Source organism: Marinobacter alkalisoli (assembly GCF_045449795.1).
GTDB lineage: Bacteria > Pseudomonadota > Gammaproteobacteria > Pseudomonadales > Oleiphilaceae > Marinobacter.
On sequence record NZ_JBJJLB010000022.1, the window covers coordinates 1 to 115343 of the forward strand.

General features: G+C 58.6%; 101 protein-coding genes, 2 tRNA genes and 1 rRNA gene (1 of these 104 running past the window's edge). 59 read left to right on the forward strand and 45 right to left on the reverse strand.

The genetic code is table 11. From position 1 onward, the window contains the following. Window positions 1–5: 5 nt before the first annotated feature. The 3 genes from ACJO3M_RS10415 to tyrS all read right to left on the reverse strand — a co-directional run bounded on the left by ACJO3M_RS10415 (window position 6) and on the right by tyrS (window position 3406). Window positions 6–82, reverse strand: a tRNA-Ile gene (locus ACJO3M_RS10415). A gap of 111 nt (window positions 83–193) precedes the next feature. After that, window positions 194–1733 (reverse strand): 16S ribosomal RNA (locus tag ACJO3M_RS10420). A gap of 470 nt (window positions 1734–2203) precedes the next feature. Continuing rightward, entirely contained in the window at window positions 2204–3406 is a 1203-nt protein-coding gene (gene tyrS, locus ACJO3M_RS10425; RefSeq protein ID WP_407001315.1) for a tyrosine--tRNA ligase, read from the reverse strand. Between the two features lie 304 nt (window positions 3407–3710). Here tyrS and ACJO3M_RS10430 point away from each other — a divergent pair, with 304 nt between their 5' ends. Next, on the forward strand, window positions 3711–5096 hold the full coding sequence (locus ACJO3M_RS10430) for an OapA family protein (RefSeq protein ID WP_407001316.1): 1386 nt from the start codon (window positions 3711–3713) through the stop codon (window positions 5094–5096). Window positions 5097–5099: 3 nt separating this feature from the next. After that, window positions 5100–6197: an anhydro-N-acetylmuramic acid kinase gene (locus ACJO3M_RS10435; RefSeq protein WP_407001317.1), complete on the forward strand. Its 1098-nt coding sequence runs from the start codon at window positions 5100–5102 to the stop codon at window positions 6195–6197. On the opposite strand, the gene erpA is transcribed toward ACJO3M_RS10435, so the two are convergent. The 4 genes from erpA to argC all read right to left on the reverse strand — a co-directional run bounded on the left by erpA (window position 6198) and on the right by argC (window position 8870). Continuing rightward, window positions 6198–6530 (reverse strand): iron-sulfur cluster insertion protein ErpA, encoded by a 333-nt coding sequence (gene erpA / locus ACJO3M_RS10440; RefSeq protein WP_406988987.1) that lies wholly within the window; start codon window positions 6528–6530, stop codon window positions 6198–6200. It abuts the gene before it with no gap. Window positions 6531–6616: 86 nt separating this feature from the next. Continuing rightward, window positions 6617–7081: a bactofilin family protein gene (locus ACJO3M_RS10445; RefSeq protein ID WP_407001318.1), complete on the reverse strand. Its 465-nt coding sequence runs from the start codon at window positions 7079–7081 to the stop codon at window positions 6617–6619. Between the two features lies 1 nt (window position 7082). Beyond that, window positions 7083–7823 (reverse strand): DUF6776 family protein, encoded by a 741-nt coding sequence (locus ACJO3M_RS10450; RefSeq protein ID WP_407001319.1) that lies wholly within the window; start codon window positions 7821–7823, stop codon window positions 7083–7085. A 9-nt stretch (window positions 7824–7832) separates the two neighbouring features. Beyond that, entirely contained in the window at window positions 7833–8870 is a 1038-nt protein-coding gene (gene argC / locus ACJO3M_RS10455; RefSeq protein WP_407001320.1) for an N-acetyl-gamma-glutamyl-phosphate reductase, read from the reverse strand. Window positions 8871–9017: 147 nt separating this feature from the next. Here argC and ACJO3M_RS10460 point away from each other — a divergent pair, with 147 nt between their 5' ends. From ACJO3M_RS10460 to ACJO3M_RS10485, 6 genes are all read left to right on the forward strand, one after another. Then, window positions 9018–10793 (forward strand): chloride channel protein, encoded by a 1776-nt coding sequence (locus tag ACJO3M_RS10460; protein ID WP_407001321.1) that lies wholly within the window; start codon window positions 9018–9020, stop codon window positions 10791–10793. Window positions 10794–10796: 3 nt separating this feature from the next. Further along, window positions 10797–11219 (forward strand): protoporphyrinogen oxidase HemJ, encoded by a 423-nt coding sequence (gene hemJ, locus ACJO3M_RS10465; RefSeq protein ID WP_407001322.1) that lies wholly within the window; start codon window positions 10797–10799, stop codon window positions 11217–11219. Window positions 11220–11260: 41 nt separating this feature from the next. Beyond that, window positions 11261–12019, forward strand: coding sequence for a bifunctional hydroxymethylpyrimidine kinase/phosphomethylpyrimidine kinase (gene thiD, locus ACJO3M_RS10470; protein WP_407001414.1), 759 nt, complete (start codon window positions 11261–11263; stop codon window positions 12017–12019). 4 nt (window positions 12020–12023) lie between these two features. Further along, window positions 12024–12734, forward strand: coding sequence for a thiamine phosphate synthase (gene thiE, locus ACJO3M_RS10475; RefSeq protein ID WP_407001323.1), 711 nt, complete (start codon window positions 12024–12026; stop codon window positions 12732–12734). A 4-nt stretch (window positions 12735–12738) separates the two neighbouring features. Then, on the forward strand, window positions 12739–14019 hold the full coding sequence (gene hemL / locus ACJO3M_RS10480) for a glutamate-1-semialdehyde 2,1-aminomutase (protein WP_407001324.1): 1281 nt from the start codon (window positions 12739–12741) through the stop codon (window positions 14017–14019). Window positions 14020–14205: 186 nt separating this feature from the next. Next, window positions 14206–15123, forward strand: a complete 918-nt coding sequence (locus tag ACJO3M_RS10485) for a lipase family alpha/beta hydrolase (protein WP_407001325.1) — start codon at window positions 14206–14208, stop codon at window positions 15121–15123. 44 nt (window positions 15124–15167) lie between these two features. On the opposite strand, the gene ACJO3M_RS10490 is transcribed toward ACJO3M_RS10485, so the two are convergent. From ACJO3M_RS10490 to ACJO3M_RS10505, 4 genes are all read right to left on the reverse strand, one after another. Then, complete coding sequence (locus ACJO3M_RS10490) at window positions 15168–16403, reverse strand: tetratricopeptide repeat protein (protein ID WP_407001326.1); 1236 nt, start codon at window positions 16401–16403, stop codon at window positions 15168–15170. A gap of 270 nt (window positions 16404–16673) precedes the next feature. Continuing rightward, complete coding sequence (locus ACJO3M_RS10495) at window positions 16674–17156, reverse strand: hypothetical protein (protein ID WP_407001327.1); 483 nt, start codon at window positions 17154–17156, stop codon at window positions 16674–16676. Continuing rightward, complete coding sequence (locus ACJO3M_RS10500) at window positions 17153–17866, reverse strand: anti-sigma factor family protein (RefSeq protein WP_407001328.1); 714 nt, start codon at window positions 17864–17866, stop codon at window positions 17153–17155. Before ACJO3M_RS10500 ends, ACJO3M_RS10495 begins: the two co-directional genes overlap by 4 nt. Window positions 17867–17870: 4 nt before the next feature. Continuing rightward, complete coding sequence (locus ACJO3M_RS10505; protein ID WP_407001329.1) at window positions 17871–18458, reverse strand: RNA polymerase sigma factor; 588 nt, start codon at window positions 18456–18458, stop codon at window positions 17871–17873. Window positions 18459–18698: 240 nt separating this feature from the next. Here ACJO3M_RS10505 and ACJO3M_RS10510 point away from each other — a divergent pair, with 240 nt between their 5' ends. Further along, on the forward strand, window positions 18699–19595 hold the full coding sequence (locus tag ACJO3M_RS10510; protein ID WP_407001330.1) for a DUF4382 domain-containing protein: 897 nt from the start codon (window positions 18699–18701) through the stop codon (window positions 19593–19595). 68 nt (window positions 19596–19663) lie between these two features. On the opposite strand, the gene ACJO3M_RS10515 is transcribed toward ACJO3M_RS10510, so the two are convergent. After that, a complete protein-coding gene (locus tag ACJO3M_RS10515) occupies window positions 19664–20236 on the reverse strand; it encodes a tetratricopeptide repeat protein (protein ID WP_407001331.1) in 573 nt (190 codons plus the stop codon). Next, complete coding sequence (gene mrcB / locus ACJO3M_RS10520; protein WP_407001332.1) at window positions 20233–22560, reverse strand: penicillin-binding protein 1B; 2328 nt, start codon at window positions 22558–22560, stop codon at window positions 20233–20235. The genes ACJO3M_RS10515 and mrcB overlap by 4 nt, the downstream gene beginning before the upstream one ends. Window positions 22561–22631: 71 nt before the next feature. On the opposite strand from mrcB, the gene ACJO3M_RS10525 reads away from it, so the two are divergent. After that, window positions 22632–24254 carry a bifunctional aminoglycoside phosphotransferase/ATP-binding protein gene (locus ACJO3M_RS10525; protein WP_407001333.1) on the forward strand — a complete coding sequence of 541 codons (1623 nt, stop codon included), beginning with the start codon at window positions 22632–22634 and terminating at the stop codon, window positions 24252–24254. Beyond that, the gene (locus tag ACJO3M_RS10530; protein WP_407001334.1) at window positions 24251–24619 is read left to right on the forward strand and encodes a Rieske (2Fe-2S) protein; all 369 of its coding nucleotides are present in this window, start codon (window positions 24251–24253) and stop codon (window positions 24617–24619) included. The genes ACJO3M_RS10525 and ACJO3M_RS10530 overlap by 4 nt, the downstream gene beginning before the upstream one ends. On the opposite strand, the gene sfsA is transcribed toward ACJO3M_RS10530, so the two are convergent. Further along, a complete protein-coding gene (gene sfsA, locus ACJO3M_RS10535; RefSeq protein ID WP_407001335.1) occupies window positions 24603–25331 on the reverse strand; it encodes a DNA/RNA nuclease SfsA in 729 nt (242 codons plus the stop codon). The two genes, ACJO3M_RS10530 and sfsA, sit on opposite strands and share 17 nt — an antisense overlap. Before the next feature lie 176 nt (window positions 25332–25507). On the opposite strand from sfsA, the gene dksA reads away from it, so the two are divergent. The 10 genes from dksA (at window position 25508) to pgi (ending at window position 37590) form a co-directional block, all read left to right on the forward strand. Further along, complete coding sequence (dksA, locus tag ACJO3M_RS10540) at window positions 25508–25948, forward strand: RNA polymerase-binding protein DksA (protein ID WP_406988951.1); 441 nt, start codon at window positions 25508–25510, stop codon at window positions 25946–25948. 60 nt (window positions 25949–26008) lie between these two features. After that, window positions 26009–26881: a tRNA glutamyl-Q(34) synthetase GluQRS gene (gene gluQRS / locus ACJO3M_RS10545; protein ID WP_407001336.1), complete on the forward strand. Its 873-nt coding sequence runs from the start codon at window positions 26009–26011 to the stop codon at window positions 26879–26881. A gap of 70 nt (window positions 26882–26951) precedes the next feature. After that, complete coding sequence (locus ACJO3M_RS10550; RefSeq protein ID WP_406988948.1) at window positions 26952–27128, forward strand: hypothetical protein; 177 nt, start codon at window positions 26952–26954, stop codon at window positions 27126–27128. Further along, complete coding sequence (locus ACJO3M_RS10555) at window positions 27118–30081, forward strand: ATP-binding protein (protein WP_407001337.1); 2964 nt, start codon at window positions 27118–27120, stop codon at window positions 30079–30081. Before ACJO3M_RS10550 ends, ACJO3M_RS10555 begins: the two co-directional genes overlap by 11 nt. A gap of 6 nt (window positions 30082–30087) precedes the next feature. Beyond that, window positions 30088–31497, forward strand: a complete 1410-nt coding sequence (locus ACJO3M_RS10560) for a sigma-54-dependent transcriptional regulator (RefSeq protein ID WP_407001338.1) — start codon at window positions 30088–30090, stop codon at window positions 31495–31497. 810 nt (window positions 31498–32307) lie between these two features. After that, window positions 32308–33627 (forward strand): polynucleotide adenylyltransferase PcnB, encoded by a 1320-nt coding sequence (gene pcnB, locus ACJO3M_RS10565; protein ID WP_407001415.1) that lies wholly within the window; start codon window positions 32308–32310, stop codon window positions 33625–33627. 8 nt (window positions 33628–33635) lie between these two features. Continuing rightward, entirely contained in the window at window positions 33636–34145 is a 510-nt protein-coding gene (folK, locus tag ACJO3M_RS10570) for a 2-amino-4-hydroxy-6-hydroxymethyldihydropteridine diphosphokinase (protein WP_407001416.1), read from the forward strand. 114 nt (window positions 34146–34259) lie between these two features. After that, on the forward strand, window positions 34260–35054 hold the full coding sequence (panB, locus tag ACJO3M_RS10575) for a 3-methyl-2-oxobutanoate hydroxymethyltransferase (RefSeq protein WP_407001339.1): 795 nt from the start codon (window positions 34260–34262) through the stop codon (window positions 35052–35054). After that, a complete protein-coding gene (panC, locus tag ACJO3M_RS10580) occupies window positions 35051–35899 on the forward strand; it encodes a pantoate--beta-alanine ligase (RefSeq protein ID WP_407001340.1) in 849 nt (282 codons plus the stop codon). The genes panB and panC overlap by 4 nt, the downstream gene beginning before the upstream one ends. Before the next feature lie 32 nt (window positions 35900–35931). Next, complete coding sequence (gene pgi / locus ACJO3M_RS10585; RefSeq protein ID WP_407001341.1) at window positions 35932–37590, forward strand: glucose-6-phosphate isomerase; 1659 nt, start codon at window positions 35932–35934, stop codon at window positions 37588–37590. On the opposite strand, the gene folK (ACJO3M_RS10590) is transcribed toward pgi, so the two are convergent. Continuing rightward, window positions 37576–38088 carry a 2-amino-4-hydroxy-6-hydroxymethyldihydropteridine diphosphokinase gene (folK, locus tag ACJO3M_RS10590; protein ID WP_407001342.1) on the reverse strand — a complete coding sequence of 171 codons (513 nt, stop codon included), beginning with the start codon at window positions 38086–38088 and terminating at the stop codon, window positions 37576–37578. The genes pgi and folK (ACJO3M_RS10590) overlap by 15 nt on opposite strands. Window positions 38089–38096: 8 nt before the next feature. After that, window positions 38097–38453 carry a dihydroneopterin aldolase gene (gene folB, locus ACJO3M_RS10595; protein ID WP_407001343.1) on the reverse strand — a complete coding sequence of 119 codons (357 nt, stop codon included), beginning with the start codon at window positions 38451–38453 and terminating at the stop codon, window positions 38097–38099. Between the two features lie 153 nt (window positions 38454–38606). On the opposite strand from folB, the gene plsY reads away from it, so the two are divergent. Further along, window positions 38607–39191 (forward strand): glycerol-3-phosphate 1-O-acyltransferase PlsY, encoded by a 585-nt coding sequence (gene plsY / locus ACJO3M_RS10600; protein WP_407001344.1) that lies wholly within the window; start codon window positions 38607–38609, stop codon window positions 39189–39191. Window positions 39192–39198: 7 nt separating this feature from the next. Here plsY and tsaD read toward each other — a convergent pair whose 3' ends face one another. Beyond that, window positions 39199–40254, reverse strand: a complete 1056-nt coding sequence (gene tsaD, locus ACJO3M_RS10605; protein ID WP_406988933.1) for a tRNA (adenosine(37)-N6)-threonylcarbamoyltransferase complex transferase subunit TsaD — start codon at window positions 40252–40254, stop codon at window positions 39199–39201. Between the two features lie 238 nt (window positions 40255–40492). On the opposite strand from tsaD, the gene rpsU reads away from it, so the two are divergent. From rpsU to ACJO3M_RS10625, 4 genes are all read left to right on the forward strand, one after another. Further along, on the forward strand, window positions 40493–40708 hold the full coding sequence (gene rpsU / locus ACJO3M_RS10610) for a 30S ribosomal protein S21 (protein ID WP_007153483.1): 216 nt from the start codon (window positions 40493–40495) through the stop codon (window positions 40706–40708). A gap of 155 nt (window positions 40709–40863) precedes the next feature. Next, a complete protein-coding gene (gene dnaG, locus ACJO3M_RS10615) occupies window positions 40864–42600 on the forward strand; it encodes a DNA primase (protein WP_407001345.1) in 1737 nt (578 codons plus the stop codon). A 177-nt stretch (window positions 42601–42777) separates the two neighbouring features. After that, window positions 42778–44625, forward strand: a complete 1848-nt coding sequence (gene rpoD, locus ACJO3M_RS10620) for an RNA polymerase sigma factor RpoD (RefSeq protein WP_407001346.1) — start codon at window positions 42778–42780, stop codon at window positions 44623–44625. A gap of 102 nt (window positions 44626–44727) precedes the next feature. Further along, window positions 44728–44804: transfer RNA gene (locus ACJO3M_RS10625), tRNA-Ile, on the forward strand. A gap of 84 nt (window positions 44805–44888) precedes the next feature. Here the strand turns inward: ACJO3M_RS10625 and ACJO3M_RS10630 are convergent. After that, the gene (locus ACJO3M_RS10630; RefSeq protein WP_407001347.1) at window positions 44889–45431 is read right to left on the reverse strand and encodes a PEP-CTERM sorting domain-containing protein; all 543 of its coding nucleotides are present in this window, start codon (window positions 45429–45431) and stop codon (window positions 44889–44891) included. Window positions 45432–46019: 588 nt separating this feature from the next. Here ACJO3M_RS10630 and ACJO3M_RS10635 point away from each other — a divergent pair. The 5 genes from ACJO3M_RS10635 to ACJO3M_RS10655 all read left to right on the forward strand — a co-directional run bounded on the left by ACJO3M_RS10635 (window position 46020) and on the right by ACJO3M_RS10655 (window position 57195). After that, entirely contained in the window at window positions 46020–49190 is a 3171-nt protein-coding gene (locus tag ACJO3M_RS10635; RefSeq protein ID WP_407001348.1) for an Ig-like domain-containing domain, read from the forward strand. Window positions 49191–49510: 320 nt separating this feature from the next. Next, window positions 49511–50848 carry an alkane uptake protein AupA gene (gene aupA, locus ACJO3M_RS10640; RefSeq protein WP_407001349.1) on the forward strand — a complete coding sequence of 446 codons (1338 nt, stop codon included), beginning with the start codon at window positions 49511–49513 and terminating at the stop codon, window positions 50846–50848. Between the two features lie 13 nt (window positions 50849–50861). Continuing rightward, window positions 50862–54122 carry an Ig-like domain-containing domain gene (locus tag ACJO3M_RS10645; RefSeq protein WP_407001350.1) on the forward strand — a complete coding sequence of 1087 codons (3261 nt, stop codon included), beginning with the start codon at window positions 50862–50864 and terminating at the stop codon, window positions 54120–54122. Between the two features lie 291 nt (window positions 54123–54413). Beyond that, a complete protein-coding gene (locus ACJO3M_RS10650; RefSeq protein WP_407001351.1) occupies window positions 54414–56720 on the forward strand; it encodes a molybdopterin-dependent oxidoreductase in 2307 nt (768 codons plus the stop codon). A 19-nt stretch (window positions 56721–56739) separates the two neighbouring features. Next, window positions 56740–57195, forward strand: a complete 456-nt coding sequence (locus ACJO3M_RS10655) for a DUF2489 domain-containing protein (protein WP_407001352.1) — start codon at window positions 56740–56742, stop codon at window positions 57193–57195. A gap of 302 nt (window positions 57196–57497) precedes the next feature. On the opposite strand, the gene ACJO3M_RS10660 is transcribed toward ACJO3M_RS10655, so the two are convergent. The 3 genes from ACJO3M_RS10660 to ACJO3M_RS10670 are packed head-to-tail and all read right to left on the reverse strand — an operon-like array spanning window position 57498 to window position 61955. Beyond that, window positions 57498–58862 carry an aminoacyl-tRNA deacylase and HDOD domain-containing protein gene (locus ACJO3M_RS10660; RefSeq protein ID WP_407001353.1) on the reverse strand — a complete coding sequence of 455 codons (1365 nt, stop codon included), beginning with the start codon at window positions 58860–58862 and terminating at the stop codon, window positions 57498–57500. 49 nt (window positions 58863–58911) lie between these two features. Further along, window positions 58912–60987: an ATP-dependent DNA helicase RecG gene (gene recG, locus ACJO3M_RS10665; protein ID WP_407001354.1), complete on the reverse strand. Its 2076-nt coding sequence runs from the start codon at window positions 60985–60987 to the stop codon at window positions 58912–58914. 8 nt (window positions 60988–60995) lie between these two features. After that, window positions 60996–61955 carry a hydrogen peroxide-inducible genes activator gene (locus ACJO3M_RS10670; protein WP_407001355.1) on the reverse strand — a complete coding sequence of 320 codons (960 nt, stop codon included), beginning with the start codon at window positions 61953–61955 and terminating at the stop codon, window positions 60996–60998. A 110-nt stretch (window positions 61956–62065) separates the two neighbouring features. On the opposite strand from ACJO3M_RS10670, the gene ACJO3M_RS10675 reads away from it, so the two are divergent. Next, window positions 62066–62935, forward strand: coding sequence for an NAD-dependent epimerase/dehydratase family protein (locus ACJO3M_RS10675; protein WP_407001356.1), 870 nt, complete (start codon window positions 62066–62068; stop codon window positions 62933–62935). A 52-nt stretch (window positions 62936–62987) separates the two neighbouring features. Here the strand turns inward: ACJO3M_RS10675 and ridA are convergent, their stop codons facing one another. The 5 genes from ridA to ACJO3M_RS10700 all read right to left on the reverse strand — a co-directional run bounded on the left by ridA (window position 62988) and on the right by ACJO3M_RS10700 (window position 67685). Next, entirely contained in the window at window positions 62988–63374 is a 387-nt protein-coding gene (ridA, locus tag ACJO3M_RS10680; RefSeq protein ID WP_248185376.1) for a deaminase RidA, read from the reverse strand. 85 nt (window positions 63375–63459) lie between these two features. Next, complete coding sequence (locus ACJO3M_RS10685) at window positions 63460–65592, reverse strand: RelA/SpoT family protein (protein WP_407001357.1); 2133 nt, start codon at window positions 65590–65592, stop codon at window positions 63460–63462. 186 nt (window positions 65593–65778) lie between these two features. Continuing rightward, on the reverse strand, window positions 65779–65991 hold the full coding sequence (gene rpoZ / locus ACJO3M_RS10690) for a DNA-directed RNA polymerase subunit omega (protein WP_406988913.1): 213 nt from the start codon (window positions 65989–65991) through the stop codon (window positions 65779–65781). Between the two features lie 91 nt (window positions 65992–66082). Further along, the gene (gene gmk / locus ACJO3M_RS10695; protein WP_407001358.1) at window positions 66083–66715 is read right to left on the reverse strand and encodes a guanylate kinase; all 633 of its coding nucleotides are present in this window, start codon (window positions 66713–66715) and stop codon (window positions 66083–66085) included. Window positions 66716–66818: 103 nt separating this feature from the next. Beyond that, entirely contained in the window at window positions 66819–67685 is an 867-nt protein-coding gene (locus tag ACJO3M_RS10700; protein WP_407001359.1) for a YicC/YloC family endoribonuclease, read from the reverse strand. 172 nt (window positions 67686–67857) lie between these two features. Here ACJO3M_RS10700 and rph point away from each other — a divergent pair, with 172 nt between their 5' ends. Beyond that, window positions 67858–68574 (forward strand): ribonuclease PH, encoded by a 717-nt coding sequence (rph, locus tag ACJO3M_RS10705; protein WP_406988910.1) that lies wholly within the window; start codon window positions 67858–67860, stop codon window positions 68572–68574. Between the two features lie 193 nt (window positions 68575–68767). Here rph and ACJO3M_RS10710 read toward each other — a convergent pair whose 3' ends face one another. Then, complete coding sequence (locus tag ACJO3M_RS10710; RefSeq protein ID WP_407001360.1) at window positions 68768–69574, reverse strand: exodeoxyribonuclease III; 807 nt, start codon at window positions 69572–69574, stop codon at window positions 68768–68770. 81 nt (window positions 69575–69655) lie between these two features. On the opposite strand from ACJO3M_RS10710, the gene pyrE reads away from it, so the two are divergent. Continuing rightward, window positions 69656–70294, forward strand: coding sequence for an orotate phosphoribosyltransferase (gene pyrE / locus ACJO3M_RS10715; RefSeq protein ID WP_406985408.1), 639 nt, complete (start codon window positions 69656–69658; stop codon window positions 70292–70294). A gap of 6 nt (window positions 70295–70300) precedes the next feature. Beyond that, the gene (locus ACJO3M_RS10720; RefSeq protein WP_407001361.1) at window positions 70301–70942 is read left to right on the forward strand and encodes a DUF4124 domain-containing protein; all 642 of its coding nucleotides are present in this window, start codon (window positions 70301–70303) and stop codon (window positions 70940–70942) included. 67 nt (window positions 70943–71009) lie between these two features. Here the strand turns inward: ACJO3M_RS10720 and ACJO3M_RS10725 are convergent, their stop codons facing one another. Further along, window positions 71010–71426 carry a hypothetical protein gene (locus tag ACJO3M_RS10725; RefSeq protein ID WP_407001362.1) on the reverse strand — a complete coding sequence of 139 codons (417 nt, stop codon included), beginning with the start codon at window positions 71424–71426 and terminating at the stop codon, window positions 71010–71012. Window positions 71427–71561: 135 nt separating this feature from the next. Next, window positions 71562–71900 carry a DUF2782 domain-containing protein gene (locus tag ACJO3M_RS10730; RefSeq protein ID WP_407001363.1) on the reverse strand — a complete coding sequence of 113 codons (339 nt, stop codon included), beginning with the start codon at window positions 71898–71900 and terminating at the stop codon, window positions 71562–71564. An 84-nt stretch (window positions 71901–71984) separates the two neighbouring features. On the opposite strand from ACJO3M_RS10730, the gene polA reads away from it, so the two are divergent. Further along, on the forward strand, window positions 71985–74714 hold the full coding sequence (gene polA, locus ACJO3M_RS10735; RefSeq protein ID WP_407001364.1) for a DNA polymerase I: 2730 nt from the start codon (window positions 71985–71987) through the stop codon (window positions 74712–74714). Window positions 74715–74960: 246 nt separating this feature from the next. Beyond that, window positions 74961–75341, forward strand: a complete 381-nt coding sequence (locus tag ACJO3M_RS10740) for a hypothetical protein (protein WP_407001365.1) — start codon at window positions 74961–74963, stop codon at window positions 75339–75341. A 32-nt stretch (window positions 75342–75373) separates the two neighbouring features. Here the strand turns inward: ACJO3M_RS10740 and ACJO3M_RS10745 are convergent, their stop codons facing one another. The 3 genes from ACJO3M_RS10745 to ACJO3M_RS10755 form a co-directional block, all read right to left on the reverse strand. Beyond that, complete coding sequence (locus ACJO3M_RS10745) at window positions 75374–76768, reverse strand: OmpP1/FadL family transporter (protein WP_407001366.1); 1395 nt, start codon at window positions 76766–76768, stop codon at window positions 75374–75376. 121 nt (window positions 76769–76889) lie between these two features. After that, the gene (locus tag ACJO3M_RS10750) at window positions 76890–78011 is read right to left on the reverse strand and encodes a PilT/PilU family type 4a pilus ATPase (protein ID WP_407001367.1); all 1122 of its coding nucleotides are present in this window, start codon (window positions 78009–78011) and stop codon (window positions 76890–76892) included. Window positions 78012–78102: 91 nt separating this feature from the next. After that, window positions 78103–79137 carry a type IV pilus twitching motility protein PilT gene (locus tag ACJO3M_RS10755; RefSeq protein ID WP_407001368.1) on the reverse strand — a complete coding sequence of 345 codons (1035 nt, stop codon included), beginning with the start codon at window positions 79135–79137 and terminating at the stop codon, window positions 78103–78105. A gap of 147 nt (window positions 79138–79284) precedes the next feature. Between ACJO3M_RS10755 and ACJO3M_RS10760 the strand changes: the two genes are divergently transcribed. The 10 genes from ACJO3M_RS10760 (at window position 79285) to ACJO3M_RS10805 (ending at window position 88293) form a co-directional block, all read left to right on the forward strand. After that, complete coding sequence (locus ACJO3M_RS10760) at window positions 79285–79989, forward strand: YggS family pyridoxal phosphate-dependent enzyme (RefSeq protein ID WP_407001369.1); 705 nt, start codon at window positions 79285–79287, stop codon at window positions 79987–79989. Between the two features lie 62 nt (window positions 79990–80051). After that, window positions 80052–80882 carry a pyrroline-5-carboxylate reductase gene (gene proC, locus ACJO3M_RS10765; protein ID WP_407001370.1) on the forward strand — a complete coding sequence of 277 codons (831 nt, stop codon included), beginning with the start codon at window positions 80052–80054 and terminating at the stop codon, window positions 80880–80882. Between the two features lie 15 nt (window positions 80883–80897). Beyond that, window positions 80898–81479, forward strand: a complete 582-nt coding sequence (locus tag ACJO3M_RS10770) for a YggT family protein (protein WP_407001371.1) — start codon at window positions 80898–80900, stop codon at window positions 81477–81479. A gap of 234 nt (window positions 81480–81713) precedes the next feature. After that, the gene (locus ACJO3M_RS10775) at window positions 81714–83678 is read left to right on the forward strand and encodes a dynamin family protein (protein ID WP_407001372.1); all 1965 of its coding nucleotides are present in this window, start codon (window positions 81714–81716) and stop codon (window positions 83676–83678) included. 120 nt (window positions 83679–83798) lie between these two features. Next, the gene (gene metX / locus ACJO3M_RS10780; protein ID WP_407001373.1) at window positions 83799–84947 is read left to right on the forward strand and encodes a homoserine O-succinyltransferase MetX; all 1149 of its coding nucleotides are present in this window, start codon (window positions 83799–83801) and stop codon (window positions 84945–84947) included. Then, on the forward strand, window positions 84944–85552 hold the full coding sequence (metW, locus tag ACJO3M_RS10785) for a methionine biosynthesis protein MetW (RefSeq protein WP_407001374.1): 609 nt from the start codon (window positions 84944–84946) through the stop codon (window positions 85550–85552). Before metX ends, metW begins: the two co-directional genes overlap by 4 nt. Beyond that, complete coding sequence (locus ACJO3M_RS10790) at window positions 85546–85995, forward strand: DUF4426 domain-containing protein (protein WP_407001375.1); 450 nt, start codon at window positions 85546–85548, stop codon at window positions 85993–85995. The genes metW and ACJO3M_RS10790 overlap by 7 nt, the downstream gene beginning before the upstream one ends. Beyond that, window positions 85995–86612 carry an RdgB/HAM1 family non-canonical purine NTP pyrophosphatase gene (gene rdgB, locus ACJO3M_RS10795; protein WP_407001376.1) on the forward strand — a complete coding sequence of 206 codons (618 nt, stop codon included), beginning with the start codon at window positions 85995–85997 and terminating at the stop codon, window positions 86610–86612. The genes ACJO3M_RS10790 and rdgB overlap by 1 nt, the downstream gene beginning before the upstream one ends. Continuing rightward, window positions 86609–87760: a radical SAM family heme chaperone HemW gene (gene hemW, locus ACJO3M_RS10800; RefSeq protein ID WP_407001377.1), complete on the forward strand. Its 1152-nt coding sequence runs from the start codon at window positions 86609–86611 to the stop codon at window positions 87758–87760. Before rdgB ends, hemW begins: the two co-directional genes overlap by 4 nt. Next, complete coding sequence (locus ACJO3M_RS10805) at window positions 87760–88293, forward strand: hypothetical protein (protein WP_407001378.1); 534 nt, start codon at window positions 87760–87762, stop codon at window positions 88291–88293. The genes hemW and ACJO3M_RS10805 overlap by 1 nt, the downstream gene beginning before the upstream one ends. Window positions 88294–88310: 17 nt before the next feature. Here the strand turns inward: ACJO3M_RS10805 and trmB are convergent, their stop codons facing one another. From trmB to ACJO3M_RS10820, 3 genes are all read right to left on the reverse strand, one after another. After that, entirely contained in the window at window positions 88311–89027 is a 717-nt protein-coding gene (gene trmB / locus ACJO3M_RS10810; RefSeq protein WP_407001379.1) for a tRNA (guanosine(46)-N7)-methyltransferase TrmB, read from the reverse strand. A gap of 74 nt (window positions 89028–89101) precedes the next feature. Next, window positions 89102–90625 carry a YifB family Mg chelatase-like AAA ATPase gene (locus tag ACJO3M_RS10815; protein WP_407001380.1) on the reverse strand — a complete coding sequence of 508 codons (1524 nt, stop codon included), beginning with the start codon at window positions 90623–90625 and terminating at the stop codon, window positions 89102–89104. Between the two features lie 69 nt (window positions 90626–90694). Beyond that, a complete protein-coding gene (locus ACJO3M_RS10820; protein ID WP_407001381.1) occupies window positions 90695–90949 on the reverse strand; it encodes an accessory factor UbiK family protein in 255 nt (84 codons plus the stop codon). A gap of 386 nt (window positions 90950–91335) precedes the next feature. Between ACJO3M_RS10820 and glnK the strand changes: the two genes are divergently transcribed. Together glnK and amtB are read left to right on the forward strand one after the other, a co-directional pair. Next, window positions 91336–91674 (forward strand): P-II family nitrogen regulator, encoded by a 339-nt coding sequence (gene glnK / locus ACJO3M_RS10825; RefSeq protein ID WP_004578958.1) that lies wholly within the window; start codon window positions 91336–91338, stop codon window positions 91672–91674. Between the two features lie 70 nt (window positions 91675–91744). Next, window positions 91745–93013, forward strand: a complete 1269-nt coding sequence (gene amtB, locus ACJO3M_RS10830; protein WP_407001382.1) for an ammonium transporter AmtB — start codon at window positions 91745–91747, stop codon at window positions 93011–93013. A 71-nt stretch (window positions 93014–93084) separates the two neighbouring features. Here the strand turns inward: amtB and ACJO3M_RS10835 are convergent, their stop codons facing one another. Both ACJO3M_RS10835 and speE read right to left on the reverse strand, forming a co-directional pair. Next, window positions 93085–93279 (reverse strand): DUF6316 family protein, encoded by a 195-nt coding sequence (locus ACJO3M_RS10835; RefSeq protein ID WP_407001383.1) that lies wholly within the window; start codon window positions 93277–93279, stop codon window positions 93085–93087. A gap of 93 nt (window positions 93280–93372) precedes the next feature. Next, entirely contained in the window at window positions 93373–94254 is an 882-nt protein-coding gene (speE, locus tag ACJO3M_RS10840) for a polyamine aminopropyltransferase (RefSeq protein WP_407001384.1), read from the reverse strand. Window positions 94255–94455: 201 nt separating this feature from the next. Between speE and speA the strand changes: the two genes are divergently transcribed. From speA to ACJO3M_RS10865, 5 genes are all read left to right on the forward strand, one after another. Then, entirely contained in the window at window positions 94456–96375 is a 1920-nt protein-coding gene (gene speA, locus ACJO3M_RS10845) for a biosynthetic arginine decarboxylase (RefSeq protein WP_407001385.1), read from the forward strand. Between the two features lie 162 nt (window positions 96376–96537). After that, window positions 96538–97137, forward strand: a complete 600-nt coding sequence (locus ACJO3M_RS10850) for a sigma-70 family RNA polymerase sigma factor (protein ID WP_407001386.1) — start codon at window positions 96538–96540, stop codon at window positions 97135–97137. After that, a complete protein-coding gene (locus ACJO3M_RS10855) occupies window positions 97134–97775 on the forward strand; it encodes a ChrR family anti-sigma-E factor (protein ID WP_407001387.1) in 642 nt (213 codons plus the stop codon). Before ACJO3M_RS10850 ends, ACJO3M_RS10855 begins: the two co-directional genes overlap by 4 nt. 258 nt (window positions 97776–98033) lie before the next feature. Further along, on the forward strand, window positions 98034–98825 hold the full coding sequence (gene tcdA, locus ACJO3M_RS10860) for a tRNA cyclic N6-threonylcarbamoyladenosine(37) synthase TcdA (RefSeq protein ID WP_407001388.1): 792 nt from the start codon (window positions 98034–98036) through the stop codon (window positions 98823–98825). A 21-nt stretch (window positions 98826–98846) separates the two neighbouring features. Next, complete coding sequence (locus tag ACJO3M_RS10865) at window positions 98847–100721, forward strand: cation:proton antiporter (RefSeq protein ID WP_407001389.1); 1875 nt, start codon at window positions 98847–98849, stop codon at window positions 100719–100721. A 15-nt stretch (window positions 100722–100736) separates the two neighbouring features. Here ACJO3M_RS10865 and ACJO3M_RS10870 read toward each other — a convergent pair whose 3' ends face one another. The 4 genes from ACJO3M_RS10870 to ACJO3M_RS10885 form a co-directional block, all read right to left on the reverse strand. Continuing rightward, window positions 100737–101720, reverse strand: coding sequence for an NADP-dependent oxidoreductase (locus tag ACJO3M_RS10870; protein WP_407001390.1), 984 nt, complete (start codon window positions 101718–101720; stop codon window positions 100737–100739). A gap of 75 nt (window positions 101721–101795) precedes the next feature. After that, a complete protein-coding gene (locus ACJO3M_RS10875; RefSeq protein ID WP_407001391.1) occupies window positions 101796–102284 on the reverse strand; it encodes an acyl-CoA thioesterase in 489 nt (162 codons plus the stop codon). After that, window positions 102281–103378 (reverse strand): SMP-30/gluconolactonase/LRE family protein, encoded by a 1098-nt coding sequence (locus ACJO3M_RS10880; RefSeq protein ID WP_407001417.1) that lies wholly within the window; start codon window positions 103376–103378, stop codon window positions 102281–102283. Before ACJO3M_RS10880 ends, ACJO3M_RS10875 begins: the two co-directional genes overlap by 4 nt. Before the next feature lie 82 nt (window positions 103379–103460). After that, the gene (locus ACJO3M_RS10885) at window positions 103461–104252 is read right to left on the reverse strand and encodes an alpha/beta fold hydrolase (RefSeq protein WP_407001392.1); all 792 of its coding nucleotides are present in this window, start codon (window positions 104250–104252) and stop codon (window positions 103461–103463) included. A gap of 402 nt (window positions 104253–104654) precedes the next feature. On the opposite strand from ACJO3M_RS10885, the gene ACJO3M_RS10890 reads away from it, so the two are divergent. From ACJO3M_RS10890 to ACJO3M_RS10900, 3 genes are all read left to right on the forward strand, one after another. Beyond that, window positions 104655–105719 carry an AraC family transcriptional regulator gene (locus ACJO3M_RS10890; RefSeq protein WP_407001418.1) on the forward strand — a complete coding sequence of 355 codons (1065 nt, stop codon included), beginning with the start codon at window positions 104655–104657 and terminating at the stop codon, window positions 105717–105719. Between the two features lie 2 nt (window positions 105720–105721). Further along, entirely contained in the window at window positions 105722–107152 is a 1431-nt protein-coding gene (gene cls / locus ACJO3M_RS10895; protein ID WP_407001393.1) for a cardiolipin synthase, read from the forward strand. 88 nt (window positions 107153–107240) lie between these two features. Next, entirely contained in the window at window positions 107241–107921 is a 681-nt protein-coding gene (locus ACJO3M_RS10900) for a GntR family transcriptional regulator (protein WP_407001394.1), read from the forward strand. A gap of 13 nt (window positions 107922–107934) precedes the next feature. On the opposite strand, the gene ACJO3M_RS10905 is transcribed toward ACJO3M_RS10900, so the two are convergent. Both ACJO3M_RS10905 and ACJO3M_RS10910 read right to left on the reverse strand, forming a co-directional pair. Beyond that, a complete protein-coding gene (locus ACJO3M_RS10905; RefSeq protein WP_407001419.1) occupies window positions 107935–110088 on the reverse strand; it encodes a patatin-like phospholipase family protein in 2154 nt (717 codons plus the stop codon). A gap of 68 nt (window positions 110089–110156) precedes the next feature. Then, on the reverse strand, window positions 110157–110759 hold the full coding sequence (locus ACJO3M_RS10910) for a hypothetical protein (protein WP_407001395.1): 603 nt from the start codon (window positions 110757–110759) through the stop codon (window positions 110157–110159). A 217-nt stretch (window positions 110760–110976) separates the two neighbouring features. Between ACJO3M_RS10910 and ACJO3M_RS10915 the strand changes: the two genes are divergently transcribed. After that, on the forward strand, window positions 110977–111339 hold the full coding sequence (locus tag ACJO3M_RS10915; protein WP_407001396.1) for a hypothetical protein: 363 nt from the start codon (window positions 110977–110979) through the stop codon (window positions 111337–111339). A gap of 25 nt (window positions 111340–111364) precedes the next feature. On the opposite strand, the gene ACJO3M_RS10920 is transcribed toward ACJO3M_RS10915, so the two are convergent. Then, window positions 111365–114151, reverse strand: a complete 2787-nt coding sequence (locus tag ACJO3M_RS10920) for a transporter substrate-binding domain-containing protein (RefSeq protein ID WP_407001397.1) — start codon at window positions 114149–114151, stop codon at window positions 111365–111367. A gap of 104 nt (window positions 114152–114255) precedes the next feature. Between ACJO3M_RS10920 and ACJO3M_RS10925 the strand changes: the two genes are divergently transcribed. After that, window positions 114256–114489: a DUF2789 domain-containing protein gene (locus ACJO3M_RS10925; RefSeq protein WP_406985447.1), complete on the forward strand. Its 234-nt coding sequence runs from the start codon at window positions 114256–114258 to the stop codon at window positions 114487–114489. Here the strand turns inward: ACJO3M_RS10925 and ACJO3M_RS10930 are convergent. Further along, on the reverse strand, window positions 114455–115343 hold the 3' portion of the coding sequence (locus ACJO3M_RS10930; RefSeq protein ID WP_407001398.1) for a diguanylate cyclase. The gene runs 599 nt beyond the window's last position; 889 of the gene's 1488 nt are visible here — the last part of the coding sequence; the start codon falls outside the window, past its right edge — the gene reads right to left on this strand; the stop codon is at window positions 114455–114457. The genes ACJO3M_RS10925 and ACJO3M_RS10930 overlap by 35 nt on opposite strands.

Here is a 115343-nt window from a genome sequence, read left to right on the forward strand (position 1 = left end):
AATTCTGGTGGGTCTGGGTGGACTTGAACCACCGACCTCACCCTTATCAGGGGTGCGCTCTAACCACCTGAGCTACAGACCCGGTTTTGCTTGTCCTACAACAAGCCAAGTCGGGTCCGAAAGACCCTTTTGCTCTCTTTATTAGCCAACCAAGTAATTCGTGTGGACTCTGACCGAAGCATTCGGCTTCGTTTAAGGAGGTGATCCAGCCGCAGGTTCCCCTACGGCTACCTTGTTACGACTTCACCCCAGTCATGAACCACACCGTGGTGATCGTCCTCCCGAAGGTTAGACTAACCACTTCTGGTGCAATCCACTCCCATGGTGTGACGGGCGGTGTGTACAAGGCCCGGGAACGTATTCACCGTGACATTCTGATTCACGATTACTAGCGATTCCGACTTCACGGAGTCGAGTTGCAGACTCCGATCCGGACTACGATGCGTTTTGTGAGATTAGCTCCCCCTCGCGGGTTTGCAGCCCTCTGTGCGCACCATTGTAGCACGTGTGTAGCCCTGGCCGTAAGGGCCATGATGACCTGACGTCATCCCCACCTTCCTCCGGTTTGTCACCGGCAGTCTCCCTAGAGTTCTCAGCCGAACTGCTAGCAACTAGGGATAGGGGTTGCGCTCGTTACGGGACTTAACCCAACATCTCACGACACGAGCTGACGACGGCCATGCAGCACCTGTGTCAGAGTTCCCGAAGGCACCAATCCATCTCTGGAAAGTTCTCTGCATGTCAAGGCCAGGTAAGGTTCTTCGCGTTGCGTCGAATTAAACCACATGCTCCACCGCTTGTGCGGGCCCCCGTCAATTCATTTGAGTTTTAACCTTGCGGCCGTACTCCCCAGGCGGTCTACTTAGTGCGTTAGCTGCGCCACTAAGACTTCAAGAGTCCCAACGGCTAGTAGACATCGTTTACGGCGTGGACTACCAGGGTATCTAATCCTGTTTGCTCCCCACGCTTTCGCACCTCAGTGTCAGTGTTGGTCCAGGTAGCCGCCTTCGCCACTGGTGTTCCTTCCTATATCTACGCATTTCACCGCTACACAGGAAATTCCACTACCCTCTACCACACTCGAGCCTGACAGTTCGAAATGCCGTTCCCAGGTTAAGCCCGGGGCTTTCACATCTCGCTTATCAAACCACCTACGCGCGCTTTACGCCCAGTAATTCCGATTAACGCTTGCACCCTCCGTATTACCGCGGCTGCTGGCACGGAGTTAGCCGGTGCTTCTTCTGTGAGTAACGTCAAGCCTCATGGGTATTAGCCATAAGGTTTTCCTCCTCACTGAAAGTGCTTTACAACCCGAAAGCCTTCTTCACACACGCGGCATGGCTGGATCAGGGTTGCCCCCATTGTCCAATATTCCCCACTGCTGCCTCCCGTAGGAGTTCGGGCCGTGTCTCAGTCCCGATGTGGCTGATCATCCTCTCAGACCAGCTACGGATCGTCGCCTTGGTAGGCTCTTACCCCACCAACTAGCTAATCCGACTTAGGCACATCCAATAGCGCAAGGTCCGAAGATCCCCTGCTTTCCCCCGAAGGGCGTACGCGGTATTAATCCGGGTTTCCCCGGGCTATCCCCCACTACTGGGCAGTTTCCTAAGCATTACTCACCCGTCCGCCGCTCGTCAGCGGGGAGCAAGCTCCCCCTGTTACCGCTCGACTTGCATGTGTTAAGCCTGCCGCCAGCGTTCAATCTGAGCCATGATCAAACTCTTCAGTTTAAATCATACAAGAATCCGAAGATTCTCTATTCTTGCTCAAGACAAAACTCAATTTCGACGAGTCACTGTCCTGATATTTCGTATCCGAAATACCTCGGCCAGCGCCCACACGAATTACTTGGTTAACTTTTTAAAGAGCGTTCGGGGCTTGCCCGATCAAGGTGGCGTATTCTACATCGCTCCGCCGCCTTGTCAACCGTTTATTTCTCGTTGTCTCCGTCTCCGGAAACCGCCGAAAAATGAACCGGCTTACTGCTGTATCGAGGCGCGCATTCTACACTGAACCGCCACCTTGTCAACTGCTTTCTGAAGAAATTTGAAACTCGCTTTCTTCAATACTTTCAAACAGTTGCCTTCCGAATCCGGAGCCGCCTAAGTGGCTTACCCCTCGAAAGAGATGCGCATTCTACAGAGCTCAGGCGAGGTGTCAACGAGCTTTTTGATATTTTCTCAAAAACCCCGGGTTCCGTTCAATCCTTAACCAAAACGCGGGCAATCTTCTTCTTGCCTGCCTGGACAACGCAGTCATCACCGGCTGCAAACATCCGCTCATCGGTTACCTGCTCACCATTAATGTATACCGCCCCACGACCAAACACATCTTTTGCGGCCTTACCATTGCTCGCCAGATTCGCCTCTTTCAGCAACGACACGATGTGCAACTCCCCGCGCCCCGCCAGGGACACTTCCACCGTTGGCACATTTTCGGGAATCTCACCAAGACCAACCCGGTTGCCCGCCGACTTATGAGCGGTCGCCGCCGCCTCGGCATCATGAAAACGGGTAATAATCTCTTCCGCCAGCAGCTTCTTGTACTCCTGGGGATTAGCGCCACCGTCTACGGCGGCATGGAACTCTTCCACTTCCGCCAGCGGCCGGAAGCTCAGCAGCTCGAAGTAACGCCACAGTAAATCATCCGGCATTGAAAGCAGCTTGGTGTACATCTCACCAGGAGAGTCATTAACACCGATATAGTTCCCCAGGGACTTGGACATCTTCTGAACACCATCCAGCCCTTCAAGTATCGGCATGGTCAGAATAGCCTGGGCCGGTTGCCCATAGTGCTTCTGCAGAATGCGCCCCATGAGAAGATTAAACTTCTGGTCGGTCCCGCCCAGTTCCACGTCAGCTTCCAGCGCCACAGAATCGTAGCCCTGAACCAGCGGATACAGGAACTCGTGAATAGCGATGGACTGCTCGGCGCGGTAACGCTTGGTGAAGTCATCACGCTCCAGCATCCGGGCCACCGTATATTGGCCCGCCAGCCGGATCATATCCGCCGCGGTCATCTTCCCCATCCATTCGGAGTTGAAAACAACGCGGGTTTTGGCCGGATCCAGGATCTTGAACACCTGCTCTTTATAGGTAATGGCGTTTTCCGCCACCTGCTGGTCTGTTAATGGAGGACGGGTAGCGCTCTTGCCACTCGGATCACCGATCTTACCCGTGAAGTCCCCGATCAGGAAAATAACCTCGTGGCCGAGATCCTGAAACTGCCGGAGCTTATTAATAAGGACAGTATGCCCAAGGTGAAGATCGGGCGCCGTGGGATCAAACCCCGCCTTGATGCGCAGAGGGCGGCCTTCTTTCAGCTTCGCCACCAGATCGTCTTCCGGAATCAGCTCGTCAACGCCACGCTTGATTATGGCTAACGCCTCATCGATAGATGCCATGAACTACACGTCCCCAGTTTTATCTAGAAAGATTCTGTCAGTTACAGACCTCTACAAAAGAAATCTGTGAGTTACCCGATCCCCTGATACATTAGAGTCGTTCAGTTTTTGAACAGACCCGAACATTCAGGGCGGCGTATTATAGCAATGACGCCACCAGAAATCTGGAGAATGGACCAGTAACTGTAATGTTCCGAGCTGTCCCACACGCATTTTATGCGGTAATCTGTTGGACTATACTTTATCAACAGCTTTAATTAGGTAGTTCAACCTACCGGAATACCGATTAAAACGGGTGTCACACGTGCTGAAAACGCTTCCCAAAACACACATTACCATTGCTGCCGCGGCCACCGTGGTAGTAACGGCCGCCATTCTAATGAGCCCCAGCTCTGATGTTGAGGCCAAGAGGATGTCCTATTCCCTGGACCTGAATGGCAACCCTGTCACCAATTCTGCGCCCAAAGAAGGCACGCCGACCTCAAGTAACAGTACTCCAGATTCGGACGATAGCGCAGTTCCAGCGAAAGCGGAGCTGGCAATCAACAGTCCAGCAGAAGACCAGGCGCCCAAGCTGAACTGGCAGGAACACAAGATCAAGTCCGGGGACACGTTGTCTTCCCTGTTTCGTGATGCCGGATTCAACGACGGCATTATGTTGAAGGTCATCCATGGCGAAGGCGAAGCAGACAAGCTGCAACGCCTTTATGCAGGCGAAACCATTGCCTTCGCAACCGATGCCAATGGTGACCTGGCCGCTATCGACCTGAAACGCAGCTTACTGGAAACGCTTCACATCTCCAGAGTTGAAGATGGCTTCAAGGGTGAAACCATTGTCCGCGAACCCGAGGCCCGCCCCGCCTTCGTTTCCGGTGTGATCGACGGCTCCCTTTATGTTGCAGCCCGGGAGGCTGGAATGAGCGACCGGCTTGCCATGGAGATGGCCGGCATCTTCGGCTGGGACATCGACTTCGTATACGATGTTCGCAAGGGCGACCGGTTCGAGGTGATTTACGAAGAACTCTACCTGGACGGTGAAAAGTTTGATACTGGTCGGATCCTTTCTGCCCGTTTTATTAACAGAGGCGAAGAGAACATAGCGCTGCTGTATACCGACAGCAATGGAGACAGTGATTATTATGCACCCGACGGCTCCAGCATGCGCAAGGCGTTCCTGAGAACGCCAATTAATGCACGGGTATCCTCTCCCTTTAATATGCAGCGCCGCCATCCAGTTCTTGATGTTGTCCGGCCTCATGAAGGCACTGACTATGCCGCTCCTCCCGGCACGCCCATCAAAGCCGCCGGGAATGGTCGAGTGCATTTCGCGGGTTGGAAGGGTGGATATGGTCGCACCGTGATTCTTTCTCACGGTGACAACATAACCACGCTCTATGCCCACATGAGTCGGCTAGGCAAAGGCATCGGGAATGGATCCCGGGTGAAGCAGGGAGAGACCATCGGCTACGTTGGCTCCTCCGGCATGGTCACCGGGCCACACCTGCACTATGAATTCCGCAAGAACGGTGCGCCACGAAACTCCCGCACGGTGGATCTGCCGGATGCCAAACCGGTACCCAAATCCGAGATGGCCCGTTTCAGCCAGTTTGCGGAGCAGAGGGTCGCCCAGTTCGAAGTGTACCGCGATGGCCACCAGCAACTCGCACTGGCCCAAGATCAGGACGAGTAACCCGTGAGCACGTGGCTGGGACTGATGTCCGGCACCAGCATGGACGGTATTGATGCCGTGCTGGTGTCGTTTCCGGGTGACCGGATCTTCATACATGCCACCCACAGCATTCCGTACCCCGACGACATTCGCCACCGCCTGGCTCAGCTCAGTCAGAATCAGGGAACGCCCGACGAATTGGGTGAGCTGGACCATATTGTTGGCAGCCTGTTTGCCAAAGCGGCTATCCAGACTCTCGACAAGGCCGGCATGTCCCCGGGCGACATCGCTGCTATCGGCAGCCATGGTCAGACCGTTCGCCACCAGCCGGGGGGCAATGCGCCCTTTTCCCTGCAAATTGGCGACCCCAACCTGATAGCCGAACGCACCGGCATCACTACCGTGGCCGACTTCCGCCGACGTGACATGTCGGCAGGCGGCCAGGGCGCACCACTGGTTCCCGCTTTCCACAAGATGTTTTTCGGTTCGGAGACCGAGGACCGCTGCATTCTCAATCTGGGCGGAATCGCCAACATCAGTTGGCTGCCAGCAGGCGAACATCAAAAGGTCAGCGGTTTCGATACCGGCCCCGCCAACGCGCTGCTGGACGCATGGTGCCACTACCAAACCGGACGCCCCTATGACGAAGCCGGACGCTGGGCCGAGGAAGGCATTGTTCACCATGAATTACTCGGAGACATGCTCTCGGATGGCTATTTTTCCCGACCGGCCCCCAAAAGCACCGGCAAAGAAAAGTTCAATCTTGAGTGGGTAAAGACGCTGGCCCACAGACACAGCGATGCTTCAGCCGTCGACGTCCAGCGCACCTTGCTGGAGCTGACAGTGGTTTCCATTGCACGCCAACTGCCGCAATCGCCGGGGATGACAGTATTTACCTGTGGCGGCGGAACCCGGAACGTGTTTTTGATGCGGGAACTGAAACGAACCTGCAGTCCGCTGACGATCGCATCGACCGCAGATTTAGGGCTGGATCCACAGTGGGTGGAACCTGTCGCCTTTGCCTGGCTGGCAAAGCAAACACTGGAGAAACGCCCCGGCAACTTGCCTGAAGTAACCGGAGCGTCAAGGGAGAGAATTCTCGGGGCGGTCTATTTCGCCTGATCAGATAGAGAAAGAGCTGCCACAGCCACAGGTGGAGCTCGCATTCGGGTTGCTCACCACAAACTGGGAGCCCTGCAGACCTTCGGTATATTCCACCGTTGCCCCTACCAGATACTGATAGCTCATCGGATCCACCAGTAGCGTCACTCCATCCTTCTCGATGGTGGTGTCCTCCTCGTCCTGACTTTCATCGAACGAGAAACCGTACTGGAACCCGGAACAACCGCCACCAGTCACAAAAACCCGCAACTTGAGTTGGGAATTACCCTCTTCCTCAACCAGCTCGCGCACTTTTGCCACGGCGCTATCACTGAGAAACAGCGGTGTGGCCATTTGTTGCTGAACTACACTCAAGTCCGCCTCCGGATTACTATACGTGTGATGCACACGATTATCATATTCCTGACCAAATCAGTCAACTATTCCGTTTCCACCCGGTTTTCCACGTCATCCGGGCGTTCCGCAGCCTCTCTGGCGCCATGCTGATGGGCGTCACTGTTCAGCAACCCCACCGGCTCACGCTGGTGTACCAGGTTACCATTCACCGAGGCGCCCATTGCCATCTCGATCAGGTTGTAATAGACATTACCATTGATAGAGGCTTTTTCGGCCAGTTCAAGATGGGCTGAAGCATAGACATCGCCATTGACGTTACCATTGATAATCACATGGGGTGCGACAATATCGCCGGTAATTTCGCCCACTTCAGACACCCTGAGCACTGCGTCGCTACCCTCCTCCGCGACCACCTTGCCACGAACGCGGCCATCAACGTGCAATCCGCCGGAGAAATGTACATCCCCCTCCACCGTCGTGCGCGATGAAACCAACGTGTCAAAATGCCCAGTTGGACGACGGGGTGCCTGTTTTTTCTTGCCGAGCATGTCAGTTCTCCGTTAAATCAACCCAATTAAATGTACGTTCCGCCTGTGCGGCCTTGCTGCCTTCGGACCGGGCAACTACCTGCACCTCCATTGGCTGGAAATCCGACGGCAGCTCAAGCTGGCCTTCGATATCCTGGAAGTAGCGGAAGCGGAATTTTACGCCCAGATCGTCGATATCACCGGAAAGGTCACGAAGCGCGATGACTTCTTTCTCATCACTACGCATGCCAATCACATTAACGGCGACAACGCCTGAAATATAACTCTTGTTGTTTCCCACCTGGGTAAGGACAAGTTTGAAGCCGTAATCATTCTCGTCGCGCCCCGATTGCAGTGACAACCGGTCCACCTGTAACCCCTTACTGGTCTCCGAAGGCGCCATGATATTCTGATAGAAAGTCAGGTCAGCCTTCAGTGAAGCAATCTGCGTTTCCAGACCAACGATGGTCTTGCGAGTCTGATTCAGTGCTTGCTGGTCAATCGCGCGCCCCCGCTCCAGATTCGTTAACTGCTGGGACGCATCACGATAATTTGCCCGAAGATCCTCCACTTCCTGCTCAAGCTGGTCACGGCTATCCTCAACGGAGGAGAAGCGGAAGCCGCCTTGGGCGAGCCCCGCAGCATATCCGCCAACTGCGGCAACCACTGAAAACACCAGCAGTATCAGGGTGCGCCTTAGCCTGTATCCCGGTCGGTGGCGGATAACAACATATTCTTCCGCCGGCTTTCTTGGTTCACTCACCGGCGATTCCTATGGCAGCAAAGCGGGCGTTTCCAGCCCGAGAGTTTCTTTCAGACCAAACATGATATTCATGTTCTGCACCGCCTGCCCTGCCGCACCCTTCACCAGGTTATCGATGACAGAGGAAACAATCACAATGTTGCTGTTTTCCTGACGATGCAGGGCCATCCGGCAATGGTTTGCTCCCCGTACGCTGCGGGTTTCGGGATGACTGCCAAATGGCATCACATCCACAAAAGGCTCATCCTGGAAACGATGCTCGTAAAGCGCCTGCAACTGATCAAAGTCCTGTGGATTCTTCAGCTCGGCGTACAGGGTTGCCTCTATACCACGCACCATGGGAACCAGGTGAGGCACAAACGTGATACCCACGTCTTTTCCGGCGGCATGACTAAGGCCCTGACGAATCTCCGGCAGGTGCCGGTGTCCCGAAGCCCCATAGGCCTTGAAGCTTTCACCGACTTCGCCATGGAGCATGCCGATCTTACCCTGACGGCCGGCGCCACTGGCACCGGATTTGGCATCGGCAATCAGCCGTGATGGATCCACCAGATTATTCTCCAACAGCGGCAGGAAGCCCAACTGGACGGCCGTCGGGTAACAGCCAGGATTCGCCACCAGTTGCGCATCGCGTACTTCGTCCCGCACCACCTCGGGAAGGCCATAAACGGCTTTTGCGGCCCATTCCGGGCTTTCGTGGGGCATGCCATACCAGTTGGCCCACACGTCCAGATCCCTCAGGCGAAAATCGGCGGACAGATCAACAACCCGGGTGCCCGCCGCCATCAACTCGGGCATCATGCGCATGGCCACGCCATGGGGGGTCGCGAAAAACACCAGGTCACAGGCAGAGAGAGTGTCTACATCCGGCTCAGAGAACGCCAGATCATAATAGCCGCGAAGATTCGGATACATCTCCGCAACCGGGAGGCCCGCTTCCGAACGGGAAGTGATACAGCTCACCGTTGCTTCAGGATGGACCGCAAGAATTCTTAGAAGCTCCACACCGGTGTAGCCGGTTCCGCCTACAATGCCTACTTTTATCACCTGTTACTCCAGCCTCATTCGGTTCTGCAAAATACGAGTCATGTTTTGACTACTAGTCTAACATGATAAACCAACGACTTATTGCAGCCCGACAGGCGACCGTTACAATAACCCTACGATCCACCCTCAACCGGAACTCCGGCGTTCATGCGAAAGATCTGGCACCAGATTACCGAGCACCTGATTCCCGTATTCCGCCGCAGGCTCTCCGGCGTTGACGCCTTGCCACAACTGGCCGTACTGGGTCTGCTCTCGGGGCTGATCACCGGGGGCGTCATCCTGGTGTTCCGCCTGGCCATTGAATGGCCGTTAGAGTATTTCCTCCCGGGCGAAGGGTCAGAATCCTTCGAGGAACTCGACCTTCTGACCCGTGGGTTGCTCCCGCTGGCAGGCGCCCTGGCACTTGGCCTGTTTCTCCATCGCCTGGCGACTCACGACCGCAAAGTGGGCATCGTACACGTCATGGAGCGCCTGAATTATCATCAGGGTTATATTCCGGTTCGTAGCGCCATCGTTCAGTTCATCACCGGCGTGAGCACCGTTGTCACCGGACAATCCGCCGGTCGTGAAGGCCCGGCTGTACACCTTGGGGCCGCCTTTTCCAGTCTGATGGGGCAGTGGATGAGGTTGCCGAATAACAGCATCAGAACCCTCGTGGCCTGCGGTTGTGCAGCAGCGATATCCGCCTCTTTCAACACGCCGATTTCTGGCGTGATCTTTGCCATGGAAGTGGTCATGATGGAGTACACCATCGCCGGATTTACACCGATCATTCTCGCCGCGGTCAGTGCAGCGATTGTCTCGCAGGCGATCTACGGATCGGAGCCTGCATTCAGCGTGCCCGCCCTGACCATGAATTCCCTGATGGAAATCCCCTGGATTCTTGTCATTGCCATCATTATTGGCGTAGCCGCCGCCATATTTATTCATCTAGTAGACACGATGGGCCGTTACCACCATCGTCCGGTACTGCTGCGCCTCGCAGTATGTGGTCTGATGATGGTGCCCTTCGCTTTGCTGATTCCGGAAGTGATGGGCATCGGCTACGATACCGTCGACCTCGCCATCCACGGTCACCTGGCGTTCTGGCTGCTCCTGGGGGCAGGCATCGCCAAACTGATTATCACCTCATTGACCATTGGGCTCGGAATGCCCAGCGGCGTCATCGGCCCCACCATTTTCATGGGCGCTACCCTGGGTGGCGCAATGGGACTTGTCGGCGCCCAGATTGCCCCAGAGACAGCATCTTCCGTTGGCTTCTACGCCATGCTGGGCATGGGAGCCATGATGGGTGCGGTACTGCAGGCGCCACTGGCAGCGTTGATGGCATTGATGGAGCTGACCCGAAACCCGCACATCATGTTACCTGGCATGCTGATTATCACCACCGCGAGCCTGGTAACCAGCGAGGTGTTCGGCAAGAAATCCCTGTTCCTGACAATATTGAAGAGCCAGGGCCTCAGCTATCAGAACTCCCCCGTCATCCAGGCTCTGCGACGGGTGTCCGTCGGCGCCATCATGGACCGCAGCATTTTACGTACTGAAAGACACCTGTCGATGGACGAAGCTCGCAAGATACTGAAATCAGAACCCAAATGGCTGGTCGTGGAAGGCAGCAGCGGCCCCACTGCACTGCTTCCCGCCGTGGACCTTGCCCGCTATATCGAAGATGCTGGAAAACTGGCTGAAGAAAAGGAGGCAAAACTTCCGGAAACCATCGACCTGATGGAAATTCCCGCCAACCGCCGGGATGTTGCCCCGGTACAATACCAGGCCACCCTGGAAGAGGCGCTGGATGTATTCGACAGCACCAACGCGGAAGCACTGTACGTACAGCGCCACGTTGCCCCGATGATTCAGCGCGTATACGGCATCGTGCTGAAATCCGACATTGAAAGTTATTACCAATACCGACGGAGTTAAGCGATGCTCTGGGTGAAGGCCCTCCATATTATTTCCCTGGTCTGCTGGTTCGCCGGCATTTTCTATCTGCCGCGACTGTTCGTGTACCACGCTGCCTGCGAGGATCAGCCCGGACGTGAACGCTTCAAGATCATGGAACGCAAGCTGTACCGGGGCATCACGACCCCATCGATGATAGCCACCCTCATTTTTGGCATCTGGCTGATCAGTTACAATGTGTCCGGTTATTTCAGTCAGGGCTGGATGCATGCCAAACTGGCACTGGTCGCGCTGCTGATTGCCTACCACTTTTACTGCGGCCACCTGGTCAAGGTTTTCCGGGATGACCGGAACACCCGGGGCCATGTATTTTATCGCTGGTTTAACGAACTGCCGGTACTGGTACTGGTAGCCGTGGTCATCCTGGTCGTTGTCAAACCATTCTGAGGAGCTGAACCATAAAACGCTATACTCGCCCCCAAGTACTGATCCTGTCTGGCCTTGACCCGTCGGGAGGGGCCGGCATCCAGGCCGACATTCAGGCCATCACCGCACTGGGCTGCCATCCGTTGCCGATCCTGACCTGCCTGACCGTTCAGGATACCTGCAACGTATACGACGCCAGCGCTGTTGATGCAGACCTTATCCGCAGGCAACTGGACCGTGTGGCGGCAGACGCCCCCATTCACGCCATTAAAACCGGCGCCCTGGGCAATGCCGAAGTCGTTGATGTTCTGGTGGAGTTTCTGCACCGGAACGCCGACATCCCCGTGATTACCGATCCGGTTATCAAAGCCGCGGGAGGCGGCGATCTGGCGGACGCCGCATTGATCCAGGCAATGAAGGAGCACCTGTTCAGCTGTGCGGAGATGATTACCCCCAACGGGATTGAGCTGGCCATGCTTGGCGACAGCGATGACCCGGCCGAAGCCGCGCAGAGGCTGATGGCAGCAGGCTGCCAATCGGTTCTGGCCACCGGCGGTCACGGCGAGGGCCCGCAAATCACCAACACCCTCTTCACTCACCATGCCGATCCCCTGCAATGGCAGATTGAGCGGGTAGGCGGGGAATATCACGGCACCGGGTGTACGCTGGCGGCTGCCATTGCCGCTGGTCGCGCTGCGGGACTGTCGCAGCGGGCTGCGATATCCCAGGCACAGAATTTCGTTAACCACGCCATACTCCACGCCCTGGAGGTTGGTCGCGGCCAGCCAGTACCGGATCGCGGCATTCCCTGGGAGCGCTGAGCTCATGACAGCCACTCCCTTTCCGAAGCGCCTCACACCAGGCCTTTACGCCATTACCGACAGCGATCTGCTGCCGGAGGACAAACTGCTCCCGGCGGTGGAGGCTGCACTGAGGGGCGGCGCGGTACTGGTCCAGTACCGTGACAAACACAGCTCAGCGGTGACGCGCCTGAACCAGGCCCGAAACCTCGTCGCTGCCTGCTGCAACGCGGGCGTGCCCCTGCTCATCAATGACGATCCCGACCTGGCGCAGCGTGTCGGCGCAGACGGCGTTCACCTGGGTCAGACCGATGGCTCGCTTCTGGACGCCAGAAAAAAACTCGGCGACGGCGCAATCATTGGCGCTACCTGCCACGGTGATTTGGCGCTGGCCGCGAAAGCAGCCGGGGAGGGAGCAGACTACCTTGCTTTCGGGCGCTTTTTTGGATCAACCACCAAGCCCGATGCCCCGCCTGCGGAGCTGTCGATACTGGCGAAAGCCCGCCAGTACCATCGGCCGCTGACCGCCATTGGCGGCATTACTACCCGGAACGGGGAAGATCTTATCAAGGCCGGGGCGGATATGCTGGCTGTCGTCGGCGGGTTGTTCGGCGGCGGCCCAGAACACACGGAACAACAGGCGAAAGCATTCGCGCGACTGTTTGCCGCCCACCATCCGCTGTTCCAGTCCCGGACAACAACTCACGACACATTTTCAAATATTCAGGAGCCCTGAAACCATGACTCACTCCGAAACCCTCTTTGCCGAGGCCCAGAAATACATCCCCGGCGGCGTTAATTCTCCGGTGCGGGCATTCCGCGGCGTGGGTGGCACGCCCATTTTCTTCAAGCATGCCGAGGGCGCCTACCTCTACGACGAGGATGATAAGCGCTATATCGATTACATCGGTTCCTGGGGACCAATGATCCTCGGCCACTCCAACCAGTTGATCAAGGACGCGCTCCACACCCAGATTGATCTCGGTGTCGGCTACGGCGCACCCACCGCCATTGAAACTGAAATGGCCAAGAAGGTGTGCGAACTGGTCCCCTCTATTGATCTTGTCCGCATGGTGAACTCCGGTACCGAGGCAACCATGAGCGCCATCCGTCTGGCCCGGGGCTACACCGGCCGGGACAAGATCGTCAAATTCGAAGGCTGCTACCACGGCCACGTGGATTCCCTGCTGGTCAAGGCCGGTTCAGGCGCGCTGACCCTTGGCGTACCCAATTCCCCCGGCATTCCCGCCAGCCTTGCCGAGCACACCCTGACGCTGACCTACAACGATATCGACAACGTGCGGGAAACCTTTGCCAGGATGGGCGATGAAATCGCCGCCATTATCGTGGAGCCGGTTGCCGGCAACATGAACTGCATTCCGCCGGCCCCGGGTTTCCTGGAAGCACTGCGCGAGGTTTGTGATGAACACGGCACGGTGCTGATTTTCGATGAAGTGATGACCGGCTTCCGCGTATCACTGGGCGGCGCGCAGGGATACTACGGCATCACCCCTGACCTGACGGCCCTGGGCAAAGTCATCGGTGGCGGTTTGCCGGTGGGCGCCTTTGGCGGCAAGCGGGAGATCATGGAGCATATTTCTCCTCTCGGCCCGGTGTACCAGGCCGGAACCCTGAGCGGTAACCCGCTGGCCATGTGTGCGGGGCTGACCACGCTGAACGCGATTTCCGAACCGGGCTTCTATGACCAACTGACCGAGAAAACCAATGCCGTGCGCGACGGGCTCAAGGAAGCCGCGGATGAAGCCGGCATTCCTCTGGCGGTGCAGAGCGCGGGCGCCATGTTTGGCTTCTTCTTCACCGACGCACCGGCCATCACCCGTTTCGACGAAGTCATGGCGTGTGACGTGGAACGCTTCAAGGCCTTTTTCCAGGGCATGCTGAAGGAAGGCGTCTATCTGGCTCCCTCCGCATTTGAAGCCGGGTTTACTAACGCTGCCTTGTCACAGGATGACATTGATCACACCATCGCCGCGGCAAAACGGGTCATGAAGACACTGTAAACCCGCACCCGAATGACAAGCGCCTTTCGCTTGTCATTCGGGGCCACGCCCGTGACCCCCCTCACAAATTCAGTCCTTTCTAGCCACAACACCTGCCCCGGACATTGACTTGATACCTACTTGATCAAAGTATGTGCAAATCTCATACGAGATGATCAATTAAACAACAACAATGTAGGTCTAACAATGAAACAATGGCTTAAAGCAGCAGCTATGCTGTGTGTTCTCGCATGGTCCGCACCCACCCTCGCATGGTGGGACTCTACTCCATCCGACTACACCGATACCCAATACCCCGTTGTGCTGGTACACGGAATGTTTGGCTTTGATTCCATTGCCGGTGTTGATTACTGGTACGGTGTTGCTGAAGATTTGCGCAAATACGGCGCTGACGTCTACACCACCCAGGTACCGGCCCTGGACAGCACGATTGCCCGCGGCGAAGCGCTCCTGCCTCAGGTGGAGGCCATCGCGGCAGTTCATGGCAAGGTTAACCTGGTCGGTCACAGCCACGGCGGCCCCACCGCCCGATACGTCGCCCATGTACGACCGGATCTGGTCGCTTCCGTTACTTCCGTGGGCTCACCCCATAAAGGGTCTCCGGTTGCCGACCTGATTGTCGGCTCTCCGGCCGAAGGCCTGGGCGCCACATTGGGCAATGCGCTGGGCGGTCTCATTGATTTGTTGTCAGGCGGCGGCTACGACCAGGATATGAGCGCCAGCCTGTATTCACTGACTACCCAGGGAAGCGCTGAATTCAACAACTTTGCACCAGACGGCGTTCCGTCCACTGCCTGCGGTGAGGGCGCGTATTCCGCCAATGGGGTGCGTTTCTACTCCTGGGGGGGCACCGGCGTTCTGACCAACGCCCTGGACCTGTCCGATGCCCTGCTCGGCACCACCAGCCTGGCCTTCGCATTCAGTGACAACGACGGCCTGGTGGGGCGCTGCAGCAACCACTTCGGCAAGGTCATCCGGGACAATTACTTCATGAACCATCTGGATGAGGTCAATCAGACCCTGGGCCTGCACAGCCTGTTCGAAACTGATCCGAAGGCCGTATTCCAGCAACACGCCAACCGGTTGAAAAACGCCGGGTTATAACAAAACAGCAGTACTGTCCCGGTGGCTGACTCAGCCACCGGGGATCAGAACACGCCTTCAATACCCACCAAAGCCGTCTGCCGACGGTAGTCATAGCGAGTGAGACTGCTCTGGTTATCCCTGAACATCCATTCGCCCCTTACGAACCAGTGGTTACTCAAGGCGTATTCCGTCAACAGGGTGCCCTGCGTGCGCTTGTCGACCCGGCGCTCGGTTTCCAGAACGCCCTGTGAACTGAACAGACGGTGGGGATCCGCATAGCGGCTGTGACGGTAACTGCCTTCAACTCCGACGCTCCAACGTTGCGACACCTTATAGCGGAGTGTTAACTCTGCCATGTGCCGCTGTGGAGACACGCTTACAAACTGCTCACCCGCTTCCAGGTCCTCTCGGGCATTAAGGTCCCAGCGATACTGGGCATCAATGCGCCAGTGGGTGTAATCCTTACGCCCCTTCAGTCGGGCCTGGTACCACTGACCGTCATAGGCCTCAAACCCGTCACCGCCTTCAACATACCCGGATGACACCGATGCCTGACACCGCGAGCCGGAACCTGCATAGGGACACTGGTCAAGCCGATAGGAGAGATCCAGCCGATAGGTACGCTCAAGTGCATCAGAATCAAACCAGGACTGGCTGATACCAGCGGTGACGCCGGCTCTGCCCGGCCCAAGGCCTGTCAGCCAGCCAGCTCCGAACTGAAGAAGGTCGGTATCAAATTCGGACTCCGAAGGATATTGGCGAGAGTATGCAGCGCCTTCCAGCCGAAAAACCGAGTCGCCGGACTGGTAGACATCTGCCGACCCTGCCGCCAGCAACTCACCAAAACCGCCTTCGCGGCCGGAGCTCCCGGACTCCGGGACACTGGCAATGTTGTTATCGTAGCCCCCCGCCAGGGACACATAGCCCATCCAGGGCATCGAGGGGTGGGCTGGCGATTCGGATTCTCCTGCCTCCTCAAGCTGGATAGCGGCCAGCGCCCGGATTTTCTCGGGAGAAGACTCTGCAGACGCGCGGACGAACCACCTGTTGGCAGCCTCCAAATCACCCGCGGCCTTGGCTACCAGCCCAAGGTTATATTCCGCCAATGCTTTGTTGGCGGTTTCAAGCAGCGCAGAGAATGCGTCTTCGGCCAGGTCGTATTCACCCAACCGGTAATACACAACACCGAGGTTGTACAGCAGGGAATGGCTCTCAAGCCCTGCCGCCCGCGCGTCTTCAAACGCATGTCTGGCCGACTCAAGATCCCCGCTCTGGAAGTGTTCAATACCGGCAGCCATCCGTTCTCTGGGAACGTCGGAGGCAGCTGCCGGAGCAGAAATGGTCGCTATCAGCAACAAGCAAGATAGAGTGGAAAGCCGAACTGCAGCCTGCAAACAGATCTCTCCGGAGCCTGAGGAAAACGTTCACCGGCGTGCTGGCTTCAAGGCCAGTATCGCCGACGTTAACTCAGGAGAGTATAACAAGGAGAGGCAGGAAAAAAGTGCGCTGCCATAAGTACGCACTGCTTCGTACCAGCAAAGGGAAATTTCTGTTCTGTTGTCGAACGGTTACAGCTCGAGGTTATCCTTATCAAGCTTATCGCTGGCGCCGTCCAATAGTTCACCAACACCATCGGTCACATCACCCGTCCCCGGCAAGTCGCTGATATCGTCCTTGCCGGGTAACGTGTCCAGCAGTCCATCATTGCCGGGACGATCAGAGTCAATGATCTCGCGCGCTTCGCTCGCCCTTTCGGAAGCCGACTCGCCAATCTCCTGCCCACGCTCCATGGCGTCCAGAGCAGTGTCAATATCCGGCCGTTCCGGACGGGCAGGAACGTCAGGCGCGCCCCGGCGATCAGCTTTCCCCGACACCATGGGCTCGGGCAATTCGATCTCCCGAACCACTGAACTGGTCAAATCTTCGTCATCCACAACCATTCGCATGGTCACATCCAGGTCATCCCTGGCCTGAGCCATTGCTGGTAATGCAAATAGCGCCACCAGGCACATCAGTGCCGGCTTTAACCACTGCCTGTCGTGCGTTGTCATGATGCTGGCTCCGTGTTATCTGCCCTGGTCTGACCGGGGATCGCTGCCCTGAAGGTTTTCTGGCGCTGGCCATCGTCAATGTGCGCCACCAGGTCCCCGGTTCCGGGGAACAGCACCCGGAGCGGCAATGCCAGAACATTCTCGCCCTGCTCCAGATCGACTTTCCAGCTTAACTGTTGCCTGCCGGGGAACGTTGCCAATTCGACATTGGCAGGCAATTCCAGCGTCAGTGTCACGTTCTCAAGCGGCTGACCTGAACTGAAGGCCAGGCGCACCGTCTGGATCACCGGCTCGCTGGCCACCGGAGAGGCGTTGACCGACGGCTCAGAAGTCTCCGACTGACTGGTCGCAACCGCAGGCTGAGACGTATCCACGCCAGGTTTCAAACCCACCCCCAAGGCTATACCCAGTGCCAACGCGGCAGCGATAGCGCCACCAACCACTGGGGTGCTCCAGCCACGGTGAGCGGATCCTCCGTTGGCACGGGCGCTGGCAGCAGCCAATACCCGGGTCTCAAAATCCGGTGATGGATCCGGAATGGCATAACGATCAGCAAAGGTCGACTGCAGCACTTTCTCATTGGCCAGCCCCGTCGCACAATGAGCACAGTCCGCCACATGCCGCTCCATCCGGGCAGCCTGATCCGCAGACAACTCATTTAACAGGTAGGGAACCAACAGTTCCCGGTATTCACGACAAGACATATCCATCACCTCATTCTTTCACACGTCCGATGTCTGAAAAAGGTTCCAGTTCCCTTTGCAGTTTTTCCCGCAATGCCGCCCGGCACCGGTGCAACCGTGATTTAACCGTACCCAGCGGGATATCAAGAACCTCTGCAATGTCCTCCTGCCGCCAGCCATCGACATCGTGGAGCATGATCAGGGCACGCTGGTCCGGGGCCAGGGTCGCCATGACCTGATCCAGGACAGGCCCAAGACGACTGATATCCAGCTGCACATCCGGCCCCGCGTCATCCGACGCAAAACTCTCCAGATAGGCCGACTGGCTTTCCGCATCCACAACTTCACTAAGGGGGCGATCTGACTGCCGCCCCTTGCGGCGCACCTGGTCGATAAAGTGTCGGTACAGAACACGGTTCAGCCAGGGCCTCAACTGATCTACCGTTTCCAGTTCATCCAGACGGGGATAGAGCTTGACGACGACGTCCTGAACCAGATCCTCCGCATCCTGCTGTTGCCCCGCCAGACGAAAGGCGAAGCGGTACATGGCCTGCAAATGTGGCTGAACCAGCTTTTCAAATCGTTTGGACTGTGAAGGTCGGAAAGGAAGTAATGCCAAAACAGGTACTCGCCCTTGCTTTAAAAGCGTTGTCTGACTGGAGTCGGTCGACAAGTCTATACCAGTTAGCGGATACGTCATACGCAGACTTTATCCGACCGATTGAGTTTTATGTCCAGAAAATGAGAAAACGTTCACAATAATGCAGGAACCCGGTAACCACTCCTATCGTTTAATAAATGACATGTAGCGCGTTTCCAGCGTTCTGCACTTTCAAAATAATAGACCACGGAGGTTTATATGAACCGCTCTCTGAAACTCTTTACGGTTGCTGCCCTGGCTGCAGGGGTTGCTGCCTGTGGTAGCGGCAGTTCGGATTCCGACGCAACCGGCACCGTTTCCTTTGGCCTTACGGATGCGCCGGCAACTGAATTCAGTAACGTCACCGTTGCGTTTACAGAGATCCAGCTGAAGCCTGCCGATGGTGACTGGATTTCATTCCCGCTGGACGGGTTTGAAACCGTTAACTTGCTGGACTTGCAGGGTGGCGTCACCGAACCACTCATTACCGATGAAGAAGTCGTGGCGGGCAACTACACGCAACTGCGCCTGATTGTTGATACCGACAATTCATTTATTAAACTGAATGGCACTGGTGACACAGAATATTCACTAGCCGTTCCGTCCGGCGAGCAAAGTGGCCTAAAGCTGCAAGGCGAGTTCGTAGTCGCTGCCGACACCAGTACAGATTTCACCATCGACTTCGACGTACGAAAGGCTATCGTCAATCCTGCGGGAGAGGCTTTGGCTAATTACATGTTGAGACCAGCCTTGCGTCTGGTTAATAACCTGGAGGTTGGCTCCATCACCGGAGAGGTAGACTACTCAGGCATCAACAGTGGCCCAGTAGAATGTGAGTACGAAGGTTCAGTCTACATCTACAGCGGTGCTGATGTAACGCCTACTGATCTGAATGTCAACAATGAAGAGGGACCGTTGATGGTGGTTCCGGTCAGTAATGAGGGAAACGACAGCCTCTATAACTATACCGCCGCCTTCCTGACCGAGGGTGCCTACACCGTGAGCTACTCTTGCCAGTTTGATGAAAACGAACAAGACGACACTCTGGAGTTCATCGGAACCCAGAACGTTACGGTTGTTGCCGGCGAGGAAACCAGCGCGGAAACGATCCAGTAATCAAGTCAGTTCTTCTTGCAGCCCAATAAGCCCCTGTTTTCAGGGGCTTATTTTTAACTCGGTCAGAGTCAAAGAGCCCCAGCCCTCTGCTCAGCCTGATCCGCGCCCGCCACATTTCCCCGGGCCCTGCGAATATCCGCCAGCAACAACCATCCGGCCCGCTGCAGCCGGGCATCACTCCCCGCCAGAGACAGCCCCTTAAGCGTAAACTGCTCGGCTGAACCAAGCTGGTCCATGGCGACATAAGCTTCGGAGAGTTTGAAGTACACTTCCGCTGAGCGTGGTGCAATTCGCTGGGCACGTTCGAGCTGCGCCACCGCCGCCGCGGCATCCCCTTGTGCCAGGTAGCCATCGGCCTGCCTGATCAGGCTTTGTGCCGCCGGAGACAATTGATCACCGGAGTCCTGATAGCTCGGTGAACTTGTGCGCCGGTCCGGCGCCGGCTCTGGTGGCTGCTCACTCTTGCGTTCGATGCGGGTCTCCTCTTCCCTCGGAGACGTGCGTGGCGGCTCGGGGGCTTCCTCCACATCGCGGGAGGAGCCACCCGCCGGAACGTATATTGAACCGCCGGGCGAGGCACAGCCGGCGACCGTCAGCGTCAACGCCAGCAAACCGGCATTTCTCAGGGTTGTCGTGTTCATTGGAAAAGTCCTTCAAACCAGCCTCGGATCCGCCGCTCCAGATTGCCTGAGCAGGAGACCTGCTGGTCAGGCTCGCTACCGGTCATAAACGGAACCAGGCGTGCATTGTCGCAGTGCTCATCACTCAGAGCCTGCCGTTGTGTGTTGACCCAGTGGTAATCCACGCCATCCGGTACCACCGGGGAAAACCCATGCTGGGGCACCTGTGACATGAACCTTGCCCACACCGGCAAGGCACCGGTCGCCCCTGTCAGGGATGTCGGGCCATTGTCGTCGCGCCCCACCCAGGTAACCGCCATCAGATCGCCGCTGAAACCGGCAAACCAGGAATCCCGACCATCGTCAGTGGTGCCGGTTTTTCCTGCCAGGCTCAGTTGTTGTGGCACGAACCGGTACACCGAACGCCCAGTTCCCTCCTGCATGGTTTCCTGCATTGCGTACTGTACAAGGTGAACGGCAGCAGGGTCCGCCACCTGATCCACCTTCAGGCTGTAGCGGGACAAAGCCTCACCACCGGCATCCGTTACCTGGCGTATCGTCCGCAGTGGCGTATTGAAGCCGGACGTCGCCAGCCCCTGGTAGATCTGCGCGACGGTCACCGGTGTCATGGACACAGCCCCCAGCAGCATGGAGGGATACTGGGATATCGGACTGGTTACGCCGAAATCCTGAAGGGTATCCCGGACCGAATCCACCCCTACGTCAAGGCCAACCCTCACCGCCGGCAGATTATAGGAATGGGACAGAGCCTCGTGCAGCGGAACCTCGCCGCGCTCCTTATGATCGTAGTTATCAGGCTCCCAGCGGCGATCATCGTCGAAGACCAGGGAAAACTTCTTGTCTTCCACTGGCGAGATCAGCGTGTAGCGTTCCGGATTCTTCAGGGCCGTCAGATAGATGAACGGCTTGATCAGTGAGCCGATGGGGCGCCTGGCATCCAGAGCCCGGTTGAAACCGGCAAACTGGGGATCGCGACCACCCACCATCGCCAGCACCTCCCCGCTGTCACGGGAGGTCACAACCATGGCGGACTCCAGGGTGGTGTCGCTCGACCCCGAATCCATTCGGGACAGCATGTCTTCCACTGCGAACTCGGCGGCATTCTGGATCCCGGGGTTCAGGGTGGTAAAGATGCGCAGCCCCTCGCTTTGCAGGTCCTCTTCCTTGTAATCCCGCGCCAGGTGACGACGGACCAGATCAATGTACGCCGGATAACGGTTTTCCGAATACGACGGCTTCTCACTGACTCCCAGTGGCCGGGCTTTCGCCTGATTCGCTTCGGACTCGCTGACAATGCCTTCTTCTGCCATCACATCGATAACCAGGTTCCGGCGCTCCATGGCCCGCTCCGGGTGACGGCGCGGGTTGTAGTAGCTCGGCCCTTTGACCATAGCCACCAGCAACGCAGCCTGATGCAATCCCAGATCCCGGATCGACTCCCCGAAATAGAACTGGCTGGCCAGTCCAAAACCGTGGATGCTGCGGGTCCCCGCCTGCCCCAGATACACCTCGTTCAGGTAGGTTTCAAGAATGTCGTCTTTTTCGTAGTGCAGCTCCAGGAGCACCGACATCAACGCTTCGTTACCCTTGCGGATCAGGGTCTGCTCCCGGGTCAGGAAGAAATTCTTGACCAGTTGCTGGGTCAGCGTACTTCCGCCCTGAACAATCTGACCGGCCTGGAGGTTGACCATCATGGCCCGGGCAATGGACAACGGTGCGACACCGTAATGATCATAAAACCCGCGATCCTCAATCGTCAGCAGCGCTTCCTTGACCAGCCCGGGCACCTCATCCAGCTGCACCAGCACCCGGTCTTCCTTGTGAGCGGGATAGATACCGCCGATCTGGGCAGGCTCGAGACGGACGATGGGGGAGTTCTCGCCGGACACCACCCGGAAATCCTGAACCTGATCCCCGTAGATCGTTAACGCCAGCCGGCGCCGGGGCGCCAGGCCATCGGCAAACAGAAAGCCACGGGAGCTGATCACGAAACGGCCGCCATTACGGCTGTAGGTTCCGGGCCTGATGCCGTCGCCCTTGCGGAACCCCGACAATTCCAGCTCGCGCTGGAGGTCGCCGGAACTGATGCTGGCGCCGTCATAAAGCTCCAGGGGGCGGGCATAGACCCGGGAGGGTACCTCAAACCGCCGTCCCTCGAAGCGGGAAGTGACCACCGCATCCAGATACACCATCCAGCCGGCAAGCAATACCAGCCCGGTCAGTGAAACGCGCCAGAACAGGCGCCAGAACCAGGGCCGCTTTGCAGAACTGCCCTTACCGGATTTTTTCTTCGCAGACTTTTTCGGGGGTGATGTTTTTTTCATGGCGCGATTATAACGAAAGCATCGGCCCGGAAGGCAGGTTATCCATGTGTTATTTCTGTAATCTGCCCGTTATGATAGGTCCAAGAAAAATCAACAAGTTCAGGGAATGCGAGGAGAGAGCTTTGAGCGACACCAACACCCACGACCTGATTCTGGCGCTACAGAATGAGGCGCTGTATGACCATCCGGTCACGGAATTCCAGGTTTTCGAGACTCACATCTCCCAGGTCATCCTGACTGGCGATTATGCTTACAAGATCAAGAAGCCCATGGATTTCGGCTTTCTCGATTTCTCCACGCTGGACCGCCGCAAGCACTTTTGCGAAGAAGAGCTGAGACTGAATTCCCGCCTCGCGGAAAGCCTTTACCTGGACGTAGTGCCGATCACCGGAACCCCGGACAACCCACAAATCGGAGGCGATGGGGAAGCGTTTGAGTATGCCATCCGCATGCACCAGTTCGATCAGAACGAGCTGTTCGATGTTCGCCAGGAAAAAGGCGCGCTGACACCGGAGCTGCTGACCAGCCTGGCCCGGCAGGCCGCCGGTTTCCACGAACAGTTGCCGACAGTGGCCAGCGACAAACCCCTGGGCACGCCGGAGGCGGTCTACGCCGCCATGCAGGAAAACTTTGACCAGATCCGCCCCCTGCTTGATGACAAGTCATTGCTGCAACAGCTGGACAACCTGGAAGAGTGGACGCGCACCACGTTCGAGCGCCAGCGGGAGCTGATTGCCAGCCGACGGGAAAACGGGTTTGTCCGCGAATGCCACGGTGACCTCCACCTCTCCAACATCACCGTATTCAACGGCGAGGTTACCGTCTTTGACTGCATCGAGTTCAATGAGCCCTTCCGCTGGATTGATGTCATCAATGACCTGGCGTTCCTGCTGATGGACCTGGAATCCCGCCGCGAGCCGGCATTGGCGAATCTGGTGCTGAACACCTACCTGGAATACCGGGACGACTTCGGCGCCCTGCCGCTGCTGCCCCTGTACAAGGCCTACCGCGCCATGGTCCGGGCCAAGATCGCGCTGTTCACCCTGGGCAATCCCTCGCTCTCGGAAGCCGAAAAAGCCGGGCTCATGCAGCGTTATCAGGACTACGCCCAACTGGCGGAAAGCTACAGCGCCATTCCCAATCCTTACATGCTGGCAACTACCGGCCTGTCCGCCAGCGGTAAAACCTGCGTCAGTGCAGCAATGGCGGAGGAGCTCGGACTGATTCGCTTGCGATCGGATGTCGAGCGCAAACGACTGTTTGGCCTGGGGCCGCTGGATCAGAGCAAATCGCCCGCCGGCGGCAACATCTACACGCCAGAAGCCACCGGGAAGACCTATCAACGGCTCGCCGACATCGCCAGCAACCTGCTTGGCGCCGGCCTTCCGGTCATCGTGGACGCCGCCTCCCTGAAACAGAGTGAGCGGACACTGCTGACGGATGTGGCGGAAAACCAGGGGATTCCGTTCGCGCTGATCCATTGTGAAGCCCCGGAAGATCTGCGCAGAGAGTGGATTCGCAAACGCTCCGGCGATGCCTCAGAAGCCACTGAAGAACTCCTCGATGCCCAGCAAACCTGGTTTGAACCGCTGACGACCGAGGAAAAGACCCACACCATCCACCTCCACACCGATCAGGAGCACGTTGCCGAGGCGGTTGCTGACCGGATACGTCAGCACTTCGGGCTGGGATGACCAGCGCCCCATCATGGCAACGGGTTTGCCAACCGGCTGAACTCAGGGAGGGCCAGTTTGTCGAGTTCACACTCGTCAAGGGCAATCCTGAGCAACAAACAATGGATCAGCGGGGCTTTGTGTTCCGCCGCAGCGGCAAGGTTTATGCTTATCTCAACCGCTGCCCGCATCTGGGCATTGAACTGAACTGGATGCCCGGTCGCTTCATGGATGCGGATAACTGCTTCATTCAGTGCGCCACCCATGGCGCACTGTTTCTGCCAGACAGCGGTGAGTGCATCGCCGGCCCCTGCCAGGGGGACGCCCTGATCCCCCTGGAGGTGACCGAAACCGGTGACGATCTTCTGGTCAGGCGTCCAGAATAACGGGCACAGGGCTGGTCAGCGCCAGCCTGCCGGTGGGCCCCGCCTTATTGCCAAGATCCGCACGGTAAGCGAGCACTTCCACCCCCGCGCCGGCCGCCTCTCTGAGCAACACCCCATAGGTGGCATCAATATGGTCCGCCGGACGCACCGACTCGATCCCGGTGTGGTTGACCACGAACAGCAAGACCGCACGATCCCCCGCCGCCACTTGCGCCATCAGTTCCCGCAGGTGTTTCTGCCCCCGCGTGGTCACGGCATCCGGGAAAAACCCTGAGCCGTCCTCACACAGGGTGACGTTCTTGACCTCGACCCAGGCATCGGCGAGCTCGTCGTGCCCCGACAAGTGGAGATCAATACGGCTTTTCTCAGCCCCGTAACGGACTTCACCCCGACAACTACCATAGCCTGACAACTCTTTCACCCGACCGGCCTCAATGGCCTCTCTCGCCTGGGCATTGGGGCGCGCGGTATTGATGCAGGCCAGCACCCCGGGCGCGGTCTCCACCAACTCCCAGGTGTAACGAAGCTTCCGCTTGGGGTTGTCACTCTCACTCAGCCAAACCCGCGCATTATCCGGCTGGCAGCCCAGCATGGAGCCCGTGTTGGGGCAATGGGCCACCACCTCTGAGCCATCGTCCAGCAGCACATCCGCCAGAAAACGCTTGTAACGTCGAATCAATTTGCCTTTAATCAGGGGTTGGGGGAAGTTCATGGAGGTCTCCGTGTGAAAGTCTGATCACAAGGCTGGCACCCCTGTGACTTATCTGCTATTTTCCGCAAATTCCCGTTTCAGGACGAATGCTTCATCCAGGGTTAAACCGCGCAGCCAAGGCTGGCGCGGCGGGAAGCAAAGCGTTCTTGTGAAGTACAAACAAGAGGCCGGGTTCAATGGCAAACACTGCAGAACAACCACGCGAACGTTTTACCAACTTCACCCCTTATGAAATGAAGAAGGGTGAAGAGTACATGAGTGCTGAAATGCTGGAGCACTTCAAGAATCTGTTGCTGCGCTGGAAGCAGGAACTGATGGAAGAAGTGGACCGCACCATGCACCACATGCAGGAAGACGCCGCAAATTACGCGGATCCAAGCGACCGCGCAACCCAGGAAGAAGAATTCAGCCTGGAACTGCGCACCCGTGACCGTGAGCGAAAGTTAATCAAGAAAATCGACCAGACCATCGATCGCATTGACAAGGACGACTACGGTTTTTGTGACCAGTGCGGCGTGGAAATCGGCATTCGCCGCCTGGAAGCACGTCCGACGGCCACCCTGTGCATTGACTGCAAGACCCTGGCGGAAATCCGCGAGCGTCAGACCGGCATCTGAGCCGGACCATCGTCAGACCAACCGGCCTGGTAGCAATAGCGGGCCGGTCAACTGATTGCTATGGTTGATATTCCTTACCGCGGTCGGTTCGCCCCCTCCCCCACAGGCCCGTTGCACTTTGGCTCCCTGGTGACCGCACTGGCCAGCTACCTGGAAGCCAGGACCCGGCAGGGCCATTGGCTGGTCCGCATTGAAGACCTTGATCCCCTGCGGGAGAGCCCGGAAGCCACCGACAGCATCCTTCACAGCCTCGACTGCCACGGACTGCAGCCAGACGAACCCGTGCGCTTTCAGTCACAGCGGCACGATGCCTATCAAACCGCTATCCATCAACTACTGACAACCCGGTCGGCCTACCGCTGCGGCTGCTCCCGAAAACAGCTGAAACAGCATCACGGCCGGCATCCGGACCATTGCCGTGACGGTAACCGCCCGCCGGCAGACCGCCCTTATGCAATTCGATTCGCCCTTCAGGATGAAACCTGCCACTGGTCAGACGATTTGCTGGGGCCGCAGGTTCAACCGGTCACCGCCGAGGTGGACGACCCGGTCATTCTGCGCAAGGAGGGTTTCTACGCGTACCAGCTGGCCGTAGTGGTCGACGATATCGATCAGGGTATTACCGACGTGGTAAGGGGATCCGACCTGCTGGACATGACAGCCCAGCAACAACAGGTTTACCGGGCGCTGAGCGCAACCCCGCCGCGCTGGCTCCATATCCCGGTCATTCTCAATGCCGAAGGTCAGAAACTCAGCAAGCAGAACCACGCCCCGGCACTGGACGATCAGCAACCTGCCCGGAACCTGGCCCAGGCTCTCGAAGCCCTGGGGCAAAATCCACCACCAGAGCTGCACCTGCAGCCGGTCGCCGATGTTCTTGCCTGGGCAACCAGACACTGGCAGCGGGAGGCAATCCCCCTGACATCCCGGTAAGCTACATGGTATAAGGAGCTGTTCAGAGGCTCCGAGCCTTTCACAAACTTCAGCGCGGATACCATGCCTGATGTATATCTATCGTCTGGTCTTCCTGTTGGTCCTGGCCATCTATATTTTTTCACCGAACATCCTCGACTGGTGGACCTCACCGGGCAACGCCTGGTACACCCCCTATGTTATCTGGGCCGGACTGATCGCCATCGGGTTCTGGCTTGAGTGGCGGCGAGACCCAAATGAGTTTTAGCGCTACCGGCCTGCTGCTGGCCAGCCTGTTCTACCTGATCATCCTCTTCAGCGTTGCCTGGATTACCGAGCGCGGAGTCGTGCCACGGCACTGGGTCAGGCACCCCCTGGTCTACACCCTGAGCCTGGGGGTGTATGCCGGTATCTGGGCGGTGTATGCCGCTGTCGGTGTTGCCGCCGAATCCGGCTTCGGCTTCCTGGCCTATTACCTGGGCATCAGTGGCGCCTTCCTGCTGGCTCCGGTCTTGCTGAACCCGGTCATGCGCATTGGTCGCGCCTATCAACTGACGTCACTGGCCGACCTGTTCGCCTACCGCTATCGCAGCCAGTGGGCGGGCACCCTGGTGACCATTTGCTCCGGCGCGGCTATCCTGTCATTGCTCAGTATGCAGATACAGGCCGTGTCCACCTCGGCCAGCCTGCTGGCCCCGGACACCTCCCGCAACCTGATCAGTGTGATGTTCAGCATCACCGTGGTGCTGTTTGCCATGCTGTTCGGAACCCGACGCAACCAGGGCTCCGAAAGCCATCAGGGGCTGGTCCTGGCAATCGCCTTCGATTCCGTGGTCAAGCTTGTGGCCCTGCTGACCCTGGGCGGCGTCATCCTGTTCAGCGTTTTCGGTGGCATGGGCGGCCTGGAAACCTGGCTGGAAAACCAGAGCTCCCCGGCCAACACCATGGCCATGAGCATTGACGACGGCAGCTGGCGCGCACTGATGCTGATGTCCTTCGCCGGCGCCCTGGTGTTGCCCCACATGTACCACATGACCTTCAGTGAGAACCCCTCGCCCAAGGCGCTCGCCAAGGCCAGCTGGGGACTGCCGCTGTACCTGTTACTGCTCGGGCTGCCGGTGCCTCTGATTCTCTGGGGTGGTCAGGAACTCGCGGCAACCACGGGCCCGAACTTTTTCGCGATCGGCACGGCCCAGGCCCTGGGCAGTCCTGCGCTGACATTGCTGATGTATATCGCCGGCCTGTCCGCCGCCAGCGGCCTGATGATCGTAAGTACCCTGGCGCTGGCCGGCATGGTACTGAACCACGTGGTGCTGCCGCTGCGCACCCCGAAAGACCATGGTGACATCTATCACTGGCTGCAATGGATCAAGCGCCTGCTGATTGCCGTCATTATTTTTGCGGCGCTGCTGTTCCATGAAACCATTGGCACCAGGCTCGACCTGTCCATTCTTGGCGCTATCTCGCTGTCCGGCACACTACAGTTATTGCCGGGCGCGCTCGGCGTGATCTACTGGCCGGAAGGCAACCGGCGCGGATTGATCGCCGGACTGGTTTCCGGGCTCGCGATCTGGATCTTCACCCTGGTGCTGCCTTTCTCCCATACCGCGAACCTGCTGGAATGGCTTGGTGCGCCGCTGGTACCGGACTACAGCAACTGGCACATTTTCACGTTCATCAGCCTCACCGTTAATGTCACCGTGTTCGCGCTGATCTCTATTCTCAGTACCAGCACCGCCGAAGAAACCAGTGCCGCCCAGGCGTGTTCCCTCGGAGCCCTGTCCCGGCCTCACCGCCGGGAACTTGTCGCCACCTCATCGGCGGACTTTGTCGTCCAGCTGGCCGATCCCCTGGGCCATGGCGTGGCCAGGCGCGAGGTCGAACGCGCCCTGGCGCAGCTCAAGTTGCCTAACATGGAATACCGCCCCTACCAGCTGAGGCGGCTGAGGGACCAGGTGGAGATCAACCTGTCAGGCCTTCTGGGCCCGGCTGTCGCCAGGGACCTGGTCAAGCGCCACCTGGGCTACAAGCCCATGGCCAGCGGCGGCACCGCCCAGGACATCCGCTACGTGGAGAGGGCCCTGGGTGACTACCAGAACCAGTTAACGGGCCTGGCGGGAGAGCTGGACAACCTGCGCCGACATTACCGGCAAACCCTTCAGAACCTGCCCATACCCGCCTGCTCCGTGGGTGACGATGGCGAGATTCTGATGTGGAACAACGCCATGGAACAGCTCACCAATATCACTGCGGATGACGTGGTTGGCGCCCGCCTGCTGGCACTCCCGGAGCACTGGCACCTGCTGCTGGATGACTTCAATAGCGGCGAAGACCTGCACCGCTACAAACACCGGATGGACCTGAACGGCAAACCTCACTGGCTGAACCTGCACAAAGCAGCCCTGAGTGGCCCCGACCACCCGGAAGGGGGCAGTATCATCCTGGTGGAAGATCAGACCGAAACCCGGCTGTTGGAAGACGAGCTGATGCACAGCGAACGCCTGGCCTCAGTCGGGCGACTGGCGGCAGGCGTAGCCCATGAAATCGGCAACCCGGTGACGGGGATATCCTCCCTGGCCCAGAACCTGAAACTGGAAACCGAAGACCCGGAGATTCTCTCAACGGCGGAGCAGATTCAGCAGCAAACGCGGCGGATCTCGACCATCCTGCAGTCACTGATGAATTTTGCCCGCACCGGCAACCACTCTCAGGCCAACCGCTACGAACCGGTGGTTATCCGCCGTTGCCTGGACGAATCCATCAACCTCCTGTCTCTCAGTGACCGTGGCATGGGCATCACGTACATCAACGATTGCCCCGATCACCTGATGGTGCTGGGCGATGAGCAACGGCTGGTTCAGGTCTTTGTAAATCTGCTGGCCAATGCCCGCGACGCCTCCCCGGAAGGAGGCACCATAAGAGCCAGTGGAAACCGCGATGGCTACTCCGCTATCATCGAAGTCGCCGATGAGGGGTCGGGCATCCCCCGGGATCAACTCGATCACATATTCGAACCCTTTTACACCACCAAGGCCCCCAACAAGGGCACCGGCCTTGGTCTATCGCTGGTATACAGCATCATTGAAGAGCATTACGGCAACATCCATGTGGAGAGCCCGGCCAACCCGACCTCCGGCCAGGGCACCCGGGTACAGCTAAAACTGCCCGCTTACGAACCGGAACCCGAAAATGCTGCCACCAGCCAGAACGAAAGGTTGTAAAACCCTATGCCTCGCATTCTGATCGTAGAAGACGAAGAGATCATTCGCTCCGCAGTAAGGAAATTACTGCAGCACGCCGGCTATGAGGTCGCCGATGCCGGTTCCGTTGAGGAAGCCGAACAGAATCAGGATCCGGATGACTTCGACCTGATCATCTCCGATCTGCGCCTGCCTGGCGCCCCGGGCACCGAACTGATCAACCGCGCACCCAATACTCCCGTGCTGATCATGACCAGCTACGCCAGCCTGCGCTCAGCCGTGGACTCCATGAAAATGGGGGCAGTGGAGTACATCGCCAAGCCGTTTGATCACGATGAGATGCTCGCGGCCGTGGAAAACATCCTGGCGCGGAAACACACCCCGCCAACGGATGACACGGACGCCGATACGGTTGACCAGAGCGGGGACATTAACCGCAGCGACCCCGCCAGCATCATGTTCGGCAAGTGCGAGGCCATGCAGAAAGTCTTCACCCTGATTCGCAAGGTGGCACCCACAGAAACCACGGTGCTGATCCAGGGTGAGTCCGGCACCGGCAAAGAGCTGGCCGCCAGAGCGTTGCACCTGCTCAGCCCGCGCGCCACCAAACCACTGATTTCCGTAAACTGCGCCGCGATACCGGAAAGCCTGATTGAGTCGGAATTGTTCGGCCACGAGAAAGGATCATTCACCGGCGCCGTCTCCGCCCGCACCGGTCTGATCGAGGCGGCCGACGGCGGCAGCCTGTTCCTGGATGAAATCGGGGAACTGCCACCGGAAGCCCAGGCGCGGCTCTTGCGGGTACTTCAGGAAGGCGAGATTCGCAAGGTCGGTTCGACCCAGAGCCGCAAGGTCAGCGTGCGCATGATCGCCGCGACACACCGTAACCTGAAAGCCATGACCCGAACCGGCGAGTTCCGCGAGGACCTCTACTACCGCCTGAACGTCATGCAGGTCCGCATTCCGCCACTGAGGGAACGACAGGCAGACATTCTTGGGCTGGCCCAGAAATTCCTCCGTCGTCAGGGCGAGAAAATGGGCAAACCCGACCTGAACCTGAGCCCCGAAGCGATGAGATCCATGCAGAGACACCGTTGGCCAGGCAACGTGCGCGAACTGGAGAACGCCATTGAGCGCGCCACCATCCTGTGTGACACCGACCTGATCACTCCCTCCCTGCTGGACCTGGAGTACGAAGGCGACGACGAATACATTCCGGAAACCCTGGTAGAGGGCAATAACGAGCAGGTCCGCAACCGTGAGCCGGAATCCTCCAACGATTTGTCCCTGGAAGACTACTTCCAGCATTTTGTTCTGGAGAATCAGGACAAAATGAGCGAGACCGAACTGGCGCAGAAGCTGGGGATCAGCCGCAAATCCCTGTGGGAACGTCGCCAACGCCTTGGCATCCCCCGCAAGAAAAGCTCAGGCAACTGAAATATCAGCTACCCGCTGGCATCATCGGCATGGTTAGCTACCTAAAAGTGTGAACCCCAGCTCAGTTGTTACCGCGCGTTCCGTACGGTAACACTCCCGGAAAACAAAACGAGATCTCAGTAACACTTAGGTCGCATACGGGGTAACACTTACGACCACCATTTTTCTAAGTCATTGTTAATATTGATATTCCAAAAACTGGCACACGCCCTGCACTCTATTAAGCGCACAACAACAAAAACAAGAGTGACAACGCAGCGTCAAAACAAAAACAAAAAGCTGCAGGAAAACGTTCGGTAACAAAAACAAGAACTAGAGCGTAAGCGAACTGAGTGTTTTGGGTACTGTGCTTTTTAGTGGTCCCTTGGCACGTGCGAGTTGTAGATGTAGAGAAGAATCGCCTTCCAGGCGGCACTGCATTTACTCCTGACTTGCTCGATGCTTCTGACTGCTCTGTGTATTCAAAGCCTTCCGTTTGCGCTACTGAGATCCCTGTATTTAGGGATACACAGTGGGGTACAAAAACGAAGAAAAATCCCGGCAACAACAAAAACAATGCAGATCGTCAACGCTTTCAGGGCGGATTCGTGAGAACGGATCCGCCTTTTGATTATCTGGCCCACGGAAAGTCCGCTCCCGGCCCCGGATTGGACATTTCTTGCCCGCTTTTCCCGGCCATTCGCCCGCAAACGTGTGCAAATCCTGTCCAAACCGTTAAACTCTCGTTTTTTGCTCTCGCAATAACGGAATTCAATGTCTAACTCAAATACCTCACCCTTCGAGAAGTTTGTCGAAAAAATCCAGTCCTTCATGCCGGGTAGCGGAAAGAAGCAACGCGCCTACCAGCGGCGTGAAATCCCGAGGGACCAGCACAACGTCTCCCGCTCCGCGATCAGCGAACCGGCCAAGAAAGTGCTGAGCCGGCTGAACAAAGCCGGCTTTGAAGCCTACCTGGTGGGCGGCGGTGTGCGTGATATCCTCCTGGGCGGCCAGCCCAAGGACTTTGATATCGCCACCAATGCCACGCCGGAAGAAGTCCACGACCTGTTCCGGAATTCCCGCCTGATTGGCCGCCGGTTCCGTATCGTTCATGTGGTCTTCGGTCGTGAAATCATCGAAGTCACCACCTTCCGTGGCAATGCTGTGGAAGCGGACGACGAAGCAGACGACGATGATCGTCGCACCAGCGAGCATGGCCTGTTGCTGCGGGACAATGTGTACGGTTCCCAGGAAGAAGATGCCCTGCGGCGGGATTTCACCGTCAACGCCCTGTATTACTGCATCCGCGATTTCACCGTCATCGACTTCGCAGGCGGCGTGGAAGATCTGAACAATCGTCAGTTGCGACTGATTGGTGATCCGGAAACCCGTTACCGCGAAGATCCGGTGCGGATGCTCCGGGCAATACGGTTTGCCGCCAAACTTGGCTTCGACATCGAGCCGGGCACCGAAGAGCCTATTCGCGAACTCGCGCCGCTGCTGACCCACATCCCACCGGCCCGGTTGTTCGAGGAAGTCCTCAAACTGTTCTCTGCCGGGTATGGCGAAGCCACCTACGACCTGCTGAGAAAGTACAACCTGCTGGCTCCGCTGTTCCCCGAAACCGTCAGGGCACTGGATAACGGCGAGCCGGACGAACTGATTCGTCAGGCACTGCGCAACACCGACGCCCGCATTGCCAGGGGCAAGTCCGTCACGCCCTACTTCCTGTTCGCGGCGATGCTGTGGCCGGCGCTGCAGGCAGAGTGGCGCCACCGCCAGGATAACGGCGACCCGGTACAGCCGGCTCTTCATGGCGCCATCGCCACGGTGATTGGCCGCCAGGTCCAGGCTACGTCCATTCCGAAGCGCTTCTCCGGCCCGATGAAGGAAATCTGGGAAATGCAGATGCGCCTGCCCCGCCGCCAGGGCAAGCGAGCCTTCATGGCGATGTCGCACCCTCGATTCCGCGCAGCCTATGACTTTCTGCTGGTGCGGGAATCTGCAGGTGAGATCGAACCGGGACTGGGGCAATGGTGGACCGACTTCCAGGCGACCGACGAGCGCGGCCAGGAGCGCATGCTCAGCGAGCTGACCGCCGACGCGCCCAAAAAGCGCCGGCGCAAACGTAAGCCCGCCAACCGGACCTGATCATGCCGATGACGGACGCCTTTATCGGGCTTGGCAGCAACCTTGCGGACCCCACGTCGCAGCTGGCCCGGGCGATGACTGAACTGGCGACCTTGCCAGACACTACACTGGTGGCACAGTCGGCGTTCTACAGCAGCCGCCCCGTTGGCCCTCAGGATCAGCCTGATTTCGTCAACGGCGCGGCATGGCTGCGTACGTCACTTGGCGCCCTGGAACTGCTCGATCACCTTCAGACCATTGAGCACCGCCATGGCCGGGAGAGAACGCAGCACTGGGGGCCGAGAACACTGGACCTGGACTTGCTGGTGTTCGGAGATGCCACCATCGACACCGAGCGCCTGACAGTCCCCCACCCGGAACTTCCCAACCGCGACTTTGCGCTGCAACCCCTGTTGGACCTGAAGGCGGATCTGACACTGCCCGACGGGCAGACCATTGTCCACCTGAGGCAGCAATGCCCCGACAACAATCTGCGCCTGCTGCCCCCGATCCCGCGGGAACCGTTCCCACCCGGTTGATCCCGTGGATCGTGGTACTATTGCCTCAGCCACACCCCCGGATTACCCTTAACACCTGAATGCCGGCTGACCCCGGCGCGGTCTTGGCCCATCCACCCACAAGGCAAGGATTTTATGGCTGTTACCATCAATACCCTGCGGGAATACAAGCAAAAGGGCGAAGCCTTCTCCGTCCTCACCTCCTACGATGCCACCTTCGCACAGATCGTCAGTGAAGCCGGCGTGGATGTGATCCTGATTGGCGATTCGCTTGGCATGGTGCTTCAGGGCCACGACAGCACCCTGCCCGTCACCATGGATCAGATGATCTATCACGTCAGCTCGGTCGCCAAAGGCAACCGTGGCTCACTGATCATGGCGGACATGCCGTTCATGACCTACGGCACCACAGAAGCAGCCCTGGAAAACGCCGCGGAGCTGATGCGTGCCGGCGCCCATATGGTCAAGCTGGAAGGCACGGACTGGATGACCGACACCATCTCCGCCCTGAGCGAACGCGGCGTGCCCGTGTGCGCCCACCTTGGCCTGACTCCGCAGTTCGTCAACAAGTTCGGCGGCTACAAAGTGCAGGGCCGCGACGACCACGCGGCGGAAATGATGATTGAGCATGCCTGCGAACTGGAAGCCGCCGGGGCCGACATCATTCTTCTGGAATGCGTACCAGCGCCATTGGCGGCTCGCATTACCCAGGCTGTCAAGGCTCCGGTGATCGGCATCGGCGCGGGCGCAGACACCGACGGCCAGGTGCTGGTCGTGCACGACATGCTGGGTATCACCACTGGCCGCAAACCCCGTTTCGTCAAGGATTTTCTGGCCGAAACCGGTTCCGTACAAAAGGCTGTTGAAGCCTATGTCAAAGCAGTACGTGACCGCTCATTTCCCGCCGAGGAGCACACGTTCAAGGCATGAGAACCATCAACTCCCTGAAAGAATTACGCACCATCCTTCGCGGCTATCGCCGCGAGGGCAAAACCATTGGACTTGTCCCGACCATGGGCAACCTTCATGAGGGTCACATTTCCCTGGTCCGCAAGGCCAGCGAAGCCGCGGACGTGGTGGTGACCAGCATCTTCGTCAACCCGATGCAGTTCGGCGCCAGCGAAGATCTGGACACCTATCCGCGCACCCTGGAAGAAGACCAGAGGCAGCTTGAGGCGGCCGGCAATACCCTGGTCTTTGCCCCCGGCGTCGAGGAAATCTACCCCAACGGCCTGGTCCAGCAAACCAAGGTGATTGTCCCGGAAGTCAGCGATGGCCACTGCGGGGCCAGCCGCCCGGGCCATTTCGAAGGCGTGGCGACCGTGGTCACCATGTTGTTCAATATGGTACAGCCGGACATTGCGGTGTTTGGCGAGAAAGACTTCCAGCAACTGGCCGTTATCCGCAAACTGGTCCGCGATCTGATGATTCCGGTGGAAGTGATCGGTGCTCCCACCATTCGCGAGGATGACGGGCTGGCAAAGAGCTCCCGCAACGGCTACCTGACCGACGACGAACGAGCCATTGCACCGGTGGTCTACCAGACCCTTCAGGAAAGCGCTCGCAAGCTTAGTGAAGGTCGTACCGACTTCAGCGCCCTCGAGCAGGAAGCCAACGACGCCCTGGCCGCAGCCGGGTTGCGGCCGGACTACTTCAATATCGTCAACAGCGTGACCCTGAAGCCGGCGATGCCCGAGGATACCGAACTGACCATACTGGTCGCCGCATTCCTTGGGACCACTCGCCTGATCGATAACCTGTCTGTCACCCGGTGATCAAAAGCCCCTTCAGCCGAAAGGAATCAATCATGCCCCAGGATCCCGTGCCGCTCACCACCCGCCCCGAGTGGCGGATTCTTTCCGACCTCCGGCAACGGCTGGACAACACCCACATGCGGGACCTGTTCCGGCAGGACCCGGATCGCGCACGACGATTTTTCACCACCGGGGCGGGCCTGTCACTGGACTACTCCAAGAACCGGGTCACCGACGATATCCTGACCAATCTGATGGCCCTGGCGAAACAGTGTGGGGTACCGGAACAGACAGAAGCCATGTTCCGTGGCGACCGCATCAACGTCACCGAAGACCGCCCGGCCCTGCACACTGCGCTGCGAAATACAGGCGGCGACCCGATAGTGGTCGATGGAATCGACATCATGCCCGAAGTGGAACAGACGCTGGCCCGCATGGAGGCGTTTACCAACGACGTTCTTTCAGGTCAGCGCACCGGCTTCAGCGGGAAAGCCTTTACGGACGTTGTAAGCATCGGCATCGGCGGATCATTCCTGGGCCCCAAACTGGTCTGCGAAGCGCTTCAGCCATACCAGAGCGATCAGCTCAGCGGGCACTTCGTGGCCAACATTGATGGCTCCGATGTTTCAGAGGTTCTGCGTCAGGTGGACCCGGAAACCACCCTGTTCCTCGTTCAGTCCAAATCCTTCCGCACTCAGGAAACCCTGGAGAACGGTCGAATCGCGCGGGACTGGTTCCTGAACAATGGGGGCACCGAGGAGACGATTGCCCGGCACTTCGTCGCCGTGACAGCCAACCCCCGGGAGGCTGAAGCCTTCGGTATCGCCAGTGAGAACATATTTCCAATGTGGGACTGGGTCGGCGGCCGCTATTCCCTGTGGTCAGCGATCGGGCTGCCGATCGCACTGCTGGTGGGCATGGCGAACTTCCGGCAACTGCTGGCCGGCGCACGCGCCATGGATGAGCACTTTCGCCATACCCCACTGGGGCAGAATCTTCCGGTGATCATGGCCATGCTGGGCATCTGGTACAGCAATTTCTGGGGCGCCGAGACCCACGCCATCCTGCCCTACGACCATTACCTGGAAAGCCTGCCCGCGCATTTGCAGCAACTGGACATGGAAAGCAACGGCAAATGCGTCACCCGGGACGGCCAACCGGTGACCTACCCCACCGGCCCGGTCATCTGGGGCGGTGTCGGCGCCAACGGTCAGCACGCCTACCACCAGCTTCTGCACCAGGGTACGCGACTGATTCCCGCAGACTTCATTATCCCCCTGCAAAGCCACAACCCGGTGGGTGAGCATCACGCCACCCTGTTTGCCAACTGCCTGAGCCAGACCAGGGCCCTGATGGCGGGCAAGACCGAGGACGAAGCCCGCCAGGAACTGGCGCGGGACGGGCTGGCAGAAGACGACATTGCAGCGCTGGCGCCCCACAAGGTGATCCCGGGCAACAAACCGAGCAATACCCTGCTGATGGACAAGCTCACGCCGGAGACGCTTGGCGCCCTGATTGCACTGTACGAGCATCGCACCTTTGTACAGGGCGTGATCTGGGACGTGGATTCGTTCGATCAGTGGGGGGTGGAGCTGGGCAAACAGATGGGCAAGGGCATTCTTGACCAGATTATCGGTGATCAGCCCGCCGAGACGACCAGCGATAGCTCAACAGACGAACTGATCCGACTGTTCCGGTCAAAACGCCCGTGAGATCCGCTTTCCCTGCCAGGTGAATTCCACGGGCCAGAGCTTCTGGTCGCTGGAATACGCCTGCCACAGCTCCCGATAGGTCTTGCCACAGACCGGGTGGCGGGTGTCCGGCGCCACATCAGACAACGGCCAGAGCACAAAGGCGTTGCGAAGGATTTCGACGCGCGGCAGCTCCACCCCGTCAATCTCTCCGACCATGCCGTCGTAGGTGAGGATATCCAGATCGAGAGTTTGCGCACTGAACCTGGGGGCCCCGGCACGGCGGCCGTTATCGGCTTCCAGCTGTTTGAAGCGGCGTGAAAGCTCGCCTACAGGCCAGTCGGTATCCACGCCAACCACCAGGTTATAGAACGGTGAGCCATCGAACCCGACGGCTTCGCTCTCGTAGACCGGTGAAATCGTTAGCTCGCCAAACCACTGAGCAAGGGTATCCAGCGCTGCCGTGACGTAGCGCGTGCGATCTGTGTTGCTGCCGATGCTGACATAGACCCGCGCCATGGCCGGCATCACGCCTGCCCTCGCTCAATACGGACACCCACGGCATTGGCGGTTGGGACAGCCCCCGGCTTGCGCAGCGTCAGCCGCAGCCATGGCACTCCAAAATCCTGCTGGATCATGGCGGTCAGGCCTTCGGCCGCCGTTTCGAGAAGCTGGGGCTGCGCCTGCTGCAACCAGCGGGTCACTGCGTCGCTCACGGCGGCATAGTCCAGCGCATCGGCGACGTCGTCGGATGCCCCGGGAATGCGGTTATCCCAGGCCATTTCCAGGTCCACCACCAGCCTCTGGGTGATATCACGCTCCCAGTCATACACGCCAATCACCGCGTCTACGGCCAGGCCTTCGATCAGAACACTGTCTGCCACCGGATGTTTTCTCCCGGATTACACTCTTTGCTGATTGAATAACGTACAGGCTACGGATACTGTGTGATTCTCGGCCTGCCGCACTTGGGGCCGGCATTTTCGCACATATCACCCGGACGCGTCTTTGCTCCGGGACAATTGCCCGTGAATCCGATGAGCGACCCTTTACTGATCGTACTTCTCTGTGCCCTGGCCTATTTGGCCGGATCGGTGCTGTTTGCCCTGGAAATCTGCAAACTCTGGAAACTGCCAGATCCCCGGGCCCTCGGCTCCGGCAACCCAGGGGCCACCAACGTCTATCGCAACGGTGGCTGGCTGCCCGCCACCCTGACCCTGGCATTGGATGCCGCCAAAGGGTTTATTCCGGTGTGGATCGCCCACGCCGCCGGCCTGTCGATCCTGGCCCAGGCCATGGTCGCGCTGTGCGCCGTGACCGGCCATATGGTACCGGTTTTCTATCGCTTCCAGGGGGGCAAGGGAGTGGCAACGGCACTGGGTTCCGGACTGGCATTGGCCCCCATAACCACATTACTGATGGCCGCCATCTGGTTGCTGGTAATGTGGCGCTGGCGCATTTCCGCACTGGCCTCCGTTATCGCCATCGTCAGCGGCCCATTGATCAGCGCGCTGATCGAGCCCAGAACCTTGCCCCTGTTCGGCCTGCTCGCCATCCTGATCGTTGTGCGCCACCGCAACAACCTGATTCGCCTGGCACAGGGGCGGGAAAGCAAGTTTTAGTGTCCCGTCAGTCCACCAGCCCGTTAGCCCGGGGCTGGGACACCGGCGGCAAGGTATTCATGGGCCAGCGCGGCACCGCGACAATGCGGTCCCCATCCCGCTGCCCGGCCAGCAGACGCTGACAACCCGCATAGGCGATCATGGCGCCGTTATCCGTACAGAATTCGGGGCGGGCGTAGAACACACCGGCCCTGAGTTTTTCCGCCATCTTCTCCAGCCCTGCCCTCAGGCGTTTGTTCGCGCTCACCCCACCGGCAATGACCAGGCGCTTGCACCCGGTCTGCTCCAGCGCTCGCCGGCACTTGATGGTCAGGGTATCCACCACCGCAGCTTCAAAGGCCAGGGCAATATCCGCACGGGTCTGATCATCCAGGCCACCGGCTTCTTCCGCCGCCGTGACGGTATTGAGCGTAAACGTTTTCAGGCCACTGAAGCTGAAGTCCAGCCCAGGGCGATCGGTCATTGGCCGTGGGAAGCGATAGCGGCCGGGGGTGCCCTTTTCGGCCAGGGCCGCCACCCTGGGCCCTCCCGGATAGTCGAGCCCGAGCATCTTCGCGGTCTTATCAAAGGCTTCACCGGCGGCGTCGTCAACGGATTCGCCCAGTAGCTCGTATTCGCCAATACCATCCACCCGGACCAGCTGGGTGTGGCCACCGGACACCAGCAACGCCACAAACGGAAACGCCGGCGGTTGCGGCTCCAGCATCGGTGCCAACAGGTGCCCCTCCATGTGATGTACGCCCAGCACCGGAATACCCAGGGCAAACCCCAGAGCGTGGGCGACGGAGCCACCCACCATCAGCGCCCCCACCAGGCCCGGGCCGGCGGTGTAGGCAATGCCTTCAAGGTCCTTGCGGCTGTGCCCGGCGTCCGCCAGCACCTGGTCACACAGGGGCAGCAATTTGCGGACATGGTCACGGGACGCCAGCTCCGGCACCACACCGCCATAATCCGCGTGCATGTCAATCTGGCTGAACAGGGCGTGGGCCAGCAGCCCCTTCTCGCTGTGGTAGAGGGCGACACCGGTTTCGTCGCAGGAGGTTTCAATTCCAAGAATCAGCATATACAAGGATCACAACGGGTGGCATGAATGGTTAGCGCCGTATTTTAGCAGAAAGCCGAAACCCTCTGGCAGTTTCATCGAACAAACATTGACCTCACCCCGGAGCAGGGGCTATCATTGCCGCCCTTAAATGAGCACTGGTCGAGTTTTAGCCAATCTGACCAGGTATCGAGTCGATCTGACGCACGAGTCGATCAGACAAAACAGAAACCGAATACATCAGGTAGGTGATTTTCGAATGCCAGCTGTTAAAGTGAAAGAGAATGAACCGTTTGACGTAGCCCTGCGTCGCTTCAAGCGTTCCTGCGAAAAAGCAGGTGTACTGTCGGAAGTACGTCGCCGTGAGCACTACGAGAAGCCGACAGCCGTACGCAAGCGTAAGGCAGCTGCTGCCGTTAAGCGTCATCTCAAGAAGCTTCAGCGGGAACAGCGCAAGTTCGAGCGTCTGTACTAAGCTTTAGCTGACGCCGCTTGACTGCATACCAATAATCGCCTGTTAAGCCGCAGGCTGCACAGAGCGATTCCAAAATGCCGCCGAGGCCTGGCTTCGGCGGCATTTTTGGCTATTGACGACACTAAGCCGGCACCCTCTGCGCAACCGGAGTCATCATGAGCGGACTGATCCCTCAACGCTTTGTTGAAGATCTACTGGATCGGGTAGACCTTGCGGAGCTTATCGGATCGCGCATTACGCTGAAAAAGGCCGGAGCCAGCTACAAGGCCCGCTGCCCGTTTCATGATGAGAAGACACCGTCCTTCAACGTACGCCCGGACAAGGGCTTTTACCACTGCTTCGGCTGTGGCGCCCACGGCGACGCCATCAGCTTTGTGCGGGAATTTGAAGGGCTGGGCTTCACCGAAGCCGTCGAGGAACTGGCCAGGCGCGCCGGCCTGGAAGTGCCCTACGATCAGAACGCAAAACAGGAAATACAACAGGCCCGGACACTGACCGACGCCCTGGATTACGCCAGCCGCCTCTACCAGTCGGCATTGCGTAGCCCCCAGGGCGAATTCGCCCGGGACTACCTCAGACAGCGGGGGCTGGACGACAACATCATCCAGCTTTACCAGTTGGGTTATGCACCCGGCACTGGTACTGCGCTGTTTGATTCCTGCAGCAAGGACTTGCAGGGGCCGCTGATTGAAACCGGCACGGTTTCCGATAAGTACGGCCGCCCCAGAGATCTGTTCCGCAATCGGGTGATGTTCCCGATCCGCAACAGCAGAGGCAAGACCATTGCCTTCGGGGGGCGGACCCTCGGCGACGACAAGGCCAAGTACATCAACTCTCCGGAGTCTGATGTTTTCCACAAGAGCCGCGAGATCTACGGCCTGTATGAAGCCAAGCAGGCCATACGGCAACTGGACAAACTGCTGGTCGTGGAAGGCTATATGGATGTTATCGCGCTGGCACAGCACGACATCCATTTTGCGGTCGCCACACTGGGGACAGCTACCAACCAGGACAGTCTGACCGCCCTGCTCAGGCAGGTGCGGCACCTGGTTTTCTGTTTCGATGGCGACCAGGCCGGGTTCCGCGCTGCGGATCGCGCCCTGGAAAATGCCCTGGAGCTGATGGCGGATGGCCTCCACCTCCAGTTCCTGATGCTACCGGACGGCGAAGACCCGGACACACTGGTCCGCAAGGAAGGCCCGGAGGCTTTCAAGAAACGAATAGAAGGCGCCACGCCCCTGTCCCGCTACCTGTTTGACCGGCAGAGCGAGGGCCTGGACCTGCAGCTGCCAGAGCACCGGGGAGAACTCCGGGCCCGGGCGGAACCACTGCTGAACAAGATGCCCAGAAGCACCCTGCGGGATGCCATGTGGCACGAAATGCTGCGGTTGTGTGGCGGCAGGAACAACTGGCAGAACCGTCAACCGCAAAACGGCCAGAAGCGGTTTGGCGATCGCCGGGACCGTATTCAGGAAGAACGAATTGACGTCAGGCTAAGCAAGGACAGCACGCTGTGCCTGGCCCTGCTGGAAGCGCCGGACATGGCCAGCGACGTCATAGAACTGGCTCGCCAGTCCAGACAGTTCGGCCAGGCAAGGGGCTTCGCGGAATGGATTCTGGAACGCCAGATACGCGACCGTCGCAAACTGGTACAGACACTGGCGACGGACAAGCAGGCGCGGGCGCGCTTTTATCACCTGTTCGACGAAATCGAACACATACCGTCGCGGGAAAGCACCCTGGCCGGCGCAAGGGAACTGCTGACCCCCGACCGGGACGCGGCCCGCAAGCAGCGACTAACGTCGTTACTGACCGCCAAGCGCAGCCTTGCGGATCTTACGCCGGAAGAACGCCAGGAACTGAAAGCCCTGAGCGGGCACACAGAAGACTGACCGGGGAGCTGCGGCTGCCCGGCGGGAATAAACAGAGGAAAATACAGGAACATTCCTGTATTGCACTTGAAACTTGAAGCGTTGATCACCATCTAACCATCCGGTGGCAGAGCAACCGAGCGACAGCTATAATGGCTGTTTAACTTTTTCCGTTTACAGCGAGTTCACAGGGTGTCTATGTCAGGCAATTCGCAGAAATCACGTTTGAAAGACCTCATTGCACGGGGCAAGGAACAAGGCTACCTGACTTACGCCGAGGTAAACGACCACCTCCCGGAAGACATTGCTGACCCAGACCAGGTCGAAGACATCATTCGCATGATCAACGACATGGGCATTCAGGTGTCTGAAGTTGCACCGGACGCAGACACGCTTCTGATGACCGACGGCGACTCCACCGCCGACGAAGCCGCTGCCGCCGAAGCCGCCGCCGCACTCGCTGCCGTAGAATCCGACGCTGGCCGCACCACCGACCCGGTACGTATGTACATGCGTGAAATGGGTACCGTTGAGCTGCTGACCCGCGAAGGCGAGATCGTCATTGCCAAGCGCATCGAGGAAGGCATCCGCGACGTGATGGCAGCCGTTGCGCACTTCCCCGGCATCTCCGGCACCGTTATCCAGGCCTACGACCGCATCATCGAGAACGAAGGCCGCATCAGCGACATCGTAACCGGCTTCCTCGACCCGGACGGCGCCGAGCCGTTCATGGACGAAGACAACACCCCGGACACCAGCAGCTCTGACGACTCATCCGACAGCGACGACGATGACGACAGCGAAGAAGAAACCGAGAGCGGTCCGGATCCGGAAGAGACTCGCCTGCGCTTCGAGCTGTTGAAAGAAAAGCTCAGCGCCGCCGACGAGTGCCTGGAAAAATACGGCCGTAGCCACAAGAAAACCCAGGAAGCCCTGAACGAGCTTGGCAAGGTGTTCGCACCGTTCAAGCTGGGCAACAAGGCGTTTGACGAACTGGTGAACGTGGTCCGTTCCACCAACGATCTGGTCCGCGAGAACGAGCGCGCAATCATGAAAATCTGCGTGCGCGAGTGCAAAATGCCACGTAAGGATTTCATCAAGTCGTTCCCGGGCAACGAAACCAGCCTCGACTGGGCCGAGAAAATTGGCAACAGCAAGAAGCCCTACGCCTCTGCTATCAGCGAGCGCATCGACGAAATTGTTCGTCTGCAAAAGCGCATCCATAACATCCAGACGGAAGTGGATCTGGACGTAACGGACATCAAGGAAATCAACCGCCGCGTTTCCATCGGTGAAGCTAAGGCCCGCCGCGCCAAGAAAGAAATGGTCGAGGCCAACCTGCGTCTGGTTATTTCCATCGCCAAGAAGTACACCAACCGCGGCCTGCAGTTCCTGGACCTGATCCAGGAGGGCAACATCGGCCTGATGAAGGCCGTCGACAAATTCGAGTACCGCCGCGGCTACAAGTTCTCCACCTACGCCACCTGGTGGATTCGTCAGGCCATCACCCGCTCCATCGCGGACCAGGCCCGCACCATCCGTATTCCGGTGCACATGATCGAAACCATCAACAAGCTCAACCGCATCTCCCGCCAGATGCTGCAGGAGATGGGCCGCGAGCCCACGCCGGAAGAGCTTGGCGAGCGCATGGAAATGCCCGAGGACAAGATCCGCAAGGTACTGAAGATCGCCAAAGAGCCGATCTCCATGGAAACCCCGATCGGTGATGACGAAGACAGTCATCTGGGTGATTTCATCGAGGACATCCAGGCGCTCTCGCCGGTCGACTCCGCGACCGCTGAAGGCCTGCGCGAATCCACCCGCATGGTGCTCGCCGGCCTGACTGCCCGTGAGTCCAAAGTACTGCGCATGCGCTTCGGCATCGAGATGAACACCGATCACACCCTGGAAGAAGTCGGCAAACAGTTCGACGTCACCCGGGAGCGTATCCGTCAGATCGAAGCCAAGGCCCTGCGCAAACTGCGCCATCCTTCACGCTCCGATCACCTGCGCGGCTTCATTGACGACCAGGGCAACAACGGATAACACCGCCACAACAGTAGCGGGCGCCACCCCTCACCGGTATAATGGCGCCCGCTTTGTTTCCCCGTCCGGAAACACCTTTCAAAACAGCACTCGCTGAAAAAAGGGCCTATAGCTCAGTTGGTTAGAGCAGAGGACTCATAATCCTTTGGTCGCAGGTTCGAGTCCTGCTGGGCCCACCATTATCCCCGCCCCACAAAAAACGCCCCTCATGGAGGAGCGTTATGAACACACTGATCAGCGTGTCACGGCGGCAAGCCGCCGTTTTATGACCGCTTCTTGGACCAGCGACCTTTAAGACCTATGGCAAACAAGCCAAGGCCAAGTAGTGCCAGGGTGCCTGGCTCTGAGACTCTCACGACAGTGTCGCCGATAGGAGCAACGTGGCTGATGATCAACTCTTCACCGTCCGGCAGGTTGAATCCTGCACTCAGCAGCGCTGTATCAATGACAGCCCAATCAAGGCTGCTTTTGTTCTCAAACAGCCCCCACCAGGTAGAGTTCTTGATCATGAAATACTCGGTCGGACTGCCCAACTCGAACCCGATCACGGATGAGCTGCCCTCTACGAACTGGTAGGAGACATCCTCTTCCTTCACGCCGTAGGTTGCATCTCCACCAAGAACGGAGTTTATCCAGCACAACTCCGCTGATGGACTGCTGCCGCCCGTGCAAGGACTCAGACTATTGGTTTCCGCTTCCAGGGGGTCTACTTCCCCGACATCAACGCCCCCGATCATGTTTCCCCAAGCGGCGCCGGTCAGTGACATGGAAGCCACCAGCGCCAGGGATTTTGAGAACGTTCTCATAGTTATTCTCCGCTATACATCGCCTGTTAATGGTCACCGTTCAAACAGACATCTCCCTTATTTGGACGCGTTACGTCTGATAGTCAGGGCTCTATGACTGGAGAGCCACCGGTTGTCCGGATCTGACTTCTGTCTTGATAGATGCACAAGGCACGCCAAAAGGGTGATATGAAGCCAAAACAAGGGCCTGAAACACGCAGACTTAACAAGTCGGGGGAGGACGTTCATGTTAATGTAAATTTCATCGACATAAAGAAGCGGGGACTCGCAAATCCGGGGCCGCTCAACCAGCCCCGCGCCCTTGCGGGCCGGGCGTAATCGCACCGACGTCAGCTTTATTTACAAGCACTGCTGGAGGGCAAACTGCAAACCGCGTCACAAAAACACAACAAAAATTAACACGAACTCTCGTCGCATTTATTCCCGAACCGGGCAACCATGCGGGTTGTGAGCTGGATTGACCTGCCGCTAACTACACCTACGTCTCCAAAGCCACACCTTTAGTCAGATCACCAGGCCTACTATCTCCACTAATGATAAAGCGGTCACAAGAACCGCAACGACTCACAATAACAATGGAGTATTCGAATGATTGGCTCATCCAGCCCCGGCAAAGGAGCGCTGAATGCATCCGTCTCGGCGATGCTGTTCTCCAGAAAAACCCTGATTGTAATGATGGCCGCCAGTATTGGCCTGACAGGTTGTGGCGGCGAAAAACAAACCGTCGACGACGTAGACAACAGCCCTGGCGAACTCTATTTCAGCTACCCGGCTGCTGATCAGGCAGCCGTTCCCGTCACCGCCCCGGTTTTCATGCGTTTTACCCGGGCACTGTCCGTGGATGAAAGCGAGCTTTCCCCGGACATGCTCCACCTGGAAAGCGATCAGGGAGACGTCATTGCGCTGACTGACCTGACCACAACCAGCGGCCAGCAGGGTATCGCCGCCAGACCGGCGCAGCCATTGAAACCGGGCACCCGGTACACCCTGACCAATAACGGCCTGGCCACCTCGATGGGCAACATTGAACTGCCCGGTGGCGGACTTTCTTTTACCACGGCGCCCGCCACCCAGGGCCCGCTGCTCGACCGTACCGAGGGCAGCGGCTTCCACGTTGCCCGTTTTATCCCTAAGGGCGACGATGTCTACCCGGCCACGGACATCTCCGTGCTCCGCATCCAGTTTACCGAGCCGGTGGAAGAAGATTCCCTGCGCTACGGCGAGACCATCAGCCTTCTTGACGGCAACAACGAACCCGTGCCTGCTGAGATGTACGTTCAGGGCCACCGGGTCACCGTGGACCCGGAAGGTGACCTTGATCCGTCCCAGACCTACACCATCAGCCTGACCGACGATATCCGCAGCACCATTGCCGAAGCGCCCCTGGAGCTTCCGCCGGAAGCGCCGTGGACGTTCACGCCTCTGGACTCCGCCTCCCCGAACGGTGTTCGTGAGCGTATGGCCCAGACGGCCACCACCGATACCGGAAAGCTGGCGCTGTCAGGCGCAGACTATAACTCGGTGAGCCTGAGCTCTCTGCTGCTGGGTAGCGGCAATAACACAACCGCCACCGGCACCGTATTCGCCGAACTGGGTTTTATTCCGAAGTTCGAAAACGCCGGGCAAAGTGTGCCGCTTCGCATTGATCGCGGCGCCCTGATGACCGGCTCCGACGTGGTCGTTAAAGTGGCCGGGGCACTGCCCGCCGGATTCTCATCGGAAGCGGTGGAGGTTCGCTTCCTGTCCGATGCCAACGGCTTCCTGATGAAAAATCCCCATACCGATAACGAAAGCGCCCCCCGTCTCGTGGAGCTCTACATCGATATGGCGCTGAATACCGGCAACACCATCGCCAACGCGGCCCTGGGCCAGGAACTGCTTCATGTTCACCTGGTCGGGACCGCCATGGTGGAAGACGGTGCCCTGAACATTGAAGCCGTTGGTGTTATTGAGCCCGACGTCATGGGCGTGGATGTTGCCTCGGGCCTGATTTCCTTCCGCCTGGAAAGCTACCGCAACCCGGACAATGCTCCGCCCGAAGCCAGCTTCGTGGATAACGAAGCGCCTACAATCAAAAGCTGGGTGCCGGGTGAGGACAATCAGGACAAGATGCGCCCCGGCGATCCGGTGATTGTCTACTTCTCTGAGCCGGTATTGCCGGGTTCGGTTACGACGGACAATATCTCGCTGATCAAAGATGGCGTCGAACTGCCCTTTAATCATTCAATCAACGGTTCCGTACTCTCCGTGCGACCAGCTTCGTCGCTGGAGCACGATGCCAGTTACAGCCTGACACTGGATGGGATACAGGATCTTGCTGGTCACGAGCTGGCAACCTCCACACTGGACTTCGAACTGGCGCCGACCCACAGCGGGACGTCTGCCGATCAGTCACCGATTGCCCTGACCACCCTGCCGGGATTCCCCTGCTCCAAAGTTTCTGCCAACACGGCCAGCGGCCACCAGGGACGTTGCTCCGGAGGCAAGACCTCGGATGATCTGTTGCCGATTCCGCAGCACCCGGCAAACAAGCCCATCTCCGTCCGCTTTTCCCAGAATATGGATCAGGCCACCATCACGGACGGGGACTCGCTGACCATCGAATCCCTGGTGGAAGGGGTATGGACGCCAGTACCAACAGCCGAATACATTCTCCAGACCGGGCCGCGCCACCTGTCGATCACGCCGGTGGCGGGATGGCGTGAGGACGCCCTGTATCGCTACACCCTCAACGCCAATTCCGCCGTACGTTCTGAAGCTGGCCTGCCCCTGCAAACAGAAATCCTGAGCCAGGGAACCCGGGACCAGAGTAACCGCACCTTTGGCGGACAGGCACTGGTAAATTATTTTACCGCCAGCGGACCTCGGAATGACCGTGTTGCCCTGCCCCTGAGAAATCTGCCAGCGGCAGATGCAAACGCAGACCTGGATTACCAGTCAGGCATTGAGGCGGGGTCTGTTTCCGGAGAAAGCATGCCCAACGCAGCCGGCATGAGAGCAACCGGGGTCAGCGCAATCAATGACGAAACCCTGGTACAGGGAGCCAATATCGGCTGCGCGTATGCGCTCGATTGCGAAAAAGACCAGTACATCTACCTGACCGCCATGCTGGATACTATCGTGGCCGGTGAGACGGATGAAAACGGCGAGATTCCTGTCGATATCCTGCCATCCGTACTGGCAACAACATCAAGCAGCGTATGGGCGTTTATTGATACAAGCTTTGTTGAGGCGTTCCCGGAATTTGTTCTGAGTGTTGATCTCAGTGAAAACGAGGAAATACCGACAGGACCGATGCTGATGCGCATCAGGTATGACGAGGATGGTGAGGGCAATTTGATCGCGCCCAAGGGCAAGATCATTTCCAATGAGAATGGTGACCTGACCTTCGAGACGACACTGGACGTCTACCTTGATGCCCCTTACCTGAATCCCAGCATTGGGCCAGCGAGCCTTGGGCACAATCTCCGCAGCTATCCGCTTGATCAACTGGTTTTACGTGGGCCCATCACGTTCCTCGATGATGGCAGGATGCAGATCGCTCTGGAGAATGTGGAATCCGTGCCCATCGATGTTGAAGTCCGGGGGCAAATCGATATCACCTCCGAGAACACCGACGGTATCTGCGGGAGCATTCTGTTCCAGTGGTTGTGTGAAGGCATAGCAAATGAGGCGATTGACGCCAACACCCGCATCCACCTGGAAATTCCGGCGGGGCAGCTACGCCTGAATTACATCTCCCCTTATACCCAAAACTGACATACCCAAACCCGATATACAGAAGGGGCCAGCGCTTGCTGGCCTCTTCTGCATTGATATGAAACAAAACCTCGCACTCACTCACACATTCCCAACAAACTCAGTCGGTTCAGGCCTCGCAATCCTTTTTCCCCTGAACAATGATGAATGAAGCATAGAAGTGATCTTTTCGACAAAGATTCATGTCATTGAGGCCAACGTCCCAAAAAGACAAGGTGGTTACACTCTGAAACAGTTGTACCAGTATCCATAAATGTGACCACCCCATCACCTGAGTCACTCAACAATCAGAAAAGACAAAAATAACAGGAGTCAGATCCATGATCGGTTCTCACCGTTTCGCAGTACGGGCACTTACGCTTGCCGTCGCCACCACCACCGCAGGTTTTGGCAGTGTTGCATCCGCCAGCATGGGCAACCTGGGTACCACATATGGTGTTATGCCCGTGGACGTTGCCACCGCCCAGTCCCTGTCCATGTTCAACGACCAGGTCTCCGCGACCTATTACAACCCCTCCTACCTGACCAGCGATGAGCGCGGCGAGCTGACCGGCGGTATCCTTCACGCCGAACAGGAATTACGCTCCAGCCGGTCCGACGCGGACGGCGATGTAATTTCCGATTCCCCCAGCCAACACGTGTTGATTGGCATGAAAACCAACCTGGGCTCCCTCACCCGTTTTGACCACCCGATTTACCTGGGCTTTATTGCGGGCGTTGAGAAGTACGGTAAGGAAATGCTGGCGTTTTCATCCCAAACCTCCGAAACCGGCCAGTACCTCCAATACGGCAAGGAACCGCTGTTCCTGAACGTTGGCGGCGCGACTCCGCTGTGGCGCGGCATTTCCGGTGGTTTCTCGGTGCGTGTCACCCTGGAAGCAGCGGCCCAGCTTGATGCGGTTTCCACCCTTGGTGGTGAAACCAGCCGCGAGCGGCTTTCGGTGAACGCCGAGCCGTCCCTGAAATCCATCCTCGGTACTACCATCAAATGGGGTGATACATTCTGTCCTGAAAGCAGCTGCTTCCTAGACGGCTGGGAAAGCGCTGTGACCTATCGCACCAAGTCATCTGCTTCCACCGCGGTTGACTCCAACATCATCGTTACCCAGACCATCCCCGACCCGGGCCTGAGCCTGGCCGTGGCAACCATTGACTCCTTCCAGCCGGAAACCATCGGCTTCGGTACACAATACAAGGGCGATGGCTGGCGCATTGGCGGCAGCGTTGAACAACAGAACTGGTCCGAACTGGAAGACGAGTTCACCGGCGATACCATCCGCGACCAGGAAAACGTCAATCCGGGGAGCCGGATCCGTTTCGATGACATTCTGGTGCCACGCATTGGCGGCGAGTACGAGCTGGGCCAGCATTTCGCCATTCGCGGCGGTCTGGCTTATGAAGAGTCCCCACTCAAAACCACTCGCAATCCGGAACTGAACTACCTGGACACCGACAAAATCATTGCTGGCCTTGGCATCAGCGCAACCTACGATCGCACACGCCTGCTTGCCTATCCGGTTCGTCTGGACATCGGTTACCAGTACCAGCAATTGCAGGAACGGGATTTCACCATCGTCGACTTTGATGGCAACGAGCAACAAGCCACTGCAGACGGTGATATCCATGTAATCAGCGGCTCCATCACCCTGAAGTTCTGATAAGAGGTCTGCCATGAACTACAAAAATACACTGGCACTATTACCCGCTGCCATCCTTGCCGCCTGTGGCGGCGGGGGTGGCCAGGAAATCAACGAACCGCGGACGCCCGGCTCGGTCGTATACTCCTACCCGTCAGACGGCCAGGGTGAAGTCAGCCCGAAATCCGAACTGGTATTACGCTTCTCCCACGCCCTCTCCGATGAAGACGTCGCCAGCAAGATCCGTATTACCGGCGGTGACGACGAAGTATCGTTCACAACCGAAGGTATCGATGGCAATCGCAGCCTGAAAATCTCCCCGCAGGGCGAATTGGAGCCCGGCACCGAGTACACCATCGAGTTTGCCGAAGGCCTGCTCGCCGAGGATAACCGCATTATCCAGACACCCAACGCCGTTGGCGCGGCAGGTGTGCAATTCTCCACCCGTGGGTCGTTCAGCGGCATCGCCGGGCTGGACAACCTGAGCACCAGCTTCGACGTGGCAGAAATGATTCCGGCCCCTGGCGCGGTGTTCCGGCCCATGGACATTTCCACATTCCGCCTGCGCCTGACCCAACCAGTGCATCCGGAGTGGAAAGAGCTGGGCGGCGTTATTGAGATTACCGACAGCAACGGTGAACAGGTACCCGCCATCGTTCTGGCCAAGGGCCGGCTGGTCACCATCGACCCCTGCATACCAGACACCCCCGAGCTGTGCGGCCGGGATGACGACTTCCTGACCCCGGGCGAAACCTACACTGTCTCCGTCAGGAATCTGCCTGGCATTAATGGCGGTGTGCTGGAGAATTTCAGTGAAGAGATCACTCCACGAGATACCGGCCCAAGAGTCGTTCTGTTTCAAGAAGTCATCGACTCTGGCCTGAACGCAGGCAGCACTGCAACAGACGCCCGCCGCTCAAAACTGAACGGCCAGATCATCAACGGCGTTACCCTGAACTCTGTGCTTCAGGGCACCGCGGGCCCATCACAGCAAACCGGCGGCCTGTTTGCCGAACTGGGGTTCGCACCGGCGTTTGAAGCCGACGAGCCCCTGCCCCTGCGCGTGCCCAAAGGCAGCCTGCTAAACAGCAGCAGCCTGGATGTACGCATCAACGGCACAGTGCCGATTATCGACCCGGACACCGGCGAGATTCAGCAAACCGGCAACATCAAGGTCACCATGTTGTCGGACGCTACCGGTTATCTGATGCCCAACCCCTATACCGACGACCAGAGCGCACCACGGCACGTCAAACTGTTCATGGACGTATCCATGAACACCGAAGAGGAACAGCCGAACGCGTCACTGTCCCAGGACCTGCTTGGCGTTGAGCTGACCGGTATCGCCCTGGTGGAAGATGGCATACTGACCATCGACGCCATTGGCATGGTTGAACCCAACCTGCTCGGCCAGGAATTCACTGATTCCACCATCGCCTTCCGCATCGAAGCAGCCACCGACTCCACCTCCCAGCTCGACGCTGCCGATCAGCGTGACGAAGAGCTGCAAGACCTGACCGGACCACAACTGGTCAGTTGGATGCCCGGCCCCGAGGATGCGGTGCCCCCCACCCGCCAGGATATGCAACGTCCGGGTGATCCGGTGGTGCTGAACTTTGATGAGCCGCTGGACCAGGATTCTGTTGCCGATGGCGTAACAATCGACGAAGGCGGGGTTCCTCTCACTGTCGCCGATGGCTCCCTGAACGCGAAAGTTGATGGCACCGTACTGGTGCTGAACCCGGAGGGCGGCCTGAAGCATGGCGTGGATTACGCGGTCAATATCAATGGCGTAACCGATATTGCAGGCAATGCCGCGACAGTTCCGACATTGAACTTCCGCTTGCCGGAAATTGGTGAGGAAGGAGAGGTAACGCAGCGATCGCCGATCGCCCTTACCACTTTTCCCGGCTTTCCTTGCGTCACGACAGCTGTGGATTTGACAGCGGATACTCACGGACAGTGCATTGATGATGCACCAAGTGGACCAGAGGGCGATATTCTGCCCATATCGACTATGCCTGAGAATAGGCCGATAGTCGTTGTTTTCTCACAATCCATGAACCTCGATACAATAAATGAGAGTTCCTTTATTGTTGAGAAGATTAGTGATTCGTCCACAGCAATTGGCGCTGGCGAACTTGTTAGTGGTCGCCTTGAGAAGAACAACCAGCGAGTCCGCTTTTACCCAGACGAGCCTTGGGAACGTGGAAGTTATTACCGCTACACCATGCGCTCCGCCACTAGTGAGGGTTCTTGCGACAGCGCCATTTGCTCAAGCGCCGGCGCTGGCTTCCCACTCAAAACCGATCTGTTGGTAGATCCGGAAACAGTGGGTGGTCCTGATATGACCATCTATTTTAAAGGAGCGGCTCCAAGAGGTTCTGTCTTTACACCTCTTAGAAATCTACCAATTCGAGACACCAACTCAAACTACGTTGTAGATTGCCCTACTCTGGGAGGAGAGGAATGTCTGGAGCCGTTTAATCATCAGAGCGACGGCAATGGTGGATTCCTGCCATCGGCCAATGGGGCGAAGCTCTTGGTTACAGACAAAGAGGCAACCGTCTTAGGCGCTCCTGCCGGGGCCGCAGTAGGATGCTCTGCAGATACAGAAGGCGACTGCCCCAGGGATAAGTTCATTTACCAGACTTATGGTTTGAATACCGAGGTCGTTGGTCCTGCAACTGACCCTGAAACAGGAAAACAGGGGGTAAAAATCCTTCTGTATCCAACCATGCTTGCTGCAACCTCGGCTACCGTTGTGCTGGACGGACTTGGCGATCAAGTTACTGGCCCTCAAGTCCTTAGGATGCGGTATAGCGAGGGTTCTGACGGTGTAAGAGATGAACTCATAGAGGGCATCATTATCGAAGGTGAAGACGGCAATCCGCTCTTCAAAACTAGTGCGGAATTAACACTTGATGCACCAAATCTGGTAGTACCTTTGGAAGGTGCTCTGCAGCACAACCTGTACAGCTATCCGATTACACTGCAGCTCGACGGCCCAATCACATTCTTCGATGATGGCAGAATGCAGATTGAGCAAAGAAACATTAATGCTCCGGAAATCAATGTCCTAGTTTCCACAGAGAGCGCGATTCTTGACTCCGGGATTTCATTAACCAGCTGTCTCGGCGGCCTTTTATTTGGTAGCACCGAGGAATGTGAAGAACTTCTTGCGGGGGACACAGAGGAGTCTGGTGCTGTTCTGATACCACTTACAATCCCCGAACAAGGCATCTACCTAAACTTCCTCTCCAACCCAATCAAGGAGATCCCGGAAGAGTATTAATCTCCTATACTCACCCGCACTCCAGGCCAGCCTTCGGGCTGGCCTTTTTTATGGCCGCTTCAGCCAAGTCAGGCTTTTCCCCTCACCTGCATTTCCTGCTAATCTGGTTGTCTGTTGAAACCAACTCCACTCTTCCAGAGGCACGCGGGTACGGTGTTCCGGAACCGTGCGGAGCCAGGGATGGCGGAGCCCGAGCGTTACAGGGACGTATTCACAGCGTGTTCCGGAACACCGTACCCGCGTGCCTGCGCTCAGAGTCAGAAAATAAAAACCCGATCGGAGAGAGAACCCATGGAAAACGGCACCCATTACCGCACCTGCCACCTGTGCGAAGCCATGTGCGGCGTGGCTATCGAGGTCAAGGATGGACACATTGCCTCCATCAAGGGTGATGAAGACGATCCGTTAAGCCATGGCCACATCTGCCCCAAGGCGGTTGCCCTGCAGGATCTTCACGAAGATCCGGACCGCCTGAAAAAACCGATCCGCCGGACCGCCACCGGCTGGCAGGAAATGGACTGGGATGAAGCCTTCGACCTGGTGGCAGACCGCCTGCACCGGGTTCGCAAGGAACAGGGCCGCAACAGCATCGGGGTGTACCTGGGCAACCCGAACGTCCATAACCACGGGTCGCTGGTGGCCACCATGCCGTTCCTGCGGGCCATTGGTAGCCAGAACCGGTTCTCCGCCACCTCCAACGATCAACTACCCCACATGCTGGCCAGCCTGGAAATGTTCGGGCACCAGATCCTGTTTCCGATTCCCGATATCGACCGCACCGACCTGTTTATCTGCATCGGCGCGAACCCCATGGCCTCCAACGGCAGCCTGATGACGGTGCCGGACGTTCGCGGGCGCTTGAAAGCCCTGAAAAACCGGGGCGGCAAGATGATCGTGGTGGATCCACGGCGCACGGAAACCGGCAAACTGGCCGACGAATTCCATTTCATCCGCCCCGGTACCGATGCGCTGCTACTGATGGCCATGGTGCATACCCTGTTCGAAGAGGACCTGGTCAACCTTGGCCACGCGGAGAGCTGGACCAGGGATGTCGACCTGCTACGCCTGGCATCCCTGAGCTTTACCCCGGAGGCGGTCAGCTCCCACACCGGTCTTGATGCAGAAACTATCCGTGAACTGGCGCGGCAACTGGCCACTACACAAAAAGCAGCGCTGTACACCCGCATGGGCACCAGCACCCAGGCCTTTGGCGGCGTAGCCACCTGGCTGGCCTACTGCCTGAATATCCTGACCGGCAAGCTTGATGCCACCGGCGGTGTGATGTTTACCCAGCCCGCTATCGACCTGATTGCCCTTGGCGGCATGTCCGGCCAGCAGGGCCATTTTGGCAAACGTTACAGCCGCGTGAAGAAGCTGCCGGAATTCGCCGGTGAATACCCCGCCAGCACCATGGCGGACGAGATGCTGACGCCAGGCGAAGGCCAGATCAAAGCGTTTGTGACCGTCGCCGGCAACCCGGCGCTGTCCAACCCCAATGGCGGGCGACTGGAGCAGGCGCTGGAAGGCCTCGACTTCATGGTGTCGGTGGATTACTACCTGAATGAAACCACCCGCCACGCGGACGTGATCCTGCCTCCGACGGCGGCCCTCGAACGTAGCCACTACGATCTGATTTTCAGCATGTTCGCGGTGCGCAACTACGCCAAATACAGTGACCCACTGTTCGAAGCCGGTGACGATTCCCGCCACGACTGGCAAATCCTGCTGGAGCTGGCGCATCGCCTGGAGAAGAAACGCAAAGGCGGTCGCCTGCCCTTCCGCGCCGAACTGGGCTGGCGTGCCTTCAAACAGATCGGGCCGGACCCCATCCTGGACCTGCTGCTACGCTCCGGTCCCTACGGAGCGAACATCGGCCCGGCCCGGGGACTGGTACAGCCTGCCATCGATCTGGTCATGGATATCCTGCCCAGCCGCCATCCGCTTCAGGGCATCGCCAGGCTCAGCCCCCTCAACCGCCATTGGCAGGACCTTCCCAAAGGACTTTCCCTGGCAACGTTGCGGGACCATCCCAACGGTGTCGACCTGGGCCCTCTCAGACCCTGCATGCCGGAACGTCTGTTTACCCGTGACGGCAAGGTGAACCTTGCTCCCCGGCGCTATCTGCAGGATCTGGACCGGCTTCACGACCTGCTGGCGAGCCCGGCCACGGATGACCTGCTGATGATCGGCCGTCGACATGTGCGCAGTAACAACTCCTGGATGCACAACAGCCAAAGGCTGGTTAAGGGCAAGGACCGATGCACCCTGATCATCCACCCCAGGGATGCCGCACGCTGCGGGCTTCAAGCTGGCGATTCGGCGGAAATCACCTCGGACTCTGGCGATGTATCCGGTAACATCGTGCTGCCCGTTGAGATTTCCGAAGACATCATGCCTGGTGTCGTGTCCGTCCCCCATGGTTGGGGTCACCATCGTCAGGGCACCAGCCAGTCTGTGGCCGCCGCCCACGCGGGCGCCAGCCTCAATGACGTGCTGAGTGATCAGCAGGTGGACCCGCTGGTTGGCACGTCGGTACTCAATGGGCAGAAGGTCAAAATAAAGGTCTGGCGCACCGAGCGCCAGCGCAAACGCGCCTGATTGAAACGAGGATGACGCTATGCCCCTGTGGCTGCAATGGACACTGATCATCACCGGCCTGGTTGCCATCGCCCTGCTATCGGCTTTCATCGTGCGCCAGGCCAGGCTGCTGAAGAAAAACCGTAAAAGTAACGACAAGAACCGGGCGTTTCGGTCGCAGCGCCGGCAGTCGATGGTGGAAAGCATTCAGGTGATTGCGCAAGCCGTTGAAGAGGATCAGGTCGAGTACTCAGAGGCCTGTCTACGTCTGAAAGGATTGCTGGACCATGTAGCGCCGGAATTGCTTGAGCAGTCGCCGTTCCGGGTATTCCAGGAAGTCTACGAGCAGATTCAGCACATGCCGACTCACCGGGCCCGCCAGGCCACGGACACTCGCTTCATCGAAAAGATGGACAAGGAACGGCTCGCCGTTGAGGAAAAACACGCGGATGCCATTCGCCGTGCTGCAACCGCCCTTCGGCATCACACCTTCTGACGCCAGCCCAGCGGCCAACAAATTAATTTGTAACATTTTGTAACCGGAGCACCAAAGAACCCGGAACATTTAACTTTTGAAATCAACACATTCCAGTGTTTCAAAGTTGAAACAGTCCGCTTGCCCACTATTCGTTACCAAGGTTGACTTTTATTTCCAACCTCATCGTCTAAATTTAAAGACAAGGTACTCCTGATCAAACTCTGCGGGCACCTTGCGTTGTTTTCTCCTGATAAGTTTGGACGACTCTGCAACAAGCGGGTGAGCTTGCCGGCCCAAGGGCCGGCTTTTTTATAGTTAAATCAAGGACTCATCATGCCGGCCATAGCCATGATGCTGTCCTTGTTGTTCACCAGTTCATCAAATTGCTCTTCCACGGCACGCTGATCCAGACCCAATGACTGGTAAAGCTCCGGGCTCACTTCCTCACTGGCCCCCAGGGCAACACCACGCTGGCTGAGCAATTGCCGCCCAAGCCACAACAAACGGGCATACACGCTGTGGGGCCCTTCGTACTCGGGGTTTTTCTGGTAGCGGATAGCCAGGGTCACTTCATCTGGCATCCCCCAGTTCTGCATCAGTTCGGCGGCGATCTGTTCGCGGGTAATCCCCAGCAGGTAATGCTCGGTGACGGAGGAATCCAAGTGGCCATTCACTTCCAGTGACCGGCACACCAGTTTGAAGTGGGGCGGGAAAACCTGAGCCAGCACCAGGTGGCCGAAGTTGTGCAGCAGCCCGGCCAGGTAGGCCAGCCCGAATGCGGGCCGCTGCCCACGGGGCATCATGGCAGCCAGGATGCCGGCGGACTGCGCCTGCCAGATGGCTTGCTGCCAGTAGTCCACGTAGCCCTCCGGGTGATCCCGGGGCTCGGTCAGCGCACGGCCGAGGGCCAGTCCCATCGCCAGGTTCATCACCAGGTCAAAGCCCAGCACCCGTGACACCGCATCGTGCACCGACCGCACCTGCCCCGCCGCCGCGTAAAAGGAAGACGAAGCCCAACTCACGACCTGGGCTGCCAGACTGGGATCACTTTCAACGATATCCACCAGATCCCCCATTACCGCATTGGGGTTCACCCGAAGTCGGATAATCCGCTGGGCGGTTTCCGGGAGTGGCGGCAATTCCAGGGTGTCTTCCAGACGTTGCTGGATACGCAATCCGGTAAACTTCTTGATCGCGGAATGGAGCTGGTCCCGATCCTTTTCAGGGCGGTCCAGATTCACCGTGATGGTGTCCTCCGCCACAGCAAAGTCCATCCGGTCTGCCTGACGGGTAATGGCGTGAAAGTCCTCTCCTGGCATCACCATGGCCAGGTCCTGCGCACCAAGGACAATGGCAACGCTTTCAAGACTGTCGACCCGCTCATCCACCACTGTCGGCCATCCGGTCAGTGACGGCAACGCCGGCAATTCCGCCAGACCGGCCCGCTCCCTGACCCGCAGTTGCTCACGGCGTTTCATGATGTGCAGGTCACGCCCCAACCGCTTATTGAGTGCGTTGATGTCTAGGAGGTCATCATGCCGGGTAATGGCCTGAAGGTTTCCCTGCTCGTCACTGAGCAATACCATTCTCAGCAAGTGGTCAGTTCTGGCCTGGCTGATGTCCCGCAGGGCCACTTCCCCCGCGTTATCGCCCAGCGCCTGCCGGACCGCGACAGGTAGTTCCATAACTATCCCCCAAAGAAAATGCCGCCACGCCTGTGGTGGCAGCATAAATTTAAACGTCGCCGTAACGAATTCTCTCGCCCAGCCAGCGACGAATGAGGCCACCGACTGCATCGGGCTGTTTCATCAACCCCGGCGCCATCTCACGGATGGGTTCAATCCATCCCTTGTCCCGCTCAAAATCGGCCAGCCGAAACTGCATCATGCCGGTCTGGCGTGTTCCCAATACTTCCCCCGGCCCACGAATCTCCAGGTCCTTCTCGGCAATCACGAAGCCGTCCTGACTGTCCCGGAGAGCCTGCAAGCGGGCCTTGCCATTCAGGGATAAGGGCGGATGGTACATCAATACACAGAAACTGGCCTGTTCGCCCCGCCCCACACGACCACGAAGCTGATGTAACTGGGCCAGGCCAAGCCGCTCCGGGTTTTCGATGATAATAAGCGATGCGTTCGGCACATCCACCCCCACCTCAATCACGGTGGTTGCCACCAGCAGGTCCAGCTCGCCATTCTTGAAACGGCTCATCATCTCAGCCTTTTCCGCCGCTTTCAGGCGTCCGTGAACCAGGCCGGTTTTCAGATCCGGCAGGCGCTCCGACAATTCCCGGGCGGTCACCTCCGCAGCCTGGCACTGCAGCGCCTCGGATTCTTCGATCAGGGTACAGACCCAATAGGCCTGGCGACCTTCCTGGCAGGCATTGCGTACGCGCTCAATGACATCGTCCCGACGGCTGTCGGGAATCGCAATGGTTTCGATGGGCTTTCGCCCCGGCGGCAGCTCATCAATGACCGACGTATCCAGGTCGGCATAGGCACTCATGGCCAGGGTTCTGGGAATGGGTGTCGCGGTCATGATCAACTGGTGGGGTGCCAGGGAGCCGCCCACGCCTTTTTCCCGCAGCGCCAGCCGCTGATGGACACCAAAGCGATGCTGTTCATCGACAATCACCAGGGCCAGTCGGTTGAACGCCACGTCGTCCTGAAACAGGGCGTGGGTGCCGATGGCGACGGCGGCTTCGCCACTGCCAACCTGCTCCAGCGCTTCCCGCCGGGCCTTGCCCTTGACCTTGCCGGACAGCCACGCCAGGCGGATACCCAGCGGCTCCAGCCACTCCCGGAAGTTGTGATAATGCTGTTCCGCGAGAATCTCAGTAGGTGCCATTAACGCAACCTGAGCTCCCGCACCGATGGTTTGCAACGCCGCCAACGCGGCCACCACGGTTTTACCCGAGCCGACATCCCCCTGAACCAGACGCAACATCGGCAACGGCTGACTGAGATCCTGGCGTATCTCACGCACGACGTGCTGCTGGGCCCCGGTCAGGCGAAAGGGCAACTCTTCCAGGAAGCGTTCCACAAGGTCGCCCGTGGGTAACAGCGGCAGGGCTTCCCTTGCCTGGATCTGTTCCCTGACCTGCAACAGACTGAGTTGATGGGCCAGCAGCTCTTCCATCACCAGCCGTTGCTGGGCCGGGTGCCTGCCTTCCATTAACAAGTGAACCGGCGCATTAGCAGGCGGCGAATGCACCAGCTCCACTGCGGCGGTAATGCCCGGCAGCTGATAATCCGACAGCAGTGCCGGGGGTAGCCAGTCACGAATAGGGTAACGCTTGAGGTACGTCAGCGCCTGCTGACACAGGGAACGTACCCGTGGCTGCTGGATGCCTTCGGTCAGCGGGTAGACCGGTGTCAGCGTGGCCTCACCCTCCGCCGGCATGGGCGGCGGGTTGGTCTGGTATTCGGGGTGGTAGAACTCGTAGCCGGCCCGGCCAGGGCGGACCTCGCCAAAGCATCGCACCCGGGCGCCCTCGGACAACTGGTTTTTCTGGGCGGCATTGAAGTGGAAAAAGCGCATCACCAGAAAGCCGCTGTGGTCTTTCAGGGTGACCTGAAGGCTGCGTCGCCGCCCCATGACCAGATCGGTTTTGACCACCTCGCCTTCCACCACGCCCACATCCCCGATACGCAGATTGCCCATGGGGATAATACGGGTGCGGTCTTCGTATCGGTGCGGCAGGTGAAACAGCAGATCCTGCAGGGACTGGATCCCCAGCTTGGCCAGCCGGTCTGCCAGGGCGCTTCCCACACCCTTGAGGGTAGTAACCGGAATGTCGTCCAGTGACGTCATGGCCGGCCTCAGGCGCTGGCGGCAACGGCCGGGGTGTCTGACCTGGCCTTTTCAATGACCCGGCACTGGCTGGCCGCCAGTGACAGCACATCGATGGCTTTCGGTCGCGGGAACGTCACCCGCCAGGCCAGCGCTACGGTGCGAAATGGCACCGGGGCTGCAAACGGGCGCACGGCCAGGATATCTTCATGGTACTGCATCGCGGTCGCCGCCGAGAGCGGTAACACGGTAATGCCCAGGCCGGAGGCCACCATGTGGCGGATGGTTTCCAGGGAGCTGCCTTCAGTCACCAGTGCCGGAGCAGACGCCCCGACATTACGGGTGACGGCATCAACCAGCGGCGGGCAGGATTCCAGCACCTGATCCCGGAAACAGTGCCCCGGGCCAAGCAACAGCAACTGCTCCTTCGCCAGCTCTTCCGCAGTCAGACTTTCCTTCTCGGTCAGCGGGTGACCGGCAGGCAGTAACACTACAAACGGCTCGTCATACAGCGGCAGCGTGACAACCTCGGGCTCCTCGAACGGCAGCGCAATAATGATGGCATCCAGCTCGGAATGCCGGAGCTTCTGGCGCAGGCTGGCGGTGTAGTTCTCTTCTATGAACAACGGCATATCCGGCGCGGCACGTCGTAATTCGGGCAGAAGGTGAGGAAACAGATACGGACCAATGGTATAAATAGCGCCGACTTTCAGCGGAGAGTTCAGCTGGTTCTTGCCGTCCTGGGCCATGTCCTTGATCACACCGACCTGATCCAGTACCCGCTGGGCCTGTTCGATAATACGCAGACCGGTCTCGGTCACACGGATGCTGCTCTTGCTTCGCTCAAACAGGGGAATACCGAGCTCGTCTTCCAGCTTTTTTACGGCCACGCTCAACGTGGGCTGACTGACGTGGCAACGCTCGGCGGCGCGACCAAAATGCCTTTCCCGTGCGAGGGTAACAACGTATCGTAACTCGGTGAGAGTCATGGTGAGCTCCGGTCAGGGTATTCTAGATAAAAAGTTCGTCCAGGTCAGAGTTCTGTGTGTTCAACGGCCCCGTTGGCTGATAAGCCAAAGCATAAGGATTGATATTGTCTATGGCAATCACTGAAAGCAATAAACTGCCACGAATTCTTGTTGCCGGCTGCGGCAAACTCGGCGGCAATATTGCCTCGCTTTTGGCCGACCAGGCCGAAGTGTTCGGACTCAGACGCACCCCCGACCGGATACCCAACGGTATCCAGCCATTGGGGGCGGATCTGATGCAGGCGGACCAGGTCAACGCTGTCATCCCCTCCCGACTCGATGCCGTGATTTACTGCCTGACACCGTCAAACTATGACGAGCAGGGGTACCGTGACGCCTACGTAACCGGCCTGAAAAACCTGCTGGGCTCGCTGTCAGGGCAGGCACTTCAGCGCCTGATCTTTATCAGCAGCACCAGCGTGTACGCCCAGGATGACGACGCCTGGGTCGATGAATCGAGCCCCACGGAACCCGAGCGCTCCAGCGGCCAGGCCATTCTGGCAGGTGAACGGCTGGCTCTGGACAGCGGTTTTCCCGCAACCATCGTTCGTTTCAGCGGGATTTACGGCCCTTCCCGCCGGCGCTTCCTGGAGGCCGTGGTTGCCGGCAACATGGACCCGGCCAGCCCAGGCCCGTTCAGCAACCGTATTCACGAGGTCGACGCTGCAGCCATCGTTGCGCATCTCATTAGTAAATCGCTCAGTGGAGAGCCGGTGGAAGATTGCTATGTCGCCAGCGATTGCGAGCCGGTGCGGCTGGATGAGGTGGTCCACTGGGTTCAGGAACAGCTGTCTTGCGCGGCGCCCAAAGCCGATGCCCGCAAGGGCGGCAGGGCAGGCAGCAAGCGCTGCAATAACCAGCGCTTGCTGGACAGCGGCTACCGCTTCCGCTACCCCGATTTCCGGGCGGGGTATCGGGAGATGATCACCGGCCGCCCATAAAAAAAGCGGCCAGTGCAAGTGGCCGCTTTCTTATCGCTGCTGATTCAAGCCATCAGCTCAGAACCATCACCGCTTCCATTTCGATGGGCACACCCTTTGGCAGGGCCGCTACACCAACAGCGGCGCGGGCCGGATACGGCTCCTGGAAATACGTCGCCATGATTTCGTTGACCGTGGCGAAGTTGGCCAGGTCCGTCATGTAGATGTTGAGTTTGACGATGTCTTTCAGCTCACCGCCGCCGGCTTCGCAGACCGCTTTCAGGTTCTCGAACACCTGACGGGTCTTGGCGGCGAAATCACCGGCCACCACTTCCATGGTTTCCGGCACCAGAGGAATCTGTCCCGACAGGTAAACGGTATCGCCGGCTTTTACCGCCTGGGAATAGGTACCGATTGCCTGGGGGGCATTCTCGGTCTGGATGATAGATTTGTTGGTCATGACCTTTGGGTTCCTCTCTTCCAAAACGCCAATCGTCGCCCCTCGGAGCGCACCCTGTCAACCAGCCGTTGGTCGGCATTCCGGGTCAATGACGCACCCGGTTGATGTGGGTCACGGCGCGAATATTGCGAACCCGACGCATCACCCGGGCCAGGTGACGGCGACCGTTCACATGCACCACCAGGCTGACAACGCCCAGCCGTGCGTTCTGCTCTTCGACGTTAATCCGTTCGATATTGCCGTCGGCCATGGCCACGGCGTTGGCCACCTCGGCGATGACGCCACGCTGGCGCTCCAGCTCCACCCGCAGCTCTACCGAAAATTCATCAGTGATGTCCTTGGCCCACTTGAGGTGCGTCAGGCGCGCCCGGCCTTCGTCGTCCTCCGGCAATCGCGAACAGGTATCGGAGTGGATGATCATGCCCTTGCCAGAGTCCATCACACCAACCACCGGGTCCCCGGGAATCGGCTTGCAGCAACTGGCGAAGCGGACCAGCAGACCCTCGGTTCCGCGAATGGTCACCGGGCTTCCCGGCGACTGGGCGTCCGAGACGGTGCCGGTGGTTTCCTCTTCACCACTGACCAGCTGCCGGGCCACCAGGTACGCCATGCGATTACCCAGACCAATCTCGCTGACCAGGTTGTCCAGACTGCTGACCTGATTGTGCTTCACCACCGCGTCAATCTGACTGTCACTGATGCTGGACAGACTGGTCCCGAAGCCCTTGAGGGATTTCTTCAGCAACGCCTTGCCCAGCTCCAGGGATTCCGTCCGCTTCTGATTCTTCAACACGTGGCGAATGCTGCTGCGGGCCTTGCCGGTGACCACAAAGCTTAACCACGCCGGATTCGGGCGCGCCCCGGGTGCGGTGATGACTTCCACGGTCTGACCGCTCTGCAACGGCTGGCTCAGGGAACCCAGGTTACGGTTGATGCGGCAGGCAACCGTGGCATTACCAATATCGGTGTGAATGGCGTAGGCGAAGTCCACCGGCGTGGCGCCGCTGGGCAATTCCATGATCTTGCCCTTGGGCGTAAACACGTAGATTTCGTCCGGGAACAGGTCGACCTTGACGTGCTCAATGAATTCCAGGGAGTCGTCCGCCCGCTCCCGCATTTCCATCAGACCCTGCACCCAGCGGTCCACCCGGGACTGATTCACACTGGTCACGCTGGTGGGTTCGTTCTTGTACATCCAGTGGGCGGCAATACCGTTGTTGGCAATGTGCTCCATTTCCTCGGTGCGGATCTGGATTTCGATATTCACATGCATGCCGAACAGCGTGGTGTGCAGGGACTGGTAGCCATTAGCCTTGGGCATGGCGATGTAATCCTTGAAACGCCCCGGCAGCGGCTTGTACAGGCTGTGCACTGCACCCAGGATACGGTAGCAGTCGTCCTCGGTGTCGGTGATGATACGGAACGCGTACACATCCATGATTTCGTGGAACGACTTCTGCTTGAACTTCATCTTGTTGTAGATGCTGTTCAGATGCTTTTCGCGCCCCAGGATACGGCCCGGCAACCCTCGTTCTTCCAGCTTTTCCTGAAGCTTGCCGCGGATCTCGTCAATGATTTCCCGGTGGCTGCCCCTCAGTTTTTCCACCGCCTTGGAAATGTACCGCGAGCGCATCGGATAGAGGGACGAGAACCCCAGATCCTCCAACTCGGTGCATATCGAGTGCATGCCCAGGCGATTGGCAATAGGGGCATAGATATCGAGGGTTTCGGTGGCAATACGCAGACGCTTTTCATAGGGCATGGGCCCCAGGGTGCGCATGTTATGCAGACGGTCCGCCAGCTTCACCAGGATGACGCGAATATCCCGGGCCATGGCCAGGGTCATTTTCTGGAAATTCTCGGCCTGGGCTTCGGCGCGGGAGCGGAATTCAATCTGGGTCAGCTTGCTGACGCCGTCTACCAGTTCTGCGACATCCTCGCCAAACTGATCCGACAGGGCGTCCTTGGGAATACCAGTGTCTTCGATAACGTCGTGAAGCATGGCCGCCATCAGGCTCTGATGGTCCAGTTTCAGGTCGGCAAGGATATGGGCAACAGCAAGGGGGTGGGTGATGTAACGGTCGCCACTGCGGCGCATCTGGCCTTCGTGGGCTTGCTCGGCATAATAGTAGGCTCGTCGCACCTGATTGATGCGATTGGTATCCAGATAGGAACTGAGCTCTTGCGCCAGCCCTTCAACCGTTGCCTCTGCCGACACCGCGCCTCCGAGTACAGATTGAAAAGTAAAAATTGAGAAGTACAGACCGAAAATCAGGGATAAAAAAACCCGAATGCGTGCATCCGGGTCCTTCCGTTATCCGTCCAGCCATGCGTCATAGCTACACTATAAAACCGCAGGGACAGATTTCAATGCTTGAGGCAGGCATTCTACCTGCCTTGCAGCTTAATCTTCCTCTTCTTCCGTCAGAAGGCTGCGGGTTACTTTGCCTTCGGCAATTTCACGCAGGGCAATGACAGTAGGCTTGTCGTTCTCTTCCGCTACCATCGGCTCAAAGCCCTTGGTGGCAATCTGGCGAGCGCGCTTGGTAGCCAGCATAACCAGCTGAAAACGGTTATCAACGTTTTCCAGACAATCTTCAACGGTAACTCGTGCCATAACTTCCCCGACAAAATAAAAAAATGACTGATTCAGCAGACCGCATAGTTTACTGCGACCGGCTCAATTTGTATACAGCGGAAACGCGCCGTCAGTCCCGGGCCGACAACCGTGCCAGCAAATTGCTATAGCGCACCTGCTGGGCCGCTATCCGCAGGCGCTGGCCGCGCACGATGGCAAGCAGGTCCTGGAGCGCCACATCGAAGTCATCGTTCACCACCAGGTAATCAAACTCGACGGCGTGACTGCACTCTTCCGCGGCCTCACGCAGCCTGCGATCAACCACTTCCGGAGCGTCTGTGCCCCGACCGGTCAGGCGCTCGCGCAGCACTTCCGGGGATGGCGGCACAATGAATATGCCAACGCACTCGGGAATAAGCCGCCGCACCTGCTCGGCGCCCTGCCAGTCGATTTCCAGGATAACGTCCCGCCCCTTCGCAAGGGTTTCACGCACCCAGACCTGGGAGGTGCCGTAGTAGTTGCCGAACACATCCGCGTGTTCGAGAAAATCGCCGCGGCCAATCATCGCTTCGAACTCGTCACGGCTGACGAAATGGTAGTTCACCCCGTGCTGCTCGCCCTCCCGCATCGGGCGGGTGGTGTGGGAAACCGACACACCCAGCTTTTCGTCATTGCGCAGCATTTCTGCCACAAGGCTGGTCTTCCCTGCCCCGGAAGGGGCCGAAATTACATAGAGGGTACCTTGTTCAACTGCCTGGCTCATGGCGCACAACTCTCCGGTCCTGACTGAATTCCGCGACATCTCACCGGTCACAACCCGCTGCCGCAATAACAAGGGGCGGGATTATACACGATGCGGGAATCCCTTACTCCAGGTTCTGCACCTGTTCCCTCATCTGCTCGATCAGCACCTTGAGATCCACCGCCACGCGGGTTACCCGGGCGTCGATGCTCTTGCTACTGAGCGTATTGGCCTCGCGGTTCAGCTCCTGCATCAGGAAATCCAGGCGGCGGCCGATGGCATCATCCGACTGCAGGGTTTCCGATACCTCGGTGACATGAGCCTCCAGACGATCAAGCTCCTCCGCCACATCGCTTTTCTGGGCCAGCATCACCATCTCTTGTGCGATGCGCTCAGGGTCAATCTCCACCTTGGCTTTCTCGAAGCGATCCTTCAGGTTCTTCTCCTGCGCCTTCAGCAACTCCGGCATCAGGCTGCGCACCTCGCTGACCTGCTCGCCCATGGTCTTGAGGCGATCCTCAAACAGCGGCCGCAAACGCTCACCTTCCCGCTCACGGACCGTCACCAGCTCGGCAACCGTTCGCTCAAACAATTCCCCAGCCGCTTCCCGCGCCGGGCCGTAATCCAGTTCCTTGACCGACAACACCCCCGGCCAGCGCAGGATATCCAGGGCATTGATATGGGCGGGGTTATCCAGCATTCGATTGACGTGATTGGCGGCCTCATTCACCGCATGAGCCATCTCCTCACAGACTTCAAACCCCTGCCCGGCGCTTTCAGCCGTTTGCAGGCGCATGGACACATCCACCTTCCCGCGCTTGAGCTGCTGGCGCAGCTGTTCACGGAACGTATTTTCCAGCTCGCGGAGCGCCTCCGGCAGCCGAAAGGAAGGCTCCAGGTACCGATGGTTCACTGTACGAATCTCACACGTCAGTGTTCCCCATTCTCCCTGGGTATCCTGTCGGGCAAAGGCAGTCATACTTCTGATCATGGCGACTCCGCTAGTCATCAAGTGCAATCGTTCAAGTTTAGCAGGCCCGCGTGCAAAACCGCGAACCTCCACGGCAGAGACCGGAACTTCCCCGTGTTATACTCGGCGGTCTTCCCAATTTTCAACAATCGGGTATACACCCGGACATCCACTACCAATATCAGGAAACACTATGCGCCCAAGCGGAAGAACTCCGGAACAACCGAGAGACATCCGAATCACCCGCAACTACACCCGTCATGCGGAAGGCTCCGTACTGATCGAGTTCGGCGACACCAAGGTGATCTGCACCGCGTCTGTCGAAAACAAGGTACCGCCATTCCTGCGCGGCGAAGGCAAAGGCTGGATCACCGCCGAATACGGCATGCTGCCCCGCTCCACCGGCAGCCGCATGGGTCGCGAAGCCGCCCGCGGCAAACAGGGCGGCCGCACCGTCGAAATCCAGCGCCTGATCGGCCGCTCCCTGCGCGCAGCGGTTGACTTGAGCGCCCTGGGTGAGCACTCCATTACCATCGACTGTGACGTTATCCAGGCCGACGGCGGCACCCGCACCGCAGCCATCACCGGCGGCTGCGTTGCCCTGGTTGATGCACTGAACCACCTGGTCGCCGAAAAGCGCCTGAAGGAATCACCGCTGAAGCAAATGGTGGCGGCGCTGTCCGTTGGCGTATACAAAGGCACACCGGTTCTCGACCTGGACTACCCGGAAGACTCCGAAGCCGAAACGGACATGAACGTGATCATGACCGATCAGGGTGGCTTCATCGAGATTCAGGGTACCGCCGAGGGCGCGCCGTTTGTTCAGGAAGAACTGGACAGCATGCTGGCATTGGCCAGGCAGGGTATTGATCAACTGTTTGAGATTCAGAAGGCGGCTTTGGAGGGGTAACTTCCGGGGCTTGTGGGTGTCGGATTACGGCTTTCGCCTAATCCGACCTACGGTGCTACACACCCAAGTCTGGGCGCCGTGTCTGAGACTTCTCCCCAGACTGTTGAAGGCCAGGGACGGCCTGAAACAAGCGCACAGGGATGTGCTCGTAGCGTGTCTGGGGAGAAGTCTCAGACACGGCGCTTCCCCCAGACTAAAAGCCGATTTCGATGTCGTAGTCCATGATCACCGGCGCGTGATCGGAAAAGCGGGTGCCGGTGTCTATCCAGCCATCCTGAATGGTCTTGCGAATGCCCGGGGTCATCAGCTGGTAGTCCACACGGATGCCCGCATTCTTGCGTGACCCTTCGGTCTGCTCCGGCCACCAGGTGAACTGATTACTCTGCTTGTTGATCTCGCGGAACGCATCAATACAGCCCATCTCATCAAACAGGCGATCCAGCCACGCCCGCTCATGGGGCATAAAACCGGACACATCCAGCTTGTGGTAAAGCGGGCTCGCGTCCGTCACGTGCTGTGCCGTCTGCAGATTGGCGCCAAAAATGAACTGACGACGCTTACGCAACGTCTTCTGCATGTGCAGACCGAAGGCTTCCATGAAGTCGTCCTTGTGGTCCAGCACGGTCAGGTCATTGTCACCGATCAGCTCATCTTCCCGGCCCAGGGCACAGGGCGCCAGAACACAGGCAACCGATACCCTGTCAAAATCCGCCTGGATAAAACGCCCTTCCCGGTCCGCCTGCTCATTGGCGAACCCGTACATGATGGCCTTCGGGAAATGGCGGGTGTAGATACCCACACCACCATCCTCGTTATTCTCGCCATCAATGAAATAGGCCTCATAACCTTCCGGGATCAGGTTGAAGTCTTCAATCTCATAGGCCCGCATGCGGTGATCCTGAACGCAGACCACGTCAGCATCCTGCTCGGCCAGCCACTCGAAGAAACCTTTTTCAACAGCCTGGGCCAGACCGTTGACGCTGATTGATACTACCCGCATACGTGTTCCCTGATTCGGTTTGTGTGTATGATACCGGTTTTACGCTTTAATTAAAGATCCACACCCGCCAGAAGCCTTGTCATGCACGACTATCAGCAACATTTCATTGAATTTGCCATTCGCCGTAACGTTCTCCGTTTTGGCGAATTTCAGCTCAAGTCCGGCCGTACCAGCCCGTACTTCTTCAACGCCGGCCTGTTTAACACCGGTGAGGACCTGCTCGAACTAAGCAAGGCCTATGCCGCAGCCCTGCAGCGCAGCGGCCTGGATTATGACATCATTTTCGGCCCTGCCTATAAGGGCATACCGTTGGCCACTGTAACGGCCATGGCGCTGGCCTCTGAAGGCCAGAACAAACCGTTCGCCTTCAACCGCAAGGAAAAGAAGGATCACGGAGAAGGCGGCAACATCGTCGGCGCCCCACTTGAGGGCAAGGTGCTGATTGTTGATGATGTCATTACCGCCGGGACAGCCATTCGCGAATCCATCGACCTGATCCGGGCGGCCGGCGCAGAACCCGCAGGTGTGCTGATTGCCCTCGACCGCCAGGAACGCGGCAATGGCGAACTGTCGGCCATTCAGGAAGTGGAAAGGGACTTCGGTCTGCCGGTGGTCAGCATAATTCAGCTGGACCAGGTTCTTGATTACCTGGCGACCCAGCCTGGCTTTGCCGACCATGCCGATAACGTTGCACAATATCGGGATCGTTACGGAGTCTGAACTCACATGAAGCGTCTGACCAGATTTTCACTCATTGCTTCCGCCCTCCTGCTGGCCGCAACTGCAGCAGAGGCCAGGATGTACCGTTACACGGACGAAAACGGCCAGCTTGTCATCAGCAATACCATTCCCCAGGAAGCCTCCCGGCGAGGCTATGACATCCTCAATTCCAAGGGACGGGTGATCGACTCCGTTGATCCTGCCCCCACTGCCGAAGAGATTGCAGCCCGGGAAGCCAGGGAACAACGCGAAGAAGCCGAAAGAATCCAGCGAGAGAAAGATCAGGCACTGCTCAAGCGCTTTAGCCACCCGGACCAAGCGGTCAGGGCCATGCATCGCAAAATTCGCGAACTGGAAAGCCTGAACCAGCTCAAACGCGGCAACATCTCCGTGATCCTCAGCCAGCTCAACAACGTGGAAGGCCGGGCAGCCGACATGGAGCGCGCCGGGCGAGACATTCCCGAATCCACGCTGGAAAAGATTCGTCGCCTGGAAGCTCAGATCCATGACATTGAGCAGGAAATTGCCTTGCAGAAATCCGAAATCCAGTCCCTGCGCGACGACTTCGAAGCTGACATCAAGCGTCTGGAAACCCTGACAGGAGAAGAGAGAACGCTTCCCCTCGAACGCCCCGAAGACAACCAATAGCTTCGGGACACAGTCACAAAAAAGGCCACCTTAACAGGTGGCCTTTTTGCTGAATCCGGCAAGCGGATCAGGCAGAAGCAGTGCTCTTCTTGGCAGTGCTCTTGCGTGCGGTGGTCTTGCGTGCCGCAGGCTTCTTGGTTTCAACAGACTTCTTCGCAGTCTCGGCCGCTTCGGAAACTTCTTCCGCGGCTTCAGAGACGGCTTCCGCGCCTTCAGCAGCTTCTTTTTCCAGCTTCGCTACCAGATCAGCGGCAAAGCTGTTGAAGCGGCTATTAAGGTTGCGCAGTTGCCCGAACAGGCTTTCGCTGTAGCCGTCGTAACGGGTACGCAGGGTCTTCACGCTGTATTCGCGTACTTCAGACTCCAGCTTCTCAGCGTAGTCGAACGGCTTGGAAGCAAGCTTCTTCTGCTGCTCTTCCGCAGCATTGATGCCCTTCTCGACGATGTCCTGAAGCTGTTCCTGATATGACTTGAGTTTACCCATAATTGTCTCTCCTGAGATGATTGAGGTTGAGGATTCGTTAGCGATCCTTAATAACACCCTCTCAGGCTACGGCTAAAAATTAGAATGTTCATACTAAAAGCCGCACAAAAATCAATCAGATCTGAGAAGACACATCTACCAGCGGAAAAGAACCCAACTGGGCACCAGCATGTCGGTCTCGTCTTCACGGATCCAGCCACCGCCATCGGCTGGCACCAGGTAATACTCAGGCCCCACTTCCGGTACCACTTTGATCTCCACCAACTGACCATTCACCCGATATTCGTAAAACACTTCCTGCTCACCGGGACGAATCACAATCTGCGGTCCCTCGGAGGACGGCTGGTAATCTGACACCACAATGGGCTCTTTCGGGGTCTCCACAATCTCCTGATCAAGCCCGCCGCCTTGCTGCGCAACAACCGGCGCGCAGAGCAGCACAGATACAACACCCAGACAGGCGACTCGTTTCATTTTCGTGATACCCTTTCGTCCATTCATGGCTACAGAGTTGCACAAGGCAACCCTTGCTTCAATCAGAATCCGGACCTGCTTGATATGACACAGCAACAGACCCCACCGGTCGTTCTTGTAGACGGCTCATCTTATCTGTTCCGGGCATACCATGCCCTGCCACCACTCACTACCAGCAAGAATCACCCGACCGGCGCCATCAAGGGCGTGATCAGCATGCTGCGGCGGCTGGAACAGGACTTTCCGGGCTCCAAAATGGTGGTGGTGTTCGACGCCAAGGGCAAAACCTTCCGCCACGACATGTACGAAGAGTACAAAGCCAACCGCCCGCCCATGCCGGATGACCTGGCGTGCCAGATCGAGCCCATCCACGAGATCGTCAAAGCCATGGGCCTGCCCCTGCTCATCGTACCGGAGGTGGAAGCGGACGATGTGATCGGCACCCTTGCCCACGAAGCCACCAGCAAGGGCATCGACGTGGTCATTTCCACCGGCGACAAGGACATGGCGCAACTGGTCAGCGACCACGTCACCCTGATCAACACCATGACCGAAACCCGGATGGACAGGGACGGGGTGGTGGAGAAGTTTGGCGTCAAACCGGAGCAGATCATCGACTATCTCGCCCTGGTGGGTGACAAGGTGGACAACATTCCGGGCGTCAACAAATGCGGGCCCAAGACCGCAGTGAAATGGCTGCAGGAACACCAGGATCTGGACCAGGTCATCGCCAATGCAGACAAGGTCAAGGGCAAGATTGGCGACTACCTGCGAGAGGCGCTGGACACCCTGCCCCTGAGCCGGGAACTGGCCACCATCCGCACCGATGTTGACCTGGACTTCGGCCTGGAAGACCTGCAACTGCGCAGCCAGGATGACAGCGCCCTCCTCGGCCTGTTCCGGGAGTACGAGCTCCGTTCCTGGATTGCCGAGCTGGAAAATGCCGATGACGCGCCATCCGACGCCAGTACCGAAACCGCCAGTGATAACAGTCAGCCGCTGGAAAAGCGCTACAGCGTGGTGACAGAACAGGCAGAGCTTGATCGCTGGATCAATCGCCTGAAAGAGGCCGCCCTGTTTGCCTTTGACACCGAGACCACCAGCCTGCGATATATGGATGCGGAAATTGTTGGGGTCTCCTTTGCCATCGAACCCGGCGAGGCGGCCTATGTGCCCCTGGGCCACGATTACATGGGCGCTCCGGAGCAACTGGACCGGGACGACGTTCTGGCGCAGCTGAAGCCGCTGCTGGAAGACCCGAACACCCGAAAGCTGGGGCAGAACCTGAAGTACGACAAGAACGTGCTGGCAAATCACGGCATTACCCTGGAAGGCATCGCCGAAGACACCATGCTGGAGTCCTATGTACTGAATTCCGTGGCGTCCCGCCACGACATGGACACACTGGCCATGCAGTACCTGGACGAGCAGACCATTACGTTTGAATCCATTGCCGGCAAGGGCGCGAAGCAGCTCACCTTCAACCAGATTGACCTGGAAAAGGCCGGACCCTATGCCGCGGAAGATGCGGACATCACCCTTCGTCTGCACCACGTATTGCGCCCCCGACTGGCAGAAACCGGCAAACTCCAGTCCGTTTACGAAGACATCGACCTGCCGCTGGTTCCGGTGCTTTCCCGCATGGAACAACGCGGCGCGATGATCAGCGCCAGCACCCTGAAGCAGCACAGCCAGGAACTGGCGGAGCGAATGGCGGAGCTGGAAAAGGAGGCCCACGACGAAGCAGGCGAAACCTTCAACCTGGGTTCCACCAAACAACTGCAGGCCATCTTCTACGACAAGATGGGGCTGCCGGTCATCAAGAAAACCCCCAAAGGCGCGCCTTCCACGGCGGAACCGGTACTTCAGGAACTGGCCCACGAGCATGCCCTGCCCCGGCTGATTCTGGAGCACCGCAGCCTGAGCAAGCTCAAGTCTACCTATACGGACACCCTGCCGGAGCTGATTCATCACCGCACCGGGCGCATCCATACCTCCTATCACCAGGCGGTCGCTGCCACTGGACGACTGTCGTCGTCCGAGCCCAACCTGCAGAACATCCCCATCCGCAGCGAACAGGGGCGGCGTATCCGCCAGGCCTTTGTAGCTCCGGAGGGCTACAAGCTGGTAGCGGCGGATTACTCCCAGATCGAACTGCGGATCATGGCTCACCTGTCCGGTGACAAGGGTCTGCTGACCGCCTTCGACAAAGGCGAGGACATCCACAAGGCAACCGCGGCGGAAGTGTTCGGGGTGTCCGTCAGCGATGTAACCGGCGATCAACGCCGCAGCGCCAAGGCGATCAACTTTGGCCTGATCTACGGCATGTCCGCGTTTGGCCTGGCTCGCCAGCTTGATGTGGGTCGTAACCAGGCCCAGGAATACATCGACCTCTACTTCGAGCGTTACCCCGGCGTGTTGAAGTATATGGACAATATCCGCAAGCAGGCCCACGACGACGGTTACGTGGAAACCCTGTTTGGCCGGCGCCTGTACCTGCCAGAGATCAACGCCCGCAACAAGCAGATGCAACAGGCCGCTGAACGTACGGCGATCAACGCACCGATGCAGGGAACCGCCGCCGACATCATCAAACGGGCCATGATTGAAGTGGAATCCTGGCTACTGAAAAACCATGCCGACGACGCCCGGATGATCATGCAGGTACACGATGAGCTGATCCTGGAGGTTAAGGAGAGCGCTTTGGAAAAGATCTGCAAAGGTCTTGAAACGCGCATGTCCGCAGCCGCCAGCCTGGATGTTCCCCTGTTGGTGGAAGCGGGTGTCGGTAACAACTGGGACGAGGCGCACTGACAGACACTGGCCGGGCCCATGTCCGGCCAGTCATCCGGCCTCCTGCATCGGCACCATTTCGGGGCGCTCTTGATCAGGATGCCCCGTTTCAGTACACACCTTATCCGCGCCTTCACCCCCACACCCTGCGCCGCCCTCCGATAACAGCATTCGCCTGTACGGCACGATATTCGCAAGCTATTGACCGTCGGCTCCTATTTCCACCCGGGAGCCAGGTTGTGACAACTCTTTTCCGAGGCCCTTACCATGACATCTCTGGCATCTGAACGAAGCTGGCTACTGGACCCTGCCCTGCTGAAACTGGTCCACCAGTGCCGCCGACTGATTCATACCGAGTTCGGGGTCAAGCTGCACCTCACGGAGGAGCACCTGGAGCAAAGGCTGGCCGACTACGCCCGTAAAACACGTTCCAGCCAGTTGATACGTACCTGGGAAGCACTGAAAGAACGGGTTCCGCAGCTCAACATTGACGATGAGGAGGATGAGCATTCGGATGCAGTAAAACGAACCTACCGCGGGCAGGTTATTCCGGAAGACAACAGTGGCGGCGGGGAAAGCCGTCAGGAAGAGGAGGAAACCCGGCCACGACGAACCAGGGTGATCTATCGTGGCCAGGTGGTTGGCTGACCGGCTCCGGTCAGCCTGTCAGCAGAACCTGCTTAGAAGGACTTACTGACCTGGACGCCGGCGCTCCAGGCGTCGAGCTCATACTCGCCCTTGAAGTTGCTGGCATTCACCGGGTCTCCCTTCGGGTCATTGTGGTCGTATTCAAATTCATCGACCCGGGCATTTCCGTCAAAGATCAGCGTGCCGGCTGCAACGTCGACAGTCCAGCCACTGCGCTCGTCGGCCCACTGAGCGCCCAGGGTCAGCCAGTGGCGGTCATTGGAGGGGATTCGCGCCGTCACATAGTCTTCGTTAACCGGTGACTCGTCGAATGCATAGCCTGCCTTAAATGCCCACTCCGGGGTCGCCTGCCAGATACCGCCGAGGTTGAACTGCCAGGTGTCCTGCCATTCTTCTGTAACGTGGCTGACAATTGCCCCCTCGAAAGGCGCCTGAGTAACCTCACCGCCCACCTCACGGCTGACAACATCCAACTCTTCGAAGCGACTCCATTTGGCATATGTCGCCCCCGCCAGCAGAGTGATCGTATCAGTCAGCTGGTGGCGCGCACCAAGCGTGATGCTCTCAGGAATAGCCAAAGGCACCTCAACTTTCTCCGAGATTGTCTCCTGCCCCGTAACACCCATCGAACCGTTAACGATACCGAACTGGGGCACGTTACTGATTTCCGCATCGCCCTTAAGCTTCAACTCAGTACCGGTTTGCGCCATCAAGCCCAACTGAGTCTGTTCGGAAAACTCATAAAGGAAGCCAACCCGGAATGTCACGCCAACGTCGTCCCCTTCGATGTCTGCGTACGGTTCATCAATCATGGTGGCAAGGGGCCCAATCTGATCGCTCAGATCCTGGGATTTCGTCAGCCGCCCCTCGGCATACATGATGTTGATCCCAGCCCCCATCGAGAGCCCCTCACCATTATTCACGGAGATCGCAGGGGTAAAGGAGATCACGGTCAGCTCGGTCTTGTCTGCAAAGAAGCGGCCGGTAAAGTCGCTGCTATAATCTGCAGCCAGGCCGTAGGGAGCATGAATACCAAAACCCACATCGACGGAGTCACTCACTTCGCGGGTCATATAAACATTGGGCAGTACAGATGGATCTGCAATATCTCCGCCACGGCCATCACTGAAAGTAGAACCGTCTTTACGGCGGGCAATCACCCCATCTTTCGCTTCCGCATCAATATCCAGCACAGCCGCACCAAATGACAGATTGGTACCAGAAAGCTGGCTCATGCCGGCCGGGTTGAACAGTACGGTGGTGGCGTTCTCGGGGTTGGCGGCAATACCCGCATTGGCAACGCCCATGGCACTGGCGCTTTGCTCATTCAGGGCAAAACCACCAGCCATAACGCTGGCAGGGGCAGCGGCGGCAGTCAGAGTGGCAAAACGGATGGCAGAATAAAGATTGGACTTGTTATTGCGCATACTTCCTCCTTTAATTTTGCGGCGGAGTATACGCATCACGGGCCAATGGCCTCAAATGCCATCCCTACTGGTTCGTTAAGCTAATCATTTCAGACTAAAGTCTAATTCGATTGCCAGTTGATCAATCGTCCTGAATCGACAGCTTATCCACGGACGACGACAACTGATCGGCGCCCTGGGCATCGGTACCCAGCTTGATCAGCAGACGCAGGTCGTTGGCGGAATCCGCATGGGCCAGAGCATCCTCGTAGGTAATCGAACCTTCGGCATAGAGCTTGTAAAGCGCCTGATCGAAGGTCTGCATACCGGACTCGTTGGACTTGGACATCAGCTCCTTGAGCTTGTGCACTTCGCCCTTGCGGATCAGATCCGCCACCAGCGGCGTATTGATCAGCACCTCGATCACCGCCTTGCGGCCCTGACCGTCCGGCGTGGGGATCAGTTGCTGGGCCACGATGGCCTTGAGGTTCAGGGACAGGTCCATCCAGATCTGGTTGTGCTGCTCCGGCGGGAAAAACTGGATGATCCTGTCCAGCGCCTGGTTGGCGTTGTTGGCGTGCAGCGTGGCCAGGCACAGGTGACCGGTTTCCGCGAACTGTACGGAGTATTCCATGGTCTGACGGGTGCGCACCTCACCGATAAGAATCACATCCGGCGCCTGACGCAGTGTGTTCTTCAGGGCAACCTCAAAGCTTTCGGTATCGATCCCCACTTCCCGCTGGGTCACGATACAACCCTGGTGCTGGTGCACGAATTCGATGGGGTCTTCAATGGAGATAATATGGCCACGACTGTTGCGATTACGGTGTCCCAACATGGCCGCCAGCGAGGTGGACTTACCGGTACCGGTGGCACCCACGAACATGATCAGGCCCCGTTTGGTCATCGCCAGGTCCTTGATCACCTCCGGCAGGGCAAGGTCGTCAATCTGCGGGATTTTCACTTCAATCCGGCGCAGCACCATGCCGCACAGATTACGCTGGAAGAACGCGCTCACCCGGAAACGGCCAATACCCCGGGCGCTGATGGCGAAGTTGCACTCGTGGCTTTCTTCGAACTCGGCCCGTTGCTTGTCGTTCATGGAACCGTAGACAAACTCCCGGGTCTGCTCCGGCGTCAGGGCGTTCTTGGTGACCGGGAGGACCTTGCCGTTCACCTTCATGCTGGGAGGCACACCGGCGGTAATAAACAGGTCTGAACCGCCTTTTTCCACCATCAGCCGCAACAGTTTTTCGAATTCCATGATTTATTACCTATTCGTCAGTCTTCGGTGCAAGGGCGCACCGGGTGAAGCTATCCGCGCCCGCAAGCGTTGTTCGTGCCTGCCAGACAGATCAGAAATTGTCTGGCATTTTTGCCTTGGCCTTTGCCGCTTCGCGGGAAATAAGGCCTTTTTGCAACAGGCGCTCCAGGCATTGATCCAGAGTCTGCATACCAATGGAACCGCCGGTCTGAATAGACGAGTACATCTGGGCGATCTTGTCTTCCCGAATCAGGTTACGAATCGCCGATGTGCCGATCATGATTTCGTGGGCAGCGATCCGGCCGCCGCCCATTTTCTTCATCAGGGTCTGGGAGACGACCGCCTGCAGGGATTCCGACAGCATGGAACGAACCATGGATTTCTCCTCGGCCGGGAACACGTCGACCACACGGTCGATGGTCTTCGCGGCGGAGGTGGTGTGCAGGGTGCCGAATACCAGGTGGCCGGTTTCCGCCGCGGTCAGTGCCAGGCGAATGGTTTCCAGGTCCCGCAATTCGCCCACCAGGATGATGTCGGGATCTTCCCGCAGCGCCGAGCGCAACGCTTCGTTGAAGCCCAGGGTGTCCCGATGCACTTCCCGCTGGTTGACCAGGCACTTCTTGGATTCGTGCACGAATTCGATCGGGTCCTCGATGGTGAGCACGTGCTCGTAACGGCTGTCGTTGATGTAGTCGATCATGGCCGCCAGGGTTGTGGACTTACCGGAACCGGTCGGGCCGGTCACCAGCACCAGCCCCCGGGGAACCGAGGACACGTCCTTGAAGACCTGCCCCATGCCCAGGTCTTCCATGGTCAGCACCTTGGACGGGATGGTCCGGAATACCGCACCGGCGCCGCGGTTCTGGTTGAAGGCGTTGACACGGAAACGGGCGACACCGGGAACCTCAAAGGAAAAGTCGGTCTCGTAAAATTCTTCGTAGTCCTTCCGCTGCTTGTCGTTCATGATGTCGTAGATCAGCCCATGGACTTCCTTATGCTCCATGGGCGGAAGGTTGATCCGGCGCACATCGCCATCAACACGAATCATCGGGGGCAATCCGGCGGACAGGTGCAAGTCAGACGCACCCTGTTTGGCCGAGAAGGCAAGCAGTTCGGTAATATCCATAGATTTCCTCGGAAGGCGTTTTTCTTTTATCCCGGTCTGAAGCCGGCTCCGGTGCGGATCCCGCATTCAGGATCACTTGGCATTTCAGTAACCTGCGGGTAACGTGTCAGCAAGACAGTGACAGACCGGAATCGGCGGATTCACACTATGAGCAGCATAGCAGACAACATCGGGAGCGTAACCCGACGCATACAAAAAGCAACATTGAGGGCCGGGCGGGCTCCCGAATCTGTGCACCTGTTGGCAGTCAGCAAAACCCGCTCGGCAGACGATGTCCGGGAAGCCGTGGCAGCCGGCCAGATGGCCTTTGGCGAGAACTACCTGCAGGAGGCCCTGGACAAGATCGAGGCGCTTGAGGATCTGCCAGGGATTGACTGGCATTTCATCGGCCCCATCCAGTCCAACAAGACCCGCCAGATTGCCACGGCTTTCTCCTGGGTACACAGCGTTGACCGCCTGAAAATTGCTCGCCGGTTGAACGAGCATCGGGACGCCGGCCTGCCGCCCTTGAATATTTGCCTGCAGGTCAATATCAATAATGAAGAGAGCAAATCCGGGTGCGCCCTTGAGGACCTGGGCGAACTGGTCAGCGCCGTTGGCGAACTGCCCCGCCTCTCACTGCGCGGGCTGATGGCGATCCCAGATCCCGACCAGCCAGAGTCGCAGCTGCGGACCAGTTTCCGCAGCCTGGCCAACGCCTTAAAAGCCCTGCGCCAGGATCATCCTGAAGCAGGCCCTCTGGACACACTTTCCATGGGCATGTCCGGGGATATGGAAACAGCCATAGGGGAAGGGGCAACCTGGGTCCGCGTTGGCACGGCCCTCTTCGGCGAACGGGCAGCAAAGAGCTGAATCGTTCAGTTCCTGTTATCATCGGGGCCGGATCAATAACAGATCAACTTGTGGAGTGAACTTTGAGCACATCACCAACCATTTCGTTTATCGGGGCAGGCAACATGGCCAGCGCCATCATTGGCGGTATGCTGGACAACGGCTTCAAAGGAGCCGATATCTGGGTCAGCGCTCCCGACGACAGTCACCTGCAATCCATTCGCAAGCGTTTCGGTGTCAGTGTGACCACGGACAACCGCTACTGCGCACAGCAGGCCGACATGGTGATTCTGGCGGTGAAACCCCAGGTCATGGCGGATGTCTGCCGCGATATCGCCCCGGTGGTGCAGAACACGCGACCATTGATGGTGTCCATTGCCGCCGGTCTGGAAGCCGGTACGCTCGACGAGTGGCTTGGCGGCGGCCTGCCGCTGGCGCGGGTCATGCCCAACACTCCGTCCCTGGTTGGCAAGGGCGCTGCCGGGCTGTTTGCCAACGATCAGGTCAGCGACAAACAGAAGCAGACGGTCGAAACCGTCTTCAACAGCATCGGTTCCGCCCTCTGGGTTGATGAGGAATCCCTGCTGCACGCCGTCACCGCCCTCTCGGGCAGCGGTCCTGCCTACTTTTTCCTGATGCTCGAAGCCCTGGAAGAAGCCGCCACGGCAGCCGGCATTGCCCCGGAGACCGCCCGTCAGCTGGCGATCCAGACCATGGCTGGCGCCGCGGAAATGGCCGGTCGCAGCGAACATGATCCCGCCCAACTGAAGCGCAACGTCATGTCCCCCGGCGGCACCACAGAACGCGCGATCCATACCTTTGAGGATGGCGGCCTGCGGGATCTGGTCAAGAAAGCCTATTCCGCCGCTTTCTCACGCTCTGAAGAAATGGCCAAAGAACTGGCTAACCAATAACGGAGACAAGGCTTCATGCTGGCTGACATTCTGATCACCATCCTGCTCATCGCCTCAACGTTTTACATGACGATTGTCCTGCTGCGCTTTTTACTGCAGCTGGCGAGAGCGGATTTCTACAACCCCATTTCCCAGTTTGTGGTGAAAGCCACCAACCCGCTGCTTCGTCCCCTCCGACGTGTCATCCCGGGCTGGGGCGGCATTGATGGCGCCGCACTGGTGCTGGCGATCGTCATCCAGGCCATCGCGTTTCTGCTGATCCTGGTGACACTGAACGGCGGCATGCCGAGCATCAACCCGCTCACCTTGCTCGTATGGGCCGCCCTGAACGTGCTTGATCTGGTGGTCAAGATCTACTTCTGGTCAGTCATTGCCGTGGTGGTCGTCAGCTGGATTGCTCCGGGCAGCCATCATCCCGCGATTCAGCTGGTGGCGCAGATTACAGAGCCGGTCATGCGCCCGGTCCGTAACGTGATACCGTCCATGGGCGGCCTGGACCTGTCCCCCATTGTCGTGTTCCTGCTGCTGAACGTGATATCAGTGGTCATTAACCACATGAAGATCGCCGCGGGCATGGGCGCCCTCGCCGGAATGTAAACCGCGTCCCGAATATACACTTCGTTACAGTTCTCTACACAAAGCATCGCATCCGGGCCGCCGACTCATCCTACTGATTCGGCGGCTTTTTTTGACCAACACATGCCGCTCTGCTATACACACCTGTTTTCACGCCCAAAGAAACCCACAACAGTTGGGATAACATTGCCTATAGTTCGCCATTAACCCGTGCACCAACACCGTTACCCGGAAGTCGCGCAGAAGGAAATTCCGATGAAAAAACAAGGAACTCTGTCGCAGCAGGTAGAGGCCTACCACAACTGGAAAAAGGAACTGATCCGCCAGATCGGCCGTTACCGCTTGTGGTTGCAGGACAACGACCTGTTCTCAGAGGATGTGAGCCGCCGTATCCGGCATGGCCTGGAATTATTGATCGAAGACGAGCTGACCATTGCTTTTGTCGGGGAATACTCCCGTGGCAAAACCGAACTGATCAATGCCCTGTTCTTCTCCGAGTATGGCCAGCGCATGCTGCCATCCCAGGCCGGACGCACCACCATGTGCCCGACGGAGCTGTTCTTCGATCGCACGGCCAATGCCAATTACCTGCTGTTGCTTCCCATCGAAACCCGCACCGGGGAGCTGTCCCTGCATCAGCTGCGCAAGCAGCCGGAACGCTGGGTCAAGCATGATCTGGACGAACGCAACCCCGAAGTGATGCGGGAAGTGCTGGCGGAAGTGGCCCGGGTCAAAAGCGTGACACCCAATGAAGCCCGCAACCTGGGATTCGACGAAGACATGCTGGAGCATGATCGCAATCACCCCGGCAATGTCCTGGTCCCTGCCTGGCGCAATGCCCAGATCAGCATCCGCCACCCGCTGTTTGAACGCGGCCTGCGCATTCTCGACACACCCGGCCTGAATGCTCTGGGGTCGGAACCGGAACTGACGATCAGTATGCTGCCCCGGGCCCATGCAGTGGTCTTCCTGCTCAGCGCCGACACCGGCGTTACCGCCAGCGATATGACCATCTGGAAGGAGCACATCGACACCGAACACGCCGATCACCGAGCCGGTCGGTTCGCGGTACTCAACAAGATTGACGTGCTTTGGGACGATCTTCAGGGCGAACACCACACCCGTGAAGCCATTGACCGCGTCCGCAACTACACCGCGGACCACCTGGGCATTCACAACAATGACGTGATCCCGCTCTCCGCCAAGCAGGGCCTTACAGCCCGCGTCAGGCAGAACAGCGACCTGTTTGAACGCTCCAATCTCGGACAGCTTGAACAACTGATCATCAGACGTATTCTGATGCACAAGGAAGAGCTGATCACCCAGAGCCTGATCAATGATCTGCTGGGCATGCTCCAGAACAGTCAGGCCGCCATGCAGACCCGGCTTGATGCCCTCGGGGAGGAGCTGGAAGCCTGCTCCGGCGCCACCATGGACAAGGAAGCGTTACGCCGCCTGGCCGATCGGGCACAAAGAGACTACGAGTTCTATTACAAGAAGCTTATCACCCTGCGCTCCAGCCGCCGGCTTATGGACTCCCAGGGCGACATGCTGAAAAAACTGGTCAACCAGAAGCGCTTTGAGGGCCATGCGGAAAAAGTCCGCCAGTCGATGTCGAAAAGCTGGACGACAGCCGGTATGAACCGTGGCATGGATCACTTCTTCGAGTTACTGGAAAGTGACCTGAACAACCTGATGAGCGAAGGCCACCTGGCGGAGAAAATGGTCGGCGCCATCTATCGGCGTTATAACGAGGACACCCGCGCACGCCACCTTGAGCCCATCCCCCTGCGCTCCGGTCGGCATGTGATCGCAGTCAGGGAATTGCGTAAGAAAGCCAGGCGCTTCCGCGTCAATCCCAAAAACCTGCTGACCGAACAATCCGTGCTGGTCAGACGCTTCTTCAACGTCATGGTCAATGAAGCCCGCACCCTGCACCAGCGGGCTCAGGCCGACGTGGAGCGCTGGCCCTCCGAAGCCCTGCTACCGATCATGCAGTACTCGATGGAGCAGAAGCAGCTGCTGGAGCACCAGATCCGTCGCCTCAAGGACATGGTCCGCAGTGACCGCGACAGCCGTGCCGAACGGGAGCGCCTGCAGAACACGATCGCGGACCTGCGCCGGCAGCTGGAACTGGCGGACGCCATGCACCGACAGATTCGCAAACCCGCCCCCACACTGATTCAGCAAAAGGTTGTGAACATATCGGGCGCTGTCTGAGGCGCCCGATCATCCTGCGGTTGCAGCCACGAGGACCGGCCTTTAAACTGCTGGGCTGGCAACCGCTCTCCCCGCGTTGTTCCAGACTTTTACTGACTGAACCAGGAACCTGTCGCGCCGATGCCCGATTCCCTGCCAACGGATTCTGTCGGGATAGTCACCCCGCAGACACTACATTTCGACGCGCCCATTACGCTGGCGTGTGGACAAACGCTGGATAGTTACGATCTGGTGATCGAGACCTACGGCACTCTCAATGCCGATGCCAGCAATGCCGTACTGATCTGTCACGCCCTGAGCGGTCACCACCACGCCGCTGGCTATCACTCCATGGATGAGCGCAAGCCCGGCTGGTGGGACGCCTGCATTGGCCCGGACAAACCCATTGATACCAACCGTTTCTTCGTGGTCAGCCTGAACAACCTCGGAGGCTGCCATGGCAGCACCGGCCCCAACAGCGTCAATCCGAAGACGGGCCAGCCCTACGGACCGGATTTCCCGGTGATTACCGTCAGCGACTGGGTACAGAGTCAGGCCCTGCTCGCGGACCGGCTCGGCATCGAATGCTGGGCCGCTGTCGTGGGCGGTTCCCTTGGTGGCATGCAGGCACTGCAGTGGAGCCTCGATTACCCCGACCGGCTGCGTCATTCGGTGGTAATTGCCTCCACTCCCCGCCTGACGGCCCAGAATATCGCCTTCAACGAAGTGGCGCGGCAGGCCATCACCTCAGACCGTGAGTTTCACGATGGCCGTTACCAGGATTTCGATACCGTACCTCGCCGCGGCCTGATGCTGGCCCGGATGGTGGGCCACATCACCTACCTGTCCGATGCCTCCATGGGTGAAAAATTCGGCCGTGAATTGCGGGATCAGGCCTACAAGTTCGGCTATGACGCCGAATTCCAGGTGGAAAGTTACCTGCGCTATCAGGGCGAACGTTTCTCTGAGATGTTCGATGCCAACACCTACCTGCTGATGACCCGCGCACTCGATTATTTCGACCCGGCGTACGAGTATGGCGGAGACTTGTCCAAGGCGCTGGCGCCCTCCAACTGTGAATACCTGGTATTGTCCTTCAGCACCGACTGGCGCTTTACCCCGGCCCGCTCCGAAGAAATCGTCAACGCCATGATCGCGGCAAGGAAGCGGGTGAGTTACGCGGAAATCGACGCGCCCTGGGGGCACGATGCCTTCCTGATTCCCACGCCGAGGTACACTGATATCTTCACTGCCTACATGGATCGTGTCGCACGGGAGGTGGGCGCATGAGACCAGACCTGGAAATCATTCAGCAATGGGTCAAACCCGGCAACCGGGTGCTCGACCTGGGCTGCGGTGACGGCACCCTGCTGGACTTCCTGCAGCGTGAACGCGGCGCCACCGGCTTTGGCCTGGAGATCAACCCGGACCACATCACCACCTGCATGAGCCGTGGCGTTTCGGTGATCGAACAGAATCTGGATACCCAGGGACTGGGTAACTTCGACGACCGCACCTTCGACACCGTCCTGATGACCCAGGCCCTGCAGGCCGTAAGGCGACCGGACATGGTGCTGGATGAAATGCTCAGGGTGGGCCGGGAAGGCATTGTCACCTTTCCCAACTTTGCCCACTGGCGCCTGCGATGGGGGCTGACCCTGAAAGGGCGCATGCCGGAATCGGAGGCATTGCCGTACAAGTGGTACAACACGCCCAACATAAGGCTGTGCACGTTCCATGATTTCGAAGCCCTGTGCCGCCAGAAGAGCATCCGCATCAAGAGTCGGCGGGTGGTGGATGGACAGCACCAGAATAGCTGGCTGGCCCGCCTCTGGCCCAATATGCTGGGAGAGATCGCCATATACCGTATTACACGGGAGGAAACATCATGCTGAGTTCCCGAATCTGGCAGGCTGCCGCGCTGATCTGCCTTACCCTGATCAGTTCAATGGCCCATGCCGCCGGCTCCAAGGACTTTGGTGAGTACCAGGTGCATTACAGTGTCTTTCCGAGCACATTCCTGGATCCCGAAGTGGCCAGGGCCAACAACCTCAATCGCAGCCAGAGCATTGGCATCGTCAATATCGCGATTATGCAGGAAGGGGAAAACGGAGCGCTGCAAACGGTTTCCGGACAGGTCGAAGGCAAAGCGCTGAATGACGTCCAGCAACCGAAGTTCCTGGCGTTCCGTCGCATACAGGAGGGCGACGCCGTCTATTTCATCGCAGAATACCAGTACCGTTCTGCGGAGTTGATGACCTTCCAGATCACTGCCCGCCCCAGTGGCGCCGGCCAGGATCTTCCCATCCGATTTGCCCAAACACTGTTCAACGACTGATGACTGAAACCAACACACAGCTGGTCATTGCCAGCAACAACAAAGGCAAAATCGCGGAGCTTACCAGTCTGCTGAGCCCGCTTGGCGTGCAACCCGTGGCACAAGGCGAGCTTGGCGTCAGCGAGGCCGAGGAGCCCGCCGTCACCTTTGTCGAGAACGCCATCCTCAAGGCCCGCCACGCCGCCCGGGAAACCGGGCTGCCGGCACTGGCGGACGATTCCGGGCTTGCGGTCGACGCCCTTGGCGGTGCACCCGGTGTCCGCTCGGCCCGCTACGCCGGCGAAAATGCCAGTGACGCCGACAACGTGCGCGCCCTGCTAGATGCCATGCCTTCGGTTCCGGATGACCAGCGGGGCGCCCAGTTCCACTGCGTTCTGGTGTATCTTCGCCACGCCGATGACCCCACGCCCATCATCTGTCATGGTCGCTGGCCCGGGCTTATTCTGAGGGACATCCGCGGCGAAGGTGGTTTTGGCTACGACCCGGTTTTCCTGGTTCCAGAGACCCACTGCAGCGCCGCGGAACTCAGCCGCGAACAGAAAGGCCGCATCAGCCATCGCGGCCGCGCGCTGGCCCAGCTGCTTGAACAGCTAAAGGCCAGGGCGGACACTCCGTGACATCCGCCTCCACCGAGGCGGATGTCACCCTTCCGCCTCTGAGCCTGTATATCCACGTACCCTGGTGCGTTCGCAAGTGCCCCTACTGCGACTTCAACTCCCACGCCCTGCAGGGGGACATTCCGGAAGACCGTTACCTGAACGCCCTGCTGGAAGACCTGGATCAGGATCTCGCCCTGACCGGAGGGCGTCGTATCGAGACCGTTTTTATCGGCGGCGGCACGCCTTCACTGATGTCAGCGGCCTTCTACCAGAATCTTTTCCGGGGCCTGAGGCAGCGCCTGGACTTCAGCCCCGATGCCGAAATCACCCTGGAGGCCAACCCCGGGACCGTGGAACAGGCAAGGTTTGAAGGGTTCCGCGATGCCGGCATTAACCGACTGTCCCTGGGCATCCAGAGCTTCAACCCGGAGCACCTGAAAGTTCTGGGGCGCATTCACGATGACCGGGCTGCCCACGACGCAATCAGGGCCGCCAAACAGGCAGGCTTTGACAACTTCAACCTGGACCTGATGCACGGGCTGCCGGGGCAAACACCGGAAAATGCCATTGCGGATCTCGAAGCCGCCCTGGCCTGGGAGCCGCCCCACGTTTCCTGGTACCAGCTGACCCTGGAACCCAATACCGAGTTCTACAGCCGCCCACCAGTACTGCCGGATGACGATCGTTTATGGGACATCTACGAGAAAGGCGGAGACTACCTGCGACGCCATGGTTACACCGATTATGAGGTGTCCGCCTGGTCCCGCCCCGGCATGGCTTCCCGCCACAACCTGAACTACTGGACCTTTGGCGACTATCTGGCGCTAGGCGCCGGCGCACATGGCAAGATCACCAGCCCCGGGCAACAGTCGCGATATTGGAAAACCCGGCAACCGTCGGCTTACCTGAACCGTATCGGCAGTCGCACCGCCGGCAGCGAGACCATCGAAACCAGCGAATTGCCACTGGAATTCCTGATGAACGCTCTGCGACTGACCGAAGGCGTGGACGACCAGTTATTTAGTGCACGAACAGGTTTACCCCTGAGCACGGTTGCGGTAAAACTTGAACAGTTAAGAAAAGAAAACCTGCTGACCCCTGACCGGATCAAAGCCACCGAGCTTGGTCAGAGGTATCTGAACAGCTTGCTGGAGCGTTTTTTGTAATGGACATTCCGAGCATCATCCGATCCTTGCCCAAAAAACTGAAACTGGGCCTGGTCGTCACCGTTACGCTGCTGGTAGCCCTGCTGGCTATCAACCAGCCCCTGCAAACCGGCTCGGCGCCCCAGGGCATCGTCAGCTTCCAGCTCGCCGCCACCGCCGATCACTCCATGGCCATTTTGCGTAGCTGGCGCGGCGACGCCATGTTCTGGGCACACCTTTCCCTGTGGCTGGACTTCCTGCTCATCCCCGCCTACGTCATCACGCTGTTGATGGTAACCAACCTGATCATGCGGGATCGCCCCGGAGTGCGGGAGCGTAATGTGGCACGGTGGGTCAAGGCATTGTTTGTCACCGCCGGCGCCAGCGATGGACTGGAAAATATTCTGCTGTTGAACAACCTGAACCCGCCAACCGATACCATCAGCCTGTCGGCGACCCTCTGTGCACTGATCAAGTTCACCGGACTGATGCTGGGGATCGCGGGACTGGTGATTATCCGCGCCGCCAGACGCCACCCACTCGCTCACGGGTGACGCCTGAGGATTCGACGTCAGTTGGTGCGATGGAAAAGCAGGTCCCAGACCCCGTGACCAAGGCGTTCACCACGTTTCTCGAACTTGGTGATGGGGCGGTCATCCGGGCGTGGTGAGAATTGACCCGGCTCCTGGGCATTGGCGAACCCTTCCGCCTCACTCATAACCTCCATCATGTGTTCGGCGTAGTTCTCCCAGTCCGTTGCCAGGTGCAACACACCGCCAACCCGCAGTTTGTGGCGAATGCGCTGAACAAAGTCATGCTGAATCAGGCGTCGCTTATGGTGACGCTTCTTGTGCCAGGGGTCGGGGAAAAACACCATGACCCGATCAAGACAGGCATCGGGCAGGCACAGATCAATGACATCGTTGGCGTCAATGGAGTACACCCGCACATTCTCGAGCTTGCGATCTTCCACTTCTTTCAACAGCGCACCGACACCGGGCAAATGCACTTCCACGCCAATGAAATCCTGCTCGGGTGCGGCCTCCGCCATATCAGCGAGGGACTTGCCCATACCGAAGCCAATTTCCACGTTGAGCATGGCATCGCGCCCGAATACCTGGCGCGGATCAATCATGCCGTGTTCGCGGGTTAATCCGTAGACTGGCCAGCTACGTTCGTACGCCTTTTTCTGGCCCTCGGTCATCCGGCCCTGGCGCAACACGAAACTGCGAATACCCCGGCGCGTCGTTACCGGAGAATCGTTGGACAGATCTTTTTCATCGGTCATCTGGAGTCCTCAACCGCAGGAAGCGGATTCTGGTTCTGAAGAAATTACCGCACAGTTTACCAGAGTGGATCGTTTCAGGCCGACACAACCGAATTTCGTGATTGCTGCCGGTCCAGCTTGCGATACCCAAGCGCTTCCACCAGATGGCCATTGCCAATGGTATCGACCCCATCAAGATCCGCCAGCGTTCGCGCTACTCGTAGAATCCGGTGCAGTGCCCGCGCCGAGAGCCCAAGCTTTTCCATGGCGTCCGACAACAGGGCTTCGCCACCGCGATCGAGGCGGCAGTGGCGGTGCAGTTCATTACCAGCAAGGCCGGCATTGATCGTGCCCCGTTGCAGCTGACGCTCCCGGGCCCGGGCCACCCTTGCCCTGACAACCTCACTGGATTCGCCATCCGCCTGTTTCTGCATCAGCACGTCTCCGCCCTGAACCGGCACTTCCACATGCAGGTCAAAGCGATCCAGTAACGGACCGGAGACCTTGCCCCGGTAGCGTATGACCTGTTGAGGCGTACACTGGCATTCGATGGTCGGGTGACCGTTGTAGCCGCAGGGGCAGGGATTCATTGCCCCCACCACCTGGAAGCGGGCGGGAAAGCTCACCTGCCGCGCCGCGCGGCTGATGGAGATTTCCCCGCTCTCCATGGGTTCCCGCAATACCTCCAGCACTTGCCGCCCGAACTCCGGTAACTCATCGAGGAAGAGTACGCCGCGATGGGCCAGGGAGATCTCTCCCGGGCGGGGGCTGCTGCCACCCCCCACCATGGCGACGGCGGATGCGGTGTGGTGGGGCGAACGAAACGGTGGTTGCCGCCAATAGCCATCCCGTACCGGCAACCCGGCAATCGAGTGGACGCTGGCCACCTCCAGCGCGGCCCCTGTGGTCAGTGGCGGCAGGATACCGGGCAACCGGCTGGCCAGCATGCTTTTCCCGGTGCCTGGCGGACCGAAGAAAAGCAGGTTATGAGCGCCTGCGGCCGCCACTTCCAGCGCACGTCTTGGCACACTCTGCCCCCTGACATCCGCCAGATCCGGCCCGGCGACGGCGCCCTCATCCAGGGACGCCGGCGGAACCGGCACCAGCGTTGCCCTGCCACACAAATGCTCACACACGGTCAGGATATGGGCCGCGGAGAGCACATCGTCCTGGCTTGCCAGGGCCGCCTCGGAGGCATTCGCCTGCGGCACCAGCAATCGCCGGCCGTCCTCTCGTGCTGCCAGTACGGCCGGCAGCACGCCTTTAAGGGGGCGCAATGCCCCATCCAGCGACAGCTCCCCGACGAACTCGCAGGAAGTCAGGCTTTCGGGGGGTATCTGGCCGGAAGCCGCAAGAATGCCCAGGGCAATCGGCAGGTCGAAGCGGCCACCTTCTTTCGGCAGGTCGGCGGGGGCAAGATTGATGGTGATACGACGAGCGGGGAACTCGAAGCCAGCATTCAGCAGGGCACTGCGGACCCGCTCTTTGCTTTCCCGAACCCCGGTCTCCGGAAGCCCGACAATGGACAGGGCCGGCAATCCGCCGGACAGGTGCACTTCAACGGTTACTGCAGGTGCGGACACGCCAATACTGGCGCGGGAATGAACAATAGCTAACATAACGACCTTCCGTGGTCAGATTCATTCGGTGTTCAATGGATGGGCACGCAGGCCCATCCCGGGGCAAATTCAGCTTTCTGGCAGCTTGCTTTCCAGTGCCGCCACGCGCTTCTCAAGCGCCTCCACCTTTTCACGGGTTTTCATCAACACCGCCTGCTGGGCATCAAACTCTTCACGGGTCACCAGCTCAAGGCGGGAAAGCACCGACATCACCGTTGCCCTCGCCTGGGTTTCGAAATCTTCCCGGGCCGCACGGGCCATATCGGGCACGAACTGGCCAAACTGGCCCTGGAGCTGGGTCAAGAAATCCTGCGGACCTTTCACAACATCACCTCTCTGGCATCGACGGGTTCCGGCGCTAACCGACGATCAGTCACCCGGAACGGAGTTGCGGGAGTGTAACACATCGCCGGCCCTGCCATACTGTGCCCTGTCCGCAGTATAATAGCGCCGCTGGACGGTTTGCACGGTGCGCCAAATTGGCTCGCCGTGAGAACCAGTGCTCTTTTTTGGTGCAGCACAATGTTCCAAACTGGAGCGCAATATTTCTAACAACATGAAATTATGAAACTTTTTTGCGTTGGCACACCCGATGCAATAAACCTCGTACGCAATCCGCACAATTGGTGTGCGAGGTGGCAGCATCCCGACCTCAACACAAACGGCCAATGGGCCCTCACTGTTGGGACGGCTTTACCAAGGAGAAAGCAATGAAACTTGTGACAGCGATCATCAAGCCTTTCAAATTGGATGATGTCCGTGAGGCACTATCCGAGATTGGCGTGCAAGGCGTAACCGTCACCGAAGTGAAAGGCTTCGGGCGGCAGAAAGGCCACACAGAACTCTATCGTGGCGCGGAATACGTGGTGGACTTCCTGCCCAAGGTCAAGGTTGAAGTCGCCATCGGTGACAACCTGCTGGACCAGGTTATTGAGTCGATCACCAAGGCTGCCAACACCGGCAAGATCGGTGACGGCAAGATCTTCGTGACAGAACTCGAACAGGCGATCCGTATCCGGACCGGTGAAACCGGCGAAGAAGCGGTCTGATAACAGCCTGAATTCCGATAGCCAACGCAAAAAACTTATAACCTGAAAAGCCTCGTGCGGAGGGCTTCAAATGGAAAGCAATATCTTTCACCTGCAGTATGCTATAGATACGTTTTATTTTCTGGTGTGCGGCGCATTAGTTATGTGGATGGCCGCTGGCTTTGCCATGCTGGAAGCCGGCTTGGTACGCGCCAAGAACACCACGGAAATCCTGACCAAGAACGTGGCCCTGTTCGCAGTGGCCTGCACCATGTACCTGATTTGCGGTTACGCGATCATGTATGGCGGCAATATCTTCCTCACCGGCATGGGCGACGTTGACGTGGCCGGTGTCCTTGGTGACTACGCTGGCCGTGAAGACGGCTTCGAAGGCGGCTCCATCTACTCTGGCGCGTCTGACTTCTTCTTCCAGGTTGTGTTCGTTGCGACCGCCATGTCCATCGTATCCGGTGCCGTGGCCGAGCGCATGAAGCTCTGGGCATTCCTGTTCTTTGCGGTTGTGATGACTGGCTTCATCTACCCGATGGAAGGCGCCTGGACCTGGGGCGGCGCTTCCGTATTCGGCATGTACAGTCTGGCCGATCTGGGCTTCAGCGATTTCGCCGGTTCCGGCATTGTTCACATGGCCGGTGCCGCCGCCGCTCTGGCAGGTGTTCTGCTGCTGGGTGCCCGTAAAGGCAAGTACGGCCCGAACGGCGAGATCCGCGCTTTCCCGGGCGCCAATCTGCCACTGGCCACCCTCGGTACGTTCATCCTGTGGATGGGCTGGTTCGGCTTTAACGGCGGCTCAGTACTGAAGCTTGGCGATATTGCCAGCGCCCACTCCGTCGCCATGGTGTTCCTGAACACCAATGCCGCAGCCGCTGGTGGCGCCATCGCTGCGCTGATCACCGCACGCCTGATGTTTGGCAAGGCCGACCTGACCATGCTGCTGAACGGCGCCCTGGCCGGCCTGGTGGTTATCACTGCCGAGCCTTCCACTCCCAGCGCCCTGACCGCAACCCTGTTTGGCGGCTTCGGCGGCGTACTGGTCGTACTGAGCATCGTCACCATGGATAAGCTGCGGATTGACGATCCGGTCGGCGCGATCTCGGTACACGGCGTGTGTGGTCTGCTCGGCCTGCTGCTGGTGCCGGTCACCAACGACGGCTCCAGCTTCATCGGCCAGATTGTCGGCGCCATCACCATCTTCGTCTGGGTGTTCGTTGCCAGCCTGATCGTGTGGGGCGTCATCAAGGCCGTGGTTGGCCTGCGGGTCAGCGACGAAGACGAATACGAAGGGGTCGACCTGTCCGAGTGTGGTATGGAAGCCTATCCGGAGTTTGTCAGCAGCAAATAAAGACTGCCGACAATGCAATGCAAAAGGGGCGCTCCGTAGAGCGCCCCTTTTGTTTATCAGCCAATCTGAGGTCAAATCGCATTGCGGAAGATGTCGTCTTCCGAGTGGCGCAAATAAAGCAGCAGCTCCATCTGCGCCTCATTCACATTGTCGAACGGCCCTTCAAACGAGCCCTCCCGGGTCTGAAAGAACCACTGGCCATTGACCGTGGTAAACCGATCACTGCGAAACCAGTTTCGCTCCTGCTCACCTTTTCTAACATCCATATCCTGCTCTCCAGCTACAACCGAACGGTTAACGTCGATCAATTACTGATCACTTTTGCAGTTTAGCCAAGATTCGCAGGAATGCGAAAACCATCAGCCCTCGCCGGGAACAACGCGATCCTCCAGCGCATCTACCATGAACTGCGGCATCGCCAGGGCCCCATGATGCGTGCCTACATTGTAATAACGGGTCACAAAGGGCCGCTGATCGGCATCCTCCTCACGGAAGTATTGCACCGGCTTTTCTTTCCCCGCCATGGTGCAGCTCCACCAACCGGTCGGGTAGACCGGCTGCGGGAATGGCAGTGTCTGGATGTGATCAAATCCGGCCTTCTCCATATCTTCATGCATCGTCTTGATGATGGTATCGGTATGCAGCAGTGGCGATTCGCTCTGCTGGACCAGGATGCCGCCATCACGAAGGGCCAGCATGGCGTCACGGTAGAAATCGAGGGCAAACAGCCCCTCCGCGGCGCCCACGGGATCGGTGCTGTCGATAATAATCACGTCGATGCTGTTGGGCTCCACATCCCGCATCCACTCAACACCATCGCCAAAGAAGAAGTTGGCGCGAGGGTCGTCGTTGGATTCACAGAGTTCCGGGAAATACTTCTCTGACAGCCGGGTCACCCGTTCATCAATCTCTACCTGCCAGGCTTCCTCAACGCCCGGGTGCTTCAGCACCTCCTTCAGCGTGCCGCAGTCACCGCCACCCACGATCACCACTTTTTTCGGGTCACGGTGAGTAAACAGCGCCGGGTGGGTCATCATCTCGTGGTAGAGAAAGTTGTCCCGGGTGGTCAGCATCACGCAGCCATCAAGAACCATGAGGTTTCCGAACGTTTCGGTCTCGTAGATCTCCAGCTTCTGGAATTTGCTCTGCTCCTCGTGCAGTTTTTTCTTAACCTGCAGGGAAAATGCCGTTCCCTGGTCCTGGAATACCTCGGTAAACCAGTTTTCGTTCAATGCCGTCATGGTGAGTTCCTCGTGTTGCTCGGAGAGCCAAAGTCATATTGCAGGTATTGTAGGTGTGCCGGGCCTTCAGCTAAAGCACTATAGCTCATGACCATCCACGTATTTTCCACAGGCGGTTCTTTTAGCGCGGCTGCGTAATCCCTACAATGGCGACCATACGCCGGCATGTGCCCGGCCCGGATTCTGTACAGGATGACCGCAATGACCCAAGCCACCAGAAGCGCCGCCCATCAGGTGTACAACATCGCCCACTGGAGCGATGGCTATATCGACGTGAATGATCGTGGAGAAGTACTCATACGGCCAGACCGGGGCCACGGTGACGCTACAGGCGACGGCATCAACCTCCCGGAACTGACCCGCACCCTGACTGCGCGGGGTATCCAGCTGCCAGTACTGATCCGTTTTACCGACATTCTCCACGACCGGGTGAACAAGCTGTGCGGCGCGTTCAACAAAGTCGCGTCGGAACACGGCTACCAGGGGCAATACACCGCGGTGTACCCGATCAAGGTCAACCAGCAGCGTCGCGTAGTGGAGGAACTGCTGAGGGCCGAGCCGGCCGCAAGCAACAACCAGATCGGCCTGGAAGCGGGCAGCAAACCAGAGCTGATGGCCGTATTGGCAATGTCACGCCAGCCAGGATCGGTGATTGTCTGTAACGGCTACAAGGATCGCGAGTACGTCCGCCTCGCACTGATCGGTCAGAAACTGGGGCACCGGGTTTTCATTGTGGTGGAAAAACAATCCGAGCTGCCTCTCATTCTGGAGGAATCACGAAACCTCGGTGTTTCGCCGCTGATTGGTGTACGCGCCCGCCTGGCCACCATCGGCAAGGGCAATTGGCAGAATACCGGGGGCGAAAAATCCAAATTTGGCCTGTCCGCCAGCCAGGTACTGGATGTGGTGGCGACCCTCCGCGAGGCGGACGCACTGGATGCCCTGCAACTCCTGCATTTCCACCTGGGATCCCAGATCGCCAACATTCGCGACATCCAGACCGGCCTCAGGGAGAGTGCGCGATTCTACAGCGAATTGCGCAAGATGGGCGCTCCCGTGGGCACCGTGGATATCGGAGGCGGTCTGAGTGTGGATTACGAGGGCACGCGCTCGCGCAGCAGTTGCTCCATGAACTACAGCGTCCACGAGTATGCCTACAATGTTGTCCATATCCTGCAGGCGGAATGCGACCGCGCCGGCATCCCCCACCCGGATCTGATCAGCGAATCCGGCCGGGCGTTAACGGCCCATCACTCCGTGCTGGTCACCAACGTGATTGACCAGGAAATCCCCGACGCCCGCGTGCCAACTCAGCCCGGGGCCGACGCCGCCGCACCGCTGCAGGATCTGTGGCGCGATCTGCAGAGCCTCAACGATGAAGGCTCACCCCGTTCACTGGCGGAAATCTACCATGATGTACTCCACGCCATGGCCGATGTTCACGCCCAGTTTGCCCACGGCCTGCTGTCCCTTGACGAACGAGCGAACGCCGAGACGCTGTATACCTGCAGCTGCCGGCTGCTGAGATCCCAACTGGACAGTGCCAACCGGGCGCACCGCGAGATCATCGACGAACTGAACGAAAAGCTCGCCGAGAAGCTGTTCGTGAACTTTTCCCTGTTTCAGTCACTGCCGGATGTCTGGGGCATTGATCAGATTTTCCCGGTCATGCCCATCAATGGACTGGACCGGCCCTTGCAACGTCGCGCAGTGATTCAGGACATCACCTGTGACTCCGATGGCCGGATCGATCGCTACGTGGATGGTCAGGGTGTCGAGACCACTTTGCCACTGCCGGAGAACAAACCTGGCGAACCTCTGTTGATGGGGTTCTTCATGACCGGCGCCTACCAGGAAATCCTGGGCGATATGCATAACCTGTTTGGAGACACTCATTCCGTCGATGTCCATGGCAATGGCGCCGAGGGATACACCGTCAGTGACGCCACCACCGGAGATACCGTCGCCAAGGTGCTTCGTTACGTGAACTTCGAACCTGAGGCCCTGCTCAAGTCCTACCAGCATCAGTTCCGCGCCAGCAGCCTCCCCGCTGATGAACAAACCCGATTGTTCAATGAACTGAAAGGCGGACTTGACGGCTACACCTACCTGGAAGAATAACGCCGCACCCTGGCCATAGGTGCTTGTCCCGACAGTTCTGAAGAAAACGGCTGATCCGCAACGAGGGTCAGCTCGTATATCACGGAACTGACAAACCCGAGACGAGTGCATAGAATAATGTCCAGAACATGCTCAAATCATGCAACAGTCAAGGAGCGTCCGGTGACAACACTGGAGCGGCAGTCCGCTCGCCCCGAGGGCCGCAAGGATCCCTGGAGCCAGATGCTGGACAAGGTGGGCAAACACCAGGATTGCCAGGCCTATCATGCGCTGTTCGAGCATTTTGGCCCGCAGATCAAGTATTACGCCATGGCAAATGGCCTGGCCAGTCACGCTGAAGAGCTGGTGCAAGAGGTCTTCGTGTCCATATGGCGGCGCTCCTGCCTGTATGACTGGCGCAAGGCCGCGGCCTCAACATGGATCTTCACCATCGCGCGGAACCAGCGCATCGATATGTTGCGAAAGATGAAGCGCACCAGTGCCGAGATGCCGGTGGAAACCGAAGATCTTTGGCAAATCCCCGGCGAAAACGAGGATGAGCCAGTCACCTCTTTGCACCGTTTGATGTCCGAACGACGCATCCGGGAGTCTCTGAGCCACTTGCCGGAAGAACAGATTACCGTGATTGCCAAGGTCTATATGGAGAACAAGTCCCACCAGATGGTGGCTGACGAGCTCAACATTCCCCTTGGCACCGTAAAGAGCCGGGTTCGCCTGGCCCTGAACAAGCTGAAAGTGATTTTGCAGGACCAGAACGTATGACACGGCACCATCCCGACAGCCTGACGTTGATGGAGTACAGCGCCGGCAACCTGACCGAGCCCCATGCTCTGTGCATCCGGCTGCACCTGGATCAGTGCCCCCATTGCCGTGGCCGCGTGGACACTCTCGACAGCCTGGGCGCGGTGATGATGGAACATCAGCCGAAAGTCAGCGTCAGTGAGGATATGTTCGACAGCATCCTGTCGCGGATCGACAGCGAGGAAAGCGAAGGCCAAGCGATTGCGGCCATTGAGCCAAGGGTCGGCGCGCTCCGGAAACTGCTGGGGGACGACCTTGACAGCCTGCCCTGGAAACGCCAGCTGGGGGATGTCAGCGTGCTGGATATCTCCGAACGCTTCCCTGGCCAGCACGAACAGGTCGTCCTGCAGAAACTGTCAGCGGGAGGCAAGGCACCTGCTCACACCCATCGGGGCGAAGAAACCACCATCGTGCTGCAGGGTGCTTTCGCGGACCAGAAAGGCGTGTTCAATCAATGGGATTTTGTGGTTCTTAATGAACAGGACGAACACCGGCCTGTCGCGGTTGGCTGCGAGGACTGCATCACATTGTCCGTACTCAGTGCCCCGGTTAAGTTGACCGGCACCTTTACGCGACTGCTTAACCCTTTCATTCGCTGAGCACGCCGGGGTTGAGGCACAACACATGCAACCAGGTCCGCATGCTGGCCGGAAATGACCGATAGTTGTCAGCCCCTGACCTTCAGATAGTCTGCCCGAAGGTAGATACTAAGCGGGTTGATTAGTGTCTCTGAACTAGTCCTGTTCAACTCCCCGTCGGGTTGAACACTTGCTTGTAAGCCACGCCCTGCGTGGCTTTTTTTATGCCTGCCCAAGCTTGAGTTACAATCTCGGTCTTTGACATCATCGGAGACCCCCATGACCCCTGACGACTACGGTTTTCGCTTCGGCGGGATAGAACGCCTGTATGGCCGTCGCGCCCTGGAAGCCTTTCGCCAGTCGCATATTGCCATCGTCGGACTCGGCGGCGTGGGCTCATGGGCGGCGGAAGCGCTGGTTCGGTCTGGCGTCGGCGCCATGACTCTCATCGACATGGATGACATCTGTGTCTCCAACACCAATCGACAGCTACATGCCCTGGAAGGCCAGTATGGTCGAACCAAGACCGACGCCATGGCGGAGCGACTGAAAGCGATCAACCCCCAGGCAGACATTCGCGTGCATTTCGGATTCCTGACGCCGAAAAACGTCGACGAATTGATCACCGCTGACATGACCGCCGTGGTGGATGCCATCGACAGCGTCAAGGCCAAGGCCGCCCTGATCGCCTACTGCCAGCGCCGAAAACTTCCCGTGATCTGTGCCGGCGGCGCCGGCGGCCAGCTGGACCCGACACAGATCCGCGTTGCCGACCTCAGCAAGACCACGCAAGATCCATTACTGGCCAAGGTTCGTAACATGCTGCGCCGGGAATACGGTTTCTCCCGTAATCCCAAGCGGCGCTTCGGCATAGAAGCCGTATACTCGCTGGAACAGCTGACGTATCCTGCCGGAGACGGTGAAGTCTGCCTGCAGAAGCCCGCCACCGAGGGCCCGGTCCGTCTGGACTGCGCCTCGGGCTTCGGGGCAGCCAGCCCGGTCACCGCCAGTTTCGGCTTTTTTGCCGCCTCGCGGCTGCTGAACCGGATTGCACGACGCGCTAACCCATAACTCAACGGACCTGAAGTCATTATGCCCGTAAGCACTGTTCTGCTTCTCGCAAGTATCGGCATTCTTTCTCTGTTCTGTCAGTGGCTCGCCTGGCGCGTCAGGATGCCAGCCATTCTCTTCCTGCTGGCTGGCGGTATTGCCGCGGGCCCCTGGCTGGGTTTCCTGGCACCGGAAGTGGTGTTTGGCGACTTGCTGTTCCCGCTCATCTCCCTGTCTGTCGCCATTATTCTCTTTGAGGGCAGCCTGACGCTGCGCTACGAAGAAATCCGCGACCACGGCAAAATGGTGCGCAACCTGATTCCGGTCGGCTCCATTGTCACCTGCATCATCGGCACGCTGTCGGCACGGTGGCTGCTTGAGGTGTCCTGGGAGGTTGCCCTGCTCTTCGGCGCCATTTCCATTGTCACCGGGCCGACGGTGATCGCCCCGCTGCTGCGATCCGTTCGCCCGGACGCCAAACTGGCCAACATCCTGCGCTGGGAAGGTATTATCATTGATCCGGTGGGCGCACTACTGGCGGTTCTGGTGTTCGAGGGCATTGTGTCCTGGGGTCAGGGCAATGTGTTCGGACACTCGCTCTACATTTTCGGCAAAACCCTGGCGGTGGGCTTCCTCATCGGCGCTGTTGCCGGCTACCTGAACGGCCTGGCGCTGAGAAAACACCTGATCCCCCAGTACCTGCACAACGCCGGCACCCTCACCTTCATGCTTGGCGTGTACGCCCTTTCCAATGAGTTAGCACACGAGTCAGGACTGCTAACCGTTACCATCATGGGTATCTGGATGGCCAACATGAAGCAGGTGCCCATCGACAGCATCCTGGAGTTCAAGGAATCCCTCAGCGTGCTGCTGATCTCGGCGCTGTTCATCATCCTCGCGGCGCGGGTGGAATTTTCCGCCATTGCCGAACTGGGCTGGGGCCTGGTGGCGGTGCTGGCCATGCTGATGCTGGTGGCACGCCCGGTGAGCATCTTCCTGTCGGCTATTGGCACCAGCCTCAACTGGCGGGACAAGCTGTTTCTGAGCTGGATTGCCCCTCGGGGCATTGTCGCGGCGGCGGTTTCCGCGCTGTTTGCATTCCAGTTGCAGAAGCTCGGATATGAGAGCGCCGGGGCCCTGGTGCCTCTGGTGTTCATGCTGATCATTGCCACCGTGACACTTCAGAGTCTGACCGCCCGCCCCCTCGCCCGGCTGCTGAAGGTTGCAGAGCCCGCTGAATTCGGTTTCCTGATTCTCGGCGCCAACCCGGTGGCCCGGAAGATCGCCGTTGCCCTGAAGAAGTACGACGTGCCTGTGACACTGGCCGACACCAACTGGGAAAACATCCGGCAGGCGCGCATGGACAATCTCCAGGTCTACTTCGGCAATCCGGTATCCGAGCACGCCTCGACCCACCTGGACCTGACCGGCATTGGCAATCTGCTGGTCATTTCACCCTACAAGCACATGAATTCGCTGGCGACTTACCATTTCCTGGACTGGTTCGGAAAGGATTCGGTGTTTACCCTGGCGGAAGGCGATCCTGACCAGAAAGCGCGACACCAGACTGCCGAGAAGATCCAGATGACCCGCGGCCTGTTCGATGGCGTCAGCTACGCCAAGCTCGCGAGCCTGGCCAGCCAGGGCTACACCGTAAAAACCACTCAGCTCAGTGAAGAGTTCGGTTACAAGGACTTCCTGGAAAAGTACCATCACCAGCCGCTGGTGCTGTTTGTCTTTGACAACAAGGGGCGCGTGTCGCCGGTACTGGACATGGACCACATCAAGCCAGAGAATGACTGGACCCTGGTCAGCCTGGTACCACCCCAGGCTCCGAAAGAGCGCAAGGGAAGGGAAGAACAGCAGACAGAAGAAGCTGAGAGGGAGCTTCCGGGCGGGGCCGCCGCCCGGAAGTAAAAGCGCTTCGGAATATCAGCGGCAGTCGAGCACCAGCTTGCCGCGAACGTGGCCGCCCTCGAGCAATTCGTGGGCGTCAGCCACCCGGGCCAGTGGAAAAGCCTGTTCAATATGGACCTTGACGTCGCCGTCCTCGATCAGCTCCGCAATTTCATCCAGGTGGAATACATCCGGGCGCACGGTCATGCCGTGAGCCCGCAGCCCCAACTCTTCAGCCGCGCTGATGATCTCGTCCGCGGTGACCGTGGGAATGGTCACCAGCACCCCGTGCTCACCGAGTGTGTGCAGGGATCGCTTGCCGGCTTCGCCACCAACCAGATCCAGCACCACATCCAGGCCATAGCATTCCTCGGCAACATCCGTGGTGCGGTAATCGATCACCTCGTGCACACCCAGTTCCGCCAGGAAATCACGGTTACCGGCCGAGGCCGTAGCGACCACATGGGCACCCCGTTCCAGGGCAAACTGGACGGCAAAATGCCCGACCCCACCGGCGCCGGCGTGAATCAGGATCTTGTCACCTGACTCCAGCTTGGCCACCTCGAACAGGGCCTGCCAGGCCGTCAGTGCCGCCAGCGGCAACGCCCCCGCGGTTACCAGGTCAAGCTCCTCCGGAACAATGGCCAGTTCATCCGCGGCGGCCAGGGCATATTCCGCGTAACCGCCGCCTGTCGCCGGGAAGCCAACCATCCCCATAACGCGATCTCCCGGCGCCAGGGTTGTCACATCGTCCGCCACGGCAACCACTTCACCGGCCACATCGTAGCCCGGCGTCCAGGGCAACGAATCCTCGATCTGGCGCGCAGCAAATCCCAGCCCCTTGCGGGTCTTCCAGTCAATCGGGTTCAGGCCGGCGCCATGGACGCGGATAAGCACCTGCCCCGCTTGCGGATGGGGAATCTCCGAGCTGACCACCTGCAGGACATCACGTTCACCAAAGTGATCATAGATCACGTGGCACATGGAGGATTCAGTGTTCTGATCAACGACGTTTTCCATGGGGATCTCCGGACAACGGTGGTAACGGCTAACGGGCTTTCGTTCAGACTAGCAGAAGTTGGCGTGCAAGGTGATTCAATCCAGTGTCAGACCACGACCGCCAGCCACCACGGCGCTACCGAGTATCTCGGCGAATTCTTTCGGCGCCCTGGAAGGCCGCTGGGATTTCATGTTTACGCAGGCATGGGTGGACATGGCCCGCACCAGGGTCTTGCCATCTGAGGCCCGTACCAGCTGGAACTGACGCGAGGAGCGGAAACGGCCGTCATATCCGGTCAGCCAGGTACCCAGCACCAGGCGATCGCCGGCATTGGCTGACGCAAGGTAGTCAATCTCGGTACGGGTGATGGCCATGGCTTTCCCCGTGGCCTCGTGGAGCTCCCAGGTCATGCCCAGGCTTTCGATGTGCGCCCAGCTGACATCCTCCAGCCAGCGGACATAGACGACGTTGTTGGCGTGGCCGAGGCGATCGGTGTCCTCATCCCTGACCAGGATGTCCATGGTATACGGGGACGGCAGATCCCATTCAAACGTCTGCTCAATCGCCTGCGCGCTGTCGCTCATTCGTCCTGTTCTCCCTGTTTTTCCAACCCCGGAATGGCCCGCAACGGTAGCCGCCCGATGCGGTCATTGTGAAGTGAACCAAAGTATAGGTTACCGCCGTGTGGATTGACCGAGGTGATTTCCTGCAGGTGAGTCCCGCGGGTATCATGGAGACTGGTGATCAGTTCACCGTTGGCGTCAAACGCCAGCGCCAGCCCATATTCCTGTGGTTTTGGCTGGAAGCTTTCCGGCAGTTTGGCCACCAGGTCTTTCAGCCAGGGCTGACGATGCATGGAATCCACCCGCGCATTGCGGAGCGTCGGAAAAGCCACCCAGTAACGCCCGGCATGATCCACGGCGAGGTTGTCCGGGAACCCCGGCAGGTTATCGGCAAACACCTCTGCCTGCCCTGCCCTGGGGCCGTGGATCCAGTATTTCAGGATACGGTATTTCCAGGTTTCATTAACCAGCACATAGTCCCCATCCGGAGACACCGCCACGCCATTGGCGAAGTGCAGGTTTCTCAACAGGGTTTCCGTTTTACCGGTACCGGGATTATAACGGAGCAGGCGGCCATGGGGGCGCATCTCCAGCAGGTCCAGCACGTAATCCGGTTGTTCAAAACGGGAGCTGGCGTCGGTGAAATAGATACGGCCGTCCGGAGCGATATCCACATCATCGGTGAAGCGAAACGGCAACCCCTCCGACTCCCGTGACAGCAGGGTAATGGTCTTGTCGGGGGCAATCGACAACAGGCCTTTCCAGGCATCCGCCACAATCAGGTTGCCCTTGTCATCAAACACCAGCCCGAGGGGGCGACCACCGGTTTCCAGCCACTCTTCGACCCGCCCATCCGGCCAGACCCGGACAATCTTGCCGTCCTGGGTTCCGGTGTACAACACGCCGTTGGCGTCCACAGTGGTATCTTCCGGCCCGTACACCTGGCCACGGGCGAGCAGGTCGGACAGGCGCAGCAGTTCGTTGGGCGCGAGCTTGCCAGTCATTGCCGGTGGCGAAGGCGCTTTCCAGGCCTTGCTGTCAACGGGAGACGGAGACAGCAGAAAGCCCCCCAACAGCACAAACCCAACCAGCAAAAGACCCAACAGCCACTTCATAACAGACATTCGCCCCATTCAGATACGATGACGTAACCTTAGCAGAGACGCGGGCACGGCTACACCGCTGCCCGGGCCGGACTCACTGTTTCAGGAAGCGGCGGCACAGCGTCTCAAAAGCGTCAGTCTTCTCTGCATGCAACCAATGCCCCGTACCTTCGATGACCTGAAGTTCCGCGGAAGGGAACAAACGGCGGATTTCATCCCAGTGCTTATCCTGGATATAGGCAGACTCCTCCCCCTTGAGGAACAGCACAGGCCCGTCATAGGGGCGATCGCCTTCCGGAGCCAGCGCCAGTTTCGGATAACAGGCCTCAATAACCGGCAGGTTCAGGCGCCAGCGATAGAGACCTTCTCCCGGTTTCTGCTCCCCCTGGGGAACACGCACCAGGTTTTTCAGCAGGAACTGGCGAACCTGGGGCGTTTCAACATGCTCCGCCAGCATGCTGTCTGCATCCTGACGGGTTTTGACGGCGCTCAGGTCAAGGGCAGTAAGCCCCTCCAGAATGGCATCATGGCGGGGCTTATAGGACACAGGCGCAATATCTGCAACGATCACCCTGTCCACCCGCTCCGGTGCCGACAGCGCCACCTGCATGGCAGTTTTACCGCCCATGGAATGACCAAGGATGGCGGCCTTGTCCAGTCCCTGGGCGTCCATATAGGCAACCACATCCGCCGCCATTGCCGGGTAATCCATGGTTTCGGTATGAGAAGAATTTCCGTGGTTGCGCTGATCCAGGGCATGAACCTGCCATTCATCCTGCAAACGCCGGGTAATACCGCCCAGGTTATCCATGGACCCGAAAAGGCCATGCAAAATGATCAGGGGGGGGCCTTCGCCAGTAATACGGTGATTCAGCTCAACACTCATGGACATTAGTCTCCGGATGGATTCGTTAACTCAAATCAGTGGGATACATTACCACTGCCGGAAAATGGAGCAAGGCCGGCAACGCCTCCGGGTTTCTGCAGGCATAAAAAAGCCGGGGAGTTCCCCGGCTGAAAGGTCAATAGCGTACGGTTTGCCTGATCAGCAATAGAAGATGCTGTTCAGGTATTCGGCGAGCGCCTCGCAGTTCCGGCGTTCACGTTCTGTATGGGGCACGAAAATTTCGCGTTCCATAGTACACACCTCCTCGATAATCGCTGTTCCATTGCTCCAACCTGATGACTTAATGCTATCGTTGTTGGTATGACAAACCGTTGACAGGCTGTCCCATCCGTTTGACATTTTGTATCAGCGGACATGAAAACCTGTTAACAACAGGAATGGATCACAGTGAACGCAGTTCCGGCTGAAACAACCACGGCACCTCTGGTGGCCGCCTCCAGTACCTTGGCGCTGGTGCACTATCTCGACTGCCGGGGAGTGCAGAACCGGCCGCATATCGAACACATCCTTGGCATGCCTCTGGAGGCCCTGGCTGACCCCGATCTGCGCGTTCCCGCCGATGCGCATTACCAACTCTGGCAACATGCCGAACAGGTAACGGGCGATCCCGCCGTCGGTCTCCATGCCGGGCAGGTGGTGGACCCGGAACGCATGGGGCTGGTCGGCCATGTCTTTTTCAACTGCGATACCCTGGGGGAAGCCGTTACCCAATACGTGCGCCTGCACCGGCTGATTAACGAATCCGTTACCCTCAGCCTGGAGCAGACCGGTGATCAGGCTATACTTACCTGGCAGCCGGACAGCCCCGGCCACTACTGTCGCCAGGATATGGATCGCACCCTGGCAGCAGCGCTGTGCCGCACCCGTCATTTCATTCACCCCGGCATCCGCGCGGACTGGGCCGAGATAGCTCACCCCAGGCCGAGTTATGCCGACGAATACGAGCAATTGCTGGGGGGCACCGTCGTGTTCAACAGCACCAGCACACGTCTGGCCTTCAACAGCCGGCACCTCAGCCATCCGATCCCCCACCGCAATCCCTATGTGTATTCCGCGGTGTTGCGACAGGTGAATTCCCTGCTGGCACGCCTGCAGACCCGCCGCACCTTTGGCCGCAAGGTGCGCCGCCTGATCTCGCGCCAGATGTCCACCGACAGGATCGACGCCGATACTCTGGCACGGCAGTGCCATATGAGCCGGCAGACGCTCTACCGCAGACTGAAAAAAGAGGGGGTGAGCTTTCATGATCTGGTGGAACAGGTGCGCAAGGACAAGGCCCTCAGGTACGTCGCGGCTGACCAGTATGCCCTGGGGGAGATCGCCTTCCTGCTCGGCTTCTCGGAACTCAGTGCGTTCAGCCGCGCCTTCAAGCGCTGGACCGGCATGGCTCCGGCGCAATACCGTGCCCGCCACCTGGCCGCTGAGTCCGGCCAGGCACAGGAATAACGATGCCTGAAACCACCCTGATCGCGATTGCTGTCGGCCTGCTCTATCTGGCGGCGCTGTCCTGCGTTTACCGGATACTGCTGACTTACCGCACCGCCCAGGGCGCCATTGCCTGGATCATTGCTCTTATCGGCCTGCCTTACCTCGCCGTGCCCCTGTTCCTGCTGTTCGGGCGCAACCGCTTTGGCGGTTATGTCCGTGCCCGGCGCATGGGCGACGCCGCGCTGACCAATTTACTCAACCACTTCGAGCAACAAACCACCACCCTGTCGCACCCGGGCAACGAACATTTCGGCGATGAATTTCAGGTGCTGTGCAAGCTGGGGCGACAGCCGTTCACCAGCAATAATCACTGCACCCTGCTGAAAGATGGCGAAGCCACGTTCGATTCGGTTTTCGATGCCATGGAAAACGCCCGCCATTACATCCTGCTGGAGTTCTACATCGTTCGCTCCGACAAAGTCGGTCAACGCATCAAGTCGATCCTGAAACGCAAGCTCGCGGAGGGTGTGCAGGTGTGGTTCCTGTACGACGATATCGGCAGCGTCTGGCTGCCCCGCACTTACCTGAAAGAGCTGGCCCACGCCGGCGCGCGGGTGGCGTCTTTCGGGGATGGCAATATCCGCCGACGGCGTTTCCAGATCAATTTCCGCAACCATCGCAAATTGCTGCTTTGCGATGGCAACATCGGTTTTGTCGGCGGCATCAACCTGGGGGATGAATACCTCGGCATTGCCATGGATCAGGAGCCCTGGCGCGACACCCATTGCCACATTGCCGGACCTGCGGTTATCGGGCTGCAGCTGGCATGGTTGGAGGACTGGAACTGGGCCAGTAACGAATTCCCGGACCTTAACTGGCAACCGGCGCTGCCGCCTTCCGGCGACCATGAGGTGCTGATACTGCCGACCGGCCCCGCCGACACCTACGAAACCTGTACACTGTTTTTCCTCAACTGCATCAACAACGCCCGCACCCGCATCTGGATCGCGTCGCCCTACTTCGTGCCGGATTTCCAGATCATGAATGCCCTGCAGCTGGCCGCCCTGCGGGGTGTCGATGTGCGCATTATCATTCCGGAGAAATCAGACAGCTGGCTGATCAAGGTTGCCGCCTATTCCTACCTTGTCCAGGCCTGCCAGGCGGGTGTCGGCATCTATCGTTACCAGCCGGGGTTCATGCACCAGAAAGTCATTCTGGTGGACAACCGTTATGCCGCCGTGGGTACCGCCAATCTCGATAATCGCTCAATGCGCCTGAACTTCGAAATCACCGCCATCACCACCTCCAGCGAGTTTGTTTCGGAGGTGACCACCATGCTGGAAGAGGATCTGAAAAACTCACGGCGGATGACCGAGCGCGACTATCAGGATCGCTCAATCGCCTTCCGCCTGGGCTGCCGCGCCGTGCGATTGCTGGCACCGCTGCTCTGAGGGGTTTGGGCGCAAGCGTTTTCCCGGCGGATAGAATGTGAGAGTATTCAGGGAACCCGAGCCCGGCAAGCAGTAACGAAGCAGGATCATGACCACATTCAAGCCCCGAGAAACCCTCACCGAACAGGTTGCCCGCCATATTGAGAACCTGATTGCCTTTGGCCAGCTGCGCTCCGGCGAGCGCATTTACGAGAACTCCATGGCCAAACAGATGGACGTCAGTCACGGGTCCATCCGCGAAGGGTTACTGCTGCTGGAAAAACGCCACTTGGTCCGCAACGTTCCCCGCAAGGGCGCGTTTGTCACGGATCTGGATGAGTATTTTGTTCGCAGCCTGTATGAAACCCTGGAACTCTACCTGACCCACACCGGTCGCAAACTCGCCCGCCAGTGGCAACCGGCCGACATGGACAAGCTGGAATCCCTGTACGATCAGATGCAGGCGTGTTTCCAGCGCAATGACCTGATGCGGTTCCTGGAACTGGGCATTGAATACACCAAGGCATCCCTCGCCTACGCGGATAACTATTTCATCATTTCCGCCATTGAGGATCTCTGGCCATCCGCCAAACGCTGCGCATTCGTAGCCTTCCAGAATGGTGGCAACAAGGTGCTGGAGGATAATCTGGCCCACATGGACGAATCCATCCGCGCCATCAAAGACCGGGACGAAGACCGGTTGGCCAGGATCCTCCAGCACTTTGCCGAACAGCAGTGTCGCCAGGTACTGGAGGCGCTGAACAACAACCAGGCTCGTCGCGGAGCCTGACAGGAACAAAGACTCAATAAAATAACTGGGTGAACGAAAACCCGATGTTCAGATAAGCAGTCCAGTCATCTTCGTTGTTGTAGGCGGTGGCAAGCTGAACCGGCCCCAGGAAGGTATCGACGCCGGCAAACACGCTCCAGGACCTGACCGTGTTGTTCCAACTGGCATCGTCGAACGACTCCCAGGCGTTACCAGTCTCGAAACCCATTCCGGCAAACCAGGGTAAAAAGGGGCCGCCAAACTCCTGGCTGGCAAACAGCGACGCCATGGCCGCGTTTTCACCAGTAATTTCACCCGGCGCATAGGCCGACAACCGACGAAACCCGCCAAGCCGGACGGTATTTTCGATACCGGGCTCCCCGCGGGTGACAGCATGCGCATACAGCAGTCCGGTCATGGTGAACCCCCGCCAACTGCCAGTGCCCAGCCCCATGCCAGTGACGGAGTCAAAATGCCGGTCCGACCCCAGATCGTCCCGCTCCATTCGCCCCCGGATACCGGCGAAGCCTCCCGACTGGGGGTAGAAGATATCGTTCAGGGAATCGTGCACCAGCTGCAGGCTGAAACTGCCCTGGTGTATGGACCCGGACGGCGCCACCGGCGTACCGACCTGTTCGTCCACGGTGGCGTAACCACGGGTATAACCCAAACGCACATCGCCATTTCCACCGAGCTCCATGCCCAGCGCCAGGTCAAACTGGCGAAAGGTTACGTCCACTTCGGCAATGCGGTCGCCGTCATCCCCAAACACACTGAAGGTGTCGCGGGTATATTCCGCGCCGGCAATCAGAAACCGTTCATAGCCGTAATCCAGGGGCTGGAACCATTCCGTGCGCACGTAGGGTTCGGTTCCCAGCTGTAAACCGGTCTGCCACTCGCCACCAAGGGCGTTAAGCTCGGTCATGCGCAGGGCGGAGCCGACGTTAAAGCGGGTTTCCCCGTCGAAGTTGTCCTCGTAGTTCAGTCCAAACGCAAGGTAGTTGGGCCCCCAGGATTTTCCCTGCACGCGGATGGTGAGCACGGTACCTTCATCGGATGGAGACAATGAATAGGAGGCGGTCTCGTAGTAACCGAGGCCATAAATCCGTTTCAGGTCATCCTCCAGGGCCTCCACGTCCAAGGGTTCGCCGGTTTCCTGGCGGATTCTGGAACGCAGGAACTCCCCGGCCAAACGGGAATCCTGATCCACTTCAATACGGACAATGTCACCCGGGGAGAAACCACTGGCATTCATCGTTTCCCGGATGTCCGCCCAACGTTCCCGCGAAACACTCAGATGGCGCAACTCGCCGGCGTGAGAACGGGTGCTGGTCGCCCCCAATTCAAACAATATTGGCGCATCGTAAAAGTCGGAAGAGCTTCGCCCCTCCAGGTCCGGACGGATCAGAATATCCTGCTCCTGCAACCGTTCCAGCTGATAATCCGTGTTCATCCGCGTCATCATGGTGGTCAACTGACCGACAACCGAGAACGCTTCCTGTAGATCCTCCGCTTTCAGCAAAGGGTCGGTGATATCCACCGCAATCACGATGTCCGCCCCCATCTCGCGGGCCACTGTCACCGGCAGGTTGTTGGCAACCCCGCCGTCCACCAGCAGGCGACCGTCCCACCTCACCGGCGCATACACCCCAGGAATACTCATGCTGGCGCGAATGGCCTCAGACAGGTTGCCATTGCCGATGACAACCTGCTCCCCGGTTTCCAGATCGGTGGCCACCGCCCGGAAAGGGATTGCCAACTGGTCAAAGTCCTCCACCAGCGCCGCATTGCGGGTCAGTTCGTTGAGAATAAAACCAAGGTTCTGACCTGCGATGATACCGCCGCCTACATGAAGGCCATCCAGCCGCACACCAAGACCGGGAACCACGGGAAAACGCCAGTCTTCCTGTTTTCGGCGCACGGGCTTGTAGGCCCGGCCCGGGTCATCCCGAAAGCTGGAGACCCAGTCCAGATCGATAAAACGCTGCTCGATCTCATTCACCGGCATGCCACTGGCATAAAGCGCCCCCACTGCGGAGCCTGCACTGGTGCCCACCACCAGGTCCACCGGAATCCGCATCTCCTCGAGCACCCGCAGGACACCGACATGGGCCATCCCCTTGGCGCCACCGCCGCTGAGCACCAACCCGACCGTGGGGCGCCCCTCAACCGGATCCGCCGTCACCATGGGGACAAAGGAGACAACACAGACAAGCAGGAGGATTATGATCCTTGGCAAGGGAGGGGTCCTGTTATTTACTGGTTCTTGGTGGTTTCGTCATCGGCCAACGACAGGTGAGACACATCGGGCACCATCGGCGGAGGCAGATCACGTTCGACGCCCAGGTCCGTACCGGCGGGGGCCAGAGTCCACTCGTCCAGATGCTGGAACATCGGGGCTTCCACTTCCTGATGCTCGGCCAGATTAACACCCACCGGATCCAGGGAGAGCCCCGATCCCGCCAGGATGGTATCCACTTTTTCGCCCGCAACCGAAAGCCGGTCACCGGGCTCAACCGGAGGCAGGCCTTCACCAGAACTGGCCGGCTGGTCTTGCGGAACCGACCGTGCAGGTGCAGGTTCTGATGCCGGAGCCGGTTCCGGGGATGGTGCCTCGGGGCGCGTTGGTTCCGTTCCGGGCATTGTCTGTACGTAGGCGACCATTCCATGCTTTGCCAGTACAGCGCGATACTTCTCCGCCTGCTCCGCTTCCAGTTTGTTGCGGATCACCACCGGCTGGCCGCTGAACATACGCTCTATCTGCTCTACACTGGCCTTGAACAGCGTCCGCGCATTATTGCGGGCGGTGGTGGCATCAATTCCCGGTGCGCATTCACCCTTGAAGACGAGCTGGAACATGAGTCTGCCTCTTGCTGAATCGGTTTATTATCATGATAGTTGATCGGTCATGCCCGCGAAAACCTGCGGCCTCCCGCACACTTTTTGATCTAACTGAAAACAATTGAAAAATCACTGTCCCATTGCACGCAAACTGCGTCAGACTCTGCGATAATCACTGTAACCCAATGTTACATTAAGTTACTCAGTGACCGGACCAGCACTACGGAGTGCATCCATGAACAGAGCTCTCAGCGCCGCCACCTTTATCCTGCTGTCCATCCTGGCAAGCCGTCCTGCCCTGGCGGAGAACCTGGACGTACTCATGAGCAACGTCTTTAGCAATGAACAGCCGACCTATATTGGCTACGAAAGTGTGGAGCGCGAGGACATCCCGGTCACCACGACTGTCGACCGCAAATACCTGATTGTGGATTTTCGGTTTCATTCCACGCCGGCAGAAGAGCAATTACAGGCCAGCGTCCACAAGGTCTGCATGACGTTGCTGAAAAACCGGGAATTGATCCGTTCGCTGTCCGACTCCGGATACGACATGGTCGCCGTTGCCTTTGACCGCCGGTCGCAGTTTGACTGCCTGTAATCAGGCACGCCTGACCGGACACAACCTACTGGTCCCGGCCAAGCAGGCGGGGAAAAGCGTCCAGGGCGTTGTTCACGGCGTCAAGATTGAACGCTTCCACATCGGCCAGCAACTTCTCGCCATAACGGGTCACGGAGGGTGAGCGGAAACGCTCCCCCCAGGCGAGAACCCGCTTTGCGAAATCCCGCATCTGTTCCGGATCGCCGCTTTCCCGCACGGTTTCCCACTCATCACCAAAATCCCGGGCCAGTTGTTCACGCAGCCAGCCGCGCTCCTGCATGCTCAGGGTCTGGGCCAGCAGACGTTCGGCCTCTTCCGGCTCGCCTTCGTCCTCGGCCTGCTCCACCGTGGCTTCTACCCGTGGAAGGGTGACGGTAAAAGTCGAGCCCTGCTCCGGCTCGCTTTCCACGGTGAGCTCTCCCCCCATCATCCGCGCCAGCTTCCGGCTGATCGCCAGGCCCAGACCGGTACCGCCATAGCGACGACTGTTCTGCCCCTCCTGTTGCTCGAACGCATCAAAGATCCGCTCCAACTGGTCATCCTGAATACCGATCCCGGTATCCCTGACCGTTACCTCCAGCCGATAGAGTTTCCTGCCGTCGTCTCCCGACTCCGCCTCCTGCCTGGAAACCGGCGTTGCGGTGGCTCGTACCGTCACTCCGCCTTCATGGGTGAACTTGATGGCATTGCCAACCAGATTGAACAGCACCTGACGCAGCCGGGTTTCATCCAGCATCATCGCCGCCGGCATTTTCGAGTCGACGCTGACTTCCAGGGTAATGCCCTGCTCCCGCGCCCGCAGATCGAAAATATGCCGGACGTCGCCCAGCAGCCGGCGCACTGAGACAGCGGAGTAATCGAGTCGCATTTTTCCCGCTTCGATCCTGGACAGGTCGAGAATGTCGTTGATCAGCATCAGCAGGCTGCGGCTACCAGCCCGGATGGCGTCCAGATAATTACGCTGCTGCGGATCCGTTACGCTGTCGCTCAGCAAATCGCTGTAGCCAATGACGGCATTCATCGGCGTACGGATTTCATGGGACATATTGGCGAGGAATTCGCTCTTGGTGAGGCTGGCCGCCTCCGCTTCCCGCGCCAGCCGCTCCGCCTCCAGCTTGGCCGCCCGCAACTCATCCTCGCTGCGGCGAAGCGCATTCTCCGAGCGTATCCGCTCATCCACCTCACGGGAGAGTTTGCGGTTCCAGTAGAGGAATATCAGCACCACCACCAGGGCAATACCCACGACCCGCCGTACCACGGTGTAGTCGGTTTCCTGCTCAATATCCAGGTGTATCCAGCGGTTATAGATGGATTCGGTTTCAGCGGCATCGAGGCTGCCCAGCGCCTTGTTGAGAATACGCTGTAACTCCGGGCGATCCTTGCTGACAGCCAGGCTCAGTTCGTATTGGTAGGGGGTGATACTGGTGATGCGCAGGTTCGACAGTCCCAGCCTCGCCACGGTATAGCTGACCGCGGGTATGTGGGTGACCATGACATCCAGATCGCCATTGGAGAGCGATAACAGCCCTTCCTCCACGCTGTTTACCGGGTATAGGTCGAGGTCCGGGTGGTTGATCAACAGATAGTCGTGGGCGGAGTGACGGTTCACAACGCCCACCCTCTCGGTACGAAGCTCCCTCAGGTCGCCGATGAACCGCCCATCGTCACGGATCACCAGGGCAATCGGCACGGTCAGGTAGGTGCGGGTGAACAGAAAATCATCGCTGCGCCTGGGCGTTCGATTGAAGGCCGGCAGGATATCCACCTCTCCCTGCTGCAGCTGCTCTTCCGCCTCCATGATGTCCAATGTCTCCTGGCGATGGAACCGGACATTCAACTGGCTTTCCAGGCGGGTCACGAGGTCCGGCACCAGGCCAGCCGGATTACCATCCTGAGTGAACTCGAACGGCGGCCAGTCGGTGCGAAACGCCACCCGCAGATTGGGGTGTCGCTTGAGCCAATCCTGCTCGTTGCTGGAGAGAGTGATGCTGTTCTCGTCCACGGTGGGCAAATCGGTCTGCAGCCAGGATTGCCGTATGGCGCGATGCTCATTATGACTGATCGCTTCAACCGCCCGGTTCAGCACCCGCAACAACTGGTCATCTTCCGTGTCGACTTCGATCACGACATCGACAGCCTTCTGGTCCAGCAGCAGGGCGAGGCCAATGCCGTTTATCATCGCGGACTGCAGGTAATCCGACACCACAGGAAGCGGACCGAGAAACGCATCCGCCTGCCCCGAAAGCACCATGCTGATCGCCTCGCTGATGCTGGCAACAGGTACCGGCGTGAAGCTTTCCACCGGGTCCAGAAGCAGGTACTGGCTGGTATCCCCGGCAATCAGTGCTACCCGGCTGCCTTCCAGATCCGACAGTTTACGGATGCCCGCATCCCCGGCACTGACAAACAGGCCGTAGGTAAGACTCATCAGCGGCTCAGTGATGGAGCGCCCCTCCGGACCAGGCTGCCGCGGACTGCGAGCTACCAGCCTGGCATCCAGTTCGCCGGAATCAAGTTGTGCTGCCAGGGAAGAGGGACTGCCGGAGACCGGGGTTATCGCCACACCCAGTTTGTCTGACAGGCGGTCCAGGTAATCAATGTAGATACCGGCCAGAACGCCGTCTCCGGTATCAAAAGCCAGGGGGATCTGGCCACCAGACAGCCCGATATGGAAGTTTTCCTGCCCGGATAACCATTCCAGGTCCTGTGCGCCCAGAACGGGAGCTGGTGATGATTGCGGCGGATCAGCCAGCACGGGGCCGGTGCCCCCAATGCACAACAAAAACAACAAACCCTGCAAGACGGCCTTCACTGGATATCCTCAACAGTTCCGCTAAAGTTTAAGGAGCCTCTGAACAATACCTGCAAATCTCCCTGATTTCATTCACGCACAAGCATTGCAAGGAGAGGAAAGCAATGGACACCAGCAAACACACGTTCAGCACACTGTTTCAACAACTTGGACTGGCCTCTGACAACGCCAGTATCGAGGACTTTATCTCCAGGTATTCTCCGCTGCCGACGGAAATTGCACTGCAGGATGCACCGTTCTGGTCGGAGAGCCAGGCCCAGTTTCTGGAGGAAGGACTGGAAGACGATTCTGACTGGGCCGAAATCATTGACGAGCTTGACGCCCAGATGCGGCACTGACCCCCTCAGCATCAACCGCAAGGCGGACCCGGTTTCTGCCTGCATCCTTGGCGGCATACAGTGCCTTGTCCGCACGATCAAACAAGGTATCTTCAGTATCACCGTCCTCAAGCGTGGCGATGCCGGCCGAGAAAGTAATGGTGACGGGTTCGCCCCGGAAATGAAACGGCAGGGCCGCAACGTTTTCCCGCAGTGCATCGAGCACGCTCCTGGCGTCTTCCGCTGACGTTTCAGGTAGCAGCAATACAAACTCCTCGCCCCCGAAGCGGGAAATAAAATCCGTGGCTCTTAGCCGGGTCTGAAACTCCCGCGCCACCATCTGAAGGACCCGGTCGCCAGCCTTATGGCCGTATGAATCGTTCACCCGCTTGAACAGATCGATATCCAGCACCGCGATCGTTACCGGGTGACGGTACCGTTGCCAGCGGCTGTATTCGAAAGCCAGTCGCTCCTGCCAGGCCTCGCGGTTGGGCAATTGTGTCAACAGATCGGTAAGCGCCCTGGCACGCTCTTCCCGAATCCGCTCTTTCATCTGCTCGGAATTGGCTTCCACGGCTGCCAACTTCTCTTGCATCACTTCCAGTTGCCACGAGTAATCCTTCTCCCGCTCTGATTCCTGCGCCCTGAAACGCCGGACCGCACCCCCGATTGTTTCCAGGTGTCGGGTCACGGAGAGTTTCAATTCCTTTAGCCCACCGCCAGCCTCAATCTCACGGCCAAAGGTTTCCAGCTCCTGCCGGATTTCGCGATCCAACTGACGGGAAGCGTCCAGACGCCCCACTTGAGCGCTCGACTGGTCCTGGAAATGTTGGCGCAGAGAGCCCAACCTATCATCAAGTCTTTTGAGAAAAACC

Bases quoted from the DNA above. Each gene is read 5' to 3' on its own strand.
- sfsA (WP_407001335.1), bottom strand. From the start codon at position 25,331: ATGAACTTCCCCCAACCCCTGATTAAAGGCAAATTGATTCGACGTTAC.
- ACJO3M_RS10720 (WP_407001361.1), top strand. From the start codon at position 70,301: ATGAAGCGTCTGACCAGATTTTCACTCATTGCTTCCGCCCTCCTGCTG.
- dnaG (WP_407001345.1), top strand. From the start codon at position 40,864: ATGAGCGGACTGATCCCTCAACGCTTTGTTGAAGATCTACTGGATCGG.
- plsY (WP_407001344.1), top strand. From the start codon at position 38,607: ATGAGCGACCCTTTACTGATCGTACTTCTCTGTGCCCTGGCCTATTTG.
- hemL (WP_407001324.1), top strand. From the start codon at position 12,739: ATGACTCACTCCGAAACCCTCTTTGCCGAGGCCCAGAAATACATCCCC.
- gmk (WP_407001358.1), bottom strand. From the start codon at position 66,715: ATGAGCCAGGCAGTTGAACAAGGTACCCTCTATGTAATTTCGGCCCCT.
- ACJO3M_RS10525 (WP_407001333.1), top strand. From the start codon at position 22,632: ATGATAGGTCCAAGAAAAATCAACAAGTTCAGGGAATGCGAGGAGAGA.
- ACJO3M_RS10915 (WP_407001396.1), top strand. From the start codon at position 110,977: ATGAACAGAGCTCTCAGCGCCGCCACCTTTATCCTGCTGTCCATCCTG.
- mrcB (WP_407001332.1), bottom strand. From the start codon at position 22,560: ATGAAAAAAACATCACCCCCGAAAAAGTCTGCGAAGAAAAAATCCGGT.
- ACJO3M_RS10460 (WP_407001321.1), top strand. From the start codon at position 9,018: ATGCGAAAGATCTGGCACCAGATTACCGAGCACCTGATTCCCGTATTC.
- speE (WP_407001384.1), bottom strand. From the start codon at position 94,254: ATGACGGCATTGAACGAAAACTGGTTTACCGAGGTATTCCAGGACCAG.
- pgi (WP_407001341.1), top strand. From the start codon at position 35,932: ATGCCCCAGGATCCCGTGCCGCTCACCACCCGCCCCGAGTGGCGGATT.
- rph (WP_406988910.1), top strand. From the start codon at position 67,858: ATGCGCCCAAGCGGAAGAACTCCGGAACAACCGAGAGACATCCGAATC.
- aupA (WP_407001349.1), top strand. From the start codon at position 49,511: ATGATCGGTTCTCACCGTTTCGCAGTACGGGCACTTACGCTTGCCGTC.
- tyrS (WP_407001315.1), bottom strand. From the start codon at position 3,406: ATGGCATCTATCGATGAGGCGTTAGCCATAATCAAGCGTGGCGTTGAC.
- gluQRS (WP_407001336.1), top strand. From the start codon at position 26,009: ATGGTTGATATTCCTTACCGCGGTCGGTTCGCCCCCTCCCCCACAGGC.
- ACJO3M_RS10500 (WP_407001328.1), bottom strand. From the start codon at position 17,866: ATGGATATGTCTTGTCGTGAATACCGGGAACTGTTGGTTCCCTACCTG.
- ACJO3M_RS10870 (WP_407001390.1), bottom strand. From the start codon at position 101,720: ATGGAAAACGTCGTTGATCAGAACACTGAATCCTCCATGTGCCACGTG.
- ACJO3M_RS10710 (WP_407001360.1), bottom strand. From the start codon at position 69,574: ATGCGGGTAGTATCAATCAGCGTCAACGGTCTGGCCCAGGCTGTTGAA.
- ACJO3M_RS10900 (WP_407001394.1), top strand. From the start codon at position 107,241: ATGACCACATTCAAGCCCCGAGAAACCCTCACCGAACAGGTTGCCCGC.
- ACJO3M_RS10740 (WP_407001365.1), top strand. From the start codon at position 74,961: ATGACATCTCTGGCATCTGAACGAAGCTGGCTACTGGACCCTGCCCTG.
- ACJO3M_RS10730 (WP_407001363.1), bottom strand. From the start codon at position 71,900: ATGAAACGAGTCGCCTGTCTGGGTGTTGTATCTGTGCTGCTCTGCGCG.
- ACJO3M_RS10755 (WP_407001368.1), bottom strand. From the start codon at position 79,137: ATGGATATTACCGAACTGCTTGCCTTCTCGGCCAAACAGGGTGCGTCT.
- erpA (WP_406988987.1), bottom strand. From the start codon at position 6,530: ATGGCCACACCGCTGTTTCTCAGTGATAGCGCCGTGGCAAAAGTGCGC.
- ACJO3M_RS10645 (WP_407001350.1), top strand. From the start codon at position 50,862: ATGAACTACAAAAATACACTGGCACTATTACCCGCTGCCATCCTTGCC.
- rpoD (WP_407001346.1), top strand. From the start codon at position 42,778: ATGTCAGGCAATTCGCAGAAATCACGTTTGAAAGACCTCATTGCACGG.
- rpoZ (WP_406988913.1), bottom strand. From the start codon at position 65,991: ATGGCACGAGTTACCGTTGAAGATTGTCTGGAAAACGTTGATAACCGT.
- ACJO3M_RS10805 (WP_407001378.1), top strand. From the start codon at position 87,760: ATGGACATTCCGAGCATCATCCGATCCTTGCCCAAAAAACTGAAACTG.
- speA (WP_407001385.1), top strand. From the start codon at position 94,456: ATGACCCAAGCCACCAGAAGCGCCGCCCATCAGGTGTACAACATCGCC.
- ACJO3M_RS10700 (WP_407001359.1), bottom strand. From the start codon at position 67,685: ATGATCAGAAGTATGACTGCCTTTGCCCGACAGGATACCCAGGGAGAA.
- polA (WP_407001364.1), top strand. From the start codon at position 71,985: ATGACACAGCAACAGACCCCACCGGTCGTTCTTGTAGACGGCTCATCT.
- ACJO3M_RS10760 (WP_407001369.1), top strand. From the start codon at position 79,285: ATGAGCAGCATAGCAGACAACATCGGGAGCGTAACCCGACGCATACAA.
- ACJO3M_RS10495 (WP_407001327.1), bottom strand. From the start codon at position 17,156: ATGACAACGCACGACAGGCAGTGGTTAAAGCCGGCACTGATGTGCCTG.
- amtB (WP_407001382.1), top strand. From the start codon at position 91,745: ATGGAAAGCAATATCTTTCACCTGCAGTATGCTATAGATACGTTTTAT.
- ACJO3M_RS10835 (WP_407001383.1), bottom strand. From the start codon at position 93,279: ATGGATGTTAGAAAAGGTGAGCAGGAGCGAAACTGGTTTCGCAGTGAT.
- ACJO3M_RS10650 (WP_407001351.1), top strand. From the start codon at position 54,414: ATGGAAAACGGCACCCATTACCGCACCTGCCACCTGTGCGAAGCCATG.
- glnK (WP_004578958.1), top strand. From the start codon at position 91,336: ATGAAACTTGTGACAGCGATCATCAAGCCTTTCAAATTGGATGATGTC.
- panB (WP_407001339.1), top strand. From the start codon at position 34,260: ATGGCTGTTACCATCAATACCCTGCGGGAATACAAGCAAAAGGGCGAA.
- ACJO3M_RS10770 (WP_407001371.1), top strand. From the start codon at position 80,898: ATGCTGGCTGACATTCTGATCACCATCCTGCTCATCGCCTCAACGTTT.
- ACJO3M_RS10745 (WP_407001366.1), bottom strand. From the start codon at position 76,768: ATGCGCAATAACAAGTCCAATCTTTATTCTGCCATCCGTTTTGCCACT.
- ACJO3M_RS10670 (WP_407001355.1), bottom strand. From the start codon at position 61,955: ATGACTCTCACCGAGTTACGATACGTTGTTACCCTCGCACGGGAAAGG.
- ACJO3M_RS10880 (WP_407001417.1), bottom strand. From the start codon at position 103,378: ATGAAGTGGCTGTTGGGTCTTTTGCTGGTTGGGTTTGTGCTGTTGGGG.
- ACJO3M_RS10750 (WP_407001367.1), bottom strand. From the start codon at position 78,011: ATGGAATTCGAAAAACTGTTGCGGCTGATGGTGGAAAAAGGCGGTTCA.
- ACJO3M_RS10885 (WP_407001392.1), bottom strand. From the start codon at position 104,252: ATGAGTGTTGAGCTGAATCACCGTATTACTGGCGAAGGCCCCCCCCTG.
- ACJO3M_RS10490 (WP_407001326.1), bottom strand. From the start codon at position 16,403: ATGGCTGCCGGTATTGAACACTTCCAGAGCGGGGATCTTGAGTCGGCC.
- ACJO3M_RS10925 (WP_406985447.1), top strand. From the start codon at position 114,256: ATGGACACCAGCAAACACACGTTCAGCACACTGTTTCAACAACTTGGA.
- cls (WP_407001393.1), top strand. From the start codon at position 105,722: ATGCCTGAAACCACCCTGATCGCGATTGCTGTCGGCCTGCTCTATCTG.
- metW (WP_407001374.1), top strand. From the start codon at position 84,944: ATGAGACCAGACCTGGAAATCATTCAGCAATGGGTCAAACCCGGCAAC.
- ACJO3M_RS10815 (WP_407001380.1), bottom strand. From the start codon at position 90,625: ATGTTAGCTATTGTTCATTCCCGCGCCAGTATTGGCGTGTCCGCACCT.
- ACJO3M_RS10905 (WP_407001419.1), bottom strand. From the start codon at position 110,088: ATGGTGACGGCGGATCCGGTTGAGGGGCGCCCCACGGTCGGGTTGGTG.
- hemJ (WP_407001322.1), top strand. From the start codon at position 10,797: ATGCTCTGGGTGAAGGCCCTCCATATTATTTCCCTGGTCTGCTGGTTC.
- ACJO3M_RS10725 (WP_407001362.1), bottom strand. From the start codon at position 71,426: ATGGGTAAACTCAAGTCATATCAGGAACAGCTTCAGGACATCGTCGAG.
- ACJO3M_RS10775 (WP_407001372.1), top strand. From the start codon at position 81,714: ATGAAAAAACAAGGAACTCTGTCGCAGCAGGTAGAGGCCTACCACAAC.
- ACJO3M_RS10630 (WP_407001347.1), bottom strand. From the start codon at position 45,431: ATGAGAACGTTCTCAAAATCCCTGGCGCTGGTGGCTTCCATGTCACTG.
- panC (WP_407001340.1), top strand. From the start codon at position 35,051: ATGAGAACCATCAACTCCCTGAAAGAATTACGCACCATCCTTCGCGGC.
- ACJO3M_RS10855 (WP_407001387.1), top strand. From the start codon at position 97,134: ATGACACGGCACCATCCCGACAGCCTGACGTTGATGGAGTACAGCGCC.
- folK (WP_407001416.1), top strand. From the start codon at position 33,636: ATGACGGACGCCTTTATCGGGCTTGGCAGCAACCTTGCGGACCCCACG.
- ACJO3M_RS10530 (WP_407001334.1), top strand. From the start codon at position 24,251: ATGACCAGCGCCCCATCATGGCAACGGGTTTGCCAACCGGCTGAACTC.
- ACJO3M_RS10875 (WP_407001391.1), bottom strand. From the start codon at position 102,284: ATGAGCGACAGCGCGCAGGCGATTGAGCAGACGTTTGAATGGGATCTG.
- ACJO3M_RS10655 (WP_407001352.1), top strand. From the start codon at position 56,740: ATGCCCCTGTGGCTGCAATGGACACTGATCATCACCGGCCTGGTTGCC.
- ACJO3M_RS10865 (WP_407001389.1), top strand. From the start codon at position 98,847: ATGCCCGTAAGCACTGTTCTGCTTCTCGCAAGTATCGGCATTCTTTCT.
- metX (WP_407001373.1), top strand. From the start codon at position 83,799: ATGCCCGATTCCCTGCCAACGGATTCTGTCGGGATAGTCACCCCGCAG.
- tsaD (WP_406988933.1), bottom strand. From the start codon at position 40,254: ATGCTGATTCTTGGAATTGAAACCTCCTGCGACGAAACCGGTGTCGCC.
- ACJO3M_RS10485 (WP_407001325.1), top strand. From the start codon at position 14,206: ATGAAACAATGGCTTAAAGCAGCAGCTATGCTGTGTGTTCTCGCATGG.
- ACJO3M_RS10560 (WP_407001338.1), top strand. From the start codon at position 30,088: ATGCCTCGCATTCTGATCGTAGAAGACGAAGAGATCATTCGCTCCGCA.
- pcnB (WP_407001415.1), top strand. From the start codon at position 32,308: ATGCCGGGTAGCGGAAAGAAGCAACGCGCCTACCAGCGGCGTGAAATC.
- ACJO3M_RS10660 (WP_407001353.1), bottom strand. From the start codon at position 58,862: ATGGAACTACCTGTCGCGGTCCGGCAGGCGCTGGGCGATAACGCGGGG.
- dksA (WP_406988951.1), top strand. From the start codon at position 25,508: ATGGCAAACACTGCAGAACAACCACGCGAACGTTTTACCAACTTCACC.
- rpsU (WP_007153483.1), top strand. From the start codon at position 40,493: ATGCCAGCTGTTAAAGTGAAAGAGAATGAACCGTTTGACGTAGCCCTG.
- ACJO3M_RS10910 (WP_407001395.1), bottom strand. From the start codon at position 110,759: ATGTTCCAGCTCGTCTTCAAGGGTGAATGCGCACCGGGAATTGATGCC.
- thiE (WP_407001323.1), top strand. From the start codon at position 12,024: ATGACAGCCACTCCCTTTCCGAAGCGCCTCACACCAGGCCTTTACGCC.
- ACJO3M_RS10790 (WP_407001375.1), top strand. From the start codon at position 85,546: ATGCTGAGTTCCCGAATCTGGCAGGCTGCCGCGCTGATCTGCCTTACC.
- trmB (WP_407001379.1), bottom strand. From the start codon at position 89,027: ATGACCGATGAAAAAGATCTGTCCAACGATTCTCCGGTAACGACGCGC.
- folK (WP_407001342.1), bottom strand. From the start codon at position 38,088: ATGGCGCGGGTCTATGTCAGCATCGGCAGCAACACAGATCGCACGCGC.
- ACJO3M_RS10555 (WP_407001337.1), top strand. From the start codon at position 27,118: ATGAGTTTTAGCGCTACCGGCCTGCTGCTGGCCAGCCTGTTCTACCTG.
- pyrE (WP_406985408.1), top strand. From the start codon at position 69,656: ATGCACGACTATCAGCAACATTTCATTGAATTTGCCATTCGCCGTAAC.
- ACJO3M_RS10445 (WP_407001318.1), bottom strand. From the start codon at position 7,081: ATGCTCGGCAAGAAAAAACAGGCACCCCGTCGTCCAACTGGGCATTTT.
- recG (WP_407001354.1), bottom strand. From the start codon at position 60,987: ATGACGTCACTGGACGACATTCCGGTTACTACCCTCAAGGGTGTGGGA.
- ACJO3M_RS10635 (WP_407001348.1), top strand. From the start codon at position 46,020: ATGATTGGCTCATCCAGCCCCGGCAAAGGAGCGCTGAATGCATCCGTC.
- ACJO3M_RS10550 (WP_406988948.1), top strand. From the start codon at position 26,952: ATGTATATCTATCGTCTGGTCTTCCTGTTGGTCCTGGCCATCTATATT.
- rdgB (WP_407001376.1), top strand. From the start codon at position 85,995: ATGACTGAAACCAACACACAGCTGGTCATTGCCAGCAACAACAAAGGC.
- ACJO3M_RS10510 (WP_407001330.1), top strand. From the start codon at position 18,699: ATGAACCGCTCTCTGAAACTCTTTACGGTTGCTGCCCTGGCTGCAGGG.
- tcdA (WP_407001388.1), top strand. From the start codon at position 98,034: ATGACCCCTGACGACTACGGTTTTCGCTTCGGCGGGATAGAACGCCTG.
- ridA (WP_248185376.1), bottom strand. From the start codon at position 63,374: ATGACCAACAAATCTATCATCCAGACCGAGAATGCCCCCCAGGCAATC.
- ACJO3M_RS10515 (WP_407001331.1), bottom strand. From the start codon at position 20,236: ATGAACACGACAACCCTGAGAAATGCCGGTTTGCTGGCGTTGACGCTG.
- ACJO3M_RS10675 (WP_407001356.1), top strand. From the start codon at position 62,066: ATGGCAATCACTGAAAGCAATAAACTGCCACGAATTCTTGTTGCCGGC.